We start from the raw sequence: 84,144 nt of genomic DNA on the forward strand, positions 1-84,144 counted from the left end.
CAGGTCGAACTGATTCAGGGACAAATTGGTGGAGACGCTGTAGTGATTGAGGAGCCGACTCAGCGGGATACCTTCCCGGCCATTTCCTTGGCTACCGCTTACTTGCATGACATTGCAGGTGCATCACGTGACGAGATCGTGGGGGTCATGCCGGTGGATGGCTATGCGGGGGATGAATTTTTCGAGCATCTGCGCAGGCTTCCTTCCATATTAGAGCAATCAGGAAGCCATATCGCATTGATGGGGGCTGTTCCAACGGAGCCCTCAGATAAATATGGATATATTGTGCCTTCAGCTCCTTTACTTGACCAGGAATATTATAGGGTGAGTTCATTTGTAGAAAAGCCCGATCTGATTCGATCTGAAGCCTTGATCCGTGAAGGAGCCTTATGGAACTGCGGAGTGTTTGCTTTTAGACTCGGTTTTTTATTGGATGTGCTGGCGCAAATGAGTTTACCAGCCGATTATAAAACACTTTCGACAAATTACGCAGACTTGCCTAAAACCAGCTTTGATATTGCGGTAGTAGAGCACACTCGTAAGCTCTCCGTGCTCCCATATCATGGAGAGTGGAGGGACTTGGGAACGTGGGATTCGTTGGTGCGGGAAGTAAGTTCAAAGCTAAGCGGTCCCGGATATATTTCGGAAGCATCACATGACTCGCATATCATCAATGAACTGGAAATTCCGGTTAGCATCTGGAATGTCCCAAACATTATTGTTGTTGCTGGGCCGGATGGTGTGCTGGTTACGGATCGACAATCATCAACAGGAATTAAGGATATGGTGGCAGAAATTGAAATTGGACCGCGTTTTGAGGAGCGATTCTGGGGAAAGCAAACGGTCTTGTCCCATCAACAAGCGGCAAGCGGGTTACAAACGATCACCAAACGTGTTGTCATTTCGAACGGGAGATTTATCAGCTATCATGAGCATCAGTTCCGAAAAGAAGTTTGGACCATTGTTTCAGGAACCGGAAGCGTCTGTATCAATGGGATGACACAGACATTCAGCCCTGGTATGGTCATCGTTGTAGAACCTGGTACCAAGCATTTTATAGGTGCAGTAGAGGGAGATTTGGAATTCATTGAGTCACAAATCGGACATATCGTATCCGAAACGGATATTATTCGATATGAATTTCCCGATTCGATTGATGCTCGTACTGTATAATGCGCCTGCAATATAGGAACAGATGGGTGTAAACAAGGCTTATCCGAAGCGAGTGAAGAGCGCTAGGAACTATTTTTAATCAGCTTGATGATTTGGACATCCTTAATAAAAGGTATTCATGCGTTGTTCGCTTGAATACCTTTTTTGCATGAACAACTCTATTATTCTCAATGAAATGGATAAAAAAGAGGTTATAAAATGAGTTTTTTGGAGGTTAGCCATTCTTTTACGGCATCTGTACTGAGATCTCTTTTTGGCGTCCATTCTATTTTATCCACCTGCTTGCCGTTCCTGAATTCTGCAATCGTGGGGGTGTATTTTACGTTGTAATCTGCTTTGAACTTATTCCATTGGGATTTGTCCTTATGAATTTTGTGAACGTTTAAAAAAGTAATTTTGGAGCCCAGATTATACTGTTCAATCATCTTGTTAAAGTTAGGCTCAAACCGATTGCAGTCGCCACAACTGGGTCTGCCAACATAGACAAATACACTTTGATCCTGCTGAATCAATTGTTTAAAACCATCCATTGTAACCGCATTCAAGTGGTCATATATTTCGGGGTAATTGCTTTTGCTCGCTTGGATCTCTTTATCTTTCTGCTGAACTACCTGCTCCAGGTCTTGAAATTTAACTACAGCTGAAATAGCGATACCAATGATAAGCAACACAATGACACTTAACCCGGCGATATATCCTTTTTTCACAGAAATCCTCCTTTTTTTACAATCTCAAACTTACAATATATGATATTTCCATTTTTCGCTGTAACACTTGTCTCATGATGTATAAAAAAATAAGCTTTCCATTAGGAAAGCTTATTTTAGTCTGAAAGTTAAACGTTAGACTACAACGGTCAACAAGTAATCCTCACGCTTCACTTCCGTTTCCATGGTGTTCAGTACATCCAGGTATTGAGCGGAATTGGTTACGATGATCGGCGTAGTCGTTGTATAGCCTGCCGCTTTAATTTGTTCGATATCAAATTCAAGCAACAACTGTCCTTGCTTCACCACATCACCCTCTTTGACGCGTTTGTCAAAGAATTGTCCTTTCAGCTTCACTGTATTAACACCAACGTGAATCAAAATTTCTGCTCCGTCATTGGAAGTAATACCGATGGCATGTCCGGTCGGGAATACTGTCGTAATCGTTCCGTTAACCGGAGAAGTCAGCACACCCTCTGTAGGATCGATCAAGATTCCTTTCCCCATAGCGCCTGAAGCAAAAGCAACATCAGAAGATTGTTCCAATGGCAGCACTTTACCTTGCAGCGGACTTACGAGGATTTCCTTTTCGATCGCTACTTCTTTTTTTACGGATGCTGTTTCTGTTTTTGCAGCTTCTTCTTTTGGATCATCAAAGCCCAAAATCATAACCAATACAACTGCAAGTAAAAAGGCAACGAGTAAGCCGATAACAACCCACAAGAACCCAGCTCCAAAATAAGTTGGCAACGCCAGTAAACTAGGCAGGGAGAAGGATTTTGCAGTTGCTCCGCCGGAAGCGATAATCGCGCCCCCAATACCACCAGAAATACAAGCATAGATGAAAGGCTTTTTCAATTTCAAAGTTACACCATAAATCGTAGGTTCAGTAATCCCGAATACAGCTGCCAGTGTAGAAGAACCAGCCAAAGCTTTCATTTGAGTATTTCGTGATTTCAGGAATACCCCCAGTGTTGCACCCGCTTGAGAAAGTACGGCTGCTGTAAGCATTGGAAGCATCGTGTCATAACCCAATGTTTGAATATTGGACAGCATAATAGGAACGAAGCCCCAGTGTACGCCGAAAATAACAAATACTTGCCAGAATGCCCCAGCAACAGCTCCGGCAATCAATGGGCTTAAATTGTACACCCATGTAAAACCGTTCGCCAAGCCTTGGCTGATCAGGTTACCGACTGGACCAAAGGCCAAAAACGTCAACGGAACAACAACTAGCAGTGATAGCATAGGGACGATAATGTTTTTAACCGATTGATGAACAAAGGAATTAAACCAACGTTCCACATAGGACTGTACCCATACCGCGAGAATAATTGGGATTACGCTAGAACTATATTTAATCAGAATGATTGGAATTCCGAGAAAAGCCAGTTTTGCCGGATGGTCCACCGCAGCAATAACATCCGGGTAGACGAGGGCTCCAGCAACTGCGACCGATACAAAGGCATTCGTCTTAAATTTACGGGACGATGTAATAGCTAGGAATATAGGCAAGAAATAAAACACGCTGTCCGAAGCGGCGTTCAGAATGAGATACGTACCGCTTGCAGTATCAATCCAATGGAGCGACGCAATTAAGGCCATAATCCCTTTGAGCAAACCAGCTCCGGCAAGAGCACCCAAGAGAGGTGAGAAAATGCTGGAAATGATATCGACCGCTTTGCCAAGAAAATTCGTTTTTTCGGAAGATTCTTCTTTTTTCGCATTTGGGTTATCTGCATCCTGCAGATTTGTTTCTGTCATCATATGCTCAAAGACCTGACCTACATTGTTACCGATGACCACTTGGAACTGGCCGCTGCTTTCCACCACTGTAATGACACCAGGTGTTGCTTCCAGTGCAGCTTTGTCCGCTTTTGTGCGATCTTTTAATTTAAATCTCAAGCGTGTAGCGCAATGGAATACCGAATTGACATTCTCTTCGCCGCCAACGAGAGTCACTATTTTTTTGGATAGCTCTTTATCACTCATGTTCAGAACTCCTTAAGTGTTATTCTTGCTACTGATAGGATTTACCGTTTACATTTGTTGCTGAGATGCGCCGGCGTGCATCTTTTTTAACCTTGTAAACAAGAAAAACCTAAACTCGTGGTGAAAACTGCGCACTCCTCCTATAAGGGAACGTCGATTTCACCATCAGTTTAGGTTTTGCCTGCCTTACCAGTCACAATCCATGAACGATGGGGATATAAAGTTTTTAGCCTGATATGTTATTACGCTCAGTTACCCGATGAATGTGAATCGTTAGATATACATACTCATCTTTGCTTAAATATTGATCATATGTTTTTTCCAGATACTCATTAATTTTTTGGGCACAAGCAAAAGCCTCGGTATATGTTTGCTTTACCTGGTTGTACAAAAATTCTTCACCACTGTGAATAACCTCTTTGCGAATCACTCGCATTGCAAAATATTGCAAATGGGTCAAAAATCTCGAATAGCTAAAAGAAGACTCATCCAGCACAATCCCGTAATGATACGTAATAATATTCAATATGTGTTGGACAATCTCAGTCATTTTTAGTGTAGCCTTCATTTCGTTACCGTCGATCCGCGCATTCACCATATGCAATGCGATAAATCCCGCTTCGTCTTCGCCCAATTTTACACCGAGCGTATTTTCAATTTTTTGTAGAGCATCCAGCCCAACTGCAAATTCTTTTTTGTAAAAGCGTTTAATTTCATACAGCATCGCGTTTTTGAGTGCCAATCCTTTTTCTTCCCGCTGTATGGCAAAATGAATATGGTCGGTCAATGTTAAATAAATGTTATCACTTAACTCCGTATCCAGCACTTCGGCTGCATGGGTCACGATTTCATTCACGACCTCCAGATGAGACACAGGAATATCGTTTAGCAGCTCAGTTAGTCTGGCCGTGAACTCGTTTTCATTTAACATGAAAATCTTATCTATTTTATGATCATCGACTTGGTCCCCAGCCACCTTTTTGAAGGAAATACCTCTTCCCATGACGATGACCTCTTTGCCTTTATCGTTTTTAGTCAACAGGACGTTGTTATTGAGCACCTTCTCAATAATCATTGAAGTTCCCCCTCCCATCCTTTACCAATAAAAAATGCCCAAGCACAATTCAACACTATTGTTAGCAATAGCACTCAATTGAACTCAGGCATTGCCCGCATCACCGGTCACAATCCTTCGATATAGTGCTATTGTAGCACAAAAAAAAGCGATTTCAACATATTTTATTCTCTTTCGACAAAAAATATTTCATATCAAGGCCCATTTGCCTAATTTGCAAGTCAATTGTGCCCTTAAGTGGTCGTACGCTCAATGAGACTGTATTCTAGCGAATGAAGCTCCATTTGGCGTCCAATCAGCTGAGGGGAAAGCATGAAAAAGGCATTTTCCGCCTGAGCCATAATGGGATTTTGAACCGTTGTAATCCCCATGGTGTGCGCCAGCTCCGTGTTATCAAACCCAACAATCGCCAGATCTTCCGGTACCCTCAGCAATTGTCTGCGCGCTTCGCAGAGAATGCCCACTGCTACATAATCGTTAGCACACAAGATAGCCTCTGGAAATTCCTCACGATGCTGTAACAAATTGCGCACGACCTGTTCGCCATCACGAATGTTATAAATAGAAGAATAGTTCCAGTGTGGCAGCACCGGCAGATTGTGTTCACTCATGATCTGCTCATAGGCTCGTTGTCTGCTGTGAGTATTGATGCTGCTTGGACGACCAAAAGCATTGGCTATACGTGTATAGCCTTTTTGTATCAAATGTTTTAATGCTAACATGTATCCTTCATATTGATCCATAGCGACGGAGCGAATATCGGTATGCTCCATTCGTTGCCATGCCACGATCGGTCCATATTTGCAATAGGTACTCAAAAAATCAGTGTCATTCACGCAGGAAATGATGACCAGCGCATCGACTCTTTTTCTTTTTAAATCCTCGAAAGCTTGAAGCTCTTTCTTTTTGTCTTCTCCCGAAGTATAAATAATGGTTTGGAATTCATATTGGCCTGCGATTTCCACAAAGCTGTCCAGAAATGCCAGCACAATTTCATTGATAGTTGAAGTGATGATACCAATCTGAAGCGTCTGACCCTTGGATAGAGAGATCGCATTCCGATTAGGAACATAATCTAATTCCTGCATGATTTTTAAAATTTTAGCTCTGGTTTCGTGACTTACATGGGGGGACTGATTTAACACTCTGGATACCGTAGCTTTGGAAAAGCCCGCCAGTTTTGCAATTTGATCAAGATTCGACATGATGCTTCTCCTCACCTGAGAAAAAAAATACTTGACATGAAACGCGTTACAACAATTAGGATGCTTTATGAGGGCATTACGTCTATTTTAAAGCATCTGTCGATGCATTTCAAAGGAGAACGGTTACCGTTAGTTATGGATTCGCATTGCAGCACCTGACGGGTTACTGACTAAAGTGAAAACATTAAATTAAGGAAAGAGGTTTTCATACCATGACGAAGACGCTAAAAGGATTCCCGAAAAACTTCCTCTGGGGCGGGGCAACTGCAGCCAACCAATTGGAAGGTGCTTTTGACGTAGATGGAAAAGGTCTGTCCAGCGCAGACATGATAGCCTATGTACCTAAATCAGAACGTAAGAACGATCATGCTATAGAAATTTCGTCCGAACGACTGGAGGACATCTTGGCAGGGAAGGTAAACGCCCGTTTTCCAAAGCGTGAAGGTGTGGACTTTTACCACCACTACAAAGAAGATATTGCCTTGTTTGCAGAAATGGGCTTTAAAGTATTCCGGATGTCCATCCACTGGTCGCGGATTTTCCCGAATGGATATGATGCCGAGCCGAATGAAGCGGGATTGCAATTCTACGACAATGTATTCGATGAGCTGCGCAAGTATGGTATTGAGCCTTTGGTAACACTGTCGCATTATGAAACACCGCTAGGTCTGACACAGAAGTATAATGGCTGGTTGGGACGCGAAGTCGTGGATCATTACGTAAAATATGCCGAAACGGTATTTACACGCTATAAGGATAAAGTAAAATACTGGCTGACCTTTAACGAAATTAATGTCATGACTATGAGCCCGTTTACAGGCGGAGGTGTGGTTATTGACCGTGTAGAAAACAAGCAACAAGCGATATATCAAGCATTGCACCATCAATTTGTAGCAAGTGCATTGGCGACCAAACGGGGACATGAGATCATTCCGGGCGCTCAGATCGGCTGTATGCTGGCCCGCATTGAAAGCTACCCACATACGTGTAACCCAGAAGATATCCTGAAAGCACAGCATGAAAATCAAATGAACCTGTTCTTTACGGATGTGCATGCTCGTGGGGAATATCCCAACTATATGAACCGCTATTTTGAAGAAAATAATATTGTGATCCAGACAGAATCCGGCGATGCCGAAATTTTGAAAAATAACACGGTCGATTTTATCTCATTTAGTTACTATATGACCTTGACCGTATCGGCAGGGCCAGAAGGCGAAAAGGCAGCAGGGAACCTGATAGGCGGTGTGAAAAATCCGTATCTGCAGTCTTCCGACTGGGGATGGCAGATCGATCCGATCGGCCTGCGTGTTACACTGAATACGTTTTATGATCGCTATCAAAAGCCACTGTTCATCGTGGAAAATGGCCTGGGTGCGTATGATAAGGTAGAAGAAGACGGCTCTGTGCATGACACGTATCGCATTGATTACTTGCGTCAGCATATTGCCCAAATGAAGCAAGCGATTGCTGACGGTGTTGATCTGATTGGTTACACCAGTTGGGGACCTATCGACCTTGTGAGCATGTCTACGTCCGAAATGTCCAAGCGCTACGGATTTATTTACGTTGATCTGGATGATGACGGTAACGGAACGCTTCAACGCTCCAAAAAGGACTCATTTAACTGGTATAAAAATGTGATAGCAACCAACGGTGAAGAATTATAATTCCATAACGTTTTGGCGGGTACAGCAGAGAAAATCCTCAGGATGCAATCTGTTGTACCCGCTTTTTGTATAGACACTCTATTGATTCTTTCAGAGGGCTTCACAAATTTTTCACTTGTAATAAGCTGAAATTTTTCTGTATAATGAATAAAAATTTCATATGTCTGGTTGATGTTTGCGGGAGATGGAATGAAAGTTCCAACCGAAGGGGCAAAACTCTCAGGTGCTTAGGCTGATTTACAGCAACGAGCAGGGACCGTAAACGGACAGAACTCTGGAGAGACCCTTAATTGGGCGCCGAAGGTGCACCGCAGATCACATCTGCTTAAACTCTCAGGCAAAAGGACAGAGACGCGAATAACCTGTGACAGGGATAGCCCTAGGCTTTTTTATAAGCTTTTAGAGGTGAAATCCTGCACAAGATGGTTGTATTTTTTCGTGCCTTTAACCTCTCCAGGAGTCGAATCAACAGATTTGACTCTTTTTTGTTTTCTACTATGCTGAAGGAGCGGGTTGAAATGAATTTGGTACATGTGTTAGAAACGATTGACAGTTGGATGTGGGGAGCGCCGCTTCTAATTCTCGTCATGGGCACTGGGTTGTGGCTAACGATCCGTCTGAAGATGCTTCAGATTATTCGATTGCCCTTAGCGCTCAAGCTAATTGGTAAAGCGCCGGACGAAGGCAGCGGGGATGTCAGTAGCTTTGGAGCATTGAGTACGGCACTTGCAGCTACTGTAGGTACGGGAAGTATCGTCGGTGTCGCAACAGCGATCAAACTGGGTGGGCCCGGTTCATTATTCTGGATGCTGGTTGCAGCTTTTTTCGGGATGGCAACCAAATATGCGGAAGGGCTATTATCCGTTAAATACCGTGTTAAAGACCGGAACGGACAATTTTCGGGTGGACCGATGTATTATATTGAAAATGGGCTTGGCCGCCGTTTCAAGCCGCTGGCGATGTTGTTTGCCTTTTCTGGTATTCTTGTAGCACTATTTGGAATCGGTACTTTTCCGCAAGTAAAGGCTATCGTTTCTTCTACGGAAAGTAGCTTTGGCGTGCCAACAGTAGTTACAGCAATCATTATTTCCGTGTTGACGGCTGTTGTTACGATTGGAGGACTCAAAAGTATCGCCAAGGTATCCACAAAGATTGTTCCATTCATGTCGGGGCTCTATATCGTGGTTTGTTTAATCGTACTTATTAAGTTTGCAGGAGAGCTTCCTCATGCGATCGCACTAGTATTACAAGGGGCTTTCTCGACAACATCTGCGACGGGTGGATTTGCCGGAGCCACGATTATGCTGGCGATGCGAAGCGGAGTTGCCAGAGGGATCTTTGCAAATGAAGCTGGTTTGGGAAGTGCGCCAATCGCAGCAGCAGCAGCTAAGACGAAATGGCCCGCAGAACAAGGGCTAATATCCATGACGGGCGTTTTTATCGATACGATGATTATTTGTAATTTGACAGGATTTACATTGCTGGTTACGGGAATATGGAGTGGAAATGATGATGGAGGTCTGATGACTCAGCATGCGTTTTCCAGTGCCTTTCCGGCTGGAGCAGAGCTCGTGACGATTAGCCTTATTTTATTTGCGTTCACAACGATACTTGGCTGGAACTACTACGGGGAACGCTGTGTTGAATATTTGCTTGGGGTCAAGTGGATTAAACCATACCGTTATCTGTTCATCGTACTGGTTGCCGGAGGCGCGTTCATCAAGCTCGATGCCATCTGGCTGCTGGCAGATATTTTTAACGCCATGATGGCTTTTCCGAACCTGATTGCACTGCTCGGCTTGTCGGGAATTGTTGTTGCAGAAACCCGGACTTATATGAATTCTTTGTATCCTAATAAGAACAAGGGTATTCTTGCTGGTGCCAATGTAGGGGCGGCTATCCAAGTAGAAGAAAAGGGACAAACGGTAAATTCATAAATACTAAAAGGGAGTATCCTCAGCCATCACAGGCTTGAGGGTACTCCTTTTTTTTAGGTTATAAGACTGGTGATTACCGACATTTTATTTATTCTGAATATCTCTTAATCCATAACGTTTACAAACCTAAGAGTTATTACATGGGAGCATAATCGTAATTTGAAAATGCGAATCCGTAATAGTTGTATTTAAATAACCACCATATTTCTTTATCACTTGCTGGATGTTAAGTAATCCATACCCGTGTTTTTTTGAAGGGGAATTGTATGTTTTGGTTGAGAATGCTGTATTGAGATAATTACTTTTTGAATTGCGAACATAAATCCATAGGGCAAAATTATCGGTGAAAATTTCCAAATGAATTGAATGCTCTTTCTTTCTAGGAAGCTGCATTACAGCTTCAATAGCATTATCGAAAACATTACCTAAGACAATACATAGATCATGACTTCCAATACTAATATTTGCCGGGTTAATATGGATTTGATGGAAGAAAGCTATCCCACTTTTATTAGCGATGCTGAAAGTATGATTTACCAAAGCATCAATAACGAGATGTCCTGTTGTTATATGAAGTTTTGGTGAGTCTATATTTTTTAGAGTTTGGTTGATGTGATTAACACCCTCTTCCGTCCTCTGTTCTTGTAAACAAGCACGGACAAATATTAACTGTTTTTTGAAATCATGAATACTTCGTTTGATATCACTAAGAGATCGAGTTGTTTCTTTATAACGTTTTTCTTGCATCAGCATTTGCTTTTGAAAAAAGCATGAGAGGTTTGACTTTTCTATCAACTTGTCCGTTAGAAAGACAATAATCACGTTCATTCCAAGAATACTGATGATTGACATTATAAAGAATAAATTATGTTTCATAAAAGAAAATAAACCGTAATGTATGAGCAAGTTAAACGATGTTCCTATTAATATTACAAAATAATACACAATCCCTATCTTGTATTTTCTTCCTTTTTTAAAATAATGAACTACTAGTACTGTAATAAGTATGAAGTGTAAAGAGGCGAAAAGTAAAAAAAGGTTAACTATTGGATTGGAAAAATCACTTTGCTTTGTTGTGCTAAATAAAAATAAAGAGTAATTAGAAAACGAGGTGACATTAATGTAAACGCAATGATTCAAAAAACTCACCCTTCCTGAAAACGAGAAATTATAAAACGAGCATACGCCTCACGAAGCGATTTAGCGTGAGAACGACCTACAGGGAATTCTTGTTCGTTTGACATAATAACAGAAGTAGCTGAAAACTTACGTATATGAACTAAATTCACAATTATTGACCTATGTATAAACACAAACGGATATTTTAATTGTTCATAAACCGCTTTCAACGTTCCGGAAATAAAATAGTTGTGTGAATCCGTTGCAATACAAAGTTCATTATGGATGTAATTGTTTTCACCTTTTGAGATGGCTATGATTTCAGAGTGTCTCAATACAAGATGCTCAGTTTTATTTTTCACAGACAGAAAGTGGGATACTGAAGAACGCATATAATGACATAGTTTATTTATCTTTTCTACAAAGAGTTTATAAGTAAGGGGTTTAAGTAAATATTGAAATGCTTGTACTTCAAAACTTTCTAGCATGTATTCTGGATAGTTAGTTAGAAATATGATTTGAACTTCTCGGTCAGGAAAAAGGCGAATAAGTTTTGCAGTTTCAATTCCCGATAATTCCCTCATTTCAATATCTAACAAGATAATATGAAAGGGGTATCGCTCTTGTGAACTGTAAGATTTGATTAGATCTTCCCCAGATAAAAAGAATTGTAGATTAAAATCTAAGGATTCACTTACTGACATACACATGAAAAAGTGTTGTAAAATTTTATGCATTGCGGGATCATCGTCACAAACAGCAACTTGAAACAAATAGACCACCTCAAATATGTTATATAAATCCAGTATATTGTAAAAAAAGTCTATTCGAAGTGATGTTTTACATATGAAAACAATTACCATCAGGTTATGGAATTTTTGTTAGTAAAAGTTCAAATGCATACTTATACTGTGGAGAGGACGTAGCCCAGGCGAGGGAATGGATACGTTCTTCTTTATTACTTAGAATAGGTAACAAAAATATTAATCTCACATGAAGCTGACATATTTGGTCGTTGAGATGGACTTTTTTGCATTTCAGGATACAAGCTTATTTTTTCTTTTTGCCTTATGCTACATTAAAAGCCGAGAAGGAAAAGCTATCTAGTATAGATATTGTCCAGAGAGAATAAAGTATATGAATAAACTATAAAGGTGTAGGATGGCTTTTAAATTCAGTCCGGTTTCGGATGATGGACATCTATTCTTGGTGGCTAGTGTGCACTGCGAGAATGCTATTACAACTCAGAATGAGCGTACATCTTATTTTTAAAACTTATGTGAATTTTGTCACTAGTTAATCGATTCATAATTACATAGGGACCGCATCCATTCTAAGGAGGGCTAAAATGAAAGCTTCGCAATATAACTTTATTTTTAATGACATTATTGAAAATACCGATAAAACGGTACTTTATAATTCTCGAACAGGTGCATTGGCAGTTCTTGAACCGGAGTACTATAAACAGTTTTGTGAACATACAAACAATGGATTGGCAATAAATAATGATACTTATCTTAAAAATCTTATCGAATGTGGCTATATCGTAGAAGATAATATGAATGAAAAAGCATATGTAAAGGTAAACCTCTTAAAAAATCGGTTTGAATCTTCTAATTTAATGCTAACAATTGCCCCTACAATGGCCTGCAATTTTCGATGTGTATACTGTTTTGAGAAAGACCAATATCATAACAAAACTATGAGTGAAGAAACAGCTCAAAGTATAGTCAATTTTGTTAAAGCAAATGCTAGTAAACTTGACACTCTTAATGTTACATGGTATGGCGGTGAACCCTTGATTGCAATGAAGCAGATAGTTAGGATATCGGAAGATTTTTTGGAAATATGTAAAGAAAACAATATACAATATACGGCCAGTGTCATTACAAACGGCTATCTTTTAAATAAAGAAAAAGTTCAAACGTTAATATCATGTGGAGTAAATGATATTCAAGTCACTGTTGACGGTCCTAAAGAAGTACATGATCTTAGACGCCCTTTAGTAAGTGGAAGAGGGACATTTGATGTCATAATGAATAACCTCAAGCAAATTAAAGGGATGATTAAGATATTTATGAGAATAAATACTGACCAAGACAACTGGTTGAATTTACATGAAATCGTAGGATTCTTAAAGGAAAATTCTTTATTGGAAAATGTAATACCTTATCTAGGATTAGTTACGCCGACGAATGGAAAGTATGAGGGAACTAAGTGCTTGACAGACGAGATGTATTCAAAATTTAATTTAAAATTTATGTCGGAAAATGATATCCCAATTAGTTATATTTATCCTGCACCTAAAGGTAATTATTGTTCTGCGGACAAATATAATAGTTTCGTTATTGATCCTCTTGGTCATTTATATAAATGTTGGAGCGATATTGGAATTATTGAGCAGTGTGTTGGAAATATAAATGAAGATACATCAGTGAAATGGAATACTGAGCTTCTTGGTTGTTATTTATTATATGATCCTACTGAAGATGAAAAATGTTCAGACTGTAAGTACTTACCTGTGTGTTTAGGAGGATGTCCTCACAATAGAATGGCAGACTTTAACATATGTGAGCAATATCGTTATAATTTGCAGGAGTATATTACCGAGTGCACGAAAGTATTACTGGCTGGACAATTAACGGAAAATAAGAAGGAGGTTTCTGAATCATGTTAATGCTAAAAAAAATGTGTATTGTTTTATGTGGTTTCTTACTTATGGGGATGCCATTAGGTGCTTCAAGTAATGCAGCTTCAAATGATGTTAAGAATATCAATCTAACGGCTATAAATTGTAATGTCACCGTTACAAAAACTTCAGCAAGTGATTTTAGTTATGAGTATAACAAATCCTTGTATACTGTCACTTCTACATTAAGTGGATCTACAATTTACATCACAGTAAAGGGGAAAGGCTCAGCTAACGGCATTTCCGACAGAGTTAATATTTTAATTCCTGATAAAAGTTATGAAAAAATAACGGTAGAAAGTACAAAGGCTGGAGTTTCACTTCCAGAGCTAAATACTAATCTTGATATCACAGGTGTAGATGGTTCCTCAATGTCAGTTCGGGTGCCTGTAGGATACTCAAAAGCCATTAGTTATGACAATACAAAAGGTTCAGGTTCCTTAACTTTTAGTAAAGGAGCTTCGGATTACACAGTTACAGTTAAGACGACTGCAAGTGCATTAAGTGTTCCTGCGGGATGGCCATTGTTTAGACCAAACTTAACATATAACTATATAAATGGTGCAGGTAAAGCAAAGATAAATATCACGCTTGAAAACAGTGCATTTTCTATTGCAGCTCAAAAGTGATAAGTAGCATATAGTTTTTAAACTGTATGTTATTTATATAAATTAAATTTTAAGGAGGGAAAAACCATGGACGTATTGGTAAAAAGTGCTGTACAAGTAAGTGCACATTGTCCTTTCCACGGTTCAAGTGGCTGTACTCTTTCTTGTTCCTACAAGATGTAGCATAAGAGAAGTAACATTACTTAGCGAGATGCTGTTTTTAGCATCTCGCTAAGATTTACCTAATATGAAACATAGGTGATGAATATGATAGTCCTAGAATACTTGAAAAAATACCTTTCAAAAACGCGCAAGTATGTATTTTTTTACATTGTTGTTACTTCAGTATTGTGGATTATAGGAATTATTGTTCCTTACATCACAGGCATATATATTGATTATTTAGTATCAAAAAGTAATATAAGTATCATTTTATATTTTGTACTGTTACTGGGGATTATAAATATAGTAAACATTCTCATACAATATTTAACTGCCCTTTTCTCTACGAAATTGAATAATTTATTATTATACGAAATCTGCAATGATATCTATCAAAAAATATTCAAAACTAAACTGTCGGTCTTCAAAGATAAGGATAATGCATACTTAGTTGACCAAATTAATAATGATTCATCCACAGTAGTTGACTTTTTTTCAAATAATATTTCCAACTTAGTATTGCAAGTAATCACAATAATTATCAGTGGTATTATTGTTTTAAAAGCTGATGTACTACTATGCGTTATAATTTTCTCGCTTATTCCTTTTTATATATTTACATATGTGGTTTTTAGAAAAAAATTGTATAAAGCAAATCTGAAATACAAAAAAGAAGCAAATGAATACTACTCTAAAAAAGTCGAACAAATTAACAAATTGGTTTTTATAAAGAAGAATGTACTCTTTAATGAAATGAATGAGCGGCTAAATAAAGCATTTAATTCATTATTTAGAGTTGCGACTTCACAAGTAAAAACTAATTATATTTTCTCCAATCTAAATCAATTTATATTGATCATCTGCTATATATTTGTAATCGGAATTGGAGGTCATAAAGTTGTAATTGGCCAAATGAGTATAGGGCAGTTCACCATAATTAACACGTACCTTTCAATGATCATCTCGTCAACTTCATATTTATTAAGCTTAGCAAGTTCATACCAAGAGACGAAAGTATCGATAGAACGGCTAAATGACGTTATGAACTCTGAAAATGATATTTATGGTAGTACAACACTTGAAGATTTAGAGAAAATAAGTATTAAACAATTAGGTGTTAAATATTCCGAGGAAAGCGTATTTAGAGACTTTTCTTATGATTTTTTTAAGGGGGGAATTTACGGGATTTGTGGTCACAATGGTTCAGGCAAAACAACATTACTTAATACTCTGATAGGTCTTTATAGTGATCTTTACACAGGAGAAATAGCTTTTAATAATTGCTCCATCAAAGATATAGATATGCTTGATATGAGGCGTTATAGAATTTCTTATGTAGAACAGAATCCGGAGTTTTTAAATCTACCAATAAAGGAATATTTGAAATTTGGAATTACTTTTTCAAAAGAGATTGCCAGTAATCAAGATGAGCTTATAACAGCTTTTGGGCTTGAAGAGATAATAACAAAAGCTAACCTTGAAAATATACTAATAAATGAAAATGGAAGCAACTTTTCTGGTGGTGAAAAGCAAAAATTAGCTTTGATTCGTGCATTAAGTAAAGATTCTTTCTTAACGATTCTTGATGAGCCCACATCAGCCTTAGATTCAAAGAGTGTAAGTGGACTTATAGAAATATTGACCAAGCAAAAGTCAAGAAGGATAACAATTGTAGTATCACATGACCAGAGACTATTAGCAGCATGTGACCATATTTTGAATATTGAAACCCAAGAGGAACGTGATGATATTGGATTCCACAGTTATGGAGTTCTTTAGAAACATCAAAAAACAGTATGGGAATTACTCACGATTGTTTAAGTTGTTTCAGACAAAGAATAAATCCTATTTGTATGATGTGGGCACAGGCAAAGTTATGGAATGCACTGAAATAGAGTATGTATTTCTAAATAACTTACAAGTGTACGGAGATATCGAAGAGGTAATAAAAACTACCAAAGTTAATGATGATACATTGACTATTCTAATTGACTTAATACATGTTGCGCAGGAACAGCATTTATTCCAAGCACCTCCTCTTTTATCCTTTGCACTATCAAAAGATGAGGTTTTAGAAAATGCAAGAAGTCATCTAGAACAGGTTACTCTGGAGTTGACCGAACAATGTAATATGGCATGCCACTATTGTATATATCATTCAGGGAACATAGACTTCAGGGAATTTGGACGCAGGCACATGTCCTGGCAAGTAGCAGAGTTAGCAATCGATTATACTCTGAAAAACTCAGGTAAAAAAGTGGCGGTAACTTTTTATGGCGGGGAGCCATTAATAGAATTTAAATTATTAAAGCATTGTGTAGACTATACTTTAAAAAATGGTGCTGATAAAGATTTAACATTTTCAATGACAACAAACTTAACCTTAATGACTGCTGAAATCGCAGAATATCTATCTACAGTTCCTAACTTTGGAGTAGTTTGTAGTATTGACGGTCCAAAGGAAATACATGATTGTAGGAGGGTATTTAAAAATGGTGAGGGCACGTATGACAAGGCAATTAATGGTCTTAAACATCTAATTAATGCTTATGGAGAAAAGAGTAATTCTCTTATATCGCTAAGCATGGTAACACCTAGACCAGCTAATGATGTAGTTATGAAAAAAATTCAAAATTTCTTCAATTCTCTTTCGTGGGTACCTAAGGATATTACTAAAAATATTTCTTATGTGAGACACTCGTCTGACATAGAAAAAACGATTACTGAAAAAAGCTCTATGCATTGTTATGATAACCCTGTAGGGAACTGGACAATTGATCTAATGTTAAATAATACTTCTATATCAAAAAATACTCCCTTTACAATCGATTTTTTACACAAACAATTCTCAATAATACATGATAGGATTTTAACTGAAACTCCTTACCCGGACTATTGCTTAAACGGCTGCTGTTCACCTGCCTCAAGAAGAATTTATGTAACGGTAAATGGAGACTTTCATTTATGCGAGCGCATTGGAAAATCACCTTCAGTTGGAAACGTTTATAGTGGTATAGACGAATCTGTATTAATCGATCGTTATATAGACGACTATGGTAAGGAGAGTTTGTCCCAGTGCTCCAAATGTTGGGCTATACGCCTTTGTTCGGTTTGTTACGTCGAATGTTACGATAGTGATAAGTTTAATATCGAAAAAAAGAAAATAGCTTGTAGGCGTTCTTTAGATATGCTGGAACATGCATTAATAAGCTATCATACTATCTTGGAACACAAACCACATTTATTAGAGGAATTAAACCATATTACATTGGTGTAATTCCAATCTATTATCAAAACGAGTCGAAGGAGGATTATAAATTGAGAATTGTAAATCCATTTGGAAGGAAGCCTTTAATGGCAAATACCCTTGGAATTGTTCCTTTATCTTGTATTTGTTCTTCCGGTGCTAATAATATACTTCATGACTTCGGACATGGCTCGAATTGTGCATGTAAATGTCGCTCTGATAGGCAAATGAATAGTAGTGCAAACTATGATATGGCTTTAAGTTGACCTATTAGAGAAACGTTTATTTAATTTTTGAAAAATCGCTTCTACTCTGTTAAATGAGTGGAAGCGATTTTTATTAATCGTTAGATAACTATGGAGGCTAATTTACAAGGAAATATGGATAACAGGTAGACAGTACATGTTCAATCGTGTGTAAACTCAGCCTCGAAGTAGTCTATTTGAGTGTTCCGTTTAGAGCAGTCGTTCCAATTAATAAAATCGCACGGAGCTCATAGTTGTGCAATTCCTCTCCAGAGCTTAAGTCCAGTTTCGAAGACGCTTTAGAGCAAGTAAAAGGGGAATCAAGCGAAGCTAATCTTTGATCGCTCCAGCGGCAAGATCGGAAATAAATTGGCGGCTGATGAAAAGAAACAAAATAATAAGAGGAAGTACAGCCAGCAGGGTGCCAGCAATGACCATCGCATAATCCGTATTGTAAATCCCGTTCAACTGCGACAATGCAATCTGGAGGGTGAATTTGCGCTCATCCGTTAAAACGATTAATGGCCATAAGTAATCATTCCAAGCTCCTATAAAGGTAAATGCGCCGAGAAAAGCGAACGCAGGGCGTAAAATCGGCAGTGCTACATTCCAGTACAGCCGAAAAAAGCTGCACCCGTCCATACGCCCCGCATCCAGGAGCTCCTTGGGAATAGATTCTTCTGCATACTGACGAATCCAGAAAATCCCGAAGGCATTTACCATACCCGGGATGATGAGCGCTTTGAACGTACCTACCCATCCAAAGGAAGCCATCATGACAAAGGAGGGGACGAGCGAAAGTTGTGAAGGGACCATCATTGTAGCTAGCAGAATGACGAATAGCACCTTTTTGCCCGGAAAATCAAACTTTGCGAATGCAAAACCGGCCAGTGAATCAAAAAACAGCACCAATAGGGTAATCGAACTGGCTACAAAAAGGGTATTCAAAAAGGCGCCGGCAAAATCAATCTGCTGCAATACTCTCGTGATGTTATCCAGGAAGTGGCTGCCCAACCACAATTGTGGCGGAAAACGATAGATGTCTGAGGTTGTACGGGTTGCCATGACGATTAGCCAGTAAAATGGAAACATCGACAGGATGATACCTACCAACAGCCCAGCATATAAAACAATGGATTTTGCACGTGTCTGCATCATGTGGTAAAGCTCCTTCCATCGTTATTTTTTACCTTGAACGAGTTTCCAATTGATGATGGAGAATAGAGCAATGATGAGAAACATGCCCCATCCGACAGCAGCGCCATATCCAAAATAGTTGTTAATGAACGACTCGCGGTACAGGTATAAAACGATGGTCATGCCACTTGCCCCGGCACCGCCGTCATTACCGACCAGGACCTGTGGCTCGGTGAACAGCTGCATCCCACCGATGGTGGACGTAATGACCGTAAACAGAATGACTGGGCGCAGCATCGGAATGGTGATGCGGAAAAAAGCTTGCGCTCCGGTTGCCCCGTCTATTTTGGCGGCCTCATACAGCACATGTGGGATACTCTGGAGCCCAGCCAGATAGATAATGGCGTTGTAACCCATCCATCTCCAGACGACCATGGAAGAAATGGCGATTTGGATACCCCATGGCACATTCAGCCATTGGATCATAGGTAGCCCCAAGAGCTGCAAAAGGTAGTTGAGAAATCCAAAATTGTTGGCAAATAAGGCGCCAAAGATGATGGCAACAGCAACAATAGATGTCACATTGGGCAGGAAGAATCCAACTCGCCATAAGGTGCGCATTTTCACAAAAGGGGCATAAAGCAGAAAGGCAACAATGAGTGCTAGAAATAGCATTGGAATCGTGGCGTACACCCAGATCACAAACGTATTACCTACAGCCTGCCAAAATTCGTTGTCTGTCACAAGGTAACGAAAGTTGCCCCAGCCGTTGTAGGTCATGTCTCCGATCCCGTCCCATTTGTGAAACGCCAGGTACAATGAAAAGCCAATCGGAAACAAGCCAAAGATGCCAAACAGCAAATAAAATGGCGAGATCGCAGCATAAACGGCCCGGTGCTTCCAGATTTCTCTCAGCATATTGTCCACACGCCTTTTTTGAAGTTTTGTTTTTTAACGCTGTAATTCCCGTTCAATTCGTTGCATTGTTTCCGTCCATAATGAGTCGGGATCGGCATTTTGTTTGGCCACATTGGCAAGACGACGGGTCACAATGCCGTGGATGACAGGATAGCGCTCGCCGAAATAGCTATTTTTCACATGACGTGCGGAGGCAGCAAAAATGAGGCCAGTGGCCTGACCACCAAAGAAAGGTTCGGGGGTCTTCATGACGGGATCGTCATAGACGCCGGGAGTGGATGGGAACAGGCCGATTTTTTGGTAGGCTTCCAATTGGTGTTCCGGGTTTTGCAGCCAGGTCAGGACTTCAAAGGCTTCTTTGGGGTGTTGGCTAGATTTGAGGATAGAGATGAAGGACCCTCCCAGATTGCCGTCTCCTCCAGGAGCCCGGGCGACTCTCCATTTGCCCGCTGTATCCGGTGCGGCTTCTGTGAGAACTTGCTTCATCCAGATTGCCCCTACGAACGAGGCGATTTTGCCGTTATTGACCGAAGCATTCCATTCGGGGGTCCAGCCATCCGCATTGGCGAGCAGATGCTTCCTGTGGAAATCCACAGCGGTTATCCAGCCCAGGCGGATGTCAGGAGATTGATTGCCGATATAACTTCCGTCCGGCTTGAAGTACAGGTTCGTATGTTGAGCGAGCACCTGATTGTAAACGTTTACAATATTATCGGCCAAAAATGAATGGCTTCCGAATTTCTGCCGAAGTTGTTCTCCGGCTGCCATATAATCATCCCATGTGCGGATCGAGGCACTGACCTGTTCAGGATCACTTGGCAAGCCTGCCTGTTCAAACAGGTCGCTTCGATAGAAGAGGGCGGTAGGCCCAGTATCCATGGGAAATGCAATCATTTTACCATCAGGAGTGATGCCCTGATTCCATTTCCATTCCAAATATTGATCCTTCAGTCGGTCTGCTCCGAGTTCCTTTAGATCATAAAAACGATCCGCACTCGGGAATAGTTCCACCATCCAGTCGTTCAGAGCTACGATGTCCGGTTCACCGGAACGAGCTGCGAGCGTTGTCTTCAGCTTGGCTTTAAAGTCACCGCCTATTTTTTGAGTTTTTAATTCAATGTTGGGAAACTGTTTTTCTGCCTGGACGAGCAATTCATCGTCAATAGAACGGTTCCAGTACCACAATGTAAGCGTTATCTTTTTGCTGTTTGACAAATTAGCTTCAGATGATTGACCTTTAGAGGATAGGGACCCACTACAACCACTAATCATAGTGAGAAAAGCAAGACATAATACCAGCCATTGCCATTGTACTGTCTTCACATCATTTCCCTCCTTGCTGTCTGAATAATCTGCCTGCTGAACAAGTTGTAAATGGTTTAGCTCCATCATATGAAGCTGTTACCCATTTATGTGCATTGCCTTAACCAAAAACAAAAAATTTGAAACGTTTATCCATAAAAAAAAGCACGTGCGTCTGTTATAGGAAGATCGCACGTGCTTAAGGCAGGGGATTAGCTTCATGACATCAATCGTTGTATCTCATCTTTCAGAGCTTCGGATCGAGTACCGAAAATAACCTGTAGGGTACCGTTCCCAAGCCTGATAATTCCTGACGCTCCGAGCTGCTTAAGAGCTTGATCGTTAACCGCTTTGTCGTCCTTGACGACAAGACGCAACCGCGTGATGCAGGCATCAATGCTTTGGATATTGTCTGAACCGCCGAGATAGGTTAGGACCTGGCCTGCCTGACTGGACTGGGTGCCGGATGAGGCGCTTGTTTTTCCAACGGGTATGGATTTGTTAGCCTCAAATAGAAGGGTGTCATCTACATCGTCTTCGCGCCCGGGAGTCTTTAGGTTGAATTTGAGGATGATGAAGCGGAACAGAAAATAATAAATGAAGGCGAAGACAAGCCCGATCGGGATCATTCGCAATGGATGAGTGGAGAGCTTCATATTGACCAGATAGTCAATGAGTCCTGCTGAAAAGGAAAAGCCGAGTTTGACATCCAGTAGGTATACGACTAGGCCACTCAGACCTGTTAGCAGAGCATGAACGCCGTAAAGCAGAGGTGCAATGAACATAAAAGAAAATTCGAGGGGCTCAGTAATACCGGTCAGGAACGACGCTAGTGCAGAGCCGATAAAGATGGAAGCGACAGCTTTACGTTTTTCCGGCTTGGCCGTATGGATGAATGCAAGAGCCGCCGCTGGCAGAGCGAACATCATAATGGGGAAGAAGCCGGACATGAACATACCCGCCGATGTATCGCCTGCGAAAAAACGTGTCAGGTCACCATGAACAACTTCACCTGCAGCGTTGGTATAGTCCCCAATTTGAAACCATGCGATCGAGTTCAGCACATGATGCAAACCGAGCGGGATCAGCAGTCGATTGGCAAGCATGAACACCATTGACCCGATTCCACCAAAGCCAACAATCCAGTTGCCGAAGGCTGCAATGCCATCTTGTATCGGACTCCAGATCATGCCGAGCAGAATGGCTAAAATCATGGTCGTGAAGGCTGTAATCATGGGGACAAAACGTTTGCCCGAAAAAAAGCCGAGCCAATCTGGAAGTTGAATATTATGATATTTTTTGAACAGATAAGCAGACCATCCGCCGATAAAAATACCGCCCAATACGCCCATGTCCAGCTTGACGTCGTCTGGAATATACGCAAATATACCCGGTACGGCCGCCAAAATACGGGTCAGCACCAAATAGGCAATGACTGCCGAAAGTGCGGCTACCGCGTCGCCTGCCAGACCAATAGCAACACCGATGGAGAAAATGAGCGCCAGATTGCCAAAGATAGCACCCGCCCCTTCATTCAGAAAAGGAGTGACATAATGATTCAGAAATCCACCAACTCCAGGGCCAAGCGGAATATCCGTTTCATAATTAATGAGAGCCAGCCCTTGCAAAATCCCTGCGGCGGGTAATGTAGCTACTGGAAGCATTAATGACTTGCCGATTTTTTGCAGAAATTTCAGCATAACATTCTTCCCTTCATCATCAAGTTTGGGAGTGTCGTATTCATCCTGAAATCCTTACATTCAGCCATTTTTTTACATCATAAATCGGGCAATCTAACATGGTCAACGATTATTTTAGGATATCAGAAGACGTAAATCCGCAGTTGACATCGCTTACATGCTTATATAATATCAAATTTAAGTTAATAATCGTGACGGAGACAAGAGAGCCACGCAGACATCCCATGTTACAGCACAGGGTTGGTTTGTGATGGCTTTTCTTTTTTTTGCGCGATGAAAACGATCAAAATCGGATGATCTATTGAGGAGGTTGGTTGTATGTCGCCATACGCAGCCGAATTCATAGGGACAATGATTCTTATTGCCCTAGGTGGCGGAGTGTGCGCAGGGGTGTCCCTGAAAAAGTCTTTTGCCCACGCTTCCGGCTGGATTGTGGTCGGATTGGGGTGGGGGCTCGCGGTAGCTATTGGGGTGTATGCGGTGGGCCAAATCAGCGGAGCGCATTTGAATCCCGCAGTTACACTCGCGTTGGCATTTCAGGGTAGTTTTCCATGGCAGGATGTTCCCGGTTATATTGTGGCTCAGGTTCTTGGAGCCATGGCGGGTGCAGTGATCGTCATTTTGCATTATTGGCCCCACTGGAAAGAGACGGAGGACACAGCAGCCAAACTCAGTGTATTTGCGACAGGACCAGCTATTGATCATCCGTTTGGTAACGTGCTTAGTGAAATGATAGGTACTTTTATCTTTGTTCTTGCTTTACTGTCGTTTGGTGCCAATTCGTTTACAGACGGCCTTAAACCGCTAATTGTTGGTTTTTTGGTTGTCAGTATCGGTTTATCCCTTGGAGGCACAACGGGCTATGCCATCAATCCAGCGAGGGATTTTGGGCCGCGTCTGATGCATTATTTACTACCGATACCCGGTAAGGGAGCATCCAACTGGAAATATGCATGGGTGCCCATTGTAGGACCGCTATTGGGGGATCTTTCGCAGGGCCGTTTTATCAGGCCGTTTTTAAGGGGAGTATGACTCCGGCGTTCTGGATTTTATTAGGGGTTATCGTGGTTGTACTCTTGATTACCTTCCGTATTAGTCGTATTTATAAAAATCATAAAATGGATCACAAGCTTACAGCGTAAAAACGATGGATTTACACAGGGAGAGATGAACATGGGAAAATATATTTTGTCACTAGACCAGGGAACGACAAGTTCAAGAGCGATTTTGTTCAATAGCGAAGGAGATGTGGTGTACTCGGCCCAGCGGGAATTTCCGCAATATTTTCCTCACCCCGGCTGGGTAGAGCAGAATGCGAATGAAATCTGGAGTTCTATTCTGGGCGTTATTGCCTCCTGTCTTTCCGAATCCGGTGTAAAAGCAAAACAAATTGCTGCCATCGGCATTACCAATCAGCGAGAATCGGTGGCCGTGTGGGACAAAAATACGGGATTACCCGTGTATAACGTACTCGTATGGCAATCACGCCAAACCTCGGATATTTGCGAAGAACTGAAGCGGCAAGGGCATGAGGAGTTGTTTCACAGCAAAACAGGGCTATTGATCGATCCGTATTTTTCAGGCACTAAAGTAAAGTGGATACTGGACCATGTAGAAGGAGCGCGGGAAAGAGCGGAACGAGGTGACTTATTATTTGGTACGATTGACTCGTGGCTAATCTGGAAACTATCCGGCGGAAAGGCCCATGTAACAGACTACTCCAATGCGGCCAGAACGCTGATGTACAATATTTATGAGCTAAAGTGGGATGAAGAGCTACTGGATATTCTGGGAGTTCCGAAAATCATGTTGCCTGAGGTAAGACCTTCTTCCGAGGTATATGCGCACACCGTGGATTATCATTTTTTTGGTCAGAATGTACCGATCGCCGGTGCAGCGGGTGACCAGCAGGCAGCCTTGTTCGGTCAGGCTTGTTACGAAAAAGGAATGATCAAAAACACTTACGGTACAGGTTGCTTCATGTTGATGAATACGGGAGATCAGCCGGTTGAATCCAAGCACGGTCTGATCACGACCATCGCTTGGGGGCTGGAGGAAGGCAAAGTGCAATACGCACTTGAAGGGAGTGTGTTTGTTGCGGGCTCTGCGATCCAGTGGCTGCGAGATGGGCTGCGCATGTTCCGTGAAGCAAAGGACAGTGAGCCTTACGCGGCCCGTGTTTCCTCCACAGAAGGAGTATATCTTGTACCCGCTTTTGTCGGGCTGGGCAGCCCCTACTGGGATAGCGAGGTACGTGGAGCGATGTTTGGTCTGACACGTGGGACCACGAAGGAGCATTTTATCCGTGCCACCCTGGAGTCGCTCGCTTATCAGACCAAGGATGTGCTTACAGCCATGGAGATTGATTCAGGTATTACGGTGAAGATGCTGCGAGTGGATGGAGGAGCCGTGTTGAACAATTTCCTGATGCAATTCCAGAGCGATATTCTGGATGCGACGGTGGAACGGCCAGTTATCCATGAGACAACGGCGCTGGGTGCCGCATGTCTGGCAGGGTTGGCGATAGGATACTGGAAGAGTACAGATGAACTTCGTAAGCGAGTGAGAGTGGAAACTTCTTTTACCCCTACGATGGATGAAGCAACACGTGACAGCCTGTATGAAGGCTGGAAAAAGGCTGTGAATGCGACGATGGCCTACAAATAATGGCTTAAACGAAAGGGCTCTTGTTATATAACTGCAAAAAGGTGACTTCTGAATTCGACAGGAGTCACCTTTTTTAGGTATGTGCTATCCCTCCACCCTCGTAGGGTTCCAATGTTGCCGGGCTCCGCAGGAGGTGCGAATGACGAGTTCGGGCTCCACTTTAATACATTTCGTATCCATTTGTTTATTCATCAGGTCAAACAGCACCATAGCAGCCAGACGACCTATTTTTTGCTTGTCTTGTTTTACAGTCGTCAGTGGAGGATCGGTATAACGACAGGCTTCAATATCATCACATCCTACTACGGCAATATCCTCGGGTACCTTCAAGCCGCTCTCCTTGAAAGCACGAATGGCACCAAAGGCAAGCAGGTCGGTAGCCGCAAAAATAGCTCTTGGTAAATTTTCTTGCTCTATCCACGCCTTTGCGATCTGGTATCCATCCTCTGCTGCATAGTCCTTGCCATACACGATCCATTCCGGTCTGACATCAAGGCTAAACCGCTTTAGTGATGAGATAAAAGCTTCTTCTCTCTCTTTAATAACCAAGGAGGGGCGTTCTATGCCTATAAAACCCATTTCGCGGTATCCATTCATGTAAAAGTGCTCAACAACTTTCATTGAAATCTTCTGATTGTCGGACATGATGTAGCAGGAACTGGCTCCGGTTAATTCGATATCAACACCGATGCAGGGGATAGGGCTGGCATCGAGATCAAAAACACTCTTCTCCACTTCGTCTCCGGCAATAATAATGCACCCGTCCACTGAGAAATATTTTGAGCGAGCCAAATAGTCCTCTCCATTATCCAGAAATTTCTCATTTGAAAAAAACAGCAGGTCGTAACCGAGCAAGCCAATCTGCTTTTTGAAAACATTAATGATGTCTACAAAAAAAGGATGACTAAAATCGACATTCAGCTTGCCAGCGAATATAACGCCTACCAGATTAGATTTTTTGGTAGCAAGCGTTTTAGCCGAGGAGGAAGGTCTATAGCCTGTTTCCTCCATAATTTTGAGTACTCGCTGCCGGGTTTCCTCACTGATATCTGTGTAATTGTTTATGATCTTCGAAACCGTTGCTACTGAAACGCCTGCCATGCTAGCTATTGTTTTTATATTCATGGAATCCTCCGTAACTAAACTGATTTAGTTCATTTGACCTTGCATTCTAAAATTAATGATTACTCGTATTCTATGCTACCTCATAGAAGAGAGTCAACCGTGCTATTAAAGGATAAATCCTAATATATTATGGATAATGAAGTTTGATTTAACGATAGTTAATGATTTTTTGATAATTTACAAATTGCTATTTACAAATACAGGCTATTCGATACATAATAGTAGCTGTAATTAACTAAACCGCTTTCGTAAGAGTGAGTGCATTTTATTCTAAGATTACAGGGGGAATTTTGCAATGCTGAAAAAGTGTTTTTCTTTACTTGTTGTAACCGCTTTAATCGTGGTATTAGCCGCTTGCGGTAAAGGTAACGAAGCTGGGCAGAACGGGAATAAAAAGGTCACGTTAAAAATTATTCATTGGCAGCAGGAGAATATTAATAACTATATAAAGGGATTTAATAAAAAGTTTGAAGAGAAGTATCCTGATGTTCAGGTGGAGTATACGACGGTTCCTGCTGATTCCACTTATGATCAACTGATGCAAACGCGTATGAATGCGGGTTCAACCGGTGATGCAGACATTATTCCTCTGAAATTCAGCTTCGTAGGCGCACCGCAGGAATGGTCTAAGGGAGCTGCTGATCCGATGTGGAAGCAGTGGATCGAGGGAGGACTCATTGCAGATCTGTCAGATCAAGCTTTTATCAAAAACTATAATCCTACAGATGTCAAAAATGCCATGACCTATAACGACAAGGTATACGGTGTAAACATGGGGAAGGTAGCACTGACAGGTCTGTTTTACAACAAAGAGATTTTTGAAAAATATAATCTTGCTGTGCCCACGACATGGGACGAACTGGTGAATGTTATGAAGGTGCTCAAGGATAACGGCGTGGAACCGATTGGTTTCGGCGGTAAGGATGTATGGCCTATTAATCTTGCAGTCCAAGGACTTCAAGCCTCTATCCATGATGATCAGCTGGAATATATCAAAGGGCTGTGGACAGGCAAGACCAAACTGACTGATCCTGTCCAGCTTGAGGTGCTGGAAAAAACACAAATTTTGATGAACAACGCCATTGGTGGATTTATGGGAATTGACTATGGAACCTTGCCAAGCTTATTTGCTTCCGGGCGTGTAGCGATGATTGCGGATGGTACGTGGGATGCAACTACGATTCAGACAGCCAATCCAGAGCTGAAATTTGGTTATTTCCCGATCCCGGGCAGTAACGACCCCGCCAAAAATAAAAACCTGGCAGGCAAGTATGATATGACCTGGATGGTACTAGAAAAGTCACCAAACAAGGAGTATGCGATCAAATGGCTTGAAATGCTCTCTGAGAAACAGAACTACACGGATTTTGTGAATGCTGCTGGATTTTTGCCAACACAGTCTGATGTGAAGATAAGCAGCGATTTCGTTAATGAAATCCAGCCTTCACTGGAAAACTTCAAGCTCTCTTGGGATCAGCTGTTTATCAATCGTAAGAATGTTGGACAGTACATTAAGGAAGCCAGTGTACATGCGGAATTTTTGGCGCCTGCCGGTCCGTTAAAAACGCCTTTGGAGCTTGCGCAGAAATCTCAAGCAGACTGGGATGCGGCAGCCCCTAAATAATCCATAGATTTTACATGAACACAATGGTAACTGTAAAGCTCCCATAATAATGTGAAAAGGTGTGAGACCCATGTATCCCTTTGGAAAGGGTGCTGCCCGGATAATGCCCTATCTTCTGCTGAGTATTCCGGTGCTGCTCTATTTGCTTCTTGGTTTTGGACCCTCTATGGTAACCGTGCTTTTTTCCTTTACAGATGCTACCGGGGTTCCGGGACAGACGTGGAATTTTATCGGATTCGAGAATTACACGACCTTTTTTACCTCCTCCGATTCTGGAGATCGCATTGCTTCCATTGGCCGTTCCTTATATTTTGCCGTAGCGGTGGTTGTGATCCAAAACGCAGTTGGGCTATTCATGGCTATCCTTATTAATAAAAAGCTCAAAGGTGATGTGTTATATCGTTCTGTATTTTTTCTGCCCGTTGTGCTCGGGGTAACGGTATCCGGTCTGATCTGGCAGTTGCTTGCCAATCCGCTTGGCGGTCCTGCGCAAGCATTGCTGAACTTTTTTGGAACCAGCTCCAACTTCTTTGGGGATTATGATATTGCATTTGAATTGATCATTTTTGTGCAAATTTGGATGTACATGGGTTACTCGATGACTATTTTCTTAGCTGGACTCCAATCCATTCCTAGTGACTTATATGAAGCGGGATATATGGACGGCGCTTCTGGATGGAAAGCGTTCAAAAATATTACCTTTCCAATGATTGCACCGTCCTTTACCGTCAATATGCTGCTGTCCATTATCGGCGCCTTGCAAACCTTTGACATTATTTATGTGCTGACAGGGGGTAAATTCAACACGACGACACTTGCATTTGATGTATATGCCACAGCCTTTGGCTCCGGGACATCAGATTATGGTCTTGCTTCCGCAGTTGCGATGATCCAGTTTGTATTCGTGTTTACGGTATCAATGATTGCACTTTATTACTTGCGCAGAAGAGAGGTGGAAATGTAATGAGCAGTAGCAAAGGAACCAAAATAGTGAGCTACACCATCGTACTGCTCATGCTTTCGTTATATGTACTCCCGCTTTTCTACCTTTTTAATGTATCGATGAAGACGCAAAGCGAGTATTTGATGGATCCTGTAGCGTTAGCCAAGGGTCTGCGTTTGGAGAATTTCATGGATGCTTGGGATAAAGGGAATTTCTCTCAATATATGTGGAACAGTATTTTGTATACAGGAGTTTCTACGTTATTAACCCTGATTATATCCGTGTTTGCCGCCTTTCCGCTAGCACGGGGATATGTTAAGTTCAGCACCTTCTTTTATGTGTTTTTCCTGATTTCCATGTATCTCCCCAATCCGCTAATTCCGCAATTTGCCCTTATTAATAGTCTGGGACTGTACAATACACAGCTTGGTTTTATTTTGCTGAAAACGACAGGTACCGGCATCGCTTTCCTGATGTTTGTGGGGTATATCAAGTCTGTCTCCCGAGAGCTGGATGAAGCGGCTGCAATGGACGGATGCGGTTATTCACGTTATTTGTTCACGATTCTTGTACCACTGATGAAGCCCGTGTTGGCGACAGGCATCATTTTGACAGCCATTGGTGCATGGAACGACATTATAGGTCCTACCATTTATTTGTCTGATCCCGCCTATCAGCCAGTGACCAAGGGACTGTTCTCTTTCTATGGACAATACATGAACAACTGGCCGCTGCTTGCTTGCGGTATCTTGATTGTTACACTACCGCTGGTTATTTTGTATATTTTCCTCCAGCGCTTTATTGTCGGCGGTGCAATGGCTGGAGCTGTGAAGTCTTGATTCCTGAAAGGACGGTACCGAGTATGAGCGAGAATACCTTTATATTTCCTGCCACGTTTATGTGGGGAACTTCAACCTCTTCTTATCAAATTGAAGGGGGTACAGATGAGGGCGGCAGAACGCCCTCCATTTGGGATACTTTTTGTCAAATCCCCGGGAAGGTAATCGGAGGGGACTGTGGAGATGTAGCATGTGATCATTTTCACCACTTTAAAGAAGACGTGCAATTAATGAAACAGCTTGGTTTTTTACATTATCGTTTTTCTGTAGCTTGGCCACGTATTATGCCCGCGGCTGGCATTATTAACGAAGAGGGGTTGCTCTTCTACGAGCATCTGCTGGATGAGATTGAGTTGGCTGGACTGATCCCGATGCTGACGCTGTATCATTGGGATCTACCGCAGTGGATTGAGGACGAGGGTGGATGGACACAGCGAGAGACTATCCAACATTTTAAAACGTATGCCTCTGTAATCATGGATCGATTCGGCGAGCGGATAAACTGGTGGAATACGATCAATGAGCCTTATTGCGCCTCTATTTTGGGCTATGGTACAGGAGAGCATGCCCCTGGCCATGAGAACTGGAGGGAAGCCTTTACTGCCGCCCATCATATTCTGATGTGTCATGGGATTGCCAGCAATTTGCACAAGGAGAAAGGGTTAACGGGTAAGATTGGCATTACGTTGAACATGGAACATGTGGATGCGGCTTCCGAGCGACCCGAGGACGTGGCTGCTGCCATTAGAAGAGATGGCTTTATTAATCGTTGGTTTGCGGAGCCATTGTTTAACGGAAAGTATCCTGAAGATATGGTGGAATGGTACGGAACGTATCTGAATGGATTGGATTTTGTACAGCCTGGTGATATGGAGCTGATTCAGCAACCGGGGGATTTTTTGGGCATTAACTATTATACCCGTAGCATCATTCGATCAACGAACGACGCTTCGTTGCTGCAAGTAGAGCAGGTTCACATGGAGGAGCCAGTAACGGACATGGGATGGGAGATTCACCCTGAATCTTTTTATAAGCTGCTGACACGGATTGAGAAGGATTTTAGCAAGGGCTTGCCCATTCTGATTACGGAAAATGGAGCAGCGATGAGGGATGAACTGGTAAATGGACAGATTGAGGATACCGGGCGTCAGCGCTATATTGAAGAGCATTTAAAGGCCTGTCATCGCTTCATTGAAGAGGGAGGTCAGCTCAAGGGGTATTTTGTCTGGTCTTTCCTTGATAACTTTGAATGGGCCTGGGGCTACAGCAAGCGTTTTGGCATTGTGCATATCAATTACGAGACGCAGGAACGGACTCCCAAACAAAGTGCGCTATGGTTCAAGCAAATGATGGCGAAGAACGGGTTTTAAATAGAAAAGGGGGATACGATGCAGCCGTATTATTTTGACAATCAAGGACGTTTTGTGATTGAAAATTTTGCGCATGCCAAGCCCTTTTCCAGTTTCTTGCCCGGCATTGCTGGTGTTCAGGGGATTCCCCTGTGGGCGTATTATGTTAATCGTGGACAAGGAATTGCGAGCTTTGGTGTGGAGGATAAAAATGGAGCGATTATGGAATTTTTTCCGGCTAACCGCAGCTATAGCCTCGTACCGATCCATGGCTTCCGTACCTTTTTAAAGGTAAAAAGGCAGGATGAGTGGAGCTATATGGAGCCGTTTTCGGCTGTGCGTCCTTTAGAGCATGAGCAACAAAAAATGTTAATATCCCGCCATATGCTGGAAATTAATAGCTCTCATCCAGATATAGGGCTGGAGGTGCGTGTGCAATATTTTACGCTTCCTCATGAAAGCTACGCTGCTTTGGTGCGCAAGGTTGAGATTGTCAATCATTCCGATCAAGAACTTGAGCTGGAGGTGCTGGACGGCATGCCGGCTGTGCTGCCCTTCGGTATTGACAATACGGCTTACAAGGAGCTTGGATATACACTGAAAAGCTGGATGGATGTGTATAACCTCAATAACAGCATACCTTACTATAAGGTACGTGGAAGTACAGCGGATACAAGTGAGGTCCATCAGATTGAGGTGGGACATTTTATGTATAGCTTTGTGGAGCAGGATGGCAAGGCCAGACTAGTACGTCCCATTGTCGATCCATCCATTATATTTGGTGAAAATACGTCCCTGACCTTCCCTGACTGCTTTATCCATACACGTGTCGAAGACCTGATATCACAGCAGCCAGTGACGACGAATAAAGTGCCTTGTGGGTTTAGCGGTTATGCGGCACGACTGGCGGCAGGTGCAGCTGTAAATTACTGTTCGGTCATCGGGCATGTGAATGATATTCAATTGATCAATGAACGGATTACAGAAATTGCAACGATGTCTTATATCGATCAAAAGGCGAAGGAAGCTAGAACGTTAGTTGAAGAGTTGACGGATGGAATGGCCACGCAGACATCCATTCCGTTGTTTGACGAGTACTGCCGTCAGAGCTATCTGGATAATCTGCTACGTGGGGGTTATCCATTATTGCTGGACAATGGCACGGAGCAACCCTTTGTGTATCATGTATTTTCGCGCAAGCATGGAGATCTGGAACGAGACTATAATTTTTTCAAACTCCAGGCGGGGTATTATTCGCAAGGGAATGGTAATTTCCGCGATGCGAACCAGAATCGGAGAAATGATGTGTGGTTTAACCCGGGCGTCGGAGATTTTAATATTCGTTTGTTTATGAGCCTGATTCAGCCGGACGGCTATAACCCGCTTGTTGTAAAAGGCTGTAGCTTTCAAATACGAGAGCTCGAACCGTTGCTGGAACAGGTGGAAGTGGCGGCCCATTCGTCTTTGTGTACTTTTTTTCAATCATCATTTACCCCGGGCGAGCTGATTCAGCACATCATTCATGACAATATTGGACTAAAGCAAACGGTAGAGACATTTGTGACCGAAGCCCTCAAGCATTCCGAGCAATGCTATGAGGCTGATTTTGGTGAAGGCTTCTGGATCGACCATTGGACTTATAATATGGATCTAATCGAAAGCTATTTAAGTATCTTTCCAGACAAACAAGAAGAACTCCTGCTCTCGGCCAGGGAGTACATGTATTACGACAGTCCCGCATGGGTACAGCCGCGCCGAAACAAATACGTGCAGATGAAGGACGGACGTATTCGTCAGTACGGAGCGGTTGTAGAAAGCAAGGAGAAGAAAGCTCAACTTCACATGCGGACCCGCGATGTTCACTGGGTTCGAACCGGACGAGGCAACGGAGAGATTTACAAGTCCAATTTGTACGAGAAGCTGCTATCCTTGGCTGCCATCAAGCTGTCTACATTAGATCCAGAAGGCTTGGGAATTGAGATGGAGGCGGGGAAACCAGGATGGAATGATTCCATGAACGGACTTCCGGGGCTGTTTGCTTCGGGCTTTAGTGAGCTATGCGAGTTACAGCGACTCGTAAGATTTTTAATACATGCACAGATGAAGCTTTCGGCAGACTTTGTGCTGAGGCTACCGCTAGAGGTAGCCAGGTTGATCCAAGAATTAGGGCTCGCAGTTGAAGAGTACTACCACGATTTTAATGATGCGGAGCCTGAGAATGGTAGTGACGATCATGGCTTCTGGTCACGGATTTCGGATGCTAGAGAAGCATACCGTGAAACGGTTCGCTTTGGATTTGAAGGGACAGAAGCAGCATTATCCTTTGATGATGTACTGGAGTTTTTGCAGCGGGCTGAACGTAAGATTCAAGAGGGGATGGATAAGGCTCTGCGTATAGGAAAGGGGATATACCCAACCTTCTTTTATTATGAAGCCAAAGAATTCGAGGTACAGCAGGATGAGAACGGGGGGTTGTTTGTAAATATACATTCCTTTAAACGCAAGGATATACCGTTCTTCCTGGAAGGACCAACCCGGGCTATGAAAGTAACTGGCGACATTGTAAATGGGAGGAAGCTGTATCGACTTATCAGACAGAGCGAGCTTTACGACAAAAAGCTGGGTATGTATAAGGTGAATGAGAGTCTGGCGGGACAGCCGATTGAACTGGGCCGTTCCAGAGCTTTCACGCCAGGGTGGCTGGAAAATGAATCGATATTTATGCATATGGAATATAAATATTTACTTGAGTGTTTAAAGGTGGGTCTATACACTGAATTTTTTGCAGACATCCAAAAAGCGCTACCCCCTTTTATGGACGCTGCGATCTATGGAAGAAGTACGCTGGAAAACAGTTCCTTTATTGCTAGCAGTGCTAATCCTGATGCAAGTTTGCATGGAACGGGCTATATTGCGAGGCTGAGTGGATCAACGGCAGAATTTATTCATATGTGGCTATGGATGATGACAGGCGGGCAGCCATTTGGCTATGATTCTAGGGGGCTTACCTTGAAGCTGGAGCCCAAGTTGCCAGGCTGGCTGTTCACAGCTACAGGTGAGTTAACCTTCTGCTTTCTCGGAAGCTGCCAGGTGACGTATTATAATACAAGTCGCATGGATACTTACGCGCCGGACTGCATAGTGAAACAGTATATACTGCATTATAGCAATGAGGAACAGAAGACAATAAACCAGGCTGTATTAGACCAAAAAGAGGCGCAGGATGTGAGAGACCGGCTGGTTTCTCGTATCGAGGTGCATCTGGAGAGATCGCTTTAATTCATTTAAGCCGTCATGCTGCCAAACGGAGCATGACGGCTTTTTAAGACCCTAATTTCTTGTATTAGTGCGGAATTACGCGGAAATATCTTGCAAATCTAATATAACAGGGCAGTGGTCACTGCCTGTAATATGGCAATCAATACTCGCATCTATTAAAAGCGGACGAAGCCGCTCCGAGACGAGGAAGTAATCAATCCGCCAGCCGATATTCCGTTCTCTCACCTTTGGCATATAGGACCACCAGGAATAAACATCCGTTCGATCAGGATAAAAATATCTGAAGGTGTCTATAAATCCAGCGTTGAGCAGCTGTGACATGCGGTCTCGTTCCTCGGGCGTGAAGCCAGCATTTCCGTAGTTGGCTTTGGCATTTTTGAGATCGATCTCCTGATGAGCCACGTTCAAGTCTCCGCAAATGATGACAGGCTTCAGAGTGTCTAGTTGTTGCAGATAGTTGCGAAAACGGTCTTCCCATTCGAGCCTGTATGGCAATCGGGATAAATCCCGTTTGGTATTCGGTGTGTACACATTGACAAGATAAAATTTTTCAAATTCCAGCGTAAGGGTTCGACCCTCCGGTTCTTCATTTTCTTCAAGTCCATAATGCACAGAGAGCGGCTTGATTTTGGTGAAAATAGCTGTGCCAGAATACCCTTTTTTCTCAGCATAATTCCAGTATTGCATGTATTCCTCCATGTTCTCCATGAGGATTTGTCCTTCTTGAAGCTTCGTTTCCTGTACGCAAAAAATATCGGCATTCGTTTCTTTTAGATAAGTATAGAATCCTTTGGTTACACAGGCTCTTAAGCCATTTACATTCCAAGATATTAATTTCATTTGATTAAACTCCTTACTACTCCACGCAGTCAAGCGGTGTAATGGGTATATCCTCGATTAAAAGGCTGTCCCAGACAAGCGCTCGAATAGCGCTACGGAAACAGCCTTTTCTACATTAAAATAGGTTGTAATACGATGCTGGCTCCAACGTCCATGGTAGATCTTACGTGGGTGGAAAATAAAAAAAGCTTCCTAAATAGGAAGCTTCGGCTATACGTCCCAGGAGGGATTCGAACCCCCGACCGACGGCTTAGAAGGCCGTTGCTCTATCCAGCTGAGCTACTGGGACATAAAATTCAAGCGAATATTAATATATCATATGGATGAAAAAGATTCAAGTCTTATTTTACATATATCGCTTATTCGGGCTCTACACCACATAAATTCAGACTACACATCGTTTTTTTTGCCTTATAAAAGGGTATGTTAGAATACAGGTGAATATGTTGAAGACGAGTAGTTGAACTTCGGCTGCTGTTTCTCATATAATCTACGAATACTTTAGCTTGCGGAGGAGAGGGGGTGCCTTGAAAATAAAGGACTCCAAGGTGACGACAAAAGAAAATAATATCGTATTGTTTCCGAAGACACTGGACTACTATCAAATTCAACTTACGGTGATGCTTGAAAACGAACGTTACGGAGAGGCGATGGCGATGCTGCGCTTTTTGATGCAGTGTCAGGGACAGGAGCAGAAACAATACGATGAATGGAACGCTCTATCACAATGGTTGGAAGCTGCATTTCCACAGTATGCTGACAGCGGAGCGGTAACGGACAATGTGGAAGAAGACGAAGTCAGTGAAGTTGAGTTGGCTCGCCGTCATGCACGTTTTAAGCAGGAACAGGATGCAGGCTACGGTAACAAGCTTTTGCAGATGGCTATGGATCAACCGTTATCCGAACAGACGATTCTAGCTTTGGAACAGCTATCCTACTTGGAACTGCCGGAGATCGACGATGCTTTGCTTCGCTGGATTACTGAACGGGAAATCCATCCTCTTCTCCAATTCCGTGTTCTACAGACATTGAGACGCCGCGGAATGGAAGGGACGATAGAAATCAGACGAGGGGATGAAAAGACGGAAATCGATATTGAAACGGTTCCGTTACAGCCTGATGAGTTTCCAGAGGCGATTATGCGTATTTTGGAACGGGTAGCTGACCAGACTGAAGTGCATGAGCCCACACTATTCTATTTTGCACAGGAGCTGTGGTCACAGTTTGTGATGGCCGTGTACGGTACTAAAGATTATAGATCAATGTTGATAGAGGAGGACGGAATGCCGGATATTTGGGCAGCAGCACTCCATCAGACCGTTTCGGAAAGTTTGAACGGGAACAACAATGAAGAAGAAACTCGCGCTATATATGGCATTACAGATGCACTGCGCTTCCGTTTTGAGCAAGCATATCGGTCGATGCGAATATTCGTAGCGGCGGGAATGAACACTCCTTAATGACCGGAAACGTTTACCTGTTAAAGCATTCAAGGGCTGCTCTTGAAAAAGACAGTAATGTTAGATATACTATAGTGGTTATTTTGTGTGCGTTGATTGTAATGAAAACTAAGTGAAGATTTTGTTGGAGGGGAAAGCATAAAATGAAAGCAACTTGGGAGAAAATAGAGAAGAACCTTGGGGTTCTTGAAGTTGAGGTAGACGCGGATCGTGTAGCCGCTGCACTCGACAAAGCTTTTAATAAAGTGGTTAAACAAGTAAGCGTACCAGGATTCCGTAAAGGTAAAGTGCCACGTCCTATCTTTGAAAAACGTTATGGCATTGAAAGTCTGTACCAGGATGCAATTGACTTCCTGTTGCCAGAAGCATACAGCCAAGCTGTAGAGCAAACAGACATCTTCCCAGTAGATAGCCCAGATGTTGAAATTGATCAATTTGCTAAAGGCGAAACTTTCAAATTCAAAGCAAAAGTTACGGTTAAACCTGAAGTAACTTTGGGCGATTACAAAGGCGTAGAAGTGCCTGTAAGCAAAATCGAAGTAAGCGACGAAGAACTGGCTCAAGAGCTGGAGCGCCTGCAACAACGTCATGCTGAATTGGTTGTCGTTGATGAAGATGCTGCTCAATCCGGCGATACAGCTATCATTGACTTCGACGGTTCCGTAGACGGTGTACAGTTCGAAGGTGGACAAGCTGAGAAGTATTCTCTGGAACTGGGTTCCAATACCTTTATCCCTGGCTTTGAAGATCAAGTGATTGGTTTGCACACTGGTGATTCCAAGGACGTTGAAGTAACGTTCCCTGAGAACTACCATTCTGCTGACCTCGCTGGTAAACAAGCTGTATTTAAAGTGAAAGTTCATGAACTGAAACGCAAAGTTCTTCCTGAATTGGACGATGAATTTGCTAAAGATGTAAGTGAATTTGATACACTTGCTGAATTCAAGGAAGACTTGAAAAAGCAATTGCTGGAACGCAAAGAAAACGAAGCTAAAGCAGCTCGTGAGGGCGCTGTAGTGGAGAAAGTTGCTGAAAATGCAACAATCGACATTCCTGAGGCAATGGTTAAGAGTGAAGTGCAAAACATGGTTCGCGATTTCGACAACCGTCTGCGCAGCCAAGGCATGAATCTTGAAATGTTCCTCGGCTTCTCCGGTCAAAGCAAAGAAGACCTGGAAGAGCAAATGAAAGCTGATGCTGAGAAGCGCGTACGCAACAACCTCGTGCTGGAGCAAGTGGCTAAAGCAGAAAACATCGAAGTTTCCGAAGCGGAAATTAATGAAGAGCTGCAAAACATGGCTGATGCTTACAAACGTTCTGTAGAAGAGATCCGCAGCATTCTGGAAAGTAACGGCTCGTTCGCTAACTTGAAAGAAGAGATCTCACTGCGCAAAACAATCGCTTTGCTGGTTGAAAACAGCAAAGAAGTTGAAGCGCCAGCTGCAGCTGCTGAGTAATTTAAACGATAAAATATACGGTGTATGCTGTAACAGGCTGCAACGTAGTAATTAGATAAGGATAAGGCACGTAGTGAAAGTTACGTGCCTTATTTTTACCTTAGACAATCCAAATTTTAGTCGTTTATGGAAAGCGCTGTGAATGGTGTTTTCTGTTTTACATAAGTCACTACCGTACATTTGCACATACATACGAAACATGGTTAAATATGAGAAGGTCTCGGCAGGACGTCTGTAAATAGCCTGCATTTTATATATGAGCACAGGCAAATATGACACGAGACTCTGAACATGTTAAAATATTTTGTAAGGTGTTCACGTTTCATGATTGCCGCTTCCGTTTTAATGGGACTTAAGGAAGCGGATGAATACAGGTGTTCATTTTAATAAAGAAAAGAGGTTGGTCGTGATGAGTCTCGTCCCTATGGTTGTGGAACAAACGAATCGAGGAGAACGATCTTACGATATTTACTCGCGGTTGCTTAAGGATCGCATCATTTTCCTAAGTGGCCCGATTGATGACGATGTCGCCAATCTCGTCATTGCACAGCTATTGTTCCTTTCTGCGGAAGACCCGGAGAAGGACATTAATTTGTACATTAACTCGCCAGGCGGTTCTGTTACTGCAGGCATGGGTATATATGATACAATGCAATTCATTAAGCCGGATGTATCGACGATTTGTGTAGGTATGGCTGCTAGTATGGGCTCTTTATTGCTCACAGCCGGTGCACCAGGCAAGAGATATGCACTTACCAATAGTGAAGTTATGATTCACCAGCCGCTCGGCGGCATTCAGGGGCAAGCCTCCGACATGCTGATTCATGCGGACTGGATTATCAAAACACGTGCCAAGCTGAATCAAATCTATGTGGAGCGTACAGGTCAGCCCCTCGAAAAAATCGAACGTGATACTGACCGGGATTTCTTCATGGAAGCGGAAGAGGCGAAAGCATACGGTATCATTGACCAGGTGCTGTCTAAACCGATTAATCTGTAAAGGGGTGGCTCTATGTTTAAATTTAATGATGAAAAAGGACAATTAAAATGTTCTTTCTGCGGTAAATCTCAGGATCAGGTTCGCAAGCTTGTTGCCGGACCGGGCGTATATATATGTGACGAATGCATCGAGTTGTGCACGGAAATTGTGGAGGAAGAATTGGGTCATGAAGAAGAAGTAGATCTGAAAGACATTCCAAAACCAATGCAAATCCGTGAAATTCTGGACCAATATGTTATTGGTCAGGATCAAGCGAAAAAATCATTGTCTGTTGCGGTATATAATCACTACAAACGTATTAATACACAAAACAAAATTGATGATGTGGAATTGCAAAAAAGTAACATTCTGATGCTTGGACCTACAGGTTCGGGTAAAACGTTACTTGCGCAAACCATGGCTAAAATTTTGAACGTCCCATTTGCTATCGCAGATGCCACTTCCCTTACGGAAGCGGGTTATGTGGGTGAAGACGTTGAAAACATTTTGCTGAAACTGATTCAAGCTGCCGATTATGATGTAGAAAAAGCCGAGCGCGGCATTATCTACATTGACGAAATTGATAAAGTAGCCCGCAAATCCGAAAACCCGTCCATTACGCGTGACGTATCGGGTGAAGGTGTACAGCAAGCGTTGCTTAAAATTTTGGAAGGCACAGTTGCTTCTGTACCTCCGCAAGGTGGTCGTAAGCATCCACATCAAGAATTCATTCAAATTGATACCACGAATATCCTGTTCATTTGCGGTGGTGCCTTTGATGGTCTGGAGCAAATGATCAAACGTCGTATCGGTAAGAAGGTCATCGGCTTTAACGCGACTAGTGAACAAAAAGATCTGAAACCAGGCGAATATACCTCCATGGTATTGCCAGAGGATCTGCTGAAATTCGGTCTGATTCCGGAATTCGTAGGACGTTTGCCAGTTATTTCTACGCTGGAGCCGCTTGATGAGAAGACATTGGTTCGTATTTTGTCTGAACCAAAAAATGCCTTGACCAAGCAATATCAGAAGATGCTGGAACTGGACAATGTGCAGCTGGAGTTTAAGCAAGATGCTCTGGAAGCCATTGCTCGTGAGGCGATCAAGCGTAACACGGGTGCCCGTGGCCTTCGTGCAATCATCGAAGGTATTATGCTCGACGTTATGTACGAAGTTCCTTCCCGTGATGATGTGACGACTTGCGTCATCAACGAGCAGGTAGTAAAAGACAAAATCGCACCGGAACTCGGTGGTACAGATAAGGATAAAAAACAAGAAGAGAGCGCCTAAGGATTGATACTTCGCGATCTCTACAACATGAGAAGCCAGATCTCCACTTCACTAAACCTGTATGAGGTTTTATGGGGTGGAGGTTTGGCGTTAATGGGAGAGAAAAGTACATGTTCTTAAGACAAGACACACGTCCCGTTAAAGTCGGGAATCTGACGATTGGCGGCAGCAATGAAGTCATCATCCAAAGCATGTGTACAACCAAAACGGCAGATGTGGAAGCTACAGTAGCTGAGATTCTTCGCTTGGAAGAAGCCGGATGTCAGATAGTGCGGGTTACCGTCAACAATGAGGAAGCTGCCGCAGCTATTAAGGAAATTAAGAAGCGGATTCATATTCCGCTGGTTGCAGATATTCACTTTAATCACAAGCTGGCTCTACTGGCGATTGAAAATGGGATTGACAAGGTTCGTATTAACCCAGGGAACATTGGACGACGTGAAAAAGTGGAAGCAGTCGTTAAGGCGTGTAAAGAAAAAGGGATTCCGATTCGGATTGGTGTGAACGCCGGATCATTGGAACAGCATTTACTGGATAAGTATGGCTACCCGACGCCAGAAGCGATGGTAGAAAGTGCACTGTACCATATCGGGATACTCGAAGAGCTTGATTTCCATGATATTATCGTATCACTGAAGGCTTCTGACGTTCCAATGGCGATTGCGGCTTACACGAAGGCAGCTGAAATTATTAAGTATCCCCTCCATTTGGGCATCACCGAAGCCGGTACACTCTTTACTGGAACGGTTAAAAGCGCAGCGGGTATGGGAGCACTGTTGGCAGCTGGTATCGGATCCACCATGCGTATCTCGCTAAGTGCCGATCCAGTCGAAGAAGTGAAGGTAGCACGGGAGTTGCTCAAAACGTTTGGGTTGATCACGAATGCAGCTACATTGATTTCTTGTCCGACTTGCGGGCGTCTGGATATTGATCTGTTCTCTATTGCGAACGAAGTAGAGGATTACATTGCAAAACTCAAGGTGCCGATTAAAGTATCCGTACTGGGGTGTGCAGTTAACGGTCCGGGTGAAGCGAAGGAAGCTGATATCGGAATTGCCGGAGCACGTGGAGAAGGTCTATTGTTCCGTTATGGAAAGATGATTCGCAAAGTCCCTGAGGCTGAAATGGTTGACGAATTGAAAAAAGAAATTGATATCATCGTCAAGGCTTATGAGGAAACAGGTAAAATACCGGGACGTGAAGAGCGTCACACTGCCGAGAAGGTGTAGGCAAAAGCGGTTATTTTAAAACAGGTATAATCATAAACTATGGTCATTGTATAAGCGCCGTGGAGAGCAGCTCTGCTACAGAACTGTTTTTCGCGGCGTTTTTGTATTTCTCTCTGATCTTTTGAAAGACAGCCGTTTAGCTCTCGTGGAAAAGGAAATACTGTCTTTCATAGAACAGCATTTTCAAATTGCTGAGATGAGAAACGGAGGAAATACGATGGACTTGACTATGATATTGTTATTGGTGCAAATGTTTTTCGGGATTGTCATTGGTCTGTATTTCTGGAATCTTCTGCGGAGCCAGAAAACGAACCGTAGTGCGGTGGATCGGGAATCTAGGAAGGAATTGGATAAGTTGCGCAAATTGCGCTCTATTTCACTTACTAAGCCGCTGGCTGAACGCACGCGACCTGCCACGTTACAGGATATCGTCGGTCAGAAGGACGGTCTGCGAGCGCTCAAAGCGGCGTTATGCAGTGCAAATCCGCAGCATGTCATTATTTATGGCCCTCCTGGTGTAGGGAAAACGGCTGCAGCACGTGTGGTACTGGAAGAGGCTAAGAAGAATCAGTCCTCCCCGTTCAAGGGGGATGCTAAATTCACGGAGATTGATGCCACAACGGCCCGTTTTGACGAACGTGGTATTGCGGACCCGTTAATTGGTTCAGTACATGATCCAATCTATCAAGGGGCAGGAGCGATGGGTGTAGCGGGTATCCCTCAACCTAAACCCGGAGCTGTAACGAAGGCTCATGGAGGGATGCTGTTCATTGATGAGATTGGCGAGCTGCATCCAACGCAGATGAATAAGCTGTTGAAAGTGCTGGAGGATCGAAAGGTATTTTTGGAAAGTGCATATTACAATTCAGAAGACTCGCATACGCCTGCTTACATTCACGATATTTTCCAAAATGGTTTGCCTGCGGATTTCCGTTTGGTAGGTGCGACGACACGTTCGCCGCATGAGCTGCCACCTGCTATTCGATCCCGGTGTATGGAAATTTATTTCCGTGCCCTGCAACCTCAGGAGATTGCTCGTATTGCTGAAGATGCTGTACACAAGTTGGGCTTTGGTCCTTGTCCAGAGGCAGTTGAGGTTGTACAGCGTTATGCGACCAACGGCCGGGAGGCAGTCAATATGATCCAGCTTGCTGCTGGTTTGGCGCTTACCGAGAAAAGGGAACGACTCGATGCTTCGGATGTAGAATGGGTAGCGGGTAGCAGCCAAATTCAACCTCGTCCTGATCGAAAAATACCGGGCTTGCCGCAAATCGGATTCGTTAACGGATTAGCTGTATACGGTCCGAACATGGGCATGCTGCTGGAAATTGAGGTTACTGCGGTTCCGGTTCCTGAAGGAAAGGGAAGCTATAATATTACGGGTGTTGTGGATGAAGAAGAGATCGGAGGTAACTCCCGTACACTGCGTCGTAAGAGCATGGCTAAAGGCTCTGTGGAAAATGTTCTGACTGTTTTGCGTACGCTCGGTTTGTCTCCGTCCAATTACGATCTGCATATCAATTTTCCAGGGGGGACGCCAGTAGATGGTCCGTCGGCAGGGATTGCGATGGCAACAGCTATTGCCTCCGCGATGCGGGGAATTCCGGTGGATCATGAGATTGCCATGACTGGCGAGATTAGCATCCATGGTCGAGTCAAGCCGATTGGCGGCGTATTAGCCAAGGTCGAAGCTGCTTTTCAGGCTGGTGCCAAAAAAGTGATCATTCCGCAGGATAACTGGCAAGCTCTATTTGACAGCATTGAGGGACTAAAAGTCATCCCTGTACAGTCGGTTACCGAAGTGTTTCGTCATGTGTTTGGAGAAGAGATGACCACGGATGCGCCTGTACATGCGCCAATTGAGACTTTTCGCCCATCTCAATCCTCCTTGTTACAGGCGGATGGAACACATAATGGGACGATTTCAGATACGGGATCTTGCTAATGAACTAGTCTTTCATTGGTTTTTTTATAAAACATTTGATAAAATATGAAAGATAGCAACGTGAGGATTGTAAAATCCGGAACCTGAGAATCACTGGAGGTGCGAAAGCGATGGGACCCACCAAGACAAAAGGTCGTCGTTTTCCTTTGCTGCCTTTAAGAGGACTTCTGGTTTACCCGAGCATGGTTCTGCATCTCGATGTGGGCCGGGAAAAATCGGTCAAGGCTTTGGAAAAAGCGATGGTTGAAGACAATTTGATTCTCCTGTGTTCTCAATCAGAAGTTAATATTGAAGAACCCACACAAGAGGATATTTTTCGAGTCGGCACGGTAGCCAAAGTACGCCAAATGCTCAAGCTTCCCAACGGAACCATTCGAGTATTGGTGGAAGGGCTGGAACGCGCTGAGATTATTCAATATACGGACAATGAAGAATATTATGAGGTAATGGCGAAGGAACTGCACGAGGCAGAAAACGTACAGCCTGAAACGGATGCGCTTATGCGCACTGTATTAACTCAGTTCGAGCATTATATCAATTTGTCCAAAAAGGTAACACCGGAGACTCTCGCTGCGGTATCTGATATTGAGGAGCCAGGGCGACTGGCTGATGTAATCACAAGCCATTTGACGCTCAAAATTAAGGAAAAGCAGGATATATTGGAGACGATCGACGTAACTCAGCGTCTGGAGAAGCTCCTAGATATTTTGAACAATGAACGTGAAGTGCTGGAGTTGGAACGTAAAATCAACCAGCGTGTGAAAAAGCAGATGGAAAAGACGCAGAAGGAGTATTATCTGCGTGAACAAATGAAGGCGATTCAGAAGGAACTTGGTGAGAAGGAAGGTCGCGCAGGAGAAGTTGAAGAACTACGCAACCAGCTAAGTGAACGAGAGTTGCCTGTTCCGGTGAAAGAGAAGGTCGAAAAGGAAATTGACCGTCTGGAAAAAATGCCAGCAAGCTCTGCCGAGGGTGGTGTCATCCGCAATTACGTCGATTGGCTGTTAAGCTTGCCGTGGAACAAGTTCACCGATGATGATCTTGATATCGTCAAAGCAGAAGAAATACTCGATAACGACCACTATGGGCTGGATAAGCCCAAGGAGCGGGTGTTGGAGTATTTGGCCGTGCGCAAACTGGTGAAGACCATTAAGGGACCCATTCTGTGTCTCGTAGGTCCGCCAGGGGTCGGCAAGACCTCGCTGGCTCGCTCGATTGCCAAATCCATGGGCCGGGAATTTGTCCGCATCTCTCTCGGTGGTGTGCGCGATGAAGCAGAAATCCGTGGTCACCGCCGGACCTATGTTGGCGCGATGCCGGGGCGGATTATTCAGGGAATGAAGACCGCAGGAACATCTAATCCAGTCTTTTTGCTGGATGAGATTGATAAAATGGCCTCCGATTTCCGAGGCGATCCATCGGCGGCGTTGCTCGAAGTGCTTGATCCTGAGCAAAACAACACGTTCAGTGACCATTTTGTTGAGTTGCCGTTTGATCTGTCCAACGTGATGTTTGTTACGACAGCCAATGCTGCACATAATATCCCACGTCCGCTGATGGATCGTATGGAGACGCTCTATATTCCCGGCTACACCGAACTGGAGAAGCTGGAAATCGCCAATCGATATCTATTGCCTAAGCAGAAGAGAGAGCATGGCTTGGGAGAGGAACAATTGGTTATTGGGGAGGATACGCTGCTGCGTGTCATTCGCGAATATACCCGTGAATCCGGTGTGCGGAATCTTGAACAGCAAATGGCTTCTCTGTGTCGCAAGGCAGCGAAGTCAGTTGTTTCCGGTGGTGAAGGACCGATTCAAATCACACCGGATAATTTGAAAGATTATTTGGGTATCGCCAAATTCCGTTACGGTGTAGCAGAACTGGAGGATCAGATCGGTACGGTTACAGGCTTGGCATGGACCGAGGTCGGTGGTGAAACACTGATGATTGAAGTGACGGTCGTGCCTGGTAGCGGGAAACTGATTCTTACGGGTAAACTGGGAGACGTTATGAAAGAATCCGCGCAGGCGGCATTCAGCTACACTCGTTCCAAGGCAGTCGATCTGGGCATTGAACTGGACTTCTATGAGAAAAATGATATCCACATTCATATTCCTGAGGGAGCGATACCAAAGGATGGCCCATCTGCCGGAATTACGATTGCTACCGCATTAATTTCCGCTTTAACCAACCGTCATGTATCCAAGGATGTAGCGATGACGGGCGAAATTACCTTGCGCGGTCGCGTATTGCCGATTGGCGGTTTGAAAGAAAAGTCGCTGGCTGCCCATCGGGCAGGCTACAAAAAAATTCTGCTTCCCAAAGATAATGAACGGGATTTGAAGGATATTCCCGACAGTATCCGGCAGGATGTTGAATTTGTCCCCGTTGCCCATATGGATCAGGTGTTAAAGCATGCTTTGGTTGAGCAGGCAAGGGTACATTAGAGAGGAATTAAAGACACAATGAAAGTAACAAAAGCAGAATTTATAATTAGTGCGGTTGGCCCGGATCAGTTTCCTGTGGACGCTTTGCCAGAGATTGCTCTGGCGGGGCGCTCCAATGTTGGAAAATCATCACTGATTAATCGGATGATTAACCGTAAAAATTTGGCGCGTACCAGTTCTACGCCAGGTAAAACCCAGCAACTCAATTATTACCGGATCAATGATGAGCTCTATTTTGTGGATTTTCCCGGTTACGGTTATGCTAAGGTATCCAAAACGTCTCGCAAGGCTTGGGGGCAGATGATTGAGTCTTATTTGCTGGAACGTGAGCCGCTTAAACTGGTGCTTCAAATGGTAGATTTGCGCCACCCACCGTCCAAGGATGATATCATGATGTACGACTGGCTGCGTCATAATGGGCTTCCGGTCTGTGTTGTAGGCACAAAAGCAGATAAAATCCCTAAAACACGGCGAGAAAAGCACTATAAGGTAATCAAGCAGGAACTCGGAATACTTCCCGGGGGTTTGTTTATCCCCTTTTCATCTGAAGAAGGCATGGGCAAGGAAGAGCTGTGGTCGGTCATCTCCAGCTATATCGAGAATGACGACGAAGAGCAGACGGAATTGTAAGGTTAGGGGCGTCCTGAAGGACGCCTTTTTTTCGTGATGTTGGATTAAAAACATTAAACTTATTAAATGGGTAGGAATAATATATAATAAACAAAGTAAATCGTGGGATTTAAGCATAAAAGTGAGCATATGGTGGATAATGCAGCTGCGACTCCGTTATTTTCCGTTTATTTCCGATGAATGCCGGATATTTATGATTTGATGCGCAAGAAAGCGCTGCGGGTCTGATGTATAATAAAGCATAAAGCTTACACTACAGGTTTGAGGAAAGAATTGAGGAGATTGGTATGGCACAGCGGTTAGCCACAGAGTATGTAAAAACCACTTTGACCTTGTCAGAAACCCAAATGGACGAATTTTTACAGGCAGTGAATGATCCTCAGGTGCATTACCGCATTAAAGTTCTGGATAACGGAAGACAGGAAATCGTTCTGGAGCATATTGCGGGTGAGGAAGTTCATTTATTTTTTGAAGCCAAAGAGGGAGCGTTTGTCTGTGAATTAACTTGCCGCTTAGTTCATCCACAGCTAACCCTGTTTATACGCCAACTATTTGTTCGTTTTAAGGGTGAAGGTATTGTTTACCGCATGTATCAAGGATTCACTATGGTGTATTTTTATAATGAAGGTGCGGTTCGCAAAATTATGGAAAAAAATGCAGAAGGCTCCAGGCTGGTGTTTGAATATAGAAATACAGCGCAAGAGCTGCAACAGCTTTTTCAACATCAGAACGTCGAAAAGGAAATAGCAGATGTATACAATCTCATTAATTCGTTACTTGATGAGCGGAATCTGGCGCGTACTTTCTCTGAGCTGGAACTGATTGACCACAAGCTTCGGATGAGTTGCTCCAAATTATTTGCCCTGGAAGCTTAGAAGGCTGAATATATGGAATGAATTGTTATACAGTGTAGTCCCTTTCTTTACCGAAAGGGGCTTTTTTATTCCAAAAAAATGATTGCATTTGCTGCACATAGATGTTATTTTTAATCTCGTTGAAAATGAATATAGGAACCAGGATTCACTCAGGACATTGAATGTTGCGAGAGGTTATCCCTCGGGAAGTGAATGACGTAGGTCCTAGCGGATGAAATTTTTTTCGAACATTTTATTCCTAGGAAGGGGGAACCGAAAGATGGAATTGGAATACTCAACTTTCGGAAGACACGTTGCCGTAGATACTTGGGGTGTTGAGTTTGAATTACTGAATGATGCGCAGTTTCTGGAGGCTCAATTAGTTGAAGCTGCTGAAGCTTGCGGAGCAACGGTGATGTCCGTTCAATCCAAGCAATTCGAACCACAGGGAGCTACCGTGCTTGTACTGTTGTCGGAGAGTCATCTCTCTATTCATACGTATCCTGAGAGAGGGTTTGCCGCTATTGATTGTTATACTTGCGGTGAGACTGTTGATCCGCAGTTAGCTATTGATTACCTGGTATCCGTTCTAAAACCGAAAAAAACATATGCGAAGAAGCTGATTCGCGGCTTGGGAGAACTTCAGGTGGAATCCCCGGAGTGCAAGCTGGCTGAGTTGGTGTAAATCTCCTTTATGGAGCCGTGTGCGTCCTATATCATAACCATGGAACATTTCCATGGTTATTTGTTTTAAAAGTGGTTTACACTAAACTAAATCATACAGAACGTGCTGGATGTTTATGAAAGCCATCCAATTTTCATAAACAATTCATAAAACAGCCGAAGGGGATTCGGACTTCTGTGATATAATTAACATAGTTTATGATAACAGTGAGTATTCTTATTACAGTTTAGGCAGGTGAATTTTACAATGCACATCGTCGTTGTTGGGTTGAATTATCGTACGGCGCCTGTGGAAGTCAGAGAACGGTTTACATTTGCAGAACAGGATTTGCCAAAAGCGCTGGAACAACTCAAACTTACCAAAAGTGTGTTGGAGGGCGTAGTTGTCGCAACCTGCAATCGGACTGAAATATATGTTGTGGTTGACCGCCTTCACATGTGCGGTTATTTTATACGCAGTTTTATGGAACAATGGTTTGGTATTCCTCGTGATCAGTTTACACAACATTTATATATATATGAGGACGAGCAGGCAATTCGGCATTTGTTCCGTGTGACTTGTGGTCTGGATTCTATGGTCATCGGAGAAACACAAATTTTGGGACAGGTAAAGAATGCTTTTCTTCAGGCTCAATCTCAAAAAATTACAGCAACGTGGTTTAATATGTTGTTTAAGCAGGCCGTCACATTGGGCAAGCGTGCCCATTCGGAGACGTCTATTGGAGAAAGCGCCGTATCTGTTAGCTATGCAGCAGTTGAGTTGGGCAAACGGATTTTCGGGATGTTTACGGATAAAAAGGTACTGATTCTCGGTGCCGGTAAAATGAGCGAGCTTACCGTTAAGCATTTGTACAGCGGCGGAGCTGCCGAGGTTATTGTAGCAAATCGAACTTTGTCCCGCGCCGAGGATCTGGCCTCCAAGTTTAACGGAACGCCAGTTACGATGGAGGAAGGCATAAATCGGTTGGCGGATGTGGATATTGTGATTAGCTCGACTGGTGCTCAGGGGTATATTCTGGATCGCAATCGCGTCGAAGCCAGTATGAAACGTCGTCAGTCTCGTCCTTTGTTTATGATTGATATCGCGGTTCCACGCGATTTGGACCCAGCTATTGGCGAATTGCAGAATGTTTTCCTATATGACATTGATGACCTGGAAGGGATCGTGGAGAGCAATCTGGAAATGCGCCGTACTGAAGCTGCAAAAATCGAGCATATGATTGAAGATGAGCTTAGCGAGTTTTATCAATGGTTGAAAACGATGGGAGTGCGTCCGGTGATTCGTGCATTACAGGAAAAATCGGAGTCTATACATCAGGATACGCTGGAAAGCTTGTATAACAAGCTTCCCGAGCTGGATGAACGGCAGCGTAAAGTGATAAGCCGTTTGACGAAGAGTATGCTGAATCAGATGATGCATGATCCGATCAATCGGGTTAAGGAACTGGCTGTCCAAAAGCAGGGAAATGAGGCGCTAGACATGTTTAGCCACATTTTTGCTCTGGAGGATCGTTTGGAGGACGCCGCTCAGAAAGTAGATAAAAGCGATGCATCTGCGTTAATAAAACCGGAGGCTGGTGTTCATGGAAAAACCGGTCAGGCTCAGGCTTTGCCAGCGTCGTTTGCGCCGGCCAGCCTGTAAAGGTGGGTGAACAGACGTGGCCTCAGGCATGCTTATATATGATTCAATGATTTATGTTTTTGCCCTGAGCCTTCTGTTTGTATTTTCGGATGGAATTCGTCGCAATGCGAATGCTAAACGGACAGGTACAGGGCTTCTTATTGTCGTTGTAATGCTCCAGCTTGTTTTTATGGGAATGCGAACCTGGAATGAAGGGCATCTTCCTATTTTTGTGACCTACGACTTTCTGTTTCTGTTCTCATTTATCCTGGTACTGATTTCTTTGATTCTGTCACGTTATCAGCGATCGGAATTTGCGGTGTTGCTGCTTAATATCATTAGTTTTGCTGTTCTTGTGCTCAACAATATATGGATGGAGCCGATCGACAACCCGCTTGGAAATTGGCATACCGTACATGGGCTGCTTCTGATTCATATTGCGCTGGCTAATCTTGGCTTTGTCGCGATGACGGTAGCGGCTGTATTTTCGGGGTTGTATCTGTTTTTGCATCGTAAATTGAAAGTCAAGAAATGGAATGACACGATCAAGCGCCTGCCGAGTCTGGAAATGATGGATCGGTATACACATATGGCGCTTTTAATTGGTACTCCTTTGCTGGGAGTTTCTATTGTTGTTGCTGTTATTTCTATTATTGCCGAGGAACGCTGGCGTCTTTTGCTAGATACCAAAGTGCTGATGACAGCGATTGCCTTATGCGTGTATATTGTATTTTTAGTGAGCAAAAGATTGAACCAGCGTTCTGGCCTGGTCATGGCAAAGTGGTCTTTGGTTGGCTACACGCTACTCATTCTTAATTTTTTGCTGAATTCCTGGTCTGTATTTCATCAGTGGACGGGGGAGTGAAAAGCCACTTGCAGCATTTTGTCCCGATTTCGTTGAATTGTAACAATAAGCTCTGTTGTGTTGTAGGCGGCGGCAGGATTGCGGAACGAAAGGTTAAGGGGGTGATGGAAAGTGGGGCATCCATTACCGTCATTAGCCCGAATATAACGCCGGATTTGCAGATCCTGGCCGATCACAAGCAGCTCCACTGGGTAAATCGCGTATATCGCGAGGGTGACCTCCAGGGAGCCTTTCTTGTATATGCCGCTACGAACCAGAGAGAAGTGAATAATAAGGTTGCGCATGAGGCCAGACAAAGGGGTATACTGGTAAATGTGGCGGATCGCTCGGAAGAGGGAGATTTTATAACGCCGGGCATCATCCGACGAGGGAGACTGACGATTAGTATTTCCACCGAAGGGGCAGGCCCCGCTGTGACCGCTGATATTACATCAGCCCTGGATACGTTGTTCGGTAGCGAATACGAGCCTTATCTGGATTTCATGCACGATATGCGACAAGTCATCAAACGCAAGATAAGTTCCCCACAACAAAGGACCAAACTATTAAGACGCTTGGCGAGTAGCGGAATTTTGGAACAGATACGACGTCATGAATTTATGGCTTGGACCGAAAAAGAAATAGATCTATGGATTGCGCAAAATCAGGAGGAATAACATGCGAACAATTGTGGTAGGCAGCAGACAGAGCGCTCTGGCGTTAACTCAGACCGGGCATGTCATTGAGGATTTGAATGCACTGTGCGCGGAGCATGGATTGGATTTACAATTTTTCGTGAAGAAAATCCTGACCAAGGGTGATCGAATATTAGATGTAACCTTGTCCAAAGTGGGTGGCAAAGGACTTTTTGTCAAAGAGATTGAACAGGCCATGCTGGCTGGTGAGATTGATATGGCAGTACATAGTATGAAGGATATGCCGTCCGAATTGCCAGAAGGTCTTGTCAATGGCGCTGTGCCGCGCCGTGAGGACCCACGCGATTGCCTGATCACATTGGGCGCCAAGAGTCTGGAGGATTTGCCTTCAGGAGCCAAGGTGGGCACAAGCAGCTTGCGCAGAGCCAGTCAAATCAAGTCCATGCGACCTGATCTACAATTAGAGCCAGTACGTGGCAATATTGATTCCCGTTTGAAAAAGCTGGAGACGGAAGATTTTGATGCCATCATTTTGGCAGCAGCAGGTTTGCACCGGATGGGCTGGAAAGACCGAATTACGTCCTATATACCGGAGGAGGCATGTTTGCCGGCAGTGGGACAGGGAGCGCTCGGTATTGAATGCCGTGCGAGCGATGAAGAGCTATTGGCATTGTTGAAACTCTACAACCACCAGGATACCTCGGCCACGGTTGCGGCTGAGCGAACCTTTCTGGGTGTGTTAAATGGGGGATGCCAAGTGCCAATCGGAGCTCATGCGGTTTGGGCTGGTCAAGAAATCAGCCTCACAGGGATGGTAGGTTCGCCAGATGGCGAGGTTATTTTGAAGGAAACGCTCCAGGGAAATGATCCGCAGAAGCTGGGAGAAGCGGTGGCGGCCAGTTTGATAGCCAAAGGAGCGGAACAGATTCTGGCGCAGGTGAGGGGATAATGGAATGGTGGGAAAGGTATATTTAGTAGGTGCAGGACCCGGAGATGCAAGATTAATTACGGTCAAGGGTTGGGAGTGCATTCAACTGGGCGATGTCATTGTGTATGACAGACTGGCAAGCCCTCGCCTCTTGGGGCTGATGAAGCCAGGGGCCCAAAAAATATATGTCGGCAAACTGCCAGATCGTCACACCATGAAGCAAGAGGAAATTAATCAGCTGCTGGTGGATTTAGCCTTGGAAGGAAAGACAGTCGTCCGGCTCAAAGGGGGAGACCCCACTATTTTTGGACGAGTCGGCGAGGAAGCCGGGCTACTGCGTAAACACGGTATTTCCTATGAAATCATACCTGGCATCACATCAGCCATCAGCGTGCCTGCCTATGCAGGCATTCCTGTTACGCATCGGGAGATGGCCTCGTCGCTGTCTATCATTACAGGTCATGAAAGTCCTGATAAACTAGATAAAAGTATTCATTGGGATAAAGTAACGAACGCAACGGGTACACTGATCTTTATGATGGGTGTAGCGAAGATCGGCTATATTAGTGATCAGCTGATAAAGCATGGTAAGCCGTCCGATACTCCAGTTGCTTTGATCCGTTGGGGGACCCGCGCCGAGCAAGATACGCTAGTGGGTACGCTGGCGGATATTGAAGCCAAGGTGAAGGCAGCGAATTTTCAACCGCCCGCCGTCATCGTTGTCGGAGAAGTGGTCAATCAGCGTGAACAATTAAAATGGGCAGAGGATATGCCTTTGTTTGGGAAGCGAATTTTGGTTACTCGCGCACGCGCGCAGGCCAGCAGTCTGGTTCACCGGATTGAGGAGCTTGGCGGCGAACCTTATGAGTTCCCAGTTATCCAGACCGTCGTCCCTTCGGACGAGCAGGCAAAACAGAAGATCAAAGAGGCGTTTGCGCGACTTCCTGAATATGACTGGGTGTTTTTTACCAGCGTTAACGGAGTGGAATACTTTTTCACTCATTTAAAGGAACAGGGCAAGGATGTACGTGCGCTATACAAAGCTCGTATTGCCGCAGTTGGACCAGCCACAGCAGACGCACTTCGAAAACACGGAATTGTAGCAGAACAGATCGAAGGTCCTTTTCAGGCAGAGGGACTGCTTGAAACGTTTGAGCAAGATTTGCAACCAGGGCAAAACGTATTTCTTCCAAGAGGTGATCTCGCTCGCTCATGGCTGCCGGAGCAGCTGAGAGAGATAGGACTGCATGTGACCGAGGCTGATTTGTATCAAACGGTGCTGGCTGCCAACACACAGGATGATGAACTTCTCAAGCTGCTGGAGGAGCGTGCCATTCACGCGATTACGTTTACCAGTTCCTCAACCGTAACCTATTTCATGGAAGCCCTCAGACAAATGGGGATCAGTGATCCAGTATCGCTGCTGGAGGGAGTTACGATCGCTGTGATTGGCCCCTTGACTGGTGAGACAGCAACCCAAGCCGGATTGACTGTCAGTTTGATGTCAGAGAAGGCGACTATCGAAAGTCTAATTCAATCTCTATGTGACTGGAAACAATCAAGTACGGTTATGACATTATAAATTTTAATTTTTACAAATGAATGTATAAAAAAATGGAGGTTTGTAATTATGAGTGTCCCTTTTACCAGACATCGTCGTTTGCGTCAGTCAGCTGCCATCCGCAGTATGGTGCGTGAAACGGTATTGAATCCGTCTGATTTTATCCAACCGATCTACGTAACATTTGGTACTGGAGTGAAACAGGAGATTAGCTCCATGCCAGGTGTATACCGTTTTTCCCTGGATCGGCTGGAGGAAGAACTGAAAGAAATTATTGAGCTTGGCATTCCTGCTGTGCTCCTGTTTGGCATACCAGAAACCAAGGACAGTGTAGGGACTTCAGCTTTTGTAGACAACGGTATTGTTCAGGAAGCTACTCGTTTGATCAAATCGCGTTATCCCGAACTGCTGGTCGTGGCAGACACTTGTTTGTGTGAGTTTACGGACCATGGACACTGCGGTATGGTACACATGCATGAGCATGATGGTGAAGTGTGCGGTGAAGTATTGAATGATGAATCTCTGGAGGTGCTGGTACGTACAGCCGTTTCTCAGGCCAGAGCCGGTGCAGATATTATCGCTCCTTCTAATATGATGGACGGTTTTGTACAGGCGATTCGGCAGGGACTCGATCTGGAAGGTTTTTCACATATTCCAATTATGTCTTATTCCGTCAAATATGCGTCTGCTTTTTATGGTCCTTTCCGGGAAGCCGCTGATTCTGCGCCGCAGTTTGGTGACCGCAAATCCTATCAGATGGACCCTGCCAATGCACGTGAGGCGTTGCGGGAAGCGGAGTCTGACGTGATGGAGGGTGCAGACATGCTGATGGTGAAGCCTTCTCTTTCTTATCTGGATGTAATGCGCACCATTAAGGACCAATTTGATTTGCCTATGGTGGCTTACAATGTCAGTGGTGAATATGCAATGGTCAAAGCGGCAGCCCTCCAAGGCTGGATTGATGAAAAGGCGATGGTGCTGGAGATTCTGACAAGCATGAAGCGTGCCGGTGCAGATATGATTATTACCTATTCTGCCAAGGATGCGGCAAGATGGTTGAAGCAATAAGTGTATTTTTCAGAAGACAGGAGTGATTAGAATGATCGACGAACAACGAACGGTACGCAAGGATACGCGTTCCAAAGCAGCCTTTGATGAGGCAAAACAATATATTCCGGGTGGCGTAAACAGTCCGGTTCGAGCTTTTAAATCCGTGGGTATAACACCGGTATATATTGATCGTGGGGAAGGATCACGTGTATATGATATCGACGGTCAATCCTATATAGACTATGTATGTTCGTGGGGACCGCTTATTATGGGTCATGCGCACCCTGAAGTGGTTAAAGCCTTACAGGCTGCTGTTGTAAAAGGAACCAGCTTCGGAGCCCCAACGCTTGCGGAAACGGAAATGGCCAAGCTCGTATGTGAGCGTGTTCCTTCTATGGACATTGTTCGAATGGTCAACTCGGGAACCGAGGCAACAATGAGTGCGATCCGACTCGCGCGTGGATTTACGAAACGCAGTAAAATCCTTAAATTTGAAGGTTCTTATCACGGTCATGCAGACAGCTTGCTGATTAAAGCGGGCTCTGGTGTTGCCACCCTAGGTCTACCTGATAGTCCGGGTGTACCTGAAGTCGTGGCCACACATACAATCACTGTCCCTTATAATGATTTGGCGTCGGTGAAGCTGGCTTTTGAGAAATTTGGCGAAGAGATTGCTGCGATTATTGTCGAGCCAGTAGCCGGCAATATGGGTGTTGTACCGCCACAGCCTGGATTTTTGGAAGGTTTGCGTGAGGTAACCCGACAGTACGGAAGTCTGCTGATTTTTGATGAAGTCATGACTGGATTCCGGGTAGGACTTCATTCTGCTCAAGGGCGCTTTGGTGTGACGCCGGATCTTACGTGTCTGGGCAAAGTGATTGGTGGTGGCCTACCTGTAGGTGCATATGGCGGCCGTCGCGACATTCTAGAGCAAATTGCACCATCTGGCCCGATCTATCAAGCGGGCACGCTGAGCGGAAATCCGCTGGCTATGGCAGCAGGTTATTCGACGCTTAAATTGCTGACACCGGAAGTATATGATCGTCTGGAAGAACGGGCAGCACGGCTTCAGGCCGGATTCGAACATAACGCGCGTGAACTGGGTATTCCTGTCACGATCAACCGTGTCGGTTCTATGGTGTGTCCGTTCTTCACAGACGAGAAGGTTGTCAATTTTGACACTGCTAAAACGAGTAATCAGGACCACTTCCGCCGTTACTTTACTGAAATGGTCAATGAGGGCGTTAGTGTAGCTCCATCTCAATTTGAGGGCATGTTCGTATCAGGTGTGCATACAGTTGAGGATATTGATGCGACCATTGAAGCGAACTATCGCGCGCTCAAACGTCTATGAGTTGGAAAGGCAGCTGGAAAAGAAGAGGACCGTGGCTGGAAGTCACACCAGGGCGAGAAATTGCAACTGATGAAAATCGCGCTGAAGCTGTGGACCGCTGGTTGCTGAACCGTCTGGGATTACCGGACAAGCTGTGGCGCAGGCTACGGCATGAAAAAGGGATTGAACTTACAGGGGACCGGCTACGGCTGGCCCTTTTTCCTGTAGTGGACCTCGGCGTCATCCCACGTTGGTATGATTTGAAGATACTATACGAGGATGATTTTTGCTTGGTTGTACACAAACCAGCGGGGATGGCGGTCCATCCAGACGGTGGTGTAAAGGATGGTCCGCTAACATTGGATCATGCTGTCGCATCCTACTATGAAATCAACGACATTCATACAGCAGTACGGCATGTACATCGTCTGGATGTGGACACGACAGGCCCGGTGCTATATGCCAAAAATGAATTTTCGTTGCTCAAGCTGGACGAACAAATGCGAGCTAAAGACATCGGTCGTCGCTATGTAGCTTTGGTACGAGGGAAAGTACCTCCATCGCTGCGGACGTTGGATTGGCCGATTGGCAAGGATAGGCATCATAAACAGCGCCGCCGTGTATCCCCAACTGGACAGAAGGCGGTTACCCATGTGGAAGTTGGTGAAGTATGGGGGAGTGGTCCGAATGCGGTCAGTCTCGTGTATCTGACGCTGGAGACAGGTCGGACGCACCAGATACGCGTACATCTTAGTCATGCTGGCTATCCTTTGCTTGGGGACGTATTATACGGCGGTCGTGCTGCTGATTTTGGCAGACAGGCCCTTCACGGAGAGAGCCTCACCTTCTGTCATCCGCTGAGCGGCGAAACGATTATCGTCGAGGATGCTTGGCCGGATGATTTTCAAAAGCTGCACAAACAGCTATAAAAGATGGCATGCCTTCTATTTTGGCGCATATACTTGAACCTAGAAACGGTTTGCAATATGGAGTTTCCGTGCGCCTGACACGAGTCAGAGGATGTGCGGAGGCTGCCCAAAGGAGGATGCCATCCTTGAATAAACAACAGAATGATCAGCCGCAAGGCTTGCGTTTTGATATTTATGAACGCATTCATTTGACGGAGGAAGCTGCCGGGATTGCCGAGTTGGAGGAAATTGAGCTTCTGCCACGCATTCAGGTTGTAACCCACGGCGACCATGCCGCTTTGCGAGGGCATTTGCTGCTGGAGGGCGTGTACCGCACACCTGAACAGATCACGAGCGAGCTTCATCATTTGATCCCTGTGGAAATTACCATTCCGCTTAACCGGGTAGGAAGATTGGAAGATATCTCCGTGGAGATTGAAAATTTTGATGTGGACCTGCTCTCTTTACGTAGTCTAAACATTACAGGGGTGCTTTCTTTGCATGGGGTGGAAAGCTCGCATGCAGAGGAGACGGCGGTTTGGCTGGATGAGGAATTTACTGTGGTGCATGCACCTGAACATCCGGCTCCATCTCTTTACGGCGCTGGAGAGCATCGTCACGAAGAGGTTTATTCTACCCAAGACTCGGTGTACAACAACATTTCAGACCCGGAAACTTCATACAAAGTACCAGCACAACAAGAGTCAGCTTACTGGGAACAGTCGTCAGAGGATCAAGGGGAACAGAAGCCATCATTGGAGCATCAAGCTTATGATCCGAGAGTAGATCCGAACCGATATTATGAGCCGTGGACGGGAAAAGTAGTTGAAGACAGCTCTTCCGAAGTTAAGCATGAGCAGGAGGCGTCGGAAGTGTGGGCATTTCAGCAAGAGGAAGCAGGGACGGAAGGGAACGAGCCCAAAGTATCCTCTGCATCTCCTAATGTAGCATACGACCCTTTGCTGTCAGAGCCACATTCTGCCACAGAGTCGGAGATTTATCTGGAGCCGCAGTTGGAAGCAAGTCAGGGGAATGACTTTGACTTCAGGCCTGAAGCGTCAGAACAGGTAAACCATGAAGTTCAGGATACCTTTACTGAGGAAAAGCCAGAGATGCGCGTGGCGCTTAACAGTAAAAAGAATGAAGGAGCAGACGAGCCGGACCCGGTTGTCTACTCATCATTGCTTCAATCCAGCCGTTCGGTGAAGGAAGCCGAACACCAGCAGCAGCTGGAACATGAACCGCAAGGTCAGGATCAGAAAGCCGAGGAAGAGCGTGAGGATGCCAAGTGGAAAAATCTTTTTTTCCATACACAGGATGAAACGCCTTTCCGCAAGGTGCGGTTATGCATTGTACAGCGCGAGGATACACTGGAAACGATAGCAGACCGTTATCAGCTCAGCACACGGGAGCTTCAATTGTATAATAGATTGGCAGAGCATCATGTAGAAGAAGGGCAGGTATTGTACATCCCTTGATTCGGTTGCTGAAACATGCGACGAAGTGCTGACTATCGTCAATGAGAAATGGGTGTTGACTATAGTCAATGGGAAATGTATGATGTGGTATAGTTATTGAAAGACTGAGATCGGGAAGAGTAGGCAGCAAGCCCTTCAGAGAGTGGAATTGCAGCGCTGTGAGGTTCCGCAGGAAGCTACTGGCCGAAGTCACCCGGGAGTCGCCTGTTTGAACGGTTCCTCATTTCATTCCTTCGGAAGGTAAGAGGTTCACGGTAGAATAAGGCCGGTCCGCAACCGTTATCTGCATAAAGTGTCACACCATGTGTAATGGATCAGTGGATACATGCGCTAGGGGTGAAACAAAGGTGGTACCGCGAGAGAACAGCCTTTCGTCCTTTGAGGATGAAGGGCTTTTTTTATTTGCCAATTGAAAATCATGGAGGTATCCTGATATGTCAGAACAAGACAACAAGACAACCTTGGAAATGCCAACAACGTATGATCCCAAATCAGCAGAACAAAAATGGTACAAAACGTGGATGGAGAAGGGCTATTTCCGCGCCGGGCAACATCCAGAGGCAGAGCCTTTTACTATCGTTATTCCACCACCGAATGTTACGGGTATGTTGCATATTGGACATGCTCTTGACTTTACTTTGCAGGATATTATTATCCGCGCCAAGCGGATGCAGGGTTATGATGCCTTGTGGCTGCCAGGGGCAGACCATGCAGGTATTGCTACTCAAACAAAAGTAGAGCAGAAGCTACGTGAAGAAGGTTTGACTCGCTATGATTTGGGCCGTGAGAAGTTTTTGGAGAAAGTGTGGGAGTGGAAAGATCTTTATCTGGACAATATCCACAATCAATGGGAGAAAATGGGCTTTTCTCTCGATTATTCTCGTGAACGTTTTACATTGGATGAGGGACTGTCCAAAGCGGTACGCGAAGTATTCGTTAAACTGTACAAAAAGGGTCTGATTTATCGCGGTAAACGCATCATTAACTGGGACCCCGCTGCACGTACCGCATTGTCGGATATTGAGGTGGAATACAAAGAGGTGAACGGAAATCTGTATCACCTGCAATACCCTCTGAAAGACGGTAGCGGATTTATTACTGTAGCCACTACACGCCCTGAAACGATGCTGGGCGATACGGCTGTAGCTGTACATCCAGAAGATGAACGCTATAAGCAAATGATCGGCAAAACGCTTGTGCTTCCAATCATCGGGCGTGAAATTCCGGTCATTGCGGATGACTATGTAGATAAAGATTTCGGTAGCGGCGCGGTTAAAATCACACCGGCTCACGATCCGAATGACTTTGAAATGGGTCAACGTCACCAGTTGCCTCAAATTACGGTGATGGACGAGACGGGAACGATGAATGCTGAAGCAGGCAAATATCAGGGACTGGATCGCAGCGATTGCCGTAAGCAAATCGTCGCTGATTTGAAAGAGCAGGGTGTACTGATTCGTATTGAAGAGCATGTACACCAAGTAGGTCATAGTGAGCGTTCTGGCGTAGTTGTAGAACCTTATCTGTCGACGCAATGGTTCGTGGAAATGAAGCCTCTGGCAGCTAAGGCGATTGAAGCACAGAAGGCTGGCAACGGTGTAAACTTTGTACCGGATCGCTTTGAGCGTACTTATCTGCATTGGATTGAAAATGTGCGGGATTGGTGTATTTCCCGTCAATTATGGTGGGGACACCGTATTCCGGCTTGGTATGATGAGGAAACCGGAGAAGTTATTGTATCGGCGGAGGACCCTACCACTTTGCCTGAATATGCCGGTAGAAAACTCAAACAGGATGAGGATGTACTCGATACTTGGTTCAGCTCTGCTTTGTGGCCGTTTTCGACCCTAGGTTGGCCTGAGCAGACAGAGGATCTCAAACGCTATTATCCGACGAATGTTCTGGTGACAGGCTATGACATTATTTATTTCTGGGTATCGCGTATGATCTTTACCGCGCTGGAGTTCACGGAAGAGATTCCGTTCAAGGATGTACTTATGCACGGTTTGGTTCGTGACGCGGACGGAAGAAAAATGTCCAAATCCCTGGGCAATGGTGTTGATCCGCTCGACGTGATCGACCAATATGGTACCGATGCAATGCGTTATATGATCTCCACCAGCAGCACACCTGGACAAGATCTTCGTTTCCGCTGGGAACGTGTGGAGCAGGCGCGTAACTTTGCCAATAAAATTTGGAATGCATCACGCTTTGCGCTGATGAATCTGGAAGGCGTCACTGCGGCAGATATAGACATTACTGGTGACTTGAGCACCGTTGACCGTTGGATTCTGCACCGTCTAAACGAAACTTCACGCGACATCACGCGTCTAATAGATGCTTATGAATTTGGCGAGACAGGCCGCCTTCTGTATAACTTTATTTGGGATGATTTGTGCGACTGGTACATTGAGTTTGCGAAGCTTTCCCTATATGGCGATAATGCAGAGGCGAAAAAGAAAACACAATCCGTACTTGCATACGTTTTGGATCGGACACTGCGCATGATTCATCCGTTCATGCCGTTTATCTCCGAGGAAATATGGCAGCATCTTCCGCATGAGGGAGAAACGATCACACTGGCCGCTTGGCCTGCTTACGATCCTGCTTTCGAGGATAAGGATGCGGTCGCTGAAATGAATTTGCTGATCGACGTGATTCGGGCTGTGCGCAATATCCGCGCTGAAGTCAACGTGCCGATGAGTAAAAAAATTGAATTGCTCATAAAACCCGGCGATCAAGCCGTTCTTGATATCATTAACCGCAATGGGGAGTATGTACGTCGATTCTGTAACACGTCTGAATTCGACGCAGGCTTAGAGTTCACCGCTCCAGATAAAGCCATGACATCTATTGTTAGCGGCGCAGAGCTATACCTGCCGTTAGCCGGACTGCTAGATATTGCCCAGGAAATTAGCAGACTTGAAAAAGAACTTCAGCATTTGAACAGTGAAGTGGAGCGCGTGGAGAAAAAACTCTCCAACCAAGGCTTTGTGGCGAAGGCACCAGCCAAAGTCATCGAGGAAGAGAAGGCCAAGCAAGCCGATTACTCAGATAAGCGCGCTAAAGTTATCGCACGTATTGAAGAACTCAAGGGATAATTTCACTCACAATAAAATGACCTGAAGGTGAAGAGGATGTCAGATACGATCAGGGGCGGCGACATAGCCCCTTTACAAAGTTATGATGAAGCAGTGGAATGGATTAATGGGTTGATTCCGTTTGGCATTAGACCCGGATTGGAACGAATCGAACAGCTGATGAGTAGGCTGGGTGATCCGCAACGACATCTGAAATTTATTCATATTGCAGGAACCAACGGTAAGGGCTCGACTTGTGCCTTTCTAACCTCTGTGCTTCTGAAATGTGGATACGATGTTGGGACCTTTACTTCTCCGTACATCACCCGATTTACGAACCGTTTTCAATTCAACGGGACCGATATTCCAGATGAAACGCTGGTTTCACTGGCCAATCGCTTGTATCCGTTGGTGAAAGAAATCGCAGATAGTGAGTTGGGATCACCTACGATGTTTGAGGTGTCCACAGCGTTGGCTATTTTGTACTATGCTACGGTAGCTTTTCCAGATGTTGTGGTATGGGAGACAGGCCTCGGGGGAAGGATGGATGTAACTAATATCGTGAGTCCTATCGTTTCGGTCATTACGAATGTCGGCTATGACCATACGGACATTTTGGGAGATACACTGGAACAGATTGCAAGAGAAAAGGCTGGGATCATCAAGCCGGGTGTACCTGTCGTCAGTTGTGTTTCCCAGCCCGAGGCTATTCAGGTCATACGTGAAACGGCGGCCAAGCAAGGAGCTACCTTGTACCTGGCAGGAGAACAATTTACGTATGAACGGTTAAACGGGAATGAAACAGGTCAGACCTTTTCATTCGCCGGACCCTTCCGACATATGGAAATCGACATCACGTTGTTAGGTGAGCATCAATGTTCTAATGCGGCAGGAGCTCTGATGGCACTTGAAGTCCTACGTCAGTATATGGCTTTTGTGTTGGATGATGAGGATCTGCTGGAGGGATTTAGGCAAGCTGCCTGGGCAGGGCGTCTCGAACAAGTCAGTACCTCGCCGAGAATTGTCCTTGATGGGGCTCATAATCCAGAAGGGGCGCAAACGCTGGCCAAGAGTCTCCCACAAGTGTATTCGTACAAAAAATTGGTTTTAATGATGGGGATGCTATCAAACAAGCATCATGAGGCATACTTGCAGCATATACTGCCACTAGTGGATACGCTTATCCTGACCGAGCCCGATTTTCGCCGCAAAATGAATGCCGCTGATTTGGCTCATCTCGTGGAGAAGCTGCGGCCGTCTTATGCCAAAACGGATTTAAAAATTATTGTAGAAGGTGACTGGAAAAAGGCTTTAAACCTGCTTCAGTCACATACGGAAGCGGAAGATCTGGGGGTGGTGTCCGGCACGCTGTATCTTATTGCGGATGTACGGGCTACCCTTATGTATCAAACCGATTCGGAAAAAGGTTGGTGAAATTTGTTGATTACTTCGGAACATGTTCATTTTATCGGTATCGGCGGCTACGGGATGAGCGCGATTGCTCGGGTCATGCTGGAGATGGGATATACCGTGACTGGCTCAGATGTGGCATCACAGGAGCTGACAGAAAAACTGGCGGCAAAAGGCGCAAAAATATATATTGGACACACGCCTGAACATATTGCGGGCGCAGATATCGTCGTCTATTCAACAGCATTGTCACGTGACAATGTAGAGCGGGTGGCAGCAGAAGAATTGAATATTCCAACACTGCACCGTTCGCAGATGCTGGCTCGCTTGCTTAACGAACGTAAGGGTATAGCGGTTGCGGGTGCGCACGGGAAAACGACAACCTCTTCTATGATTGCTCTGGTTATGGAGAGATGTAACGTTGACCCAACGTATATTATCGGCGGCGAAATCACGAATTTGGGGACGAACGCCAAAGCGGGGAAAAGCGAGTTTGTCGTTGCCGAGGCGGATGAGAGCGATGGTTCTTTCCTACAATATCATCCTTGGCAGGGGATCGTAACCAATATTGAAGCAGATCATTTGGAAAATTACGATGGGGACTTCAATCGCCTGAAAAGTGCTTACGTGCAATTCTTGAGCCAAATTCGGCCGGATGGAGCAGCTATTGTATGCGCAGATGATCAGAACATCCGAGAGATGCTGCCTCAGCTCCAAACTCGGGTCATTACTTATGGGGTAGAGCATGAAGCGGATTACATGGCGACAGATATCCAACTAGGTGACCGCCGATTAAGCTTTACGATGAGCCGTAAGGGAACAGCACTCGGAACGATTGAATTGTCTGTACCTGGTAAACATAACATGTATAATGCGATGGCTACCGTGATTTCATGTCTGGAAGCAGGGATTCCATTTGATCAAATTGCTGCAACTATTGTGGAATTTCATGGAGCGAAACGTCGTTTTCAAGTGCTAGGTGAAGGCAATGACATTTTGATTATTGATGATTATGCGCATCACCCAACAGAGATTGAGGCTACGATCAGTGCAGCGAGAGCAACTGGCAAGCGTATTATTGCCGTGTTCCAGCCACAACGCTACAGTCGTACCTTTTTCCTGCTGGATGCGTTCAGCCGTGCGTTTAGCGAGGCTGGTGAAGTGATCATTACCGATATTTATTCACCAGCAGGAGAAAAACAGATTGAAGGTGTGCATTCTTCCAAACTGGTGGATTTAATCGTCCAAAACAGCAATGCGAATGCAATCTATTTACCAACCAAAGAAGCTGTGATCGAAGAGCTGAAAGATCGGTTACAACCAGGCGATCTTGTGCTGACAATGGGAGCAGGAGATATCTGGAAAGCTGGCGACGCGTTAGCACGCCATCTTCGCGGGCAACAAGTGTAATACGTATGAACATGGGCTGTTACGCCAATGTATTATAGCTTTGAAGGGTATTCCGAACACGAAGGTGTTTCGGGATACCCTTTTTTTGTAAAGCCGAGGCATATTCTCTCAGCTTGACTCATACAACAGACTATGAGGAAGTATGGGACAAGGAGGGAGTGCATCCATGAACAAGGCCAAGATGACATTCCGGTTCGATCAACAGTTGCCGGAAACAAGCCGGGAGGATAAGCTACAGGTGCTTCCGAACCAAAATGAGTCATTTACGAACGGACAGCGTGACCCGATCAGAGATACGGAGTTATATCACGATGATGAGCTTTATCAAACGGATAACCAGCGTAAAGGAATGGAACGGACTAGAAGTATGGAGAAACATACTCGAACTACACAACATTCAGAGCTCGGTAAGCCTGTGGAGACGAACAAACGCACTGCAACTCGGCGCTTTACTCCAACATTGAGGGTACAAGAGGGATGGGACGACCCTTTTGGTCGTTCGGCAGCTTCCTGGTCAGATGCGGACATTCTACCGGAAAGTCTGGAAGAGGACGATGTTGAGGTTGGGGAAACCTATTATTCCGGTCAAGAGTATAGAAAGCGTCCACCTCACCCTTCCAGATGGAGATTAATCGGTTCTGTAGCCAGCGCGTTGGTGACTGGAGGCATGTTCGGATATATTTTGTTGTTACTGTTTAACGGAGGCGGTATGGTCCCGGGATCTGATCCTTCTGCTGATGAGGCTGTACCTGTTTTTAAAGAATCCGTTGATGTCGATAACACGTATGCAAAAGAGAATGCTGCTCCTGTCGCCGTCGTAGCGACTCAAGTGCCTCCACAAACCTATTATTTGCTGCAATATGGGGTTTTCAGCACTCCAGAGCGGGCTTTACAGGCAAAGGAAGAACTGTTGAAGGCAGGCATTGCAGCAGGAGGGGATAGCGAGGATCAAAACAGGGTATATGCAGGAATATCGTCGGATAGGGAGCAAGCCAAGTTGCTCAGTAATCAATTGAAGACACAAGGAGTGGAATTGTATGTCCGCGAGCTCGAATTACCTGGATTCGAAAAAGCGGCTTACGGAGGTAATGGTGATAAACTCACTACCTTTTTTCAGTTAAGCAACTCATTAGTGGGGAAGCTGAGCGGACTTTCCTCAACTTTGCTCAGAGAAGAAGGCTCAAATACGGTGTCAGCCTCCGACATGAGCGAGCTGAACGACCTGCATCAGCAGTGGACACAAAATGTCGCTGCACTTCCCACTGGTCTTCCGAAGGAAGCGGCTGCCACCGCAACCTCGCTTGAAAAGGCGATGAACAGCGCAGTCTCTGCACTTGGAGAATATAACAAGAATACAGCCAAGGAACACATTTGGGAGATTCAGTCCTCCATGATGGAATATGTTTTGCGTGAGAAGGAATTTATTCAATTCATAAAACAGTAGACTAACCATACTTTCCGGCAAGGAACTGGAAATAGTTCCCCATGCCGGATTTCTGTTTGTATTGCAGTACAAATCACCGTATAATAATGAAGGTGTCAAAAAATGGCGAGGGAAGATCAGGATGAAAAAAAATGTAGGAATGCTTATACTGTTTTTGTTGCTCGGTTGGCTTTTGGGTGCCTGGATTGCTAAGGCCCTTCAATCGGTCAAAGTCCTTTCCTTTCTGACCCACCCCACTACGATATCCTGGTCGCCGAGAGCGGATCTGGATATTATCAGCTACAACATAACGATAAATTTTGAATTGAGCCTGCTTAGTCTGATCGGCATCATCGCCGCATTCTGGCTGTACCGCAGGCTCTAACTGATGAAAAGGAGCTTCCCTTATGGACGGGAAAATTACGCCCCGCATTATTCTGGCATCGACTTCACCAAGAAGGAAGGAATTACTCGCATATTTGAGACTCCCCTTTGAGGTGGTGCCGAGTCATGCGGATGAAAGCACGCCTGAGAGCTGGACGCCTCAGCAAATCGTGGAGACCCTTGCGGCCCGCAAAGCCGAAGCGGTCGTGCGCACTGCCGCACAGTCCGAGGAAGTTGGATTGGTGATTGGCAGTGATACGATTGTCGTGCTGGAGGATTCGGTATTGGGCAAGCCTGCCGACCATGCGGACGCAGTTCGCATGTTGACTGCATTGCAGGGAAGAACACACCGTGTGTACACCGGGGTAGCCTGCATACATACCGGAACCGGCAAGATGCTTGTTAGACATCGCCAAACGGATGTCACAATGAAGCCTTTGAGCCAAGAACAAATTGTGGCATACGTAAATACTGGTGAACCGTCTGACAAAGCAGGATCGTATGGCATTCAAGGCATGGGTGCTACGTTGGTGGAATCTATTCAGGGTTGTTATTTTAACGTCGTAGGATTGCCGCTTTCTTTGCTGTCGGACATGCTGTCCGATTTTGGAGTAAATGTGCTGCGTCCATAAAAGGGGATAAACATATGCTGGAGTCGCCAATACTGATGCTTCGCGACCTCCCCCATGAAGAACGACCAAGAGAGCGCATGATGACATATGGGGCGGATGCCTTGAGCAACGCGGAGTTGCTAGCAATACTACTGCGTACAGGAACACAAAGAGAATCATCTGTGCATTTAGCGCAGCGTATTTTGCAGCAGGCAGGGAATCTGCGTCAACTGGTGGATATGAGTCTGAGCGAGTTGACCCAGATTAAGGGTATTGGAAATGCTAAAGCGATACAGCTAAAAGCGGGTATCGAACTCGGGCGTCGATTGGCGTTGTCACGCCACTTGGAGACCCCGGTGATTAGTTGCCCGCGGGATGTGGCAGATCTGCTGTTCGAGCAGCTTCGTTATTTGCAGAAAGAGCATTTTGTTTGCCTGTTTCTAAATACCAAAAACCATGTCATTGCTCAGGAAACGCTATCTATGGGCAGCCTGAATTCCGCCATCGTGCATCCTCGTGAAGTATTCCGGGCTGCAATCAAGTGCAGCAGTGCTTCGATTATTTGCGCTCATAACCATCCGAGCGGTGATCCGAAGCCAAGCCCGGAAGATATCCAGTTGACCCGCCGCTTGATGGAAGCGGGCAACATCGTGGGTATCGACGTGCTTGATCATATTGTGATCGGGGACGGGACCTTTGTAAGTTTGAAGGAACAAGGTCTGATATAATATAATATTTAAATCAAACATTTAAACACGACCGGATAAACCGGCCTGAATAAACCGTTTATACAGGGATAACAGATTTCAGGGAAGAGAAAAGGAGATTAACATCATGCTGGGTGGCTTTACAAAAGATTTGGGAATTGACTTGGGGACGGCAAACACGCTTGTATACGTAAGAGGTAAGGGAATCGTGGTTCGTGAACCATCTGTAGTCGCATTGCGTACAGATACAAAAACCATTGAGGCTGTTGGGGAATCTGCGAAAAAAATGATCGGTCGCACACCGGGAAATATCCGTGCAATTCGTCCAATGAAGGATGGGGTCATTGCCGATTTTGATACGACTGCAACGATGATTAAATATTTCATCCGTCAGGCGCAAGCACAACGTTCATTGTTTCCGCGCCATCCGAACGTGATGGTTTGCGTGCCTTCGGGCATTACTGCAGTGGAACAGCGTGCTGTTGAAGATGCGACCAAGCAAGCAGGCGCAAGAGAGGCTTACACGATTGAAGAGCCGTTTGCAGCGGCAATTGGCGCTGATCTGCCGGTATGGGAGCCTACGGGCAGTATGGTTGTCGATATCGGTGGAGGTACAACCGAAGTTGCGGTCATTTCCTTGGGAGGGATCGTAACAAGTCGTTCTGTACGAGTGGCTGGCGATGAAATGGACGAGTCTATTATTCAATACGTGAAACGTCAATACAACCTGATGATTGGTGAACGGACTTCTGAGCAGTTGAAAATGGAAGTTGGTTCAGCAATGCCATTAGAGCAAGTGGAAACATCGGAAATCCGCGGACGCGATCTGGTTACAGGCTTGCCGAAGACAATTACGATTACCTCCGATGAAATTAGCGAAGCATTGTCAGATACCGTGAATGCAATCGTGGACGCAGTCAAAGTAACATTGGAAAAATGCCCTCCCGAGCTGGCGGCGGACATCATGGATAGAGGAATTGTACTGACTGGTGGTGGAGCACTACTGCGCAACCTGGATAAGCTGTTGGCAGGTGAGACCGGAATGCCGGTGATCGTAGCGGAAAATCCTCTGGATTGTGTGGCAATCGGTACGGGTAGAGCACTGGAAAATATCCATTTGTTCAAATCGCGCAGCAGTTCTGCCGTCCGTTCCAAACGTTGAATCGGGGGTGTAGGAACTGTTTAAGCTGTTTGGCAATAAAAGACTATTTGTTCTATTGATCGGAATCGTTCTGTTTATTGCCCTTATGGGGATTACACTTGGACAGAGAAGTTCCTTAACCTGGCCCGAGAAGTTCGCCAGAGATTCAATTGGCTTTGTGCAAGGTATCTTTTACAGGCCCGCTTCAGCAATAGCGGGCTTCTTTGAAGATATTGGCAATATGCGTAGTATTTACGAAGAAAATGAGCGGTTAAAAATAGCCGTGGCTAAGCTGACTCGTGACCAGATTCAGACTCATAATTATGTTGAGACAAATGCCAGATTGCAGAATGAACTGAAGTTCACCCAAACGCAAAAGGCGAAAAATAATTATGATTATCGTGTTGCTCAAGTGAACAGTGTTAGCAATGATTCCAAAACGCTCGTGATTGATATTGGTGAGAAGGATGGAGCCAAGGTTGGTCAGGAAGTCAGTTCACTTGAAGGATTTGTTGGAGTCATTAGCCGCACGGGGAATTTTACGTCTACCGTTACGCTGTTGACTACATTGGACCCTAAAAATCCGAATTCTTATGCTATTGCAGCGACAGTCTTGGGTAAGGAAAATCAATCGTTTGGTATGATTGAAAGCTATGATCCGGGTACGAACAGATTTCAAATGACTCGCATTGAAGAAAAAGATCCAATCGCAAAGGGTGATCAGATTATTACGTCTGGTGCAGGCGGGAAGTTCCGCAAAAACCTAATGATTGGAACGGTGGAGAAAATTCAGGTTGGAGAGTTCGGCAAAACACGGACAGCGATTATTAAACCGGCAGCCAGCTTTGTGGATTGGAAAGAACTGCTCGTCCTCTACACTCCTGAGGTACCGGAATAATGAAGATGCGCGGTCAGGTTTTGATACTGCTGCTGTTTGTCTTGTTTATAGCTGAAGGAACGATTCTTCCGTGGCTTCTCCCGGATAGTTGGCATTCAAGAATGGTCCCAAATTTTGTGTATGTCGTAATTTTGTTTGTATCTGTGTATTACAGCCGTCATACAGCGTTGGTGCTAGGTATTGTTTTTGGACTTATTCATGACGTAGTGTACTACGGGTTTATCATTGGCCCTTATTCTTTTGCAATGGGATTGTCTGCATACTTATTAGGGCTTGTGTTTACAGCTAGACGTGCACCGATGCCCATTATGATGGCGGCCGTGTTGATTGGTAGTTTCTTGCTGGATTCTATGCTCTTTGCCATTGATCAGCTGTTCCAGCTGAATCATCAGACTTTCAATTGGGCACTTGCTCAGTATATGATTCCTGATTTATTTATCCATTTTCTGTTCGCCCTCATCATTTATGTCCCTGTTCGCAAGCAATTACAGCGTTTAGGTACCCGTGTGAAAAAGGAAGAGACTGTCTAGGTCTTTTTACACACATTTTGTCCGGGTTAGCAGGGATTTGACGTCCCGGGGACGAAATGATTGAGATAGGAGGGACAGGCTAATGGCGGTGAAATCGAATCATGTCACGATTAAAGGCATCAAAGATGGCCTGGTATTCCTGCTGGACGATCAATGCGAATTTGAGGATTTGCTGGGTGAGCTGCGTTTTAAGCTGGAGCACAGTCATCAAAATATTTTAACAGGCCCGATCATTCATGTGGATATTAAGCTGGGAAGTCGGGAAGTAACGGAGGAGCAGAAGGAAAGTATTCTGGAGATTTTAAAGCGGAAGGGTAATCTGCTCATCAGGTCTGTAGAATCACCCGGATTGCCTGCGGTAGTGCAGGGCAAGCCCCCCATTCACACGGTGACAGGGATTATCCGCTCAGGACAAGTGCTTCATCACGATGGAAACTTACTCTTTTTGGGAGATGTTAACCCGGGTGGAATTATAACTTGTACTGGTGATATTTATGTCCTTGGCGCTCTGCGGGGCATGGCGCATGCAGGGATGGAGGGAAATAGTGAAGCGATTATCGCGGCCTCCTATTTTGCACCAACACAGCTGCGAATTTCCGAAATGATCAGCCGTCCACCAGATGAATGGGAGACGCGTGAATCCGGCATGGAATTTGCGTATCTCAAGGATGGCGCTATGCAAATAGACAAAATGAGCAATATTGTGCGTCTGGGCCGCGATTTTAACGTGTTCAAAGGGGTGTAGCACATGGGAGAGGCTATCGTCGTCACTTCAGGAAAAGGCGGCGTCGGCAAAACGACGACGTCAGCCAATATAGGAACAGCGCTTGCACTGCTCGGCAAAAAGGTGTGTTTGGTGGATACGGATATCGGTTTGCGTAATCTAGACGTTGTGATGGGTCTGGAAAACCGGATTATTTATGACCTTGTTGATGTAGCGGAAGGTCGTTGCCGTCTGAATCAGGCACTGGTTAAGGACAAGCGTTTTGAGGAGTTGTATATGCTGCCAGCTGCTCAAACCAAGGACAAGAGTGCTGTTACGCCGGAGCAGGTCAAGGATATTATTTTAGAGCTTAAGAAGGATTTTGAATATATATTGATCGACTGCCCTGCGGGTATTGAGCAAGGCTTTAAAAATGCCATTGCCGGTGCGGATCAGGCCATTGTTGTAACTACTCCAGAAAATGCTGCTGTACGCGATGCAGATCGGGTCATTGGTTTACTGGAAAGTTCACATGTGATATCACCTAAATTAGTGGTTAACCGCATTCGCAATAGTATGGTTAAATCCGGAGATATGTTAGATATTGATGGGATTCTACAAGTGCTTAGCATAGACCTTATTGGGATTGTACCGGATGATGAAATGGTAATTAAAGCAGCTAATACAGGAGAGCCTACTGTTATGAATCCGGATGCACAGGCAGCGATTGCCTATCGGAACATTGCGAGACGAATCTTGGGCGACACTGTGCCTCTTATGCAGCTGGACCAGAAGAAGAGCGTGATGACACGCTTTAAGAAATTTTTTGGTATGGGTGGATAAGGAAAACAGGAAGATTTCTAAGGTAAGTGTTACAGTAGCGTTCATTTGTAATACTAGACACTTAAATAAGTGGCAACTTATTTAAGTGTTTTTGGTTTGCTTTTTTAATTTCTATGATAATGGTTCGTAAATTTAGGTCATTACATAAATGTTATAAATACAAAACATATCCGGTGCGCTAGCGCCGGTTTTTTTGATTTTTTAGGGTATGTAATTCCCACCCGGACAACATAAGTTGAAGCCCGTCCTCATAAGATGTAATAAACTTACCTCGCTGAGGGGGCTGAATAAGATGGACAAAAATTCCGGAATCAAGCAGCGCAGAAAAGAACGTATACAGCAGCTAATCGAGGGAAACAAAGCGGAGGCGTATTCCTCAGGCATAGATCAGAACAGGTATGGGTACAGAGAAATGAAATCGATGCCTGTAGTCAGTGCCAACTCGCCCAGAGACCCAGAAACCGAGTGGAAAAATGATCGACAACGTTGGCAGCAATCTTTTGGGGCAAATCGTGGTCCGTCTTTTTGGAGTTCCTTTTGGCGCAGAACTGTCATAGCAACAGTGTTGTTTGGAGTGGTATGGGGCTTATTTCGCTGGGATATTCCCTATGCAGTAAATTTGAGAATGTTTGTCGCGGATGCCTTGAATAAGGACATGGATTTTGTAGCCGCCGGACAATGGTATAAAACTTATTTTGACGGAGCTCCTTCCTTTTTACCGATTTTTGGCGAGGAGCATGAAACGAACCAGGTAGACGCTAGTCGAAAGGGCTCTCCACCGATTGAAGGCAATATAACACAGCCGTTTGTACTGAGCCTTAAAGGAGTAGAAATTACGCCGAATGTTACCGATAACGGGGCAATCGCTGTTAAAAGTATAGATGCAGGACGTGTATTAGACGTATTAAACCATCCCAAAAGTGGGATTTCGGTTACAGTTCGTCACACTGGTGGCATCACAGCAACTTACGGAAGACTTTCACGCTCTATCTTAAAAGTGAACGATTGGGTTCAGGAGGGTGAAGAGATCGGTGTATTGCCAGCAAATCACGGCGGTAGTGAGGTGGCAACTTTATTTTTGGCAATTCAAAGAGGGGATCAATACATTGACCCGTCGGAAGTGGTAGCCCTTGATTAATGTCCGAGGGGTGACCCTATCACTGCATCCACTGTTTGTACTAGTTATGCTGACCTCTGTATTAACTGGACATTTTATCGAGATCATGACCTTGTTTACACTGGTGTTTATACATGAACTAGGTCATGCGACAGCTGCTTCGTTGTTGGGGGCGCGGTTGCTTTCCATACAGATGTTACCCTTTGGAGGAGTAGCTGTCATTGAGGATCAAGGGAAGCTCAATGCGTGGAAGGAAATTGTCATTGCTCTAGCGGGCCCCCTGCAAAACGGAATCATGATCATCATTCTTTTGTGGCTTAGGCATGTGAGTGGGTTGGAGCATGATTATGTAAATTATATAATTCAGGGAAATGCTGTTATTGCATTGTTTAATTTGTTGCCCATTTTACCGCTCGATGGTGGGAAAATATTACAGTCACTGATTAGCTTATTCTTTTCTTATCATCGCACATTAGTATGGACTTTTAGAGCCAGTATCGTAACCAGTCTGCTGTTTTGCCTGTATGGTATTTCGCCGTTATTAAGGCAAGATGAGCCTTTACATTTAAATCTGCTGGCGGTAGGGATTTTTTTGCTTTATTCTAATATTGTGGATTATCGGAATATCCCTTACCGTTTTATACGTTTTTTGCTGGGGAGGGACGAGCTTTTTTACCGCGAAGCGGCTAAAGGAAGCATTGCTTTACCTATTGTATCCCTGCCAGTGAAACATTTGGAGCCTGTTTTGCGTCTTTTCAGAAGAGATCGATATCATATGGTTTACGTTATGAATGAACAAGGACGGATTGTAGCTGTATTGCCGGAGCAACGACTTATACGCTCTTATTTTGCGGCACGCCCGCCAAATGGTGGAGAATCCAAGCCCAAATAATGTTTTATGAATTGAGGAAAAGGCTGTATTCAGAGAGGTTGAAAAACCATGAAGCAAATGATTGTACAATGCCAACAGCAGATGACCCAAATGGCACTGTTGGAAGAGGGACGGTTGGTTGAATATGCGGCTGAACTACCGCGAAAACGGGGAATTCTAGGTTCTTTTTTCAAAGCTAGGGTGGTCAATGTGCTACCGGGAATGCAAGCCGCCTTTGTTGACATTGGACAGCGCAAGAATGCCTTTTTGTATGTGGATGACGTACTTCATGCCCATTTGGACAAGCAGCCAGAGGTAAAGCCGTCCATTTCTGAACTGTTAAAGGTGGGGCAGGAAATCGTAGTACAGGTATTAAAAGAGGCAGTTGGTAGCAAAGGAGCCAGGGTGACCACTCATTTTTCACTTCCCGGCCGCTGGATTGTTTACATGCCCCGTGCTGATTATGTGGCCGTATCCAAGAAGATTGAGCGTGAGGGAGAACGTGCCCGTTTGAAAGCAATGGGAGAGCAACTGCGCACGGGTGAGGAAGGGGTCATCATTCGTACTGTTTCAGAGGAAATGAGTATAGAGGCGATTGAAAATGATCTGAATCAACTACGTAAGCAATGGGAGGCTATTCAGCGTAAAGCGGGCGAACACTCTGCACCGTGTGAATTGCACCGGGATCTGAGTATCGTTCAGCGTTTAATTCGCGATGTGTTTACACCTGAGCAGGATGAACTGGTCATTGACAGTGAGGAGCAAGCAAAGGATGCAGAAATAATGCTGCAACAGATCGGTTCTGCGAAAGCTCATGTAAGTATATTTCGCAGTGCAGAAGAAACTATTTTCAAAGCTTATGGCATTCATGAGCAGCTGGAACGCGATTTTGCGCGAAAGGTATGGCTTCAGGGTGGCGGATACATTGTCATTGATCATACGGAGGCATTGACCGTCGTTGATGTGAATACTGGGAAGTTTACGGGCGGCAGTAATCTGGAAGAGACGGTGACCCAGACTAACATTGAAGCAGCAGAAGAAATTGCCCGCCTGGTACGTGTCCGTGATATTGGTGGTATTATCATCATTGATTTTATTGATATGGAACAAGAGGAGAATCGTAGGGAAGTATCCTCTGTGCTGGAGGCAAGATTAAAAAAGGACCGGACTAAATCCTATGTTGTCGGTTGGACGCGGTTAGGTTTACTGGAAATGACCCGCAAAAAAGTGCGTGAAGAAAAGACTCTCGTATAGAACGTGCGTAATCAAAATTATTTCAAAACTAAAGGTTGAATGTGTACGAAGCTTGTGCTACAATCATTTAGTATGTGTGATGCGTAAGATTGGCTGCACATGCTGTAACCGCTCCAATCAGGTACTGAAGTGCAGTATCTTAAAGAAACTGCCACCTGCTATTAGGCGAGTCTGAGACATAAGGAGGTGCAAGCAAATGTACGCAATTATCGAAACAGGTGGTAAGCAATACAAAGTTCAAGAGGGCGACGTATTGTTCATCGAGAAGTTGGAAGCTAATGATGGTGAAACTGTAACGTTCGATCGTGTTCTGGCAGTGTCCGGCGACAATGGCTTGACAGCAGGTACACCGCTTCTTTCTGGAGCTTCTGTAACGGCTAAAGTTGAGAAGCATGGTCAAGGTCAAAAGGTCATCGTATACAAATACAAACCTAAAAAGAACTACCATGTGAAGCAAGGTCATCGTCAACCGTACACGAAAGTGACGATTGAAAAAATCCAAGCGTAAGAGGGTGCGATAATTGATTATCGTGCGTATTATACGACTGGAGGATGGCAGCATACAGGGGTTTTCTGTTAAAGGTCATGCGAATTTTGCTAAATCTGGCGAAGATATCGTGTGTGCTGGTGTTTCGGCGGTAACCGTAGGAACTGTCAATTCGATTGTAGCTCTTACGGACGTTGAAATGGAAACGGAAATGGAAAACGGCTTTTTAAGCGCGTATCTATCTCCTGAAAGTTATCATGATGCGAACGCACAGGTTCAACTGTTGTTGGAATCCATGGTGATTATGCTGACAAGCATTGCTGAATCATACGGTAAGTATATTCAAATAGAAAATAAACAAAGAAGGAGGTAGACATCATGTTGAAATTGACATTGGATCTTCAGTTATTCGCATCGAAAAAAGGTGTAGGTTCCACAAAAAACGGACGTGACAGCAGATCGAAACGTCTTGGAGTGAAACGTGCTGACGGTCAAGCAGTTACCGGCGGTAGCATCTTGGTTCGTCAACGCGGAACGAAAATTCACCCGGGCACGAACGTGGGCATCGGTAAGGACGACACTCTGTTCGCGAAAGTGGACGGCGTTGTGAAGTTCGAACGTTGGGGCCGTGATCGCAAAAAGGTGAGCATCTACCCGATCGACGTTGCTCCAGTAGCAGCTACTGTAGAAGCTTAATAGCGGCTTAGACACGCTGAAAAGCCTCCGGCACTTTTGTCGGAGGCTTTTTTGCATGATGGTAATGAACTGGAAAGTTAGTCTGTGCTATACTGGATTAAGGTTGTTGACTAGTCCATTTAATTATCGCAGAACGGAGAGAAGCCATGTTCCAGCGGATAAGAGCGCCTTATCTGGCGTTGGGTTCCATTCTGATTCCTTTGGTTTTTTCACTGCTCTATCCCAACGCATTAACGATTATCATACTAGCTGTGTGGGCTGTAGCTGCTGCTTGTTTTGGTATGTGGTATACCCATAGACAGGTTGAACTTGAGCGGAAAGCTGCTTTGCGTTCTTTTGAGCGTACAGCGATAGCGACGCTTAACCATCATCGGCATGACTGGATGAATGATTTACAGGTGCTTTATGGCTATATTCGTATGAATAAGCATGATAAATCAGCTGCTTATGTGGAAACAATAAAAGGGCGGGTGTCGGAAGACAGTAAAATATCTAAGCTGGGTATTCCCTCGCTGGTGTTTTATTTGCAGTCTTTTCGCGTGAACGCCGGAAATTTACAATTGTCGGTAAAGGTTGAGGAAGAGTTAAAGTTAGACGCTGTCATGTCTCCCGAAGACGGCGAGTCGCTTGCCTCGGCCGTCATACAAACGGTGCGTGCGTATCAATATGGCGGGGGCCGGTCGTCCTGGGGAGAAGTGCGCAGATTGACACTTTATTTCGGTATGGATCAGAATGATGTTATCGTCCGCTTTGAAGGAAGTGACATACCTACCGATTTAAATATACTAAAGCAGGTCAGATCCGTACTCGGAAGTGAACGCCTTCGAACAGAGAAGCTCCCTACAGGAGATATGCTTCAAATTCGAATGCAGTGCCAGACATAAGGAAGGTGTAACCATGTTTGTAGATAAAGCGAAGATTTTTGTTAAAGGCGGTGACGGTGGAGACGGATTAATTGCGTTTCGCCGTGAGAAATATGTTCCTAATGGTGGCCCAGCTGGTGGTGACGGAGGGAACGGTGGAGATGTGATTTTCCGTGTAGATGAGGGTTTGCGCACCTTGATGGATTTTCGATACCAACGGCATTTTAAAGCCCAGCGTGGAGTAAAAGGTCGCAACAAAAGCCAACACGGAGCCAACGCAGAGCACATGATCGTCCGTATACCACCGGGAACAGTTATCATGGATGATGACACTGGTGAAGTATTGGCAGATATGACACGTCATGGCCAACAGGTCGTTGTAGCTAAAGGAGGACGCGGAGGACGCGGTAATATTCGTTTTGCTACACCGAGCAATCCAGCGCCTGAATTGGCTGAAAACGGTGCGGAGGGGCAAGAACGTTATATTACACTTGAGTTAAAAGTGATGGCTGACGTAGGCTTGGTCGGATTTCCTAGTGTAGGAAAATCTACCTTGTTGTCAGTTGTATCTTCCGCAAAACCTAAAATTGGCGCATACCACTTTACAACGATTACCCCAAATCTGGGCGTCGTAGATGTGGGGGATCAGCGGAACTTTGTGATGGCCGATTTGCCTGGTTTGATCGAAGGAGCTCATGAAGGCACTGGACTGGGTCATGAATTCCTGCGGCATATTGAGCGGACGCGAATCATTATCCATGTTGTGGATATGGCGGGCTCTGAAGGACGTGACCCGTTTGAAGACTGGACCAAAATAAACGACGAATTAAAGCAATATAATGCAGCTCTGGCTGAGCGTCCACAAATTGTGGCGGCCAATAAAATGGATATGCCGGAAGCTGAAGAAAATCTTGCTCACTTCAAAGAGCAAATTGCTGCGATACGTCCTGACCTTGAAATCATGCCTATTTCCTCTTTGACACGTCAGGGTGTAAAGGAACTGCTCTATCGGGCTGCTGATCTGTTGGATCAAATACCGGACGAGCCGGTTGTTGAGGAAGTAGCAGAAGTCAATGAACGTAAGGTATTTAAGTTGGATACGGCCGAAGACGAGGGCTTTACGATTGTACGTGAAAACGACACATTCGTAGTGCACAGCCCCAAAATTGAGCGCATGATGAAGCGCATGCAGATGAATTCGCATGATGCCATCTTAAAATTAGCAAGAACGTTGCGTCATATGGGTGTGGATGCTGAGCTACGTAAGCGTGGTGCCACAGATGGTACATCTGTACGCATTGCTGATTTCGAGTTCGAATTTGTAGAAGGTAGCAGCTACTACTAAAAATTAAATAAGGCTTTAAAACCTGAACGGTTACTGCACTATAGGGAATTCTATAGAAGGCAGTAGCCGTTTTTTGTATTGTTAGCTTGCCGATTTTCAAGAGTTTCGATATAATGTCCTCTATACAAAAACATAAGTCTTTGAGGAGAGGACGTTCTTGAAAGAGCGCTATTACTTGGTACGGGAAGATATTTTGCCTGAAGCTATTGTTAAGACCATACAGGTAAAACTGCTGCTGGCTTCGGGAGATGTTAAAACCGTACATGATGCTGTGGAGCAAGTTGGGCTAAGCCGAAGCGCCTTTTATAAATATAAAGATGGCATACATTTGGTTAACCAGTTGGAGCGCGAGCGAATTGTCAATATCTCTATTGATCTAGAGCATCAATCCGGTATGCTGTCCAGGGTGCTCGGTAGAGTGGCAGATTACGGAGGTAATGTGCTGACGATCCAGCAAAGTATTCCACTGCAAGGCAGAGCCAACGTAGTCATCTCAGTAGAAATGTCCAGGCTTAGTGATGAATTGGGTGTTCTGCTGGAGGGCTTGGAAAGTATTTCTGGAGTCAAGCGGGTCCGCCTGATTGGGCAAGGCTGAGGCGATACAGTTCGTTAGATAAAAGTTACCAGGAGGGGAATGGATGAAACCGGTCAAAGTAGGATTGTTAGGCTTGGGGACTGTAGGTACGGGAGTCGTTCGAATCGTTGAGGGTAATCAGGAAGACTTGAGCAGACAAGTCGGTTCACCGATCGTCATTGAAAAAATAGCTGTAAAAAACATAGAAAAGTATCGTTCCATTGAAGTAGACACCGCCAAGCTTACGGAGGACCCGTGGGAAGTCATTCGAGATCCTAAAATTGATGTGATTATCGAAGTCATGGGTGGGATTGATCAGACGAAGGAGTACATTCTCGAAGCGTTAGAGAGAGGCAAGCACATTGTAACGGCCAACAAGGACTTAATGGCATTGCACGGTTCTGAAGTACTGGCAAAGGCACAGGAAAAACAATGTGATATTTTTTATGAGGCTAGCGTAGCAGGTGGTATCCCGATTATTCGTACACTCATTGAAGGTTTCTCCTCTGACCGTATTACCCGCATTATGGGAATCGTGAACGGTACAACAAACTATATTTTAACTAAAATGAGTCAGGAAGGAGCCTCGTATGAGGAGGTTCTTAAGGAAGCCCAAGAGCTTGGATACGCAGAATCTGATCCGACCTCAGATGTCGAAGGATTGGATGCGGCCCGAAAGATGGCGATACTTGGGACCCTTGGTTTCCGTTCCAATGTAGAGCTCAAGGATGTAAGCGTGAGCGGCATTTCCAAGGTAACCAGTGAAGATATTGCTTTTGCTAAAAGATTAGGATATGAAATGAAATTACTTGGCATTGCAGAGCGTCAAGGTGATGAATTTACGATTAATGTTCAGCCAACTATGGTGCGCAAGCAGCATCCATTAGCTTCGGTGAACGGGGTGTTCAACGCAGTTTATGTACATGGTGAAGCGGTGGGTGAAACCATGTTTTATGGTGCAGGTGCAGGCGAAATGCCAACAGCTACATCAGTTGTGGCTGACCTGGTAGCTGTAGTGAAAAACCTCAAACTCGGCGTAAATGGGCTTAAAGCAATCGTACCCTACAATCCTAAAAAAATTAGCAATGACGAAGACGTGTATTTCAAAAATTTCGTGCTTTTGCACGTGGATGATAAAGCGGGGGTATTGGCACAGATTACGCAGGTATTTGCTGAATTCAATGTCAGTTTGGCATCTGTCGTGCAGCAACCGAATGAGACTAATCCCGATGCTGAAATTATTATCGTAACTCATTTAGCTAGTAAAGCAAGTATGAAAAAGGTTTTAGAGCATTTTGAAACTTTGGACGTGATTCGCCGCATTAAGAGTGTATATCGGGTAGAGGGATAGTCAATAAAAGCAGGAGGAATCATCTGTATGACCGTTTTGAAAACAGCAAGAGTGCGCGTGCCTGCGAGTACGGCTAACCTAGGACCTGGCTTTGATACATTGGGCATGGCGTTGTCTCTATACGCATGGATTGAATTAAAAGAGGCCGAGCAGACAGCTTTCCATCTGTACGGAGATCAAATGAATGGCGTTCCCCAAGATAAAACCAATTTGATTTACAAGGTAGCACAAAAGGTTTTTCGTGAAGCAGGTGTATCTGTTCCTGAGCTGGAAATTTCGATGTACTCGGATATTCCGCTTACCCGTGGTTTGGGCAGCAGTGCTTCCGCCATTGTAGGTGCCCTGGTGGCTGCTAATACGCTGATTGGCTCGCCTCTGTCGGATTCCAAGCTATTTGACATGGCAAGCGCTATCGAAAAGCATCCGGACAATGTCGGAGCCTCTCTGTTTGGTGGTATTATTACTGCTATGTGGGATGGCGAGCATGCCAAGCACTTACGGATTGAACCGGATGCTAATCTAGAGGTAATGGTAGTTATTCCAGATTTTCAACTGTCTACGTCGAAGGCCAGAGAGGTCCTGCCTACCCACGTATCCTTGAAGGATGCTGTATATAATATAAGTCATGCTTCAATGCTGGTAGCGGCATTGGCATCGGGCCGAACAGATCTAATCGCCGAAGCGATGCGGGATCAGCTTCATCAGCCTTACCGCGCGGCACTAGTGCCGGGTATGACAGAGATCCTACAGGATGCGCACCATTATGGTGCATTGGGTGTGGCCCTTAGTGGTGCTGGACCGACATTGCTGGCATTGATGGATCAACGGGAAAATCGCAAAGCGGAGCTTGAACTGTATTTAACGGAGACAATGAACAAAGAAGGGATCACTGCGTCTGTTTTGAAATTGCGCCCAGAGGTTGAAGGGGTTAAAGTATATACAGAAGGGAATACACACCCTTTTATGGATATGATTAAAGGGGAACTTACGATATGAAACGAATTGCACTTCTTCCTGAGGGGACTGTTTCTCATGAAGCGATTAAATATTTGTTAGGAGATACACCCTGTGAACTTCTATTTTACAAACATATAGCAGACGTATTTCAGGCAATAGACAAGGGACAGGCAGACTATAGTGTAATTCCTATTGAAAATACGATTGACGGCTCTGTGAGTTTGCATATGGACTGGCTTGTACATGAGGTAGACATTCCAATGCAGGCGGAATGGGTATATCCTTCGATTCAAAATCTTATTGGACATCGTAGTGAATTTCTTGGGGATCAGGACGAGCTGGATTTGAGCAAAGTGGTCAAAATTATGTCCCATCCTGTAGCGCTTCCCCAATGTAAAGAATTCATACAAGCTTTCGCTCCTCAAGCTGAGCTGGAGAGTGCAGGAAGTACGGCCGAAGCCGTCGAAATTGTTAAACATAACCCAGGTAAAGGTTGGACCGCTCTCGGAACCAAGCTTGCGGCTGCCAAACACGGATTGGACATTTTGGCCAGCAAGGTGACGGATCACGATAACAATTTTACCCGCTTTGTCTTGATTGGACATGAACCTGTAAGGTTCCCGCGTACGCCAGAAGGCCAGCGAACCAGTATTTTGGTCACGCCGCCACAGGATTTCCCGGGAGCGCTGCATCAGGTTTTATCTGCATTTGCATGGCGCAGGTTAAACCTGTCTCGTATTGAATCGCGTCCGACCAAAAAGCAATTGGGGAATTATTATTTTTACATTGAAGTTCTGGAATCTCTGCATTCCGTTTTGCTTCCGGCAGCCTTTGCAGAGATCGAGGCTTTGGGGTGCCATGTACGCATTCTTGGCTCTTATCCAAGCTACAAGTATGTTGAAGCAGCGATCGAACCTATTTTGAAGGAACATTAATCGGAGGTGTGGTTGTAATGGCAGAACAATGGATCTATCTGGATGGGCAGCATGTAACTAAGGAGAACGCAAAGGTTTCCGTATATGACCATGGTTTCTTGTACGGAGACGGTATATTTGAGGGTATTCGTATTTATAACGGAAATATTTTTAAATGTAAGGAGCATTTAGAGCGTCTGTATGATTCTGCGAAATCTATTCAGTTGAACATTCCGTTGTCTCCTGATGAAATGTTGGAAGCCATGGCTGAAACGATTCGCCTTAACGAAATGCGTAATGGATATATTCGATTGGTTGTATCCCGTGGTGCTGGAAATCTAGGTTTGGATCCCCTTCGTTGTGCAAAAGCGAGTGTCATCATTATCGTCGAGCAGCTCGCCATTTACCCGGAAGAAGCTTATTTGACAGGCCTGAAGACAATCTCTGTCTCTCAGCGTCGCAACATCCCGGATGCTTTGAATCCAAAGATTAAATCATTGAACTACCTCAACAATATCCTGGTGAAGATCCAGTCTAACTATGCTGGTGTAGGTGAGGCTATTATGCTCAATTCCCAAGGATATGTGACGGAAGGTTCTGCTGATAACATTTTCATTGTCAAAAATGGAGTGTTGTACACACCGCCTTGTTATTTGGGAGCGCTTGAGGGGATTACTCGTAATGCTATCATCGATTTGTGTGCTAAGCTTGGATATTCGCTTAAGGAGCAACCTTTTACATTGCATGATGTATATGTCGCGGACGAGGTGTTTTTTACGGGAACTGCGGCAGAAGTGATTGCAGCTTATGAAGTAGATGGTCGTACGATTGGCTCCGGTGTTGCTGGTCCAGTGACTTTGGAGCTTCTGGCTGAGTTCCGGAAGATTGTGGATCAGGATGGCTATAAAGTGTGGCAGGACTAAAATAATCGAGATCCTTTTGACTGAATGCTTGTAAGAGTATTCGGTTGAGAGGATTTTTTTGTTTGTAGGGGGTCATTCGCCCGGGAGGTGCATAGGATGTAATAACAGAAGCCGGGCGTTTATCCCGCCCGAACGAAAGTCTAGGAGGTTTGTGACCTGTGAAAATACACATCGTCAAAAAAGGTGACACTCTATACTTACTGGCACAGAAGTATAATGTGACACTAGAGAAAGTTATTGCCGCCAATCCCCAATTGGCAGACCCTAATCAGTTGAGCATCGGTGAGAAAATCAAAATTCCGACAGATCCTGTTACGATGGAAACACAGCCGTCAACGGTCTATCAACACAAGGTTAAGCAAGGTGATACGTTATGGAAGTTGTCCAAGGCGTGGAATGTACCGCTTAAGATAATTATTGATGCCAATTCCCAACTTAAAAACCCGAACGCACTTCTGGTTGGAGAAACAGTTAATATTCCACACTACAAAGAAAACGCATCTGATCTTTCTATGAATAAAAAAAATACCGCAGTGAAAGAAGAGATGACACAGCCTAAAACCGAATCCCCGACCAAGGAAGAACTTACCCAGCCCAAGGCGGAATTAACACAGCCTAAACCGGAGAATATGCCCAGCCCTAAAGAAGAAATGACACAGCCGAAAGAAACAGTGAATCCTCCTAAGCTTCCTGAATTAAAACTGCCTGAAGCTCCTATGGCGCCCGTCAATATGGCACCCGTGAAC

The 84,144-nt window shown here is 44.7% G+C and carries 70 protein-coding genes, 1 tRNA gene, 1 pseudogene, 2 riboswitches and 1 other annotated feature (2 of these 75 cut by a window edge); of the genes and pseudogenes, 59 read left to right on the top strand and 13 right to left on the bottom strand.

Translation table 11 applies throughout. The annotated features are described in order from the left end of the window. Positions 1 to 1,173, top strand: partial view of a sugar phosphate nucleotidyltransferase gene (locus G7035_RS14300; protein ID WP_019688433.1) — the 3' portion only. Its footprint begins 183 nt before the window's first position; 1,173 of the gene's 1,356 nt are visible here — the last part of the coding sequence; its start codon lies off the left edge, out of view; its stop codon occupies positions 1,171 to 1,173. Positions 1,174 to 1,364: 191 nt separating this feature from the next. Here G7035_RS14300 and G7035_RS14305 read toward each other — a convergent pair whose 3' ends face one another. From G7035_RS14305 to G7035_RS14320, 4 genes are all read right to left on the bottom strand, one after another. After that, positions 1,365 to 1,880, bottom strand: a complete 516-nt coding sequence (locus G7035_RS14305; RefSeq protein WP_019688432.1) for a thioredoxin family protein — start codon at positions 1,878 to 1,880, stop codon at positions 1,365 to 1,367. Between the two features lie 135 nt (positions 1,881 to 2,015). Beyond that, entirely contained in the window at positions 2,016 to 3,872 is a 1,857-nt protein-coding gene (locus G7035_RS14310; protein WP_019688431.1) for a beta-glucoside-specific PTS transporter subunit IIABC, read from the bottom strand. A gap of 226 nt (positions 3,873 to 4,098) precedes the next feature. Next, complete coding sequence (gene licT, locus G7035_RS14315) at positions 4,099 to 4,947, bottom strand: BglG family transcription antiterminator LicT (RefSeq protein ID WP_016818607.1); 849 nt, start codon at positions 4,945 to 4,947, stop codon at positions 4,099 to 4,101. A 233-nt stretch (positions 4,948 to 5,180) separates the two neighbouring features. Next, positions 5,181 to 6,152: a LacI family DNA-binding transcriptional regulator gene (locus G7035_RS14320; protein WP_019688430.1), complete on the bottom strand. Its 972-nt coding sequence runs from the start codon at positions 6,150 to 6,152 to the stop codon at positions 5,181 to 5,183. Between the two features lie 212 nt (positions 6,153 to 6,364). Here G7035_RS14320 and G7035_RS14325 point away from each other — a divergent pair, with 212 nt between their 5' ends. Both G7035_RS14325 and G7035_RS14330 read left to right on the top strand, forming a co-directional pair. Next, positions 6,365 to 7,822, top strand: a complete 1,458-nt coding sequence (locus tag G7035_RS14325) for a glycoside hydrolase family 1 protein (protein WP_019688429.1) — start codon at positions 6,365 to 6,367, stop codon at positions 7,820 to 7,822. A gap of 168 nt (positions 7,823 to 7,990) precedes the next feature. Next, positions 7,991 to 8,075: riboswitch (glycine riboswitch) on the top strand. 11 nt (positions 8,076 to 8,086) lie between these two features. Next, a riboswitch (glycine riboswitch) is annotated at positions 8,087 to 8,181 on the top strand. A gap of 159 nt (positions 8,182 to 8,340) precedes the next feature. After that, positions 8,341 to 9,759 carry an alanine/glycine:cation symporter family protein gene (locus G7035_RS14330; RefSeq protein WP_038978208.1) on the top strand — a complete coding sequence of 473 codons (1,419 nt, stop codon included), beginning with the start codon at positions 8,341 to 8,343 and terminating at the stop codon, positions 9,757 to 9,759. 126 nt (positions 9,760 to 9,885) lie between these two features. Here G7035_RS14330 and G7035_RS14335 read toward each other — a convergent pair whose 3' ends face one another. Both G7035_RS14335 and G7035_RS14340 read right to left on the bottom strand, forming a co-directional pair. Then, positions 9,886 to 10,611, bottom strand: a complete 726-nt coding sequence (locus tag G7035_RS14335; protein WP_230877782.1) for a sensor histidine kinase — start codon at positions 10,609 to 10,611, stop codon at positions 9,886 to 9,888. Positions 10,612 to 10,904: 293 nt separating this feature from the next. Continuing rightward, positions 10,905 to 11,651, bottom strand: a complete 747-nt coding sequence (locus G7035_RS14340) for a LytR/AlgR family response regulator transcription factor (protein WP_226888824.1) — start codon at positions 11,649 to 11,651, stop codon at positions 10,905 to 10,907. A gap of 575 nt (positions 11,652 to 12,226) precedes the next feature. Between G7035_RS14340 and G7035_RS14345 the strand changes: the two genes are divergently transcribed. From G7035_RS14345 to G7035_RS14360, 4 genes are all read left to right on the top strand, one after another. Next, positions 12,227 to 13,555, top strand: coding sequence for a radical SAM/SPASM domain-containing protein (locus G7035_RS14345; RefSeq protein WP_019688427.1), 1,329 nt, complete (start codon positions 12,227 to 12,229; stop codon positions 13,553 to 13,555). Then, the gene (locus tag G7035_RS14350; protein ID WP_016818614.1) at positions 13,549 to 14,196 is read left to right on the top strand and encodes a hypothetical protein; all 648 of its coding nucleotides are present in this window, start codon (positions 13,549 to 13,551) and stop codon (positions 14,194 to 14,196) included. Before G7035_RS14345 ends, G7035_RS14350 begins: the two co-directional genes overlap by 7 nt. 246 nt (positions 14,197 to 14,442) lie before the next feature. Then, complete coding sequence (locus G7035_RS14355; protein WP_016818615.1) at positions 14,443 to 16,116, top strand: ATP-binding cassette domain-containing protein; 1,674 nt, start codon at positions 14,443 to 14,445, stop codon at positions 16,114 to 16,116. A gap of 79 nt (positions 16,117 to 16,195) precedes the next feature. Continuing rightward, on the top strand, positions 16,196 to 17,614 hold the full coding sequence (locus G7035_RS14360; RefSeq protein WP_230877783.1) for a radical SAM protein: 1,419 nt from the start codon (positions 16,196 to 16,198) through the stop codon (positions 17,612 to 17,614). Positions 17,615 to 18,159: 545 nt separating this feature from the next. On the opposite strand, the gene G7035_RS14365 is transcribed toward G7035_RS14360, so the two are convergent. From G7035_RS14365 to G7035_RS14380, 4 genes are all read right to left on the bottom strand, one after another. Continuing rightward, entirely contained in the window at positions 18,160 to 18,987 is an 828-nt protein-coding gene (locus G7035_RS14365) for a carbohydrate ABC transporter permease (protein WP_016818617.1), read from the bottom strand. A 21-nt stretch (positions 18,988 to 19,008) separates the two neighbouring features. Beyond that, complete coding sequence (locus tag G7035_RS14370) at positions 19,009 to 19,884, bottom strand: carbohydrate ABC transporter permease (protein WP_016818618.1); 876 nt, start codon at positions 19,882 to 19,884, stop codon at positions 19,009 to 19,011. Positions 19,885 to 19,917: 33 nt separating this feature from the next. Then, positions 19,918 to 21,207 (bottom strand): ABC transporter substrate-binding protein, encoded by a 1,290-nt coding sequence (locus G7035_RS14375; protein ID WP_029515191.1) that lies wholly within the window; start codon positions 21,205 to 21,207, stop codon positions 19,918 to 19,920. Positions 21,208 to 21,404: 197 nt separating this feature from the next. Beyond that, positions 21,405 to 22,886 carry a PTS transporter subunit EIIC gene (locus G7035_RS14380; RefSeq protein ID WP_019688425.1) on the bottom strand — a complete coding sequence of 494 codons (1,482 nt, stop codon included), beginning with the start codon at positions 22,884 to 22,886 and terminating at the stop codon, positions 21,405 to 21,407. A 318-nt stretch (positions 22,887 to 23,204) separates the two neighbouring features. Here G7035_RS14380 and G7035_RS14385 point away from each other — a divergent pair. Both G7035_RS14385 and glpK read left to right on the top strand, forming a co-directional pair. After that, a pseudogene (locus tag G7035_RS14385) lies at positions 23,205 to 24,028 on the top strand (MIP/aquaporin family protein). A 31-nt stretch (positions 24,029 to 24,059) separates the two neighbouring features. Beyond that, the gene (gene glpK, locus G7035_RS14390) at positions 24,060 to 25,553 is read left to right on the top strand and encodes a glycerol kinase GlpK (protein ID WP_016818622.1); all 1,494 of its coding nucleotides are present in this window, start codon (positions 24,060 to 24,062) and stop codon (positions 25,551 to 25,553) included. A gap of 84 nt (positions 25,554 to 25,637) precedes the next feature. Here the strand turns inward: glpK and G7035_RS14395 are convergent, their stop codons facing one another. Beyond that, positions 25,638 to 26,678, bottom strand: coding sequence for a LacI family DNA-binding transcriptional regulator (locus tag G7035_RS14395; protein WP_019688423.1), 1,041 nt, complete (start codon positions 26,676 to 26,678; stop codon positions 25,638 to 25,640). 295 nt (positions 26,679 to 26,973) lie between these two features. Here G7035_RS14395 and G7035_RS14400 point away from each other — a divergent pair, with 295 nt between their 5' ends. From G7035_RS14400 to G7035_RS14420, 5 genes are all read left to right on the top strand, one after another. Then, positions 26,974 to 28,302: an ABC transporter substrate-binding protein gene (locus G7035_RS14400; protein ID WP_019688422.1), complete on the top strand. Its 1,329-nt coding sequence runs from the start codon at positions 26,974 to 26,976 to the stop codon at positions 28,300 to 28,302. A gap of 70 nt (positions 28,303 to 28,372) precedes the next feature. Beyond that, the gene (locus G7035_RS14405; protein WP_019688421.1) at positions 28,373 to 29,266 is read left to right on the top strand and encodes a carbohydrate ABC transporter permease; all 894 of its coding nucleotides are present in this window, start codon (positions 28,373 to 28,375) and stop codon (positions 29,264 to 29,266) included. Continuing rightward, positions 29,266 to 30,084: a carbohydrate ABC transporter permease gene (locus G7035_RS14410; protein WP_017427404.1), complete on the top strand. Its 819-nt coding sequence runs from the start codon at positions 29,266 to 29,268 to the stop codon at positions 30,082 to 30,084. The genes G7035_RS14405 and G7035_RS14410 overlap by 1 nt, the downstream gene beginning before the upstream one ends. 23 nt (positions 30,085 to 30,107) lie before the next feature. Next, entirely contained in the window at positions 30,108 to 31,454 is a 1,347-nt protein-coding gene (locus G7035_RS14415) for a GH1 family beta-glucosidase (RefSeq protein WP_029515190.1), read from the top strand. 18 nt (positions 31,455 to 31,472) lie between these two features. Continuing rightward, entirely contained in the window at positions 31,473 to 34,712 is a 3,240-nt protein-coding gene (locus G7035_RS14420) for a hypothetical protein (protein ID WP_019688419.1), read from the top strand. A gap of 75 nt (positions 34,713 to 34,787) precedes the next feature. On the opposite strand, the gene G7035_RS14425 is transcribed toward G7035_RS14420, so the two are convergent. Together G7035_RS14425 and G7035_RS14430 are read right to left on the bottom strand one after the other, a co-directional pair. After that, positions 34,788 to 35,552, bottom strand: a complete 765-nt coding sequence (locus G7035_RS14425) for an exodeoxyribonuclease III (RefSeq protein WP_016818629.1) — start codon at positions 35,550 to 35,552, stop codon at positions 34,788 to 34,790. Positions 35,553 to 35,767: 215 nt separating this feature from the next. After that, positions 35,768 to 35,841, bottom strand: a tRNA-Arg gene (locus G7035_RS14430). A 238-nt stretch (positions 35,842 to 36,079) separates the two neighbouring features. Between G7035_RS14430 and G7035_RS14435 the strand changes: the two genes are divergently transcribed. The 45 genes from G7035_RS14435 to G7035_RS14655 all read left to right on the top strand — a co-directional run. After that, entirely contained in the window at positions 36,080 to 37,012 is a 933-nt protein-coding gene (locus G7035_RS14435; RefSeq protein WP_019688418.1) for a hypothetical protein, read from the top strand. Between the two features lie 143 nt (positions 37,013 to 37,155). After that, a complete protein-coding gene (gene tig / locus G7035_RS14440) occupies positions 37,156 to 38,469 on the top strand; it encodes a trigger factor (protein WP_017427409.1) in 1,314 nt (437 codons plus the stop codon). Between the two features lie 409 nt (positions 38,470 to 38,878). Beyond that, positions 38,879 to 39,469, top strand: coding sequence for an ATP-dependent Clp endopeptidase proteolytic subunit ClpP (clpP, locus tag G7035_RS14445; RefSeq protein WP_016324659.1), 591 nt, complete (start codon positions 38,879 to 38,881; stop codon positions 39,467 to 39,469). A 12-nt stretch (positions 39,470 to 39,481) separates the two neighbouring features. Beyond that, complete coding sequence (clpX, locus tag G7035_RS14450; protein WP_013372695.1) at positions 39,482 to 40,738, top strand: ATP-dependent protease ATP-binding subunit ClpX; 1,257 nt, start codon at positions 39,482 to 39,484, stop codon at positions 40,736 to 40,738. Between the two features lie 110 nt (positions 40,739 to 40,848). Next, the gene (gene ispG, locus G7035_RS14455; protein WP_017427410.1) at positions 40,849 to 41,967 is read left to right on the top strand and encodes a flavodoxin-dependent (E)-4-hydroxy-3-methylbut-2-enyl-diphosphate synthase; all 1,119 of its coding nucleotides are present in this window, start codon (positions 40,849 to 40,851) and stop codon (positions 41,965 to 41,967) included. 217 nt (positions 41,968 to 42,184) lie between these two features. Beyond that, entirely contained in the window at positions 42,185 to 43,912 is a 1,728-nt protein-coding gene (lonB, locus tag G7035_RS14460; protein ID WP_016324658.1) for an ATP-dependent protease LonB, read from the top strand. Positions 43,913 to 44,022: 110 nt separating this feature from the next. After that, positions 44,023 to 46,359, top strand: coding sequence for an endopeptidase La (lon, locus tag G7035_RS14465; RefSeq protein WP_016818409.1), 2,337 nt, complete (start codon positions 44,023 to 44,025; stop codon positions 46,357 to 46,359). A gap of 18 nt (positions 46,360 to 46,377) precedes the next feature. Next, positions 46,378 to 46,989 (top strand): ribosome biogenesis GTP-binding protein YihA/YsxC, encoded by a 612-nt coding sequence (gene yihA / locus G7035_RS14470; RefSeq protein WP_013372691.1) that lies wholly within the window; start codon positions 46,378 to 46,380, stop codon positions 46,987 to 46,989. 287 nt (positions 46,990 to 47,276) lie between these two features. Continuing rightward, positions 47,277 to 47,864 carry a hypothetical protein gene (locus G7035_RS14475; protein WP_016818410.1) on the top strand — a complete coding sequence of 196 codons (588 nt, stop codon included), beginning with the start codon at positions 47,277 to 47,279 and terminating at the stop codon, positions 47,862 to 47,864. Between the two features lie 265 nt (positions 47,865 to 48,129). After that, on the top strand, positions 48,130 to 48,528 hold the full coding sequence (gene speD / locus G7035_RS14480; protein ID WP_025365654.1) for an adenosylmethionine decarboxylase: 399 nt from the start codon (positions 48,130 to 48,132) through the stop codon (positions 48,526 to 48,528). Positions 48,529 to 48,774: 246 nt separating this feature from the next. Continuing rightward, entirely contained in the window at positions 48,775 to 50,169 is a 1,395-nt protein-coding gene (gene hemA / locus G7035_RS14485; RefSeq protein WP_017427411.1) for a glutamyl-tRNA reductase, read from the top strand. Between the two features lie 16 nt (positions 50,170 to 50,185). Next, positions 50,186 to 51,013 (top strand): cytochrome c biogenesis protein CcsA, encoded by an 828-nt coding sequence (ccsA, locus tag G7035_RS14490; protein ID WP_016818412.1) that lies wholly within the window; start codon positions 50,186 to 50,188, stop codon positions 51,011 to 51,013. A gap of 8 nt (positions 51,014 to 51,021) precedes the next feature. Further along, on the top strand, positions 51,022 to 51,669 hold the full coding sequence (locus tag G7035_RS14495; protein ID WP_019688417.1) for a precorrin-2 dehydrogenase/sirohydrochlorin ferrochelatase family protein: 648 nt from the start codon (positions 51,022 to 51,024) through the stop codon (positions 51,667 to 51,669). A 1-nt stretch (position 51,670) separates the two neighbouring features. Further along, positions 51,671 to 52,597 carry a hydroxymethylbilane synthase gene (gene hemC / locus G7035_RS14500; RefSeq protein ID WP_019688416.1) on the top strand — a complete coding sequence of 309 codons (927 nt, stop codon included), beginning with the start codon at positions 51,671 to 51,673 and terminating at the stop codon, positions 52,595 to 52,597. Positions 52,598 to 52,601: 4 nt separating this feature from the next. Continuing rightward, positions 52,602 to 54,158 (top strand): uroporphyrinogen-III C-methyltransferase, encoded by a 1,557-nt coding sequence (cobA, locus tag G7035_RS14505; protein WP_019688415.1) that lies wholly within the window; start codon positions 52,602 to 52,604, stop codon positions 54,156 to 54,158. A gap of 48 nt (positions 54,159 to 54,206) precedes the next feature. Next, positions 54,207 to 55,205, top strand: coding sequence for a porphobilinogen synthase (hemB, locus tag G7035_RS14510; protein WP_019688414.1), 999 nt, complete (start codon positions 54,207 to 54,209; stop codon positions 55,203 to 55,205). 31 nt (positions 55,206 to 55,236) lie between these two features. Next, on the top strand, positions 55,237 to 56,541 hold the full coding sequence (hemL, locus tag G7035_RS14515) for a glutamate-1-semialdehyde 2,1-aminomutase (protein WP_017427415.1): 1,305 nt from the start codon (positions 55,237 to 55,239) through the stop codon (positions 56,539 to 56,541). Beyond that, positions 56,538 to 57,449: an RluA family pseudouridine synthase gene (locus G7035_RS14520; RefSeq protein WP_019688413.1), complete on the top strand. Its 912-nt coding sequence runs from the start codon at positions 56,538 to 56,540 to the stop codon at positions 57,447 to 57,449. Before hemL ends, G7035_RS14520 begins: the two co-directional genes overlap by 4 nt. A 125-nt stretch (positions 57,450 to 57,574) precedes the next feature. Further along, positions 57,575 to 58,906 (top strand): LysM peptidoglycan-binding domain-containing protein, encoded by a 1,332-nt coding sequence (locus G7035_RS14525; protein ID WP_019688412.1) that lies wholly within the window; start codon positions 57,575 to 57,577, stop codon positions 58,904 to 58,906. Between the two features lie 434 nt (positions 58,907 to 59,340). Next, positions 59,341 to 62,007 (top strand): valine--tRNA ligase, encoded by a 2,667-nt coding sequence (locus G7035_RS14530; protein ID WP_017427418.1) that lies wholly within the window; start codon positions 59,341 to 59,343, stop codon positions 62,005 to 62,007. Between the two features lie 36 nt (positions 62,008 to 62,043). Beyond that, positions 62,044 to 63,420: a bifunctional folylpolyglutamate synthase/dihydrofolate synthase gene (locus tag G7035_RS14535; protein ID WP_016818421.1), complete on the top strand. Its 1,377-nt coding sequence runs from the start codon at positions 62,044 to 62,046 to the stop codon at positions 63,418 to 63,420. 6 nt (positions 63,421 to 63,426) lie between these two features. Further along, a complete protein-coding gene (murC, locus tag G7035_RS14540; protein WP_038978209.1) occupies positions 63,427 to 64,806 on the top strand; it encodes a UDP-N-acetylmuramate--L-alanine ligase in 1,380 nt (459 codons plus the stop codon). 166 nt (positions 64,807 to 64,972) lie between these two features. Then, positions 64,973 to 66,250 carry an SPOR domain-containing protein gene (locus G7035_RS14545; RefSeq protein WP_019688411.1) on the top strand — a complete coding sequence of 426 codons (1,278 nt, stop codon included), beginning with the start codon at positions 64,973 to 64,975 and terminating at the stop codon, positions 66,248 to 66,250. Between the two features lie 121 nt (positions 66,251 to 66,371). After that, on the top strand, positions 66,372 to 66,614 hold the full coding sequence (locus G7035_RS14550; RefSeq protein WP_013372674.1) for a DUF4321 domain-containing protein: 243 nt from the start codon (positions 66,372 to 66,374) through the stop codon (positions 66,612 to 66,614). 22 nt (positions 66,615 to 66,636) lie between these two features. Continuing rightward, positions 66,637 to 67,245: a Maf family protein gene (locus tag G7035_RS14555; RefSeq protein ID WP_019688410.1), complete on the top strand. Its 609-nt coding sequence runs from the start codon at positions 66,637 to 66,639 to the stop codon at positions 67,243 to 67,245. Between the two features lie 14 nt (positions 67,246 to 67,259). Beyond that, a complete protein-coding gene (gene radC / locus G7035_RS14560; RefSeq protein WP_017427420.1) occupies positions 67,260 to 67,952 on the top strand; it encodes a RadC family protein in 693 nt (230 codons plus the stop codon). A gap of 106 nt (positions 67,953 to 68,058) precedes the next feature. Next, complete coding sequence (locus G7035_RS14565) at positions 68,059 to 69,093, top strand: rod shape-determining protein (protein WP_013311600.1); 1,035 nt, start codon at positions 68,059 to 68,061, stop codon at positions 69,091 to 69,093. Between the two features lie 55 nt (positions 69,094 to 69,148). Beyond that, positions 69,149 to 69,970: a rod shape-determining protein MreC gene (mreC, locus tag G7035_RS14570; protein WP_016818427.1), complete on the top strand. Its 822-nt coding sequence runs from the start codon at positions 69,149 to 69,151 to the stop codon at positions 69,968 to 69,970. Continuing rightward, on the top strand, positions 69,970 to 70,500 hold the full coding sequence (gene mreD / locus G7035_RS14575; RefSeq protein WP_013372670.1) for a rod shape-determining protein MreD: 531 nt from the start codon (positions 69,970 to 69,972) through the stop codon (positions 70,498 to 70,500). The genes mreC and mreD overlap by 1 nt, the downstream gene beginning before the upstream one ends. 82 nt (positions 70,501 to 70,582) lie before the next feature. After that, positions 70,583 to 71,245 (top strand): septum site-determining protein MinC, encoded by a 663-nt coding sequence (gene minC, locus G7035_RS14580; protein ID WP_019688409.1) that lies wholly within the window; start codon positions 70,583 to 70,585, stop codon positions 71,243 to 71,245. A 3-nt stretch (positions 71,246 to 71,248) separates the two neighbouring features. After that, the gene (gene minD, locus G7035_RS14585) at positions 71,249 to 72,046 is read left to right on the top strand and encodes a septum site-determining protein MinD (RefSeq protein WP_013372668.1); all 798 of its coding nucleotides are present in this window, start codon (positions 71,249 to 71,251) and stop codon (positions 72,044 to 72,046) included. Between the two features lie 292 nt (positions 72,047 to 72,338). After that, positions 72,339 to 73,184, top strand: a complete 846-nt coding sequence (locus G7035_RS14590; protein WP_019688408.1) for a peptidoglycan DD-metalloendopeptidase family protein — start codon at positions 72,339 to 72,341, stop codon at positions 73,182 to 73,184. Continuing rightward, positions 73,177 to 74,055, top strand: coding sequence for a M50 family metallopeptidase (locus tag G7035_RS14595; RefSeq protein WP_016818430.1), 879 nt, complete (start codon positions 73,177 to 73,179; stop codon positions 74,053 to 74,055). Before G7035_RS14590 ends, G7035_RS14595 begins: the two co-directional genes overlap by 8 nt. A 48-nt stretch (positions 74,056 to 74,103) precedes the next feature. Beyond that, the gene (locus tag G7035_RS14600) at positions 74,104 to 75,288 is read left to right on the top strand and encodes an Rne/Rng family ribonuclease (RefSeq protein ID WP_016818431.1); all 1,185 of its coding nucleotides are present in this window, start codon (positions 74,104 to 74,106) and stop codon (positions 75,286 to 75,288) included. 96 nt (positions 75,289 to 75,384) lie between these two features. After that, positions 75,385 to 75,471 (top strand) — a sequence feature (ribosomal protein L21 leader region). A 13-nt stretch (positions 75,472 to 75,484) separates the two neighbouring features. Further along, positions 75,485 to 75,796 carry a 50S ribosomal protein L21 gene (gene rplU / locus G7035_RS14605; protein ID WP_013311592.1) on the top strand — a complete coding sequence of 104 codons (312 nt, stop codon included), beginning with the start codon at positions 75,485 to 75,487 and terminating at the stop codon, positions 75,794 to 75,796. A gap of 13 nt (positions 75,797 to 75,809) precedes the next feature. After that, entirely contained in the window at positions 75,810 to 76,148 is a 339-nt protein-coding gene (locus G7035_RS14610) for a ribosomal-processing cysteine protease Prp (RefSeq protein WP_016818432.1), read from the top strand. A gap of 5 nt (positions 76,149 to 76,153) precedes the next feature. After that, positions 76,154 to 76,471 carry a 50S ribosomal protein L27 gene (gene rpmA / locus G7035_RS14615; RefSeq protein ID WP_013311590.1) on the top strand — a complete coding sequence of 106 codons (318 nt, stop codon included), beginning with the start codon at positions 76,154 to 76,156 and terminating at the stop codon, positions 76,469 to 76,471. Between the two features lie 146 nt (positions 76,472 to 76,617). Then, a complete protein-coding gene (locus tag G7035_RS14620) occupies positions 76,618 to 77,355 on the top strand; it encodes a Spo0B domain-containing protein (protein WP_019688407.1) in 738 nt (245 codons plus the stop codon). Between the two features lie 13 nt (positions 77,356 to 77,368). Beyond that, complete coding sequence (gene obgE / locus G7035_RS14625; RefSeq protein WP_019688406.1) at positions 77,369 to 78,679, top strand: GTPase ObgE; 1,311 nt, start codon at positions 77,369 to 77,371, stop codon at positions 78,677 to 78,679. 157 nt (positions 78,680 to 78,836) lie between these two features. Next, positions 78,837 to 79,274: an ACT domain-containing protein gene (locus tag G7035_RS14630; protein ID WP_013372659.1), complete on the top strand. Its 438-nt coding sequence runs from the start codon at positions 78,837 to 78,839 to the stop codon at positions 79,272 to 79,274. 43 nt (positions 79,275 to 79,317) lie between these two features. After that, positions 79,318 to 80,604, top strand: a complete 1,287-nt coding sequence (locus tag G7035_RS14635; protein WP_017427426.1) for a homoserine dehydrogenase — start codon at positions 79,318 to 79,320, stop codon at positions 80,602 to 80,604. 27 nt (positions 80,605 to 80,631) lie between these two features. Beyond that, positions 80,632 to 81,600 carry a homoserine kinase gene (gene thrB, locus G7035_RS14640; RefSeq protein ID WP_019688405.1) on the top strand — a complete coding sequence of 323 codons (969 nt, stop codon included), beginning with the start codon at positions 80,632 to 80,634 and terminating at the stop codon, positions 81,598 to 81,600. Continuing rightward, positions 81,597 to 82,496 carry a prephenate dehydratase gene (gene pheA, locus G7035_RS14645; RefSeq protein WP_016818437.1) on the top strand — a complete coding sequence of 300 codons (900 nt, stop codon included), beginning with the start codon at positions 81,597 to 81,599 and terminating at the stop codon, positions 82,494 to 82,496. Before thrB ends, pheA begins: the two co-directional genes overlap by 4 nt. A 17-nt stretch (positions 82,497 to 82,513) precedes the next feature. Further along, positions 82,514 to 83,398, top strand: a complete 885-nt coding sequence (gene ilvE / locus G7035_RS14650) for a branched-chain-amino-acid transaminase (protein WP_013372655.1) — start codon at positions 82,514 to 82,516, stop codon at positions 83,396 to 83,398. Positions 83,399 to 83,556: 158 nt separating this feature from the next. Beyond that, positions 83,557 to 84,144, top strand: partial view of a LysM peptidoglycan-binding domain-containing protein gene (locus tag G7035_RS14655; protein ID WP_019688404.1) — the beginning only. 1,149 nt of this gene lie beyond the right edge of the window; only the first 588 of its 1,737 coding nucleotides appear in the window; it begins with the start codon at positions 83,557 to 83,559; its stop codon lies off the right edge, out of view.

Source organism: Paenibacillus polymyxa, from assembly GCF_015710975.1.
Classification (GTDB): Bacteria; Bacillota; Bacilli; order Paenibacillales; family Paenibacillaceae; genus Paenibacillus; species Paenibacillus polymyxa.

What these genes read in the sequence shown, in the direction of transcription:
- G7035_RS14420 (WP_019688419.1), top strand. Translation starts at nt 31,473, where the DNA reads ATGCAGCCGTATTATTTTGACAATCAAGGACGTTTTGTGATTGAAAAT.
- G7035_RS14520 (WP_019688413.1), top strand. Translation starts at nt 56,538, where the DNA reads ATGAGTTGGAAAGGCAGCTGGAAAAGAAGAGGACCGTGGCTGGAAGTC.
- G7035_RS14405 (WP_019688421.1), top strand. Translation starts at nt 28,373, where the DNA reads ATGTATCCCTTTGGAAAGGGTGCTGCCCGGATAATGCCCTATCTTCTG.
- G7035_RS14565 (WP_013311600.1), top strand. Translation starts at nt 68,059, where the DNA reads ATGCTGGGTGGCTTTACAAAAGATTTGGGAATTGACTTGGGGACGGCA.
- G7035_RS14410 (WP_017427404.1), top strand. Translation starts at nt 29,266, where the DNA reads ATGAGCAGTAGCAAAGGAACCAAAATAGTGAGCTACACCATCGTACTG.
- G7035_RS14600 (WP_016818431.1), top strand. Translation starts at nt 74,104, where the DNA reads ATGAAGCAAATGATTGTACAATGCCAACAGCAGATGACCCAAATGGCA.
- hemL (WP_017427415.1), top strand. Translation starts at nt 55,237, where the DNA reads ATGATCGACGAACAACGAACGGTACGCAAGGATACGCGTTCCAAAGCA.
- hemC (WP_019688416.1), top strand. Translation starts at nt 51,671, where the DNA reads ATGCGAACAATTGTGGTAGGCAGCAGACAGAGCGCTCTGGCGTTAACT.
- G7035_RS14400 (WP_019688422.1), top strand. Translation starts at nt 26,974, where the DNA reads ATGCTGAAAAAGTGTTTTTCTTTACTTGTTGTAACCGCTTTAATCGTG.
- rplU (WP_013311592.1), top strand. Translation starts at nt 75,485, where the DNA reads ATGTACGCAATTATCGAAACAGGTGGTAAGCAATACAAAGTTCAAGAG.
- G7035_RS14590 (WP_019688408.1), top strand. Translation starts at nt 72,339, where the DNA reads ATGGACAAAAATTCCGGAATCAAGCAGCGCAGAAAAGAACGTATACAG.
- G7035_RS14380 (WP_019688425.1), bottom strand. Translation starts at nt 22,886, where the DNA reads ATGCTGAAATTTCTGCAAAAAATCGGCAAGTCATTAATGCTTCCAGTA.
- ilvE (WP_013372655.1), top strand. Translation starts at nt 82,514, where the DNA reads ATGGCAGAACAATGGATCTATCTGGATGGGCAGCATGTAACTAAGGAG.
- G7035_RS14395 (WP_019688423.1), bottom strand. Translation starts at nt 26,678, where the DNA reads ATGAATATAAAAACAATAGCTAGCATGGCAGGCGTTTCAGTAGCAACG.
- hemB (WP_019688414.1), top strand. Translation starts at nt 54,207, where the DNA reads ATGAGTGTCCCTTTTACCAGACATCGTCGTTTGCGTCAGTCAGCTGCC.
- G7035_RS14365 (WP_016818617.1), bottom strand. Translation starts at nt 18,987, where the DNA reads ATGATGCAGACACGTGCAAAATCCATTGTTTTATATGCTGGGCTGTTG.
- G7035_RS14545 (WP_019688411.1), top strand. Translation starts at nt 64,973, where the DNA reads ATGAACAAGGCCAAGATGACATTCCGGTTCGATCAACAGTTGCCGGAA.
- lon (WP_016818409.1), top strand. Translation starts at nt 44,023, where the DNA reads ATGGGACCCACCAAGACAAAAGGTCGTCGTTTTCCTTTGCTGCCTTTA.
- obgE (WP_019688406.1), top strand. Translation starts at nt 77,369, where the DNA reads ATGTTTGTAGATAAAGCGAAGATTTTTGTTAAAGGCGGTGACGGTGGA.
- radC (WP_017427420.1), top strand. Translation starts at nt 67,260, where the DNA reads ATGCTGGAGTCGCCAATACTGATGCTTCGCGACCTCCCCCATGAAGAA.
- tig (WP_017427409.1), top strand. Translation starts at nt 37,156, where the DNA reads ATGAAAGCAACTTGGGAGAAAATAGAGAAGAACCTTGGGGTTCTTGAA.
- G7035_RS14310 (WP_019688431.1), bottom strand. Translation starts at nt 3,872, where the DNA reads ATGAGTGATAAAGAGCTATCCAAAAAAATAGTGACTCTCGTTGGCGGC.
- G7035_RS14335 (WP_230877782.1), bottom strand. Translation starts at nt 10,611, where the DNA reads ATGTCAATCATCAGTATTCTTGGAATGAACGTGATTATTGTCTTTCTA.
- G7035_RS14535 (WP_016818421.1), top strand. Translation starts at nt 62,044, where the DNA reads ATGTCAGATACGATCAGGGGCGGCGACATAGCCCCTTTACAAAGTTAT.
- G7035_RS14325 (WP_019688429.1), top strand. Translation starts at nt 6,365, where the DNA reads ATGACGAAGACGCTAAAAGGATTCCCGAAAAACTTCCTCTGGGGCGGG.
- G7035_RS14355 (WP_016818615.1), top strand. Translation starts at nt 14,443, where the DNA reads ATGATAGTCCTAGAATACTTGAAAAAATACCTTTCAAAAACGCGCAAG.
- G7035_RS14635 (WP_017427426.1), top strand. Translation starts at nt 79,318, where the DNA reads ATGAAACCGGTCAAAGTAGGATTGTTAGGCTTGGGGACTGTAGGTACG.
- thrB (WP_019688405.1), top strand. Translation starts at nt 80,632, where the DNA reads ATGACCGTTTTGAAAACAGCAAGAGTGCGCGTGCCTGCGAGTACGGCT.
- pheA (WP_016818437.1), top strand. Translation starts at nt 81,597, where the DNA reads ATGAAACGAATTGCACTTCTTCCTGAGGGGACTGTTTCTCATGAAGCG.
- hemA (WP_017427411.1), top strand. Translation starts at nt 48,775, where the DNA reads ATGCACATCGTCGTTGTTGGGTTGAATTATCGTACGGCGCCTGTGGAA.
- glpK (WP_016818622.1), top strand. Translation starts at nt 24,060, where the DNA reads ATGGGAAAATATATTTTGTCACTAGACCAGGGAACGACAAGTTCAAGA.
- minD (WP_013372668.1), top strand. Translation starts at nt 71,249, where the DNA reads ATGGGAGAGGCTATCGTCGTCACTTCAGGAAAAGGCGGCGTCGGCAAA.
- rpmA (WP_013311590.1), top strand. Translation starts at nt 76,154, where the DNA reads ATGTTGAAATTGACATTGGATCTTCAGTTATTCGCATCGAAAAAAGGT.
- G7035_RS14320 (WP_019688430.1), bottom strand. Translation starts at nt 6,152, where the DNA reads ATGTCGAATCTTGATCAAATTGCAAAACTGGCGGGCTTTTCCAAAGCT.
- G7035_RS14370 (WP_016818618.1), bottom strand. Translation starts at nt 19,884, where the DNA reads ATGCTGAGAGAAATCTGGAAGCACCGGGCCGTTTATGCTGCGATCTCG.
- G7035_RS14415 (WP_029515190.1), top strand. Translation starts at nt 30,108, where the DNA reads ATGAGCGAGAATACCTTTATATTTCCTGCCACGTTTATGTGGGGAACT.
- clpP (WP_016324659.1), top strand. Translation starts at nt 38,879, where the DNA reads ATGAGTCTCGTCCCTATGGTTGTGGAACAAACGAATCGAGGAGAACGA.
- ispG (WP_017427410.1), top strand. Translation starts at nt 40,849, where the DNA reads ATGTTCTTAAGACAAGACACACGTCCCGTTAAAGTCGGGAATCTGACG.
- G7035_RS14330 (WP_038978208.1), top strand. Translation starts at nt 8,341, where the DNA reads ATGAATTTGGTACATGTGTTAGAAACGATTGACAGTTGGATGTGGGGA.
- G7035_RS14550 (WP_013372674.1), top strand. Translation starts at nt 66,372, where the DNA reads ATGAAAAAAAATGTAGGAATGCTTATACTGTTTTTGTTGCTCGGTTGG.
- clpX (WP_013372695.1), top strand. Translation starts at nt 39,482, where the DNA reads ATGTTTAAATTTAATGATGAAAAAGGACAATTAAAATGTTCTTTCTGC.
- licT (WP_016818607.1), bottom strand. Translation starts at nt 4,947, where the DNA reads ATGATTATTGAGAAGGTGCTCAATAACAACGTCCTGTTGACTAAAAAC.
- G7035_RS14350 (WP_016818614.1), top strand. Translation starts at nt 13,549, where the DNA reads ATGTTAATGCTAAAAAAAATGTGTATTGTTTTATGTGGTTTCTTACTT.
- mreD (WP_013372670.1), top strand. Translation starts at nt 69,970, where the DNA reads ATGAAGATGCGCGGTCAGGTTTTGATACTGCTGCTGTTTGTCTTGTTT.
- yihA (WP_013372691.1), top strand. Translation starts at nt 46,378, where the DNA reads ATGAAAGTAACAAAAGCAGAATTTATAATTAGTGCGGTTGGCCCGGAT.
- G7035_RS14475 (WP_016818410.1), top strand. Translation starts at nt 47,277, where the DNA reads ATGGCACAGCGGTTAGCCACAGAGTATGTAAAAACCACTTTGACCTTG.
- cobA (WP_019688415.1), top strand. Translation starts at nt 52,602, where the DNA reads ATGGTGGGAAAGGTATATTTAGTAGGTGCAGGACCCGGAGATGCAAGA.
- G7035_RS14555 (WP_019688410.1), top strand. Translation starts at nt 66,637, where the DNA reads ATGGACGGGAAAATTACGCCCCGCATTATTCTGGCATCGACTTCACCA.
- minC (WP_019688409.1), top strand. Translation starts at nt 70,583, where the DNA reads ATGGCGGTGAAATCGAATCATGTCACGATTAAAGGCATCAAAGATGGC.
- G7035_RS14345 (WP_019688427.1), top strand. Translation starts at nt 12,227, where the DNA reads ATGAAAGCTTCGCAATATAACTTTATTTTTAATGACATTATTGAAAAT.
- G7035_RS14530 (WP_017427418.1), top strand. Translation starts at nt 59,341, where the DNA reads ATGTCAGAACAAGACAACAAGACAACCTTGGAAATGCCAACAACGTAT.
- G7035_RS14425 (WP_016818629.1), bottom strand. Translation starts at nt 35,552, where the DNA reads ATGAAATTAATATCTTGGAATGTAAATGGCTTAAGAGCCTGTGTAACC.
- lonB (WP_016324658.1), top strand. Translation starts at nt 42,185, where the DNA reads ATGGACTTGACTATGATATTGTTATTGGTGCAAATGTTTTTCGGGATT.
- G7035_RS14620 (WP_019688407.1), top strand. Translation starts at nt 76,618, where the DNA reads ATGTTCCAGCGGATAAGAGCGCCTTATCTGGCGTTGGGTTCCATTCTG.